Origin of the sequence: Enterobacter sp. TCD1-1 (assembly GCF_020567405.1) — a bacterium.
Lineage (GTDB): Bacteria > Pseudomonadota > Gammaproteobacteria > Enterobacterales > Enterobacteriaceae > Enterobacter > Enterobacter quasiroggenkampii.
The window spans coordinates 2,177,137-2,292,479 of the sequence record NZ_JAJCXF010000001.1 but is presented as its reverse complement, the minus strand read 5'-3'; the positions used below and the strand labels follow the sequence as shown (position 1 = coordinate 2,292,479).

At 55.5% G+C, this 115,343-nt stretch carries 99 protein-coding genes and 1 riboswitch (2 of these 100 only partly in view); of the genes, 63 read left to right on the top strand and 36 right to left on the bottom strand.

The genetic code is table 11. From position 1 onward, the window contains the following. Positions 1–811, top strand: partial view of a galactose/methyl galactoside ABC transporter permease MglC gene (mglC, locus tag LJA86_RS11020; protein ID WP_008500921.1) — the 3' portion only. 200 nt of this gene lie to the left of the window's left edge; 811 of the gene's 1,011 nt are visible here — the last part of the coding sequence; the start codon falls outside the window, past its left edge; it ends in the stop codon at positions 809–811. A 50-nt stretch (positions 812–861) separates the two neighbouring features. On the opposite strand, the gene LJA86_RS11015 is transcribed toward mglC, so the two are convergent. The 6 genes from LJA86_RS11015 to LJA86_RS10990 all read right to left on the bottom strand — a co-directional run bounded on the left by LJA86_RS11015 (position 862) and on the right by LJA86_RS10990 (position 6,215). Next, the gene (locus tag LJA86_RS11015; protein ID WP_229226265.1) at positions 862–2,250 is read right to left on the bottom strand and encodes a glutamine synthetase family protein; all 1,389 of its coding nucleotides are present in this window, start codon (positions 2,248–2,250) and stop codon (positions 862–864) included. Positions 2,251–2,374: 124 nt separating this feature from the next. Then, positions 2,375–3,091 carry an outer membrane permeability protein SanA gene (sanA, locus tag LJA86_RS11010; protein WP_008500918.1) on the bottom strand — a complete coding sequence of 239 codons (717 nt, stop codon included), beginning with the start codon at positions 3,089–3,091 and terminating at the stop codon, positions 2,375–2,377. Positions 3,092–3,218: 127 nt separating this feature from the next. Next, positions 3,219–4,103, bottom strand: coding sequence for a cytidine deaminase (cdd, locus tag LJA86_RS11005; protein WP_046091540.1), 885 nt, complete (start codon positions 4,101–4,103; stop codon positions 3,219–3,221). Positions 4,104–4,232: 129 nt separating this feature from the next. Continuing rightward, entirely contained in the window at positions 4,233–4,928 is a 696-nt protein-coding gene (locus LJA86_RS11000) for a CidB/LrgB family autolysis modulator (RefSeq protein WP_229226150.1), read from the bottom strand. Further along, positions 4,925–5,320 (bottom strand): CidA/LrgA family protein, encoded by a 396-nt coding sequence (locus tag LJA86_RS10995; protein ID WP_048224109.1) that lies wholly within the window; start codon positions 5,318–5,320, stop codon positions 4,925–4,927. Before LJA86_RS10995 ends, LJA86_RS11000 begins: the two co-directional genes overlap by 4 nt. 184 nt (positions 5,321–5,504) lie before the next feature. Further along, complete coding sequence (locus tag LJA86_RS10990; RefSeq protein WP_229226149.1) at positions 5,505–6,215, bottom strand: type 1 glutamine amidotransferase; 711 nt, start codon at positions 6,213–6,215, stop codon at positions 5,505–5,507. A 59-nt stretch (positions 6,216–6,274) separates the two neighbouring features. Here LJA86_RS10990 and LJA86_RS10985 point away from each other — a divergent pair, with 59 nt between their 5' ends. The 8 genes from LJA86_RS10985 to LJA86_RS10950 all read left to right on the top strand — a co-directional run bounded on the left by LJA86_RS10985 (position 6,275) and on the right by LJA86_RS10950 (position 16,528). Further along, entirely contained in the window at positions 6,275–7,072 is a 798-nt protein-coding gene (locus LJA86_RS10985; protein WP_229226148.1) for an AraC family transcriptional regulator, read from the top strand. 41 nt (positions 7,073–7,113) lie between these two features. Then, positions 7,114–8,046, top strand: coding sequence for a tRNA dihydrouridine(16) synthase DusC (dusC, locus tag LJA86_RS10980; protein ID WP_048028228.1), 933 nt, complete (start codon positions 7,114–7,116; stop codon positions 8,044–8,046). A 359-nt stretch (positions 8,047–8,405) separates the two neighbouring features. Then, positions 8,406–9,695, top strand: a complete 1,290-nt coding sequence (locus LJA86_RS10975; protein WP_229226264.1) for a carbohydrate porin — start codon at positions 8,406–8,408, stop codon at positions 9,693–9,695. 166 nt (positions 9,696–9,861) lie between these two features. Then, positions 9,862–10,695: a BglG family transcription antiterminator LicT gene (licT, locus tag LJA86_RS10970; RefSeq protein WP_023616723.1), complete on the top strand. Its 834-nt coding sequence runs from the start codon at positions 9,862–9,864 to the stop codon at positions 10,693–10,695. A 137-nt stretch (positions 10,696–10,832) separates the two neighbouring features. Further along, a complete protein-coding gene (bglF, locus tag LJA86_RS10965) occupies positions 10,833–12,686 on the top strand; it encodes a PTS beta-glucoside transporter subunit IIABC (protein WP_229226147.1) in 1,854 nt (617 codons plus the stop codon). Between the two features lie 12 nt (positions 12,687–12,698). Next, a complete protein-coding gene (locus LJA86_RS10960) occupies positions 12,699–14,093 on the top strand; it encodes a glycoside hydrolase family 1 protein (RefSeq protein ID WP_229226146.1) in 1,395 nt (464 codons plus the stop codon). 201 nt (positions 14,094–14,294) lie between these two features. After that, the gene (gene mdtQ, locus LJA86_RS10955; protein WP_229226145.1) at positions 14,295–15,713 is read left to right on the top strand and encodes a multidrug resistance outer membrane protein MdtQ; all 1,419 of its coding nucleotides are present in this window, start codon (positions 14,295–14,297) and stop codon (positions 15,711–15,713) included. A 50-nt stretch (positions 15,714–15,763) separates the two neighbouring features. After that, entirely contained in the window at positions 15,764–16,528 is a 765-nt protein-coding gene (locus LJA86_RS10950) for an SDR family oxidoreductase (protein ID WP_023615867.1), read from the top strand. Positions 16,529–16,957: 429 nt separating this feature from the next. Here LJA86_RS10950 and LJA86_RS10945 read toward each other — a convergent pair whose 3' ends face one another. Beyond that, entirely contained in the window at positions 16,958–17,530 is a 573-nt protein-coding gene (locus LJA86_RS10945; protein ID WP_229226144.1) for a DedA family protein, read from the bottom strand. 157 nt (positions 17,531–17,687) lie between these two features. On the opposite strand from LJA86_RS10945, the gene LJA86_RS10940 reads away from it, so the two are divergent. After that, positions 17,688–18,275 carry a Yip1 family protein gene (locus LJA86_RS10940; protein ID WP_023312454.1) on the top strand — a complete coding sequence of 196 codons (588 nt, stop codon included), beginning with the start codon at positions 17,688–17,690 and terminating at the stop codon, positions 18,273–18,275. A 167-nt stretch (positions 18,276–18,442) separates the two neighbouring features. Further along, positions 18,443–19,366, top strand: coding sequence for a D-alanyl-D-alanine endopeptidase (pbpG, locus tag LJA86_RS10935; protein WP_045908667.1), 924 nt, complete (start codon positions 18,443–18,445; stop codon positions 19,364–19,366). A gap of 96 nt (positions 19,367–19,462) precedes the next feature. Here pbpG and LJA86_RS10930 read toward each other — a convergent pair whose 3' ends face one another. Next, on the bottom strand, positions 19,463–20,017 hold the full coding sequence (locus LJA86_RS10930; protein WP_045908666.1) for a GNAT family N-acetyltransferase: 555 nt from the start codon (positions 20,015–20,017) through the stop codon (positions 19,463–19,465). A gap of 112 nt (positions 20,018–20,129) precedes the next feature. Continuing rightward, positions 20,130–21,878 carry a D-lactate dehydrogenase gene (gene dld, locus LJA86_RS10925; protein WP_048028241.1) on the bottom strand — a complete coding sequence of 583 codons (1,749 nt, stop codon included), beginning with the start codon at positions 21,876–21,878 and terminating at the stop codon, positions 20,130–20,132. A gap of 189 nt (positions 21,879–22,067) precedes the next feature. On the opposite strand from dld, the gene bglX reads away from it, so the two are divergent. From bglX to LJA86_RS10900, 5 genes are all read left to right on the top strand, one after another. After that, positions 22,068–24,365 carry a beta-glucosidase BglX gene (gene bglX / locus LJA86_RS10920; RefSeq protein WP_229226143.1) on the top strand — a complete coding sequence of 766 codons (2,298 nt, stop codon included), beginning with the start codon at positions 22,068–22,070 and terminating at the stop codon, positions 24,363–24,365. Between the two features lie 147 nt (positions 24,366–24,512). After that, entirely contained in the window at positions 24,513–25,430 is a 918-nt protein-coding gene (osmF, locus tag LJA86_RS10915) for an ABC transporter substrate-binding protein (RefSeq protein WP_196346829.1), read from the top strand. 12 nt (positions 25,431–25,442) lie between these two features. Then, complete coding sequence (locus LJA86_RS10910; RefSeq protein WP_229226142.1) at positions 25,443–26,600, top strand: ABC transporter permease; 1,158 nt, start codon at positions 25,443–25,445, stop codon at positions 26,598–26,600. Then, a complete protein-coding gene (locus LJA86_RS10905; RefSeq protein ID WP_063622087.1) occupies positions 26,593–27,543 on the top strand; it encodes an ABC transporter ATP-binding protein in 951 nt (316 codons plus the stop codon). The genes LJA86_RS10910 and LJA86_RS10905 overlap by 8 nt, the downstream gene beginning before the upstream one ends. After that, the gene (locus LJA86_RS10900; RefSeq protein WP_229226141.1) at positions 27,527–28,264 is read left to right on the top strand and encodes an ABC transporter permease; all 738 of its coding nucleotides are present in this window, start codon (positions 27,527–27,529) and stop codon (positions 28,262–28,264) included. Before LJA86_RS10905 ends, LJA86_RS10900 begins: the two co-directional genes overlap by 17 nt. Here the strand turns inward: LJA86_RS10900 and LJA86_RS10895 are convergent. Continuing rightward, positions 28,239–28,352 carry a protein YohO gene (locus LJA86_RS10895; protein WP_008500895.1) on the bottom strand — a complete coding sequence of 38 codons (114 nt, stop codon included), beginning with the start codon at positions 28,350–28,352 and terminating at the stop codon, positions 28,239–28,241. The two genes, LJA86_RS10900 and LJA86_RS10895, sit on opposite strands and share 26 nt — an antisense overlap. A gap of 69 nt (positions 28,353–28,421) precedes the next feature. Beyond that, positions 28,422–29,162, bottom strand: a complete 741-nt coding sequence (gene mlrA, locus LJA86_RS10890; RefSeq protein ID WP_048224086.1) for an HTH-type transcriptional regulator MlrA — start codon at positions 29,160–29,162, stop codon at positions 28,422–28,424. Between the two features lie 217 nt (positions 29,163–29,379). Here mlrA and LJA86_RS10885 point away from each other — a divergent pair, with 217 nt between their 5' ends. Genes LJA86_RS10885 through LJA86_RS10875 form a run of 3 tightly spaced genes read left to right on the top strand, consistent with a single transcriptional unit; the run spans position 29,380 to position 32,295 of the window. After that, positions 29,380–31,065 carry a sensor histidine kinase gene (locus tag LJA86_RS10885; RefSeq protein ID WP_024908145.1) on the top strand — a complete coding sequence of 562 codons (1,686 nt, stop codon included), beginning with the start codon at positions 29,380–29,382 and terminating at the stop codon, positions 31,063–31,065. Beyond that, entirely contained in the window at positions 31,059–31,778 is a 720-nt protein-coding gene (gene btsR / locus LJA86_RS10880) for a two-component system response regulator BtsR (protein WP_024908144.1), read from the top strand. The genes LJA86_RS10885 and btsR overlap by 7 nt, the downstream gene beginning before the upstream one ends. A gap of 46 nt (positions 31,779–31,824) precedes the next feature. Continuing rightward, positions 31,825–32,295 carry a DUF1456 family protein gene (locus LJA86_RS10875; protein ID WP_008500891.1) on the top strand — a complete coding sequence of 157 codons (471 nt, stop codon included), beginning with the start codon at positions 31,825–31,827 and terminating at the stop codon, positions 32,293–32,295. 110 nt (positions 32,296–32,405) lie between these two features. Here LJA86_RS10875 and metG read toward each other — a convergent pair whose 3' ends face one another. Next, entirely contained in the window at positions 32,406–34,439 is a 2,034-nt protein-coding gene (gene metG / locus LJA86_RS10870) for a methionine--tRNA ligase (protein WP_229226140.1), read from the bottom strand. A gap of 137 nt (positions 34,440–34,576) precedes the next feature. Between metG and apbC the strand changes: the two genes are divergently transcribed. Continuing rightward, the gene (apbC, locus tag LJA86_RS10865; RefSeq protein WP_045908656.1) at positions 34,577–35,686 is read left to right on the top strand and encodes an iron-sulfur cluster carrier protein ApbC; all 1,110 of its coding nucleotides are present in this window, start codon (positions 34,577–34,579) and stop codon (positions 35,684–35,686) included. Positions 35,687–35,781: 95 nt separating this feature from the next. Here the strand turns inward: apbC and LJA86_RS10860 are convergent, their stop codons facing one another. Both LJA86_RS10860 and LJA86_RS10855 read right to left on the bottom strand, forming a co-directional pair. After that, the gene (locus LJA86_RS10860) at positions 35,782–36,261 is read right to left on the bottom strand and encodes a GNAT family N-acetyltransferase (protein WP_045908655.1); all 480 of its coding nucleotides are present in this window, start codon (positions 36,259–36,261) and stop codon (positions 35,782–35,784) included. Beyond that, on the bottom strand, positions 36,212–36,544 hold the full coding sequence (locus LJA86_RS10855; RefSeq protein ID WP_008500887.1) for an RcnB family protein: 333 nt from the start codon (positions 36,542–36,544) through the stop codon (positions 36,212–36,214). Before LJA86_RS10855 ends, LJA86_RS10860 begins: the two co-directional genes overlap by 50 nt. A 487-nt stretch (positions 36,545–37,031) precedes the next feature. Here LJA86_RS10855 and LJA86_RS10850 point away from each other — a divergent pair, with 487 nt between their 5' ends. From LJA86_RS10850 to LJA86_RS10835, 4 genes are all read left to right on the top strand, one after another. Next, positions 37,032–38,171 (top strand): polysaccharide export protein, encoded by a 1,140-nt coding sequence (locus LJA86_RS10850; protein ID WP_126535028.1) that lies wholly within the window; start codon positions 37,032–37,034, stop codon positions 38,169–38,171. After that, on the top strand, positions 38,171–38,284 hold the full coding sequence (locus tag LJA86_RS22280) for a hypothetical protein (protein ID WP_205246186.1): 114 nt from the start codon (positions 38,171–38,173) through the stop codon (positions 38,282–38,284). The genes LJA86_RS10850 and LJA86_RS22280 overlap by 1 nt, the downstream gene beginning before the upstream one ends. Positions 38,285–38,306: 22 nt before the next feature. Further along, positions 38,307–40,487 carry a polysaccharide biosynthesis tyrosine autokinase gene (locus LJA86_RS10840; protein WP_229226139.1) on the top strand — a complete coding sequence of 727 codons (2,181 nt, stop codon included), beginning with the start codon at positions 38,307–38,309 and terminating at the stop codon, positions 40,485–40,487. A gap of 75 nt (positions 40,488–40,562) precedes the next feature. Then, positions 40,563–41,078: a protein disulfide oxidoreductase gene (locus LJA86_RS10835; protein ID WP_229226138.1), complete on the top strand. Its 516-nt coding sequence runs from the start codon at positions 40,563–40,565 to the stop codon at positions 41,076–41,078. Positions 41,079–41,114: 36 nt separating this feature from the next. On the opposite strand, the gene LJA86_RS10830 is transcribed toward LJA86_RS10835, so the two are convergent. The 3 genes from LJA86_RS10830 to LJA86_RS10820 all read right to left on the bottom strand — a co-directional run bounded on the left by LJA86_RS10830 (position 41,115) and on the right by LJA86_RS10820 (position 45,317). Further along, on the bottom strand, positions 41,115–42,581 hold the full coding sequence (locus tag LJA86_RS10830; protein ID WP_063622081.1) for a pyridoxal phosphate-dependent decarboxylase family protein: 1,467 nt from the start codon (positions 42,579–42,581) through the stop codon (positions 41,115–41,117). 18 nt (positions 42,582–42,599) lie between these two features. Further along, on the bottom strand, positions 42,600–43,976 hold the full coding sequence (locus LJA86_RS10825; protein ID WP_014884533.1) for a diaminobutyrate--2-oxoglutarate transaminase: 1,377 nt from the start codon (positions 43,974–43,976) through the stop codon (positions 42,600–42,602). Positions 43,977–44,309: 333 nt separating this feature from the next. After that, positions 44,310–45,317: a LacI family DNA-binding transcriptional regulator gene (locus LJA86_RS10820; RefSeq protein WP_063622080.1), complete on the bottom strand. Its 1,008-nt coding sequence runs from the start codon at positions 45,315–45,317 to the stop codon at positions 44,310–44,312. Between the two features lie 238 nt (positions 45,318–45,555). Between LJA86_RS10820 and LJA86_RS10815 the strand changes: the two genes are divergently transcribed. Both LJA86_RS10815 and LJA86_RS10810 read left to right on the top strand, forming a co-directional pair. Continuing rightward, positions 45,556–46,797, top strand: a complete 1,242-nt coding sequence (locus LJA86_RS10815; protein WP_229226137.1) for an MFS transporter — start codon at positions 45,556–45,558, stop codon at positions 46,795–46,797. Positions 46,798–46,812: 15 nt separating this feature from the next. Then, positions 46,813–48,246, top strand: coding sequence for a glycoside hydrolase family 32 protein (locus tag LJA86_RS10810; RefSeq protein ID WP_229226136.1), 1,434 nt, complete (start codon positions 46,813–46,815; stop codon positions 48,244–48,246). 84 nt (positions 48,247–48,330) lie between these two features. Here LJA86_RS10810 and LJA86_RS10805 read toward each other — a convergent pair whose 3' ends face one another. The 5 genes from LJA86_RS10805 to LJA86_RS10785 all read right to left on the bottom strand — a co-directional run bounded on the left by LJA86_RS10805 (position 48,331) and on the right by LJA86_RS10785 (position 51,875). Beyond that, a complete protein-coding gene (locus tag LJA86_RS10805) occupies positions 48,331–48,792 on the bottom strand; it encodes a hypothetical protein (RefSeq protein ID WP_229226135.1) in 462 nt (153 codons plus the stop codon). Positions 48,793–49,005: 213 nt separating this feature from the next. Beyond that, entirely contained in the window at positions 49,006–50,013 is a 1,008-nt protein-coding gene (locus LJA86_RS10800) for a YadA C-terminal domain-containing protein (protein WP_229226134.1), read from the bottom strand. A gap of 588 nt (positions 50,014–50,601) precedes the next feature. Continuing rightward, on the bottom strand, positions 50,602–51,087 hold the full coding sequence (locus LJA86_RS10795) for an Hcp family type VI secretion system effector (protein WP_045908646.1): 486 nt from the start codon (positions 51,085–51,087) through the stop codon (positions 50,602–50,604). 18 nt (positions 51,088–51,105) lie between these two features. Then, positions 51,106–51,432, bottom strand: coding sequence for a DUF1493 family protein (locus LJA86_RS10790; RefSeq protein WP_025913229.1), 327 nt, complete (start codon positions 51,430–51,432; stop codon positions 51,106–51,108). Continuing rightward, the gene (locus LJA86_RS10785) at positions 51,426–51,875 is read right to left on the bottom strand and encodes an STM2901 family protein (RefSeq protein WP_072061315.1); all 450 of its coding nucleotides are present in this window, start codon (positions 51,873–51,875) and stop codon (positions 51,426–51,428) included. The genes LJA86_RS10790 and LJA86_RS10785 overlap by 7 nt, the downstream gene beginning before the upstream one ends. A 344-nt stretch (positions 51,876–52,219) precedes the next feature. After that, a riboswitch (TPP riboswitch) is annotated at positions 52,220–52,316 on the top strand. A 35-nt stretch (positions 52,317–52,351) separates the two neighbouring features. Between LJA86_RS10785 and thiM the strand changes: the two genes are divergently transcribed. From thiM to LJA86_RS10770, 3 genes are read left to right on the top strand one after another with little or no spacing between them, the layout of a single operon-like run. Further along, the gene (thiM, locus tag LJA86_RS10780) at positions 52,352–53,122 is read left to right on the top strand and encodes a hydroxyethylthiazole kinase (protein ID WP_229226133.1); all 771 of its coding nucleotides are present in this window, start codon (positions 52,352–52,354) and stop codon (positions 53,120–53,122) included. Then, positions 53,119–53,919, top strand: a complete 801-nt coding sequence (thiD, locus tag LJA86_RS10775; protein ID WP_063622075.1) for a bifunctional hydroxymethylpyrimidine kinase/phosphomethylpyrimidine kinase — start codon at positions 53,119–53,121, stop codon at positions 53,917–53,919. The genes thiM and thiD overlap by 4 nt, the downstream gene beginning before the upstream one ends. Before the next feature lie 42 nt (positions 53,920–53,961). Next, positions 53,962–54,708: a GntR family transcriptional regulator gene (locus LJA86_RS10770; protein ID WP_045908643.1), complete on the top strand. Its 747-nt coding sequence runs from the start codon at positions 53,962–53,964 to the stop codon at positions 54,706–54,708. On the opposite strand, the gene LJA86_RS10765 is transcribed toward LJA86_RS10770, so the two are convergent. From LJA86_RS10765 to LJA86_RS10755, 3 genes are read right to left on the bottom strand one after another with little or no spacing between them, the layout of a single operon-like run. Continuing rightward, positions 54,682–55,635, bottom strand: coding sequence for a PfkB family carbohydrate kinase (locus LJA86_RS10765; RefSeq protein WP_229226132.1), 954 nt, complete (start codon positions 55,633–55,635; stop codon positions 54,682–54,684). The two genes, LJA86_RS10770 and LJA86_RS10765, sit on opposite strands and share 27 nt — an antisense overlap. Continuing rightward, positions 55,632–56,636: an ADP-ribosylglycohydrolase family protein gene (locus LJA86_RS10760; protein WP_111968079.1), complete on the bottom strand. Its 1,005-nt coding sequence runs from the start codon at positions 56,634–56,636 to the stop codon at positions 55,632–55,634. Before LJA86_RS10760 ends, LJA86_RS10765 begins: the two co-directional genes overlap by 4 nt. Next, positions 56,633–57,910, bottom strand: a complete 1,278-nt coding sequence (locus LJA86_RS10755) for a nucleoside permease (protein WP_045908640.1) — start codon at positions 57,908–57,910, stop codon at positions 56,633–56,635. Before LJA86_RS10755 ends, LJA86_RS10760 begins: the two co-directional genes overlap by 4 nt. Positions 57,911–58,160: 250 nt before the next feature. Between LJA86_RS10755 and fbaB the strand changes: the two genes are divergently transcribed. After that, positions 58,161–59,213: a class I fructose-bisphosphate aldolase gene (gene fbaB, locus LJA86_RS10750; protein ID WP_008500869.1), complete on the top strand. Its 1,053-nt coding sequence runs from the start codon at positions 58,161–58,163 to the stop codon at positions 59,211–59,213. Positions 59,214–59,266: 53 nt separating this feature from the next. Here fbaB and yegS read toward each other — a convergent pair whose 3' ends face one another. Next, positions 59,267–60,166 (bottom strand): lipid kinase YegS, encoded by a 900-nt coding sequence (yegS, locus tag LJA86_RS10745; protein WP_229226131.1) that lies wholly within the window; start codon positions 60,164–60,166, stop codon positions 59,267–59,269. A 141-nt stretch (positions 60,167–60,307) separates the two neighbouring features. On the opposite strand from yegS, the gene LJA86_RS10740 reads away from it, so the two are divergent. Further along, positions 60,308–60,808, top strand: coding sequence for a DUF523 domain-containing protein (locus LJA86_RS10740; protein WP_229226130.1), 501 nt, complete (start codon positions 60,308–60,310; stop codon positions 60,806–60,808). Positions 60,809–60,970: 162 nt separating this feature from the next. Here LJA86_RS10740 and yegQ read toward each other — a convergent pair whose 3' ends face one another. The 8 genes from yegQ to yegD form a co-directional block, all read right to left on the bottom strand. After that, positions 60,971–62,332 (bottom strand): tRNA 5-hydroxyuridine modification protein YegQ, encoded by a 1,362-nt coding sequence (gene yegQ, locus LJA86_RS10735; RefSeq protein WP_008500866.1) that lies wholly within the window; start codon positions 62,330–62,332, stop codon positions 60,971–60,973. Positions 62,333–62,500: 168 nt separating this feature from the next. Further along, positions 62,501–63,223, bottom strand: a complete 723-nt coding sequence (gene baeR, locus LJA86_RS10730) for a two-component system response regulator BaeR (RefSeq protein WP_024908120.1) — start codon at positions 63,221–63,223, stop codon at positions 62,501–62,503. Next, positions 63,220–64,623, bottom strand: coding sequence for a two-component system sensor histidine kinase BaeS (gene baeS, locus LJA86_RS10725; protein WP_047747590.1), 1,404 nt, complete (start codon positions 64,621–64,623; stop codon positions 63,220–63,222). Before baeS ends, baeR begins: the two co-directional genes overlap by 4 nt. Continuing rightward, positions 64,620–66,035 carry an MFS transporter gene (locus LJA86_RS10720; RefSeq protein WP_229226129.1) on the bottom strand — a complete coding sequence of 472 codons (1,416 nt, stop codon included), beginning with the start codon at positions 66,033–66,035 and terminating at the stop codon, positions 64,620–64,622. Before LJA86_RS10720 ends, baeS begins: the two co-directional genes overlap by 4 nt. Beyond that, positions 66,036–69,113, bottom strand: a complete 3,078-nt coding sequence (gene mdtC, locus LJA86_RS10715; protein WP_048224040.1) for a multidrug efflux RND transporter permease subunit MdtC — start codon at positions 69,111–69,113, stop codon at positions 66,036–66,038. Continuing rightward, the gene (locus tag LJA86_RS10710) at positions 69,114–72,236 is read right to left on the bottom strand and encodes an MdtB/MuxB family multidrug efflux RND transporter permease subunit (protein ID WP_229226128.1); all 3,123 of its coding nucleotides are present in this window, start codon (positions 72,234–72,236) and stop codon (positions 69,114–69,116) included. After that, positions 72,236–73,438, bottom strand: a complete 1,203-nt coding sequence (locus LJA86_RS10705) for an MdtA/MuxA family multidrug efflux RND transporter periplasmic adaptor subunit (protein WP_048028298.1) — start codon at positions 73,436–73,438, stop codon at positions 72,236–72,238. Before LJA86_RS10705 ends, LJA86_RS10710 begins: the two co-directional genes overlap by 1 nt. A 266-nt stretch (positions 73,439–73,704) precedes the next feature. After that, positions 73,705–75,057, bottom strand: coding sequence for a molecular chaperone (yegD, locus tag LJA86_RS10700; RefSeq protein ID WP_196365086.1), 1,353 nt, complete (start codon positions 75,055–75,057; stop codon positions 73,705–73,707). 130 nt (positions 75,058–75,187) lie between these two features. Here yegD and alkA point away from each other — a divergent pair, with 130 nt between their 5' ends. Further along, positions 75,188–76,066 (top strand): DNA-3-methyladenine glycosylase 2, encoded by an 879-nt coding sequence (gene alkA, locus LJA86_RS10695; protein WP_229226263.1) that lies wholly within the window; start codon positions 75,188–75,190, stop codon positions 76,064–76,066. Here the strand turns inward: alkA and LJA86_RS10690 are convergent. After that, positions 76,025–79,354, bottom strand: a complete 3,330-nt coding sequence (locus LJA86_RS10690) for a diguanylate cyclase (protein WP_229226127.1) — start codon at positions 79,352–79,354, stop codon at positions 76,025–76,027. The genes alkA and LJA86_RS10690 overlap by 42 nt on opposite strands. A 343-nt stretch (positions 79,355–79,697) precedes the next feature. Between LJA86_RS10690 and udk the strand changes: the two genes are divergently transcribed. From udk to asmA, 3 genes are all read left to right on the top strand, one after another. Then, positions 79,698–80,339, top strand: a complete 642-nt coding sequence (gene udk, locus LJA86_RS10685; protein WP_008500855.1) for a uridine kinase — start codon at positions 79,698–79,700, stop codon at positions 80,337–80,339. A 91-nt stretch (positions 80,340–80,430) separates the two neighbouring features. Next, complete coding sequence (dcd, locus tag LJA86_RS10680) at positions 80,431–81,012, top strand: dCTP deaminase (RefSeq protein WP_024908111.1); 582 nt, start codon at positions 80,431–80,433, stop codon at positions 81,010–81,012. Positions 81,013–81,034: 22 nt separating this feature from the next. After that, entirely contained in the window at positions 81,035–82,885 is a 1,851-nt protein-coding gene (gene asmA, locus LJA86_RS10675; RefSeq protein ID WP_229226126.1) for an outer membrane assembly protein AsmA, read from the top strand. 74 nt (positions 82,886–82,959) lie between these two features. Here asmA and LJA86_RS10670 read toward each other — a convergent pair whose 3' ends face one another. Next, the gene (locus tag LJA86_RS10670) at positions 82,960–84,543 is read right to left on the bottom strand and encodes a TerC family protein (protein WP_229226125.1); all 1,584 of its coding nucleotides are present in this window, start codon (positions 84,541–84,543) and stop codon (positions 82,960–82,962) included. 684 nt (positions 84,544–85,227) lie between these two features. Between LJA86_RS10670 and LJA86_RS10665 the strand changes: the two genes are divergently transcribed. The 28 genes from LJA86_RS10665 to LJA86_RS10530 form a co-directional block, all read left to right on the top strand. Continuing rightward, complete coding sequence (locus LJA86_RS10665; protein ID WP_008499413.1) at positions 85,228–86,367, top strand: polysaccharide export protein; 1,140 nt, start codon at positions 85,228–85,230, stop codon at positions 86,365–86,367. Between the two features lie 6 nt (positions 86,368–86,373). After that, on the top strand, positions 86,374–86,817 hold the full coding sequence (gene wzb / locus LJA86_RS10660) for a low molecular weight protein-tyrosine-phosphatase Wzb (protein ID WP_045908628.1): 444 nt from the start codon (positions 86,374–86,376) through the stop codon (positions 86,815–86,817). Between the two features lie 2 nt (positions 86,818–86,819). After that, entirely contained in the window at positions 86,820–88,982 is a 2,163-nt protein-coding gene (wzc, locus tag LJA86_RS10655) for a tyrosine-protein kinase Wzc (protein ID WP_048028312.1), read from the top strand. Positions 88,983–89,126: 144 nt separating this feature from the next. Next, positions 89,127–89,969: a colanic acid biosynthesis glycosyltransferase WcaA gene (gene wcaA / locus LJA86_RS10650; RefSeq protein ID WP_045908626.1), complete on the top strand. Its 843-nt coding sequence runs from the start codon at positions 89,127–89,129 to the stop codon at positions 89,967–89,969. Next, positions 89,969–90,460 carry a colanic acid biosynthesis acetyltransferase WcaB gene (gene wcaB / locus LJA86_RS10645; RefSeq protein ID WP_039025009.1) on the top strand — a complete coding sequence of 164 codons (492 nt, stop codon included), beginning with the start codon at positions 89,969–89,971 and terminating at the stop codon, positions 90,458–90,460. The genes wcaA and wcaB overlap by 1 nt, the downstream gene beginning before the upstream one ends. Further along, positions 90,457–91,674 (top strand): colanic acid biosynthesis glycosyltransferase WcaC, encoded by a 1,218-nt coding sequence (gene wcaC, locus LJA86_RS10640; protein WP_229226124.1) that lies wholly within the window; start codon positions 90,457–90,459, stop codon positions 91,672–91,674. The genes wcaB and wcaC overlap by 4 nt, the downstream gene beginning before the upstream one ends. Continuing rightward, complete coding sequence (gene wcaD / locus LJA86_RS10635) at positions 91,649–92,869, top strand: colanic acid polymerase WcaD (protein ID WP_045908624.1); 1,221 nt, start codon at positions 91,649–91,651, stop codon at positions 92,867–92,869. The genes wcaC and wcaD overlap by 26 nt, the downstream gene beginning before the upstream one ends. Before the next feature lie 16 nt (positions 92,870–92,885). Further along, on the top strand, positions 92,886–93,632 hold the full coding sequence (wcaE, locus tag LJA86_RS10630; protein WP_008499420.1) for a colanic acid biosynthesis glycosyltransferase WcaE: 747 nt from the start codon (positions 92,886–92,888) through the stop codon (positions 93,630–93,632). 15 nt (positions 93,633–93,647) lie between these two features. After that, on the top strand, positions 93,648–94,196 hold the full coding sequence (gene wcaF, locus LJA86_RS10625) for a colanic acid biosynthesis acetyltransferase WcaF (protein ID WP_045908623.1): 549 nt from the start codon (positions 93,648–93,650) through the stop codon (positions 94,194–94,196). Positions 94,197–94,220: 24 nt separating this feature from the next. Further along, positions 94,221–95,342, top strand: a complete 1,122-nt coding sequence (gene gmd / locus LJA86_RS10620; protein WP_003863514.1) for a GDP-mannose 4,6-dehydratase — start codon at positions 94,221–94,223, stop codon at positions 95,340–95,342. 2 nt (positions 95,343–95,344) lie between these two features. After that, positions 95,345–96,310 (top strand): GDP-L-fucose synthase, encoded by a 966-nt coding sequence (gene fcl, locus LJA86_RS10615; protein WP_013097874.1) that lies wholly within the window; start codon positions 95,345–95,347, stop codon positions 96,308–96,310. A gap of 2 nt (positions 96,311–96,312) precedes the next feature. Continuing rightward, positions 96,313–96,792 carry a GDP-mannose mannosyl hydrolase gene (locus LJA86_RS10610; protein WP_045418617.1) on the top strand — a complete coding sequence of 160 codons (480 nt, stop codon included), beginning with the start codon at positions 96,313–96,315 and terminating at the stop codon, positions 96,790–96,792. Next, a complete protein-coding gene (gene wcaI, locus LJA86_RS10605; protein WP_229226123.1) occupies positions 96,789–98,012 on the top strand; it encodes a colanic acid biosynthesis fucosyltransferase WcaI in 1,224 nt (407 codons plus the stop codon). The genes LJA86_RS10610 and wcaI overlap by 4 nt, the downstream gene beginning before the upstream one ends. Before the next feature lie 3 nt (positions 98,013–98,015). Continuing rightward, positions 98,016–99,452, top strand: coding sequence for a mannose-1-phosphate guanyltransferase (gene cpsB, locus LJA86_RS10600; RefSeq protein WP_229226122.1), 1,437 nt, complete (start codon positions 98,016–98,018; stop codon positions 99,450–99,452). 110 nt (positions 99,453–99,562) lie between these two features. Beyond that, entirely contained in the window at positions 99,563–100,933 is a 1,371-nt protein-coding gene (gene cpsG / locus LJA86_RS10595; protein ID WP_167211515.1) for a colanic acid biosynthesis phosphomannomutase CpsG, read from the top strand. A 46-nt stretch (positions 100,934–100,979) separates the two neighbouring features. After that, entirely contained in the window at positions 100,980–102,374 is a 1,395-nt protein-coding gene (wcaJ, locus tag LJA86_RS10590) for an undecaprenyl-phosphate glucose phosphotransferase (RefSeq protein WP_045908619.1), read from the top strand. Between the two features lies 1 nt (position 102,375). After that, the gene (gene wzxC, locus LJA86_RS10585; protein ID WP_048030842.1) at positions 102,376–103,854 is read left to right on the top strand and encodes a colanic acid undecaprenyl disphosphate flippase WzxC; all 1,479 of its coding nucleotides are present in this window, start codon (positions 102,376–102,378) and stop codon (positions 103,852–103,854) included. A gap of 17 nt (positions 103,855–103,871) precedes the next feature. Next, on the top strand, positions 103,872–105,152 hold the full coding sequence (wcaK, locus tag LJA86_RS10580) for a colanic acid biosynthesis pyruvyl transferase WcaK (protein ID WP_229226121.1): 1,281 nt from the start codon (positions 103,872–103,874) through the stop codon (positions 105,150–105,152). Then, a complete protein-coding gene (gene wcaL, locus LJA86_RS10575; protein WP_229226120.1) occupies positions 105,149–106,369 on the top strand; it encodes a colanic acid biosynthesis glycosyltransferase WcaL in 1,221 nt (406 codons plus the stop codon). The genes wcaK and wcaL overlap by 4 nt, the downstream gene beginning before the upstream one ends. A 12-nt stretch (positions 106,370–106,381) precedes the next feature. After that, on the top strand, positions 106,382–107,773 hold the full coding sequence (wcaM, locus tag LJA86_RS10570; RefSeq protein WP_048030840.1) for a colanic acid biosynthesis protein WcaM: 1,392 nt from the start codon (positions 106,382–106,384) through the stop codon (positions 107,771–107,773). Positions 107,774–107,949: 176 nt separating this feature from the next. Beyond that, on the top strand, positions 107,950–108,843 hold the full coding sequence (galF, locus tag LJA86_RS10565; protein WP_039266717.1) for a GalU regulator GalF: 894 nt from the start codon (positions 107,950–107,952) through the stop codon (positions 108,841–108,843). Between the two features lie 386 nt (positions 108,844–109,229). After that, positions 109,230–110,318 carry a dTDP-glucose 4,6-dehydratase gene (gene rfbB / locus LJA86_RS10560; protein WP_229226119.1) on the top strand — a complete coding sequence of 363 codons (1,089 nt, stop codon included), beginning with the start codon at positions 109,230–109,232 and terminating at the stop codon, positions 110,316–110,318. A gap of 14 nt (positions 110,319–110,332) precedes the next feature. Next, the gene (gene rfbA, locus LJA86_RS10555; RefSeq protein WP_039266715.1) at positions 110,333–111,199 is read left to right on the top strand and encodes a glucose-1-phosphate thymidylyltransferase RfbA; all 867 of its coding nucleotides are present in this window, start codon (positions 110,333–110,335) and stop codon (positions 111,197–111,199) included. Positions 111,200–111,429: 230 nt separating this feature from the next. Then, positions 111,430–111,966 (top strand): dTDP-4-dehydrorhamnose 3,5-epimerase, encoded by a 537-nt coding sequence (gene rfbC / locus LJA86_RS10550; protein ID WP_039266714.1) that lies wholly within the window; start codon positions 111,430–111,432, stop codon positions 111,964–111,966. Further along, on the top strand, positions 111,963–112,826 hold the full coding sequence (gene rfbD / locus LJA86_RS10545) for a dTDP-4-dehydrorhamnose reductase (protein ID WP_045908614.1): 864 nt from the start codon (positions 111,963–111,965) through the stop codon (positions 112,824–112,826). The genes rfbC and rfbD overlap by 4 nt, the downstream gene beginning before the upstream one ends. Then, the gene (locus tag LJA86_RS10540) at positions 112,823–113,599 is read left to right on the top strand and encodes an ABC transporter permease (RefSeq protein ID WP_045908613.1); all 777 of its coding nucleotides are present in this window, start codon (positions 112,823–112,825) and stop codon (positions 113,597–113,599) included. The genes rfbD and LJA86_RS10540 overlap by 4 nt, the downstream gene beginning before the upstream one ends. Before the next feature lie 2 nt (positions 113,600–113,601). Beyond that, positions 113,602–114,336, top strand: a complete 735-nt coding sequence (locus LJA86_RS10535) for an ABC transporter ATP-binding protein (RefSeq protein WP_045908612.1) — start codon at positions 113,602–113,604, stop codon at positions 114,334–114,336. A 13-nt stretch (positions 114,337–114,349) separates the two neighbouring features. Beyond that, positions 114,350–115,343, top strand: the 5' portion of a protein-coding gene (locus LJA86_RS10530; protein WP_047074845.1) for a rhamnan synthesis F family protein. Its footprint extends 923 nt past the window's final position; 994 of the gene's 1,917 nt are visible here — the first part of the coding sequence; its start codon is at positions 114,350–114,352; its stop codon lies off the right edge, out of view.

Sequence of the window (115,343 nt, the reverse complement as noted above, 5' to 3'; positions counted from 1 at the left end):
GACGGACCTCTCCGCGGGGCGTCAGGTAGGTCTGGCGGCGGTTATCGCGGCAACCCTGCTGCAGTCGATGGAAAACGCCAACAAGGTCTTCCCGGAAATGGCCACCATGCCGATTTTCGTGGTGATCCTGATTGTCTGCGCCATCGGTGCGGTGATTGGTCTGATCAACGGTATTATCATCGCCTACCTGAACGTGACGCCATTCATCACCACCCTGGGTACGATGATCATCGTTTACGGTATCAACTCCCTGTACTACGACTTCGTCGGTGCTTCGCCCATCTCGGGCTTTGACAGCGGCTTCTCGACCTTTACGCAAGGGTTTATCGCGCTGGGCAGCTTCCGCCTGTCGTATATCACCTTCTATGCGCTGATTGCGGTCGCCTTCGTATGGATCCTGTGGAACAAAACGCGCTTTGGCAAAAACATCTTCGCTATCGGCGGTAACCCGGAAGCGGCGAAAGTCTCCGGCGTAAACGTTGCCCTGAACCTGCTCATCATCTATGCCCTGTCCGGGGTGTTCTACGCCTTCGGCGGGATGCTGGAAGCGGGCCGTATCGGCTCTGCAACGAACAACCTTGGCTTCATGTACGAACTGGATGCGATTGCAGCCTGCGTGGTGGGCGGCGTCTCCTTCAGCGGCGGTGTGGGGACGGTGCTCGGCGTGGTGACCGGTGTGATCATCTTCACCGTCATCAACTACGGGTTGACCTACATCGGCGTGAACCCTTACTGGCAGTACATCATCAAGGGCGCCATCATTATCTTCGCGGTTGCGCTGGATTCACTGAAGTACGCCCGTAAGAAGTAATCGTTTCTCGCCATACCCGGCCCGCTCACCGAGCGGGCTTTTTTTATGCCCTATGCCAGATGGGACTCCTCCTGCGTCACAATGCGCTCAAACCAGTCGAGTTCAGAAAGCTTGCAGGTGACCCACTGTTCGGAAAAGGCGTCGCCCAGGCTGTCGGTGAGATACTCACAGCGGGCAAAGGCCTCAATCGCCTCCTGCTGGAACAGCGGCAGTTCGGGTTGGTCGTGCTGCGGCTCAGGGAGATCCCCCTCGTCGATATGTTCCAGCCCGTACAGCATGCCTGTCAGGATAGTGGCCGCCACCAGATACGGATTCGCATCGGCCCCGGCCAGCCGGTACTCAATGCGACGATTGCCGTCATCCGAGCAGGGAATACGCAAGGCGGCGGAGCGGGTGTTATAGCCCCAGGAGTTAAAGACGGGTTCCGTCAGGTTTTTACGCAGGCGACGAAACGCGTTGACCCCCGGCGCAAGAATGGCGACGGAGGCGGGCATTAGCGCCAGCTGGCCCGCGATGCACAAACGCATCATGCTGCTCAGCGCGTTCACCGGCGAGGCAAAAACATTTTCGCCACGGCTGTTGTTCAGGCTGAAATGGATGTGCAAACCGCTGCCGGACAGCTGGCTGAAAGGCTTAGCCATAAAGTTGGCCTGAAGACCGTGCTTTTCAGCGACATAGCGGGTCAGGCGACGCAGGGCCAGCACGTTATCACAGACCTCAACGACGCGCTGGCTGTGCTTCAGGTTTAATTCGTACTGTCCGGACTCGGCTTCCGCTACGACCCCTGACAGCGGGATGCGCTGCAGGTGCGCCAGCTGTTCCAGCTCGTCAAACAGCGCCGCATGCGCCGACGAGGTATCCATATGAAAACAGCCCTGATTTTGCGGATCGCGTTCGCCCTGTCCCGTCAGGTAAAACTCAATTTCAGGGGCAATGACCGGGAAAAGGCCGTGCTGGTGGAAGCGGGCCACGACGTTCTGCAGTATCGCGCGCGGCTCAAGCGGGCAAGGGTTACCGTCGCTGTCTTTCATCGTCAGCAGGATCTGCGCGGTGTGCTCTGGATCCTGCGGACAGGGGCGCAAAGAGCCGGCGACCGGGACGCACAGCCGATCGGGTTCATCATAAAGCGGGGCGGCGATGTTTCCCTTCTGATCCATTGAGTAGACGGAAAGCGGAAAATAACAGCCTTTTTCCAGACTCAGCATGCTCTCCACCGAGAGGCGCTTGCCGCGCATCGTGCCGTTGATATCGTTCAGGTAAACGTCAACATGTTTCGTTTGCGGGTAACGTTCCAGATAATCGGCCACTTCCATGGCAACGTTGTGCTGCAGGGCGTCAATTTTTTCATCCAGCCAGAGACCAGAATTAAGTGCGCCAGGGAGTGATAAGCCGGGAAAGTTAAAGTACGGGCGGAGACTTTTGAGGAAAAACGCATTCATTATCGAGTTCATAGTCATTCTTCAATGAAGCCGTAGCGGCAATGAACTCAGCTTAAAAGAGCCGACGTAAAGGGGAGATAAAAAGCGTCAGGCCCGGCGTAAAGAAAGTATAAAGGCGGTCCCGCTATTTCTCTTTTTTCTGCATATCGAGCAGTTGCTCAGGCGTGACGGCCGGGTAACCTTGCGCGTCTTCCGGCACTTCGTGCATCGCCGGAATCGGCACCAGCGGGCCTAAAAAGCGTGGTTCGCGCTTAAAGATATACAGATCGGCCAGGGCACCAAAGCGGGCGCCGAACTCGCGCACGCGCACGCTCAGCATATCTTTTGGCGACGGCACCGCATAGCACTGCGCCTGAATACCCATATGCAGGGCAATAAACAGCGCACGCTCGCAGTGGAAGCGCTGGGTGATGATGATGAAGTCGTTGGTGTCGAAGACCTTGCGCGTGCGCACGATGGAGTCCAGGGTGCGGAACCCGGCGTAGTCGAGCACGATATCGGCAGGATCCACGCCCGCGGCAATCAGGTCCTTCCGCATCGTCACCGGTTCATTGTAGCTTTGCAGCGCGTTATCCCCGCTCAGCAGCAGGTAGTTCACCTTGCCGCTGTTGTAGGCGTTCAGCGCGCCCTGGATGCGGTAACGGTAATACTGGTTGATGACGCCGGTGCGGTAATACTTGGCGGTGCCGAGCACCACGCCAACCTGACGATAGGGCAGGTCTTGCAGATCATCAAAGATGTAGGGGGCGGTTTTCCAGCTCATCCAGCGGTCGAGACCGAGCACGATCAACAGCAGTATGCCGACCAGGACAGACAGGCTGTAAAAAACGCGCTTTAACATGCAGATGGCTCGTACCGAAGGTGAAATTTAACTCAGGCTACTTTACCCGCCTGGTTAGCGCAAGAAACAGCGACTCAACTGAGGGGTTTTTCAGCAAACTGGCGGGCATTTCTGCCCGCCGGAAGGATTACGCCAGCAGTACGCGGTCAATCGTCGTACAGCCCAGCGCTTTAAGCGTTGCGGCAGTGGCATCCCACTGAATCAGCGGCGCATCGGCAATTTCAGCCAGAATCGCGCGCTGAATGTCAGGATAATCATAGCCGTTCAGGCTCAGCAGGTTGAGTGCGCCCTGCAGCGGCGGCAGCGTTGGGTTAAACGCGGCGTTTTCCGCATAGCTGCCAGTGAAGATTCGGCCATCGCGGCACTGCAGCGCCACGCCGCTTGGGGACTTGCTGTACGGCGTGTGGCTCTTGTTGGCGGCGGCAATCGCCGCCTGGCTCAGGTCATCGCCGGACAGGGCGAAACCGTGGTTCTGCTCGTCCATCAGCAGGGTTTTGATCTCCAGATCTTTCGGGCCAAACGCGTCAGGCAGGTAATCCGCCAGCGTGTGCGGCGCGCGGCCTGGCAGATTGATGCGCAGCTGCAGCCCGCTGTTCAGCTCGTTCATAAACTGACGGCAGTGGCCGCACGGAGTGTAATTAACGGTAATCGCGCTCAGCGCTTTTTCACCGCGCAGCCAGGCGTGACTGATGGCGCTCTGCTCGGCGTGCACGGTTTGCTGCATGGTTGCGCCCAGGAACTCCATGTTGCCGCCGAAGTACCAGGTGCCGCTGACGCCGCGCGCAATGGCCCCGACGTTGAAGTGGGAGAGATCGGCCCGCGCGCAGGCGGCAGCCAGAGGAAGCAGTGCGAAAGCCAGCGCGTCTTCGTCCAGTCCCGTTGCCTGTTTCAGCATCGTGACCTGCTCCGCGGTCAGCAGGGCGGGGAAGTGCGCATCTGCCAGAACGGGAGCAAGGGCTGACTGCAAATTCTCTGCAAGCTGGGCGAAAGCAGCTTGAAAACGTGGGTGCATGGCGTTTGCCTCATAAAGGTTAATGGATCGGTAGTTTACGGAGCCGTCAGGGCTTTATATGTGATCCACTTCTCATTATGTATGCAACTTATGAAATCAAAATGAAATTTGCGCGACGCATCGCAAATTTTAGCCCATCACCGCCAGAATCAGCGGGAAAATGAACGGGGCCAGCAGAGAGGTAATAATCCCGCAGATCACCAGCGCCAGGGAGCTAAATGCCCCTTCCTGATAATCCAGCTCCGCGCAGCGGGCCGTGCCCAGCGCGTGCGAGGCGGTGCCCATCGAGAGCCCCCGTGCCGCCTTAGTATGAATACGCATCGCGTTCAGCAGGGTGTGGCCAAACACCGCGCCGAGAATACCGACGAAAATGACGCACATCGCGCTGATGGCCGGAATACCGCCGAGGCTGCCCCCAACCGCCATCGCGATAGGCGTGGTCACCGATTTAGGCAGAATAGAGGCGGCAATTTGCGGCGAGGCTCCCATCAACAGCGCCACCGACGTACCGGTGATCATCGCCACCAGGCTACCCACAAAACAGATGGTAATGATGGATTTCCAACGGGCGCGGATCTGGTGCAACTGCTCGTATAAAGGAAAGGCGAGCGCCACGACGGCGGGTTGCAGCAGGTCGTTTAAGATTTTGCTGCCGGCAAAGTAGCGTTCGTAAGGAATGCCGGAGAGCAGCAGGAACGGAATAATCACCACCATCGCCACCAGCAGGGGATTCAGCAAGGGCATTTTGAAACGCGCGGCAAGCTTACGTGCGGCGAAGAACACTGCCAGGGTGAGCGGCAGAGACCACCAGATATTGTCCATCATTTTTTTGTTTTCTCCCCAATCACGTTACGTTCGCCATGCACCAGATGTGAACTCCAGCTCACCACCAGGAAAACCACCAGCGTACTGACCGCGCAGGAGACCACAATCGGGCCGAACTGGGCTTTGAGCAAATCAAAATACTGCATGACGCCCACGCCGATAGGCACGAAAAGCAGCGCCATATAGCGAATGAGGACGAAGCTGCCGGGGTTGACCCACTTTGCGGGCAGGATTTGCAGCGCCAGCAACACGAAGAGGATCAGCATGCCGATAATGCTGCCGGGGATGGTGATGGGCAGCAGCGACGCGATGAAAATCCCGGCATACAGGCAGGCGTAAATCAGGGCGAATGCGCGCAGATATTGCCAGATAATGTTCAATGATTTGCTCATGGTGATAGTCCTTGCTGAAACGCATTCATCATACAATTAAACCTAAAAATGTGCCATGGATCACATCATGAATTTTGAGCATACCAGACATTCCGGAATGGAACGTCCGGTATCACCTTAACGGTGCAGGCTACAGTTTAGAGGAAAGGGATTGCGCTGGCGAAACGGCGTGCCAGAGAAGGTATCAGCGACAGGCGGTCAGTTTATCGAGAAAAGAAAACAGCACCTGGTTCATTTCGCGATAATCATGCGAGCGGAGTTTTTCCGCCGTTTCGACAAAACGGAATTCACCCGCGCGGCGGAGGTCACTCTGCGAATGCTCAATCAGCAACTCTACCACCTCCGGCGTCAGCTCCATATGGCACTGGAAACCGTAAACCCGTTCGCTGTATTGCACGATCTGGCGGGGACAGCCCTCGCTGTAAGCCAGAACCTTAGCCTGCGGCGTCAACCCAGGCATGTCGTTATGCCAGTGACCGACGTTCAGCACGCTGCCAAAGTCCTCAAACAGCGGGTTCGCCTTGCCTTCATCTGTGAGCCTGACGGGAAATTTGCCGATCTCTTTTTCCGGGCTGTGGCAAAACGCTGCGCCCAGCGCTTCGCCGATAAGCTGCGAGCCCAGACAAACGCCTATCACCGTTTTACCTGCCTCTATCGCGCGGCTGATGAGTGCTTTTTCCGCCTGCGCATCAAACCAGGGGCATTCCTCACGCGTGGTGGCGGGGGACTGCGGGCCTCCCATGATGATAAGCAGGTCTGTGTGCCCCAGCGCCTCGGGTAATGGTTCGCCCTGATACACTCTGGTGTAGCTCAGACTGCAGCCGCGACTTTTCCCCCAGATTTCATAGGCGCCTGGTGCCTCGAAATGTTCATGAATAATAAAATGGATGTGCATTGCGTCTCTCTCTGGTTACGTGTACAAGCAGCATCATAAGAGGAAGGGGGAGATGTGAAATGCCAACCGTTATCGATAAAACGCCAATTCACGACGATGCTATCGGATGGTCAAGAGGGGCGATTCGCTATACGCGCGGCGAAGTCGATCCGCCTCACCAGCATTCGCAGGGACAACTTTTGTTTGCCATCAAAGGGGTCATGCTGGTCGAAACCGGCAGCAAACGCTGGGTCATACCGCCGCAGCGCGCGCTGTGGATCCCTCCCTTTCAGGAGCATACCTACAGCGTGTTATCCACAACGGAGCTGCGCGCGGTCTGGTTTAGCCCGGCGCTGATAGTGCAATGCGAGCCTTTTAAGCGGAAAGACGAGGTTCATGTGATTATGGCAACAGCGTTGTTCAAAGAGCTGATTGCCGGGCTGTTCAGCGCGGAATACCGGCCAGCCAGTCATCGCAGCATGGCCGTTTTGCTGCTCGATATCCTCAGTGAAGCTCAGCAAATCTCGGCCGAATTACCGATGCCCGTGGATGAGCGCTTACATCGCATTGCCTGTGACATCATTGCCAACAATCTCTGGGATCTTTCTCTGGAAAGGCTGGCGGAACGGGCCGCGATGTCTGAACGCACGTTTTCACGCGCGTTTATCAACGATACCGGCTTTAGCTTCCGGGCCTGGCGACAGCGTGCCAGGATTTGTGCCTCGCTGGACCTGCTCGCAAACGGATACCCGGTTAAGCAGGTGGCCTGGATGCTGGGGTTTTCCGGCCCGGCGGCATTTGCGGCGGCGTTTCGCGCCATTGTTGGGGCAACGCCGGGTGACTTTCTGCCTGAACAGAAGCGCTTCCCAGCGATATAGAGAGCGGCTACTATAGCGCGTCTTTTTTCACAGGTACTGCTATGCGTGTTTTACTGGCCCCAATGGAAGGCGTGCTCGACTCCCTCGTGCGCGAGCTTCTGACCGAGGTGAACGACTACGATCTCTGCGTGACGGAGTTCCTGCGCGTGGTCGATATGCTGTTGCCGGTAAAATCCTTCTTCCGGCTTTGCCCCGAGCTGCACAACCAGAGCCGGACCTCTTCCGGCACGCTGGTGCGTATTCAGCTCCTCGGCCAGTATCCGGAATGGCTGGCGGAAAACGCCGCCCGCGCGGTTGAACTGGGCTCTTACGGGGTAGATCTCAACTGCGGCTGTCCGTCTAAGCTGGTGAACGGCAGCGGCGGCGGAGCGACGTTGCTGAAAGATCCTGAACTGATTTACCGCGGCGCGAAAGCTATGCGCGAGGCGGTACCCGCGCATTTGCCGGTGACGGTTAAGGTTCGCCTGGGGTGGGACAGCGATGCGCGGCAGTTTGAAATCGCCGATGCGGTACAGCAGGCCGGCGCCACCGAGCTGGTGGTGCATGGCCGTACCAAAGAAGATGGCTACAAAGCCGATCGCATTAACTGGCAGGCGATCGGTGAGATCCGCAAACGCCTCACCATTCCGGTGATCGCCAACGGCGAAATCTGGGACTACGAGAGCGCGCAGGCCTGTCTGCAGGCCACCGGCTGCGATGCGGTAATGATCGGCCGCGGCGCGCTGAACGTGCCTAACCTCAGCCGGGTGGTGAAATATAACGAACCGCGGATGCCGTGGGCAGACGTCGTCACGCTGCTGCAAAAATACAGCCGTCTGGAAAAGCAGGGCGACACCGGTTTGTATCACGTCGCGCGAATTAAGCAGTGGCTGAGTTATTTACGCAAAGAATACGATGAAGCGCTGGGGTTATTTCAGGAGATTCGTACTTTACAGACGTCGGCTGATATTGCGCGGGTGATTCAGTCCAAATAATAAGCGTTAAATTGCTCACACTTTTTTAAAACAGAAAACAGTTCCGGTTTTCAACGTGGCGCGACGGTGTTAAGGTGCCACTGTTTTCAACGCAGGATTGTTACTGGTTAACAGGCAAAACCTAAGCGTTTCACAGCATTTTCGCTGTGGAGTGCTTAGGTTTTTTTTTGCCTGTCATTTACGCAGGAGAGACATTTGGCTTAGCGCTTTTTACTGATTTTTAAAAAAAGAAATATCGACAGGAAATAGAAAAATTTCCTGCGGCCGGTTACGCACTCAATATTCAATCACAGGTTGTTATTATGGCATATAAAAATAAACTCTATGCGCTCGCCTTATTGGCGATATCCCCGCTGTCGATGGCGCAAGACTGGAACGGAACGGTATTAGGGTTTGAAGCTCCGCCGGAGCCTGTGCTGGGCGAAATGCTCGGCATACGTAAAATCCTTAACGATAACGGTTTTACCTATAATCTCGGATATCTGAATGAAATTGGCTGGAACGGCGGCGGTGGATATAACCACGACTCCCACGTGGCCTATATTGACCAGTTCGCGCTGACCTTCAACCAGGATCTGGAGCGCTGGACCGGTATCCCGGACGCGCGTATTGAGGGGAACATCGTCAACCGCAACCACAATGACGATCTCACCACCAAACGCGTGCAGGACCCGCGCGTCAACTTCAACGATCTGACCCAGGAGAGCTGGGGCGGGCAGTCGATTACCCGTCTGGGCTGGCTGACCTTTGCCCGCAGCTTTGACGACCGGCGTCTGACCTGGCGCATCGGGATGATGAACAAGGTACAAACCTTCGATCAAATTATCCCCTGTGATTTCCAGCTGCTGTCCCAGTGCGGCGGTAAGTCAGCCAACTCGCTGACCTGGAACAACTGGAACGTGCACACCTGGGGCACCACGCTTGCGTATAAACTCACGCCGACGCTAACCCTGAAGGGCGGCGTGATGGAGCAGAATCCGCAGGCCGCCAGCCGCAGCCATGCCTGGAGTTGGTCGACGAAGGGCAGCAAAGGAATCTTACTGCCGGTTGAAATCGAAGCGCGTCCGCTGATTAACGGCCTGCCGGGCGCGTACAACCTGGGCGTGGTGTTTACCAACGCGCCGCAAACCGATCTCTATCGCGGCAAATCGGGTGGGGCGGGGGCGACGGACCCGGACGGATTCGATACGCACAGCCGGACCTGGTTTATGTACGCCGGACTGAACCAGCAGCTAACGCAGCATCAGGATGATCCGAATCGCGGGTTGAGTACCTCGTTCAGCATGAGCCTTGCGGATCAGAGCAGTAACTACATGCACCAGGTTTACGCCGCCTCGCTGCGCTACCGCGGGCTGTTTGATGCGCGACCGGAAGACTGGATTGGCTTTGGTTTAACCTGGATTGATATGAGCAGCCAGTACGCCCGCAACCAGCGTTACCTGAACAGCCTGAGCGGCGTAAGCGATTATGACAATCCGGCGTATCACCCGGTGCCGGGCCATTCCCTGAACGGCGAGTTTTACTACCGTTTTCGTCCGGTGTCATGGCTTGAACTGCAGCCGGGTATGCAGTACTGGCACCATCCCGGCGGGGTCAGTCGCACCCAGGATGCCTGGGTCACCGAGCTGAAAACGGTGGTGACCTTCTGATATCACCGTAGCAAGTTCGATCCGCGTCACGTTTCTGACGCGTGACGCATTGAGGCTACGAATGAAACTGATAGAGTGCCAGAACTGGATTGTTACTGCTTAGGCAGGCAAAACCTGATTTTCTGGCATCTGCCGGAGGTCAGGTTTTTTTGTTTCTGGGGTTCAGATGAAAATCGCCAAGATACTCAATAATAACGTGGTGGTTGTTCAGGATGAGCGCGGGCGCGAACAGGTGGTGATGGGCCGTGGGCTGGCCTTTCAGAAGCGCGTCGGTGAAGCGCTGGATACCGCGTTGGTTGAAAAGGTGTTTGCGTTACAAAGCGATGAACTGGTGCGTCGGCTCGGAGAGCTGCTGAGTCAAATTCCGCTGGAGGTGATGACCACCTGCGACCGCATCATCGGGCTGGCGGCGCAGCGGCTGGGCAAGCTGCAGGAGAGCTTGTATATCACTCTCACCGATCACTGCTACTTTGCGATTGAGCGGCAGAAGAACGGGTTAGCCATCAAAAACGTGCTGCTGTGGGATATTAAACGGCTGTATCCGAAGGAGTTTGAGTTAGGGCAGGAGGCGCGGGCCATTATCGCCAGACGCCTGAACGTCGAACTGGAGGAGGATGAGGCCGGTTTTATCGCCCTGCATCTGGTCACCGCGCAGCTGAACAGCGAAATGCCGGAGGTGATGCACGTGACGCGGGTGATGCAGGAGATCCTGCAGCTGGTGAAGTATCAGCTGCAGCTTGAATATGACGAAGAGTCGCTCAGCTATCAGCGTTTTGTCACCCACCTGAAGTTTTTTGCCCAGCGGATGCTCACCCGCACCGTGGTGGAAGATGACGATGTCTCGCTGCATACGGCAGTCAAAGACAACTACGCGAAGGCGTGGAAATGCGCCGAGAAAATCGCACAGCACCTGAACAAAAGCTATCAGCGTGAGCTGACAACCGAAGAAATTATGTTCCTCGCCATTCATATCGAGCGGGTGAGAAAAGAGGGGCGTTAAGCCTCAAACAGGATTGTTACTGCACTACGCAGGCAAAACCTGAGCGCGGCCTTCGTCAGAAGGCCGTTCTCGGGTTTTTTTATTTTTTGTACTCAGTCAACAGGTGCCTGCGGGCATCGGGATGTAAGGAAATCGAGATGGAATACCAGGCTTTAGCGAAGGATATTCTCGGCCACGTTGGCGGAAAAGAGAACATCGTCAGTCTTGTGCACTGTGCAACCCGGCTTCGCTTCAAACTGAAAGACAATCAACGGGCGGATGCGGAAGGGCTCAAGAAAAATCCGGGCGTGATCATGGTGGTCGAAAGCGGCGGCCAGTTTCAGGTGGTGATTGGCAACCACGTTCACGACGTCTGGCAGGCTGTCCGCAATGAAGCAGGCCTTACCGATGACGCCCCTGTCGTGGAAGAGAAGGGTGAAAAGGGTAACCTGCTGGGCCGTCTGATTGACATCGTCTCTGGGATCTTTACCCCGTTTATCGGCATTCTGGCCGCGTCCGGTATTCTGAAAGGGCTGCTGGCGCTGGCCGTGGTGTGCGGCTGGCTCACGACCGGGAGCGGCACGTATAAAATCTGGTTTGCTGCCAGCGACGCGCTGTTCTTCTTCTTCCCGCTGGTGCTGGGCTATACCGCCGGGAAAAAGTTCGGCGGAAACCCATTCATTACCATGGTGATCGGCGGGGCGCTCACCCATCCGGTGATGATTGCGGCGTTCAACGCCAGCCAGCAGCCGGGCGCGGTGTCGGAAGCCTTTTTGGGCATTCCCGTCACCTGGTTCAACTACAGCTCGTCGGTGATCCCGATTATTCTCGCCGCGTGGGTGAGCTGCTGGCTGGAAAAGCAGAGCACCAGGCTGCTGCCTTCCTCGATGAAAAACTTCTTCGCGCCGCTGATCTGTCTTGCCGTGACCGTGCCGCTGACTTTCCTCGTTATCGGGCCGCTGGCGACCTGGCTGAGCCAGATGCTGGCGAACGGCTATCAGAGTATTTACGTTCTGGCACCGTGGCTGGCGGGCGCGGCGATGGGCGCGCTGTGGCAGGTCTGCGTCATTTTTGGCCTGCACTGGGGACTGGTGCCGCTGATGATCAACAACCTGGCGGTGCTGGGGCATGACTCCATGCTGCCGATGCTCTTGCCTGCGGTGTTCGGCCAGGTGGGGGCGGCGCTGGGCATTTTCCTGCGTACCCGCGATGCGCGTCAGAAAATGCTGGCCGGTTCATCCGTGACGGCAGGGTTTTTCGGTATCACCGAACCCGCAGTGTATGGTGTAAACCTGCCGCTGCGTCGTCCGTTTATTTTTGGCTGCGTGGCAGGCGCTATCGGCGGAGCGATTGTCGGCTTTAGTGACACCCACGTTTACTCTTTCGGCTTCGCCAATATCTTTACTGTCGCCCAGATGATTCCGCCGGGCGGCGTGGACGCCACGCTGTGGGGCGGCATTATCGGTACGGTGGTGGCGCTGGTGCTGAGCTGCGGCCTGACGCTGGTCGCCGGTATGCCAGGAAACACCGCGCCAGAAGGGGTGGTCACCGCGGGCGAAAACGATGTGCTATCACCGATGACCGGTACCGTTCTTGCGCTCGACCAGGTGCCGGATACCACCTTTGCCAGCGGCCTGCTGGGCAGCGGCGCCGCGGTTATTCCCTCCGATAACAAAGTGGTTGCCCCGTTTGCTGGCGTGGTGGCCTCGCTGTTCCAGACCAAACACGCCATCGGCCTGCTCAGTAACAGCGGAATAGAAGTGTTGATCCATGTGGGTATCGACACCGTGAAGCTCGACGGCAAGCCGTTTACCGCCCATGTGAAGGTCGGTGACACGGTGCAACCCGGCGATCTGCTGCTGGAGTTTGACCGACAGGCGATTATCGATGCCGGATACGATCTGGCGACCCCGATTATTATCAGTAACAGCGATGAGTATCGCGACGTGGTGACCGTGGCGGCAACGTCCGTCAATGCCGGTGCGCCGTTACTCAGCGTAAGCCATCAATAACAGGAGAACGTGATGAAAACTTTCCCGGACGATTTTTTATGGGGCGGCGCGGTTGCCGCGAATCAGGTAGAGGGCGCGTATCTGGAGGAGGGGAAAGGGCTGTCCACCTCTGACGTTCAGCCGCAGGGAGTCTTCGGCCCGGTGGTTGAGCGCGTGGCAGGCGACAGCGGCATCAAGGATGTTGCCATCGACTTCTATCATCGCTATCCGGAAGACATCAAACTGTTCGCGGAGATGGGCTTTAGCTGCCTGCGCGTCTCCATTGCCTGGACCCGCATTTTTCCGAACGGCGACGAGGAGCAGCCGAACGAGGCGGGGCTGGCGTTTTACGACCGGCTGTTTGACGAGCTGGCCGTGCACAACATTACCCCGCTGGTGACGCTGTCGCATTACGAAATGCCGTGGGGGCTGGTGAAGCAGTACGGCGGATGGGGCAGCCGCCAGACTATTGAGTTCTTCGAGCGCTACGCCCGTACCGTGTTTGTGCGCTACAAAGAAAAGGTCAAGCTCTGGCTGACCTTCAACGAGATCAATATGTCTCTGCACGCGCCGATGACCGGCGTGGGCCTGCCGGAAACCAGCAGCAAAGGCGAAGTGTATCAGGCGATCCATCATCAGCTGGTGGCCAGCGCGCTGGCGGTGAAGGCCTGCCATGAGATCGTTCCTGATGGCAGAATTGGCAATATGCTGCTGGGCGGTCTGATGTATCCGCTGACCTGCAAGCCGGAAGATGTTCTGGAAACACTGCAGGAAAACCGCGCCTGGCAATTCTTTGGTGACGTACAGTGTCGCGGTGCCTACCCGGGGTATATGCAGCGCTTCTTCCGCGACAACGGTATTCAGCTTGAGGTCACGGATGCCGACCGCGAGGCGCTGAAATCGACCGTCGATTTTATCTCCTTCAGCTACTACATGACGGGCTGCGTCACCGCGGACGACGCCCTCAACCAGCAGGCGCGCGGCAACATCCTGAGCATGGTGCCAAACCCGCATCTGGCCAGTTCCGAATGGGGCTGGCAGATTGACCCCATCGGCCTGCGTACCCTGCTAAACGTGCTCTGGGATCGCTATCAGAAGCCGCTGTTTATCGTGGAAAATGGTCTGGGAGCAAAGGATAAACCGGACGCGGACGGCACGGTGCAGGATGACTACCGCATCAGCTACCTTAACGACCATCTGGTGCAGGTGCGTGAAGCGATCGAAGACGGCGTTGAGGTGATGGGCTATACCAGCTGGGGCCCAATCGACCTGGTGAGCGCATCAAAAGCTGAACTCTCTAAGCGCTACGGCTTTATTTACGTCGATCGCGATGACAGCGGAAAAGGTACGCTGGCGCGCAGCCGCAAGAAAAGCTTCTACTGGTATAAAGAGGTCATTGCGACGAAAGGCGCGTCGCTGAAAGTTTAATAACGCGATCAACCTGACAGGGGGCGTTCACGCTGTCGGGTTGATTATTTTTTATTTGCATAATTTAATTTAAATAATAATTTCGGTGAATACTTTTCCGTATATTTAAATCTATGACAATTTACGCTTTGCCACGCATTACTAAAAAAACAAACAGAATCAAGCGTAATTTGCGCCTTTATTTTTTGAGTATATGGCGTAATGAAACGTTCTTTTATTTTATCTCTGAGTGTTCCCTTTGCATTTATTCTGGCTGCCTGCGCGCCTGAACATGCCACGGTATCTCCCATTAAAACGCAAACCACGGCGGCGTCGGTAAAGACGGTTCTGGCTCATCAGGACTGGCCGAAAAATGAGTGGTGGAAAGCATATAACGATCCTGAACTTAATTCGCTGATCGCGAAAGCATTAAGCGATGCGCCGGATATGCAGATTGCCCGTCAGCGCATTACGCTCGCTGAAGCCCAGGCCAAAGCGGCTATGGCAGCCGACGGTCCGCAGATCGATTTTTCAGCGGATGCTGAACGCCAGAAAATGTCCGCCGAAGGGCTGATGGGACCCTTTGCCATTACCGACCCGGCGGCAGGGACAACCGGGCCGTGGTACACCAACGGCACCTTTGGCCTGACCGCTGGCTGGGATCTCGATCTCTGGGGAAAAAATCGCGCGCAGGTCGAAGCCCGGATAGGCAAAGTGAATGCGCAAAAAGCGGAGCTGGAGCAGACCCGTCAGCTGCTGGCCAGCAGCGTGGCGCGGCTTTACTGGGAATGGCAAACGCAGGCCGCCGTGGGGGAGGTCCTCGCGCAGATCAAACATGAGCAGGACAATATTATCGGCGCCGACCGCGAGCTGTATCAACACGGCATCACCTCCTCCGTGGAGGGCGTCGAAACGGACATCAACGCCAGCAAAACCGAAGAGCAGCTGGCCGGGGTCAACGGGAAGATGAAAGCCATAGAGGCGCGCCTGGTCGCGCTGACCAACGCCCGCTCCGTGAAGCTGACGCGGCACGCCCTGCCGACGGTGGAAGCCTCGTTACCGTCGACGCTCGGCTATGAACTGCTGGCACGCCGCCCGGATCTTCAGGAGGCGCACTGGTATATCGACGCCTCCATGAGCGAGGTGGAAGCCGCCAGAGCAGCGTTCTATCCTGACGTGAACCTGATGGCGTTCTTACAGCAGGATGCCCTCCACCTGAGCGATCTGTTCCGTTCATCCGCGCAGCAGATGGGCGTGACCGCCGGGTTGACGCTGCCAATTTTTGACAGCGGCAGGCTGAACGCCAGCCTGGATATCGCCCAGGCGCAGAACAATCTCTCGGTTGCCAACTACAACAAAGCGGTAGTGGAGGCCGTCAATCAGGTGGCACGCACGGCCAGCGAAGTCGAAACGCTAATGGCGAAGAACAGCCATCAGCAGCAGGTTGAAAAAGATGCGGCACGGGTCGTGGCGCTGGCTCAGGCGCGTTTCAGCGCGGGGATTATTGCGGGTTCCCGGGTCAGTGAAGCCAGAATACCGGCCCTCAAAGAGCACCTCGAAGGCGTGCTGCTGAAGGGGCAATATGTCGACGCTACCCTGCAGCTGACCTCGGCGCTGGGCGGCGGCTATCATCATGGCTAAAAAAGGCCATTATCTATACTTACCTCTTTGCAGTTTTTCAGGAGGTGAGTATGACCAGAGTAGCGATTGTGACCGCATCGGATTCCGGGATTGGGAAAACCACGGCCCTGATGCTGGCTGAGCGCGGGTTTGATATTGGCGTCACCTGGCACTCGGATGAGAAAGGGGCGCTGGAAACCTGCCGCGAAGTCGAAGCGCAGGGACAGCGTGCGGAGGCTATCCATCTTGATTTAAGCACGCTGCCGGAAGGTGCTGAGGCCATTGAAACGCTGATTGCGCGTTTTGGTCGGCTGGACGTGCTGGTCAATAATGCAGGGGCGATGACCAAAGCGCCGTTCCTCGAGATGCCGTTTGACGACTGGCGAAACATTTTCACCGTCGACGTGGACGGGGCGTTTCTCTGTTCACAGATAGCCGCAAGGCAGATGGTGAAGCAGGGGGAAGGGGGGCGGATTGTGAACATCACCTCGGTACATGAACACACGCCCCTGCCGGAGGCCAGCGCCTACACGGCGGCGAAACACGCGCTCGGCGGGTTAACCAAATCCATGGCGATGGAGTTGGTTAAGCACAACATTCTGGTGAACGCCGTCGCGCCGGGTGCCATTGCCACGCCAATGAATGACATGGACGACAGCGAAGTGAAGGAAGGCTCAATGCCGGAAATCCCGCTGGCAAGGCCGGGCCATACGAAAGAGATTGCCAGCCTGGTGGCGTGGCTGTGTGACAGCGACGCCAGCTATACAACAGGGCAATCGTTTATCGTCGACGGGGGCTTTATGCTGGCGAACCCGCAGTTTAAGCCGGAGGGGTAGTAACCTTTCTCCCTCTCCCTTGAGGGAGAGGGCTGGGGTGAGGGGGAACATACGACTGTAGTGGTCATTCCGTTCACTTCATGTTCTTTGCTACTCTGTAACGACATGGCCGGTGAACGTGCCAGGGTGGCTCAATCGCCACCACCCTGGCGACCCGGGCTCCCGGCGGTAAATCGCCGCTTCGCGGTACCCTCAGCTTATTCCTTCAGGCTATCGGGTCGGGCATGAGCCTGCATCCCTGCAGGCCACGCCCTCTCGGCGCATCCCTGCGCCTCGCCCCGGCCCTACGGAAACGCCTCGGCGATTTACAGCCGGACCAGGGCGTCGCTGTAAGTCATTAATTTACCTGAAGCAGTGTTCATCGCTTCAGGTAAAAAAATTACTGGGGAACCCTCAGCCCTGTGGGTGAGGGCATCAGGCTGAACCAGGCTACTCCTCATCCCGCGTCTTTTCCCGATGCTTCAGCCACAGTCGAACTGCAATCACCGCCACGACCACCAGAATCAACCACGCCCAGTGCTTCAGGTGCTGGTCGAGATTATGCAGCCAGGGCGCAATCACTTCGCCCCCTACATAACCGAGTGTCGTAAAGATCAGCGCCCAGGCAATCGCGCCCACCATATTGAGCGGCAGAAAAATTTTGGGCGGCAGATGGCTGGCGCCAATCAGTATCGGCCCGATAATGCGAAAGCCATACATAAAGCGGGTGCCAATGACGAACAGATAGGGATGACGTTGAATGAGCCGCTGAGCGCGGCGGATTTTCTTCTGATGCTTTGCGAAACGCTTTAGCAGCGTTGGTCCAAAGCGCAGCCCCAGAAAGTAGAGCAGCTGATCGCCTATCATCCCGCCCAGCGCGACCGCGGCGACGACCAGCGGGAATTTCAGTAACCCCTGATGCGCGGCGACGCCCCCTAACAGCGTGATGGTTTCACCTTCTGCCACGCTACCGATCACCAGCGCGGCATATCCATATTGCTCAATGAGTGCGTTAATATCCATTACGTAACTGTTATCTCCCTCTGCGTGCCTCGTTTAATCATATACCCCATGAATCAACAGCGGGGAAATCAACGGAAATTTCCCACTGTACATAAAATAATCTAAAGCCTGCATTATACTTAAGGTATCGCTGACGGGCCGACAACAAGGGGGCGCTATGAACCATGTCTGGGGACTTTTCTCCCATCCCGATCGTGAAATGCATGTCATTAAAAGTGAGAACGAAACGGTCTCGCATCATTACACGCACCACGTGCTGCTGATGGCTGCGGTGCCGGTAATATGCGCTTTTATCGGAACGACACAAATCGGCTGGAACTTCGGTGACGGCACCGTGGTTCAGCTTTCCTGGTTTACCGGACTCTATCTGGCCATCGTCTTTTATGGCCTGATGCTGGCGGGTGTGGCGGTCATGGGGCGGGTCATTCACTGGATGGCGCGTAACTATCCGCAACGTCCATCGCTGGCGCACTGTATGGTCTTTGCCGGGTATGTCGCAACCCCGCTGTTCTTAAGCGGTATTGTTGCGCTCTATCCACTGGTCTGGCTGTGCGCGCTGATCGGTACTATTGCCCTCTTTTACACCGGTTATCTGCTGTATCTGGGGGTTCCAACCTTCCTGAATATCAATAAAGAAGAGGGCCTGAGCTTCTCCAGTTCAACGCTTGCCATCGGGGTGCTGGTGCTGGAGGCGCTACTGGCGCTGACGGTGATTCTTTGGGGTTATGGATACCGTCTCTTCTAAACGCACTGCATTGCTGGCGTAAATGCCAGCAATGCAGCATCTGTTCACGATTATCCTCTGGCGACAACGCCCGCTGACGGCTATGATGCCGAAGCCAGCCTGAGTTTATCCGTCGACCCAGGCGGTGTACGTCATGACGTGCGTGAATAATTATCAGAAGTCTCACCATGCTGAAATTCCGAGTCTCTTTACTTAGCCTGGCGCTGTTGCTGGGTGCGTCCGCTGCCGTGCCGGCCGTCGCCAAAACGCCCGCGGTGACTGCTACCGCCGCTCAGCCGCAAATTGCTTCCGGCAGCGCGATGATTGTCGATCTCAACACCAATAAGGTGATTTACGCCAGCCATCCGGATCTGGTGCGACCGATCGCCTCAATTACCAAATTAATGACCGCGATGGTGGTGCTTGATGCCCATCTGCCGCTGGACGAAAAACTGAAGGTGGATATCAGCCACACGCCGGAGATGAAGGGGATCTACTCCCGCGTGCGCCTGAACAGTGAGATCAGCCGTAAGAATATGCTGCTGCTGGCGCTGATGTCGTCTGAAAACCGCGCGGCGGCGAGTCTGGCGCACCACTATCCTGGCGGCTACGACGCCTTTATCCGCGCGATGAACGCCAAAGCCAAAGCGCTGGGGATGAACAATACGCACTATGTGGAACCGACGGGTCTGTCGATCAACAACGTCTCCACGGCGCGTGATCTGACGAAACTGCTGATTGCCAGCAAACAGTACCCGCTGATTGGTCAGCTCAGTACCACCCGTGAAGAGATGGCGACCTTTGCGAACCCAGCCTATACGCTGCCGTTCCGCAATACTAACCATCTGGTTTACCGGGATAACTGGAATATTCAGCTAACCAAAACCGGCTTTACCAACGCGGCTGGACACTGTCTGGTGATGCGCACCGTGTTTAACGGTAAGCCGGTGGCGCTGGTGGTGATGGATGCCTTCGGCAAATACACGCACTTCGCGGATGCGAGCCGCCTGCGTACCTGGATTGAAACAGGAAAAGTGCAGCCTGTCCCGGCCGCGGCATTGACGTATAAAAAGCAGAAAGCCGAGCAGATGGCGACGGCGCAGAACGATTAGGTAAAAGCAAAACGGTAACGCATGTTACCGTTTTTTATGTTTTCTCCCTCTCCCTGCGGGAGAGGGCCGGGGTGAGGGCACCAGACCGCACTGCGTTTATTCCGGCAGCGTCCAGTCACCGTCGTTGAGCGGGCGCTGCATAATCACCGTATCCCGCCAGTCTCCTTTCTTATAGCCTACGCTGCGCAGCTGACCGACAATCACGAAACCATGTTTTTTATGCAGGCGTAACGAACCGGCGTTGTTATTGCCATCTCCCACTACGGCAATCATCTGCCGCCACGGCCCTTGCTCGCAGCGTTCAATCAGCGCATCCATCAGTGCAGTGCCAAAACCGCGCCCGGTGATGCTGGCATCCACGTAAATCGACTCTTCCAGGGTATAGCGGTAGGCGTGTCGCGGTCGGTAAGGGGTGGCATAGCAGTAGCCCACCACAATGCCGCGGTACAGCGCAATAAGCCACGGTAAACCGTTCTCAGTCACGCTTTTCATACGTTGGCGCATTTCGTCAATGGTTGGGGGGACTTCTTCAAATGACGCGCGCCCGTGAAGTACATGCCAGGCATAGATCGCGGCAATGGCATGCACATCATCGGGAAGGGCATCACGCACTTCCAGCTCGGTCTCGGATAAAACATCAATAGCCGACATGATGTGCCTGCTCCTTGTTATCGAATGCCGGAGAAACGTTTCTCCGGCGATGAGCAGTTACTCTATTACGATTAAGGAGCGCTTAACAATCTCTCAAATTTGGCTGTAGGAATTAATCAGACGCTTGCGTTATGTGCTGCTCCGCGTCTTCGCTCTCTTTCCAGTATTTCTTCCGCGTTGTTTTACCGATGCCGGGATTCATGCTGTTTGTAGGGTCATTCTCGCGATAAAACTGCTTAAGTGCGTCAGGGGCTTTATAAAGATGTCCGACGTTGTGTTCCGCAGGATATTGTGCGCCACGTTCACGCAAAAGGGCGAGCATCTGCTCCTTCAGTTCGTGTGCATCGACCCCTTTTTTGACGATGTAATCCTGATGGAAGACATAGCACATAAAGTGGCCGTAATAGAGCTTATGCACCAGCTTGCTGTCGATTTCCGGCGGCAGGTGCTCAAACCACTCGGTGTCGTTACGCCGCAGGGCGATATCCAGCGCCAGAATGTCTTCCACCTCTTCGGAATGCACCGCCTGATATCGGATGGCGGCACCAGCGGCGGCAAAGCGGTGCAGAAACGCTTTGCTGCCCTCTTCAGGCGTACAGGCAAAGAAATCCCCTTCGGCGGTTTTGAAGAACTCGGTCAGCCAGGCCTGCGCTTCGGCGATCCCGTCTCCGGCCATTTTCAGCAGCAGGTGATGTTCGTACTTGTCGCGCCAGGTTTTCATTCTCTCCGGTAAATGCGCCGGGAAAACGTTGCCCAGCTTCTGCATAAAGCGGTCGGTGAAGTGAGGTTTGAACAGCGACACTTTCTCCAGCATCGCGTCGGTACGGCCCTTCATGGTGAAGAAGAACGGCATTTTGTCGGTGCCGAGCTTGTCGATCATCAGGAACGTGTCTTTGCCGTAGCGCTCGGCGATGTCGTAAATGTCCCGGTGCATGTACTCGCCCGCCACCGGCAGATGAGTGAATTCGCCCAGAATATGACGGCGGATCTCCGTCAGAACCTCAGGCTGGTTGGTGCCGATGTAAAATACCTGCTGCTTTTTCTCTGCCGGGAACGTGTCGAGACGCACCGCAAAAACGGCCAGCTTGCCCGCGCAGCCGGAGGATTCAAACAGGCGATCCGGGTCGGCGTTATAGCGCGCCGGAGTGTCAGCGTTGATATCCCGCACGCGGGTCACGTAGTCATGGTCGTGTGCATGGCGACCGTCGTGCTGAACGTCTTCGTCCTTCACGCGATCGTCGTCGAGCTTGCTGAGGATCTGCTCCGGCGTCACGCCGAGATCGATTCCCAGATGGTTCACCAGCGTCAGCTTGCCGTTTTCGTCAATACGGGCAAACAGCGACATCTCGGTGTAGGCGGGGCCACGCTGTACCAGCGAGCCGCCGGAGTTATTGCAGATCCCGCCAACCACCGAGGCGCCAATGCAGGAGGAACCGATCACCGAGTGCGGTTCGCGGCCCAGCGGCTTAAGCGCTTTCTCGAGGGAGTAGAGCGTCGTGCCGGGGAACGCGAGCACCTGCTCGCCTTTATCCAGCAGGTGCAGCTTGTCGAGGCGCAGGGTACTGATAATCACGATGTCACGATCGTAATCATTGCCGTTGGGCGTGGAGCCTTCGGTCAGGCCGGTATTGGCCGCCTGCATTAAAATAATCTTGTCGGCGGCGACGCAGGCGCTCAGGACGCGCCACAGCTCCAGCAGCGTGCCGGGGAAAACCACCGCCAGCGCCTCGCCCTGACCGGAGCGGAAGCCCTTGCGGTAGCGGGCGGTTTTAGCCGGGTCGGTAAGCAGGTGAGAGGAGCCAACCAGGCGCGACAGTTCGTTAATAAATGTTTTGTTATCGTCAGTTCGAACAGAAGACATCTTCCACTCCTTGTGGTGGGGCAAATTTCTCGCTGTAAAGCATAGCGCGATTAACTGTTAAGCGGTCGAGTATTCACGAGAAAAATCAGAGAATAACCCTGCAACGATCGGAGGGTTTGTGGCACACTGCGCTTTTCGCACGGTATGGCCGAGATCGTCCGGCGGTTATTGATGAGAGAGTAAAACGACATGAAATGGCTATGTTCTGTAGGTGTCGCCGTCAGCCTGGCGCTGCAACCTGCGCTGGCAGAGGATTTGTTTGGCAATCACCCGCTCACGCCTGAAGCGCGGGATGCGTTTGTCACGGAATTGCTCAAGAAAATGACGGTCGATGAGAAAATCGGCCAGCTGCGTCTGATCAGCGTCGGCCCGGATAACCCGAAAGAGGCCATCCGCGAGATGATCAAAGACGGGCAGGTAGGGGCCATCTTTAATACCGTCACCCGCCAGGATATCCGCAAGATGCAGGACCAGGTGATGGATCTCAGCCGCCTGAAAATTCCGCTGTTCTTTGCCTATGACGTGGTGCACGGCCAGCGTACCGTCTTCCCCATCAGCCTCGGCTTAGCCTCCTCCTTTAACCTCGACGCGGTGAAAACCGTCGGGCGCGTGTCGGCTTATGAAGCGGCGGACGACGGCCTGAACATGACCTGGGCGCCTATGGTGGACGTCTCGCGCGATCCGCGCTGGGGCCGCGGCTCGGAAGGCTTTGGTGAAGATACGTATTTAACCTCCACGATGGGTAAAACCATGGTGGAAGCGATGCAGGGCAAAAGCCCGGCGGACCGCTACTCGGTGATGACCAGCGTCAAACACTTCGCGGCCTACGGCGCGGTGGAGGGCGGTAAAGAGTACAACACCGTCGACATGAGCCCGCAGCGCCTGTTCAACGACTACATGCCGCCGTACAAGGCCGGTCTGGATGCGGGCAGCGGCGCGGTGATGGTGGCGCTGAACTCGCTGAACGGCACGCCTGCGACCTCTGATTCCTGGCTACTGAAAGACGTGCTGCGCGACCAGTGGGGCTTTAAAGGCATCACCGTTTCCGACCACGGCGCGATTAAAGAGCTGATCAAACACGGTACCGCTTCCGACCCGGAAGACGCGGTGCGCGTCGCGCTCAAGTCGGGCATCAACATGAGCATGAGCGACGAGTATTACAGCAAATACCTGCCGGGGCTGGTGAAGAGCGGCAAGGTGACGATGGCGGAGCTGGACGATGCCACCCGTCACGTGCTGAACGTGAAATACGACATGGGGCTGTTTAACGATCCGTACAGCCACCTGGGTCCGAAAGATTCTGACCCGGCAGATACTAATGCTGAAAGCCGCCTGCACCGCAAAGAAGCGCGTGACGTGGCGCGCGAAAGCCTGGTGCTGCTGAAAAACCGCCTCGACACGCTGCCACTGAAAAAATCCGGCACCATTGCCGTGGTGGGGCCGCTGGCCGACAGCAAGCGCGACGTGATGGGCAGCTGGTCTGCCGCGGGCGTGGCTGACCAGTCCGTGACCGTGCTGACCGGTATCAAGAGTGCCGTCGGTGAAAACGCCAAAGTGGTTTACGCCAAAGGGGCAAACGTCACCAACGATAAAGACATCGTGACCTTCCTCAACCAGTATGAGGAAGCGGTGAAGGTCGATCCGCGCACGCCGAAGGAGATGATTGACGAGGCGGTGAACGCCGCGAAGCAGTCTGACGTCGTTGTCGCGGTCGTGGGGGAAGCGCAGGGTATGGCACACGAAGCCTCCAGCCGGACCGATATCACCATTCCACAGAGCCAGCGCGAGCTGATCGCCGCCCTGAAAGCCACCGGCAAGCCGCTGGTGCTGGTGCTGATGAACGGTCGTCCGCTGGCGCTGGTGAAAGAAGACCAGCAGGCTGACGCCATCCTGGAAACCTGGTTCGCCGGTACCGAAGGCGGTAACGCCATCGCCGACGTGCTGTTTGGCGATTACAACCCTTCGGGCAAGCTGCCGATGTCCTTCCCGCGCTCTGTCGGGCAGATCCCGGTCTACTACAGCCACCTGAATACCGGTCGCCCGTACAACGCCGACAAGCCGAACAAGTACACCTCTCGTTACTTCGACGAAGCTAACGGCCCGCTGTATCCGTTTGGTTACGGCCTGAGCTACACCACCTTCAAGGTTTCTGACGTCAAAATGTCGTCGCCGAGCCTGAAGCGTGACGGCAACGTCACCGCCAGCGTTGAGGTAACCAACACCGGCAAGCGCGAAGGGGCAACGGTGATTCAGATGTACGTTCAGGATGTCACCGCGTCGATGAGCCGTCCGGTGAAACAGCTGCGCGGTTTTGAGAAGGTCAACCTGAAGCCGGGGGAAACCAAAACCATCAGCTTCCCGATCGACGTGGATGCGCTGAAGTTCTGGAACCAGCAGATGAAATATGATGCGGAACCGGGCAAATTTAACGTCTTTATCGGCGTGGACTCCGCCCGCGTGAATAAAGGCGAGTTCGAGCTGCTGTAACCTTTCCCTCCTTTGCCTCCCCCGTCCTGCGGGGGGAGGCGTCTTACCTTATGCTAAAAAGGCATTTTGACGGTTAATTCCGCCGTTTTAAGCTACGCTTTTCTCTCAAGCCTCTGAAAAAGGCAGCAAAAAAATGAGGATAGCGGAATGACGATTGCAAAGGGGATGTGGGGATCTGCGGTGTTACTGGCGGCGCTGAGCCTGCCGTTACAGGCGGCGGAGCCGGTAAAGGTGGGCTCAAAGATCGATACCGAAGGCGCGCTGCTCGGCAATATTATTTTGCAGGTGCTGGAAAGTCACGGCGTGAAAACGGTCAATAAAGTCCAGCTCGGCACTACGCCTGTTGTGCGCGGCGCAATTACCTCCGGCGAGCTGGATATCTACCCGGAATACACCGGCAACGGCGCATTCTTCTTCAAAGATGAAAACGATCCGGCCTGGAAAAACGCCAAAGCCGGGTATGAGAAAGTCAAAAAACTCGACGCGGAACAGAACAAACTGGTCTGGCTGACCCCGGCGCCAGCCAACAATACCTGGACTATCGCCGTGCGCAAGGACGTGGCGGAGAAAGGGAAGCTGACCACCCTGGCGGATCTCAGCCGCTACCTGAAAGAGAAGGGCGACTTTAAGCTGGCGGCGTCCGCGGAGTTTATCGAGCGTCCTGATGCGCTCCCGGCGTTCGAAAAAGCCTACGACTTCAAGCTCGACCAGGCTCAGCTGCTCTCGCTGGCGGGCGGGGATACCGCGGTGACCATCAAAGCGGCGGCACAGCAAACCTCTGGTGTTAACGCGGCAATGGCCTACGGCACAGACGGCCCGGTGGCGGCGCTTGGCCTGCAAACCCTGACCGATCCAAAAGGCGTCCAGCCGATTTACGCGCCGACCCCGGTGGTGCGTGAGGCGGTGCTGAAAGCGTACCCGGACATTGCAGAATGGCTCAAACCGGTCTTCGAAAAGCTGGATGAAAAAACGCTGCAGCAGCTGAATGCCAGCATTGCCGTCGAGGGGCTGGATGCCAAAAAAGTGGCCGCCGACTTCCTGAAGCAACAAGGGCTTGTGAAGTAACGGGAAAAGGCTGTGCCAATAAAATGTCATAACCGCGTCCTGCTGCTGCTGGCCTGTGTGGCCATCGCAGCGGTCGCGTTACCGTTTGTCAACGTTGCCCCAAACCGCCTGATGTCGGGGGAGGGCAAAGCACTCTGGCAGGTCTGGTCGTTTACGCCGGGGTGGCTTGTGGCGTCGCTGGGCGCGTGGGTGATCCTGTCGCTCTGGCAGGGACGCCCGGCGCAGTGGCTGACGCTGTTCCTCTCTGAAGGGCTGTTTATCCTCCTGTTCTGGAGCGCCGGGCTGGCGGCGACGCATATGGCCTCGGCGGAAAGTCCGCTGGCGAGAACCACTATCGGCAGCGGCCTGTGGCTGTGGCTGGCACTCTGCCTGCTGGCCTGCAGCGATGCCATTCGTCGACTCATCGCCAGTGCCGTCTGGCGCTGGGTGCTCAATGCGCAGATATGGTGTATTCCTTTACTCCTGCTGTTCAGCGGGGAATTGAACAACCTCTCGCTGTTAAAAGAGTACGCCAACCGTCAGGAGGTGTTTGATGATGCCCTCGCGCAGCACCTGACGATCCTCTTCGGTACGCTCGTTCCGGCGCTGCTGGTTGGGATCCCCCTTGGCATGTGGTGCTATCGCCATCCTTCACGCCAGGGCGGGGTTTTTGCCGTGCTCAACGTGATCCAGACCATTCCTTCCGTTGCGCTGTTTGGCCTGCTGATTGCGCCGCTGGCCGGGCTGGTGAAGTCATTCCCGATGCTCGGAACGCTCGGTGTTGCCGGGACGGGGCTAACGCCCGCCCTTATCGCGCTGGTGCTGTATGCCCTGCTGCCGCTGGTGCGCGGCGTGGTCGCAGGTTTAGGCCAGGTCGCACCTGACGTGCTGGAAAGCGCCCATGCGATGGGAATGAGCGCGCGGCAGTGTTTCTGGAAAATTCAGCTCCCGCTGGCGCTGCCCCTGCTGCTGCGTAGCCTGCGGGTGGTGGCGGTCCAGACCGTTGGCATGGCGGTGATTGCGGCGCTGATTGGCGCGGGTGGCTTTGGCGCGCTGGTGTTCCAGGGGCTGTTGAGCAGTGCTCTGGATCTGGTGTTATTGGGCGTGGTGCCCACGATTGCGCTGGCGGTGGTCGTCGACGCACTGTTTGCCTTATGGCTCGCGCTGCTCGGGAGAAGAGCCAATGATTGAATTTCATGATGTCAGTAAAACCTTTGCCGGTCGCCCGGCGGCGAGCCACCTGAACCTGAACTTTGCCGAGGGAGCGTTTTCCGTGCTGATAGGCACCTCGGGGTCGGGCAAGTCCACCACGCTGAAGATGATCAACCGGCTGGTTGAGCATGACAGCGGGCTGATTCGCTTTGCCGGGGAAGAGATCCGCAGCCTGCCGGTGCTGGAGCTGCGCCGTCGGATGGGCTATGCCATTCAGTCTATCGGCCTGTTTCCGCACTGGACGGTGGCGCAGAACATCGCGACCGTGCTGCAGCTGGAAAAATGGTCGCGGGCGAAAATCGCCGATCGTGTTGATGAGCTGATGTCTCTGCTGGGGTTAGAGCCCGCGCTGCGCGATCGCTATCCGCACCAGCTTTCCGGCGGGCAGCAGCAGCGCGTGGGCGTGGCGCGCGCGCTGGCGGCCAACCCGCAGGTGTTGCTGATGGACGAACCCTTTGGCGCGCTGGATCCGGTTACGCGCGGGGCGCTGCAGGTGGAGATGACCCGCATTCACCGCATTCTCGGACGCACGATCGTACTCGTGACGCACGATATTGATGAAGCCCTGCGCCTGGCTGACCATCTGGTGCTGATGGATCATGGCGAAGTGGTGCAGCAGGGCTCGCCGCTTGAGCTATTAACCTGGCCGAAGAACGACTTTGTGCGCGAGTTTTTTGGCCGCAGCGAATTGGGCGTCAGGCTGCTCTCCCTGCGAACGGTCAGCGACTATATGCGCCGGGAGGCGGTGCCGGTGAGCGGCGAACCGCTGCAGGCGCAGATGAGCCTGCGGGATGCGCTCTCCGCGTTTGTCGCGCGCCAGTGCGAGGTATTGCCCGTTGCGGATGCCCGGGGCGCGCCGTGCGGAACCTTACATTTTCGCGATCTGCTGGCCGGGGAGGTGACGCGTGAAGGCACTGCGTGATCCGCTCCTCTGGCTGGTAGCGCTCTTTGTCGCTTTACTGTTTCTGATGCCCCACAGCGCGGCGCTGTTTAACAGCCTCTTTCCCGGACTGCCGCGGCCGGTGTATCAGCAGGAGAGCTTCATTAATCTCGCCCTGGCGCATCTCTGGCTGGTGGCGCTCTCAAGCGCCATCGCGGTTGTGCTGGGCGTGGGGGCGGGCATCGCGGTCACGCGGCCTGCGGGCCGGGAGTTTCGTCCGCTGGTGGAGACGATTGCGGCCATCGGACAGACGTTTCCGCCCGTGGCGGTGCTGGCGATAGCGGTTCCGGTGATGGGCTTTGGCCAACAGCCTGCGATCATTGCGCTGATATTATACGGCGTATTACCGGTTCTGCAGGGCACGCTGGCAGGCATCGCGGCGGTACCTGCGTCCGTGCTGAGCGTGGCGGAAGGGGTGGGGATGAGTCGCGGCCAGCGGCTGCGTAAGGTTGAACTGCCGCTTGCGGCACCGGTTATCATTGCCGGGATCCGCACGTCGGTCATCATTAACATCGGGACGGCGACCATTGCGTCGACGGTCGGTGCTAATACGCTGGGAACGCCGATCATTATCGGCTTAAGCGGGTTTAATACGGCTTATATTGTGCAGGGAGCGGTGCTGGTCGCGCTGGCGGCAATCGTCGTCGATCGCGCTTTTGACCGGCTGGCGCTGTACCTCAGCCGACACCGCCGCGAACAATAAACGAGTACCCTGCCAGCATTACGCCGCCGATGCCGCTTACGGCCATCAGGACAAAAAGGGTAATAATGGCCAGTTTGGTTGCCTTCATCATGTGCTCCTGTTGTTAACGGAACAATTATACGGTGAAGCGCAGCTGTTAATGAACCATTAAATGCCGTTATGGCTCATCCGGGCCAAGGGAATAAACCGGGTAACCATTCTCACGCCATTCCGTCAGCAGCTGTTGCTGCGTGGCGGACGGCACTTCGCCACACCAGACCAGCAGGGTCTGGCCGTCGAAAAACTCAGGTCTGAGCTGCGCCAGCGAGTGCGCCAGGACATCCACGCGCCAGCCCTTCTGGGTGGCAATCCACGCTTCCAGCCACAGGCGGGTGGTATCGTGCACGTTCCAGCCCACCACCAGCGCATCTTTGCCGGCTTTATTCTTCGCCGAGGCAAGGCAGACGGCAATGTAGTTGATCAGCACCCCGTCGAGCATGCTGAGCAGCGCCTGCAGGGTAGACTGTTGGCACTGCAGGCGTCGACGAAGCGGAATGAAAAGATGGGAGATCAGCGTCTGTGCCGGGTAATCGCGGCCCTGCTCTTTTATCCATGCGCGCAGGCGCTGCAGGTTGCCCGCCTGCAGGAGCCGCAGCAGGGTTTCCTGCTGTTCGCGCCAGAGATGCTGCGTATCCGGGTCGTCGTGGCTCAGAAGGGACTTCACTTTGCCGACCTGCACGCCGTTGTCGATCCAGCTCTTAATCTCGCGGATGCGGTCGATATCGGCCTCATTGAAAAGGCGATGACCACCGTCCGTTCTCTGCGGTTTGAGTAATCCATACCGTCGCTGCCACGCCCGTAGGGTAACGGGATTGATATCACAAAGGAGTGCCACTTCACCTATCGTGTAAAGCGCCATATTCGCCCCCTGGCTTACGCGTCCCCAGCTTAACTGTAGACCCACTTTTCCGAACCAGGAAGGATTGATTGATTTTTGAACAAACAATGCGAAGCATGCGCGATATTCAGAAAAAGGTGTGATAACGGACACGATTTTGCGCTTTTATGGGATGCTTCAAAGAAAGTTAAGCCGCATCCGTGTATGTTACGCGTTTTTAGCGTGTGCGGTTTTGAGTATGTACGAGTTTAATCTGGTGCTGCTGTTGCTTCAGCAGATGTGCGTGTTTCTGGTCATTGCCTGGCTGATGAGTAAAACGCGCCTGTTTATTCCGCTGATGCAGGTCACCGTACGTCTGCCGCATAAGCTGCTCTGCTACGTCACCTTCTCTATTTTCTGCATCATGGGGACTTATTTTGGTCTCCATATCGAAGACTCTATTGCCAACACGCGCGCGATTGGCGCGGTGATGGGCGGGCTACTGGGCGGTCCCGTCGTCGGTGGCCTTGTCGGTTTAACCGGGGGGCTGCATCGCTATTCCATGGGCGGGATGACGGCCCTGAGCTGTATGATCTCCACGATTGTGGAAGGTCTGCTTGGCGGCCTGGTTCACAGCTACATGATTAAACGCGGCCGCCCGGATAAAGTCTTCAGCCCGCTCACCGCCGGAGCCATCACCTTTGTGGCCGAAATGGCGCAGATGGCGATCATCCTGCTGATTGCCCGTCCGTTTGAGGATGCGCTGCACCTGGTCAGCAGCATTGCCGCTCCGATGATGGTGACCAACACCGTGGGCGCGGCGCTGTTTATGCGCATTCTGCTCGACAAGCGCGCCATGTTTGAGAAGTACACCTCGGCCTTTTCCGCCACGGCGCTGAAGGTCGCCGCCTCGACCGAAGGGATCCTGCGCCAGGGGTTTAACGAAGAGAACAGCATGAAAGTGGCGCAGGTGCTCTACAAGGAGCTGGATATCGGCGCGGTGGCCATCACCGACCGCGAGCGGCTGCTGGCCTTTACCGGCACCGGGGACGATCACCATCTGCCGGGTAAACCCATCTCCTCAGCCTATACGCTGCGCGCCATTGAAACCGGCGAGGTGGTGTATGCCGACGGAAACGAAGTGCCTTACCGCTGTTCGCTGCATCCGCAGTGCAAGCTGGGCTCCACGCTGGTGATTCCGCTGCGCGGCGAGAATCAGCGGGTGATGGGCACCATCAAGCTGTATGAGGCGAAAAACCGTCTGTTCAGCTCGATCAACCGCACGCTGGGGGAGGGGATCGCCCAGCTGCTGTCCGCGCAAATCCTCGCCGGACAGTATGAGCGGCAGAAAGCCCTGCTGACGCAGTCTGAGATCAAACTGCTGCATGCCCAGGTCAACCCGCATTTCCTGTTCAACGCTCTCAATACGCTTAAAGCGGTGATCCGCCGCGACAGCGATCAGGCTGCCCAACTGGTGCAGTTTCTGTCGACCTTTTTCCGCAAAAATCTGAAACGTCCGTCTGAGATCGTCACGCTCGCCGATGAGATTGAGCACGTGAATGCCTATCTGCAGATTGAACAGGCGCGTTTCCAGTCTCGTTTGCAGGTGTCGCTCTCCGTACCGGATGAGCTGGCGTATCAGCACCTTCCGGCCTTTACCCTGCAGCCGATTGTGGAAAACGCCATTAAGCACGGTACATCACAGCTGCTGGGAACGGGGGAGATAACCATTGCCGCCAGCCGTTTCAACCATCACCTGGTGCTGGATATTGAAGATAATGCCGGGCTTTATCAGCCTTCCGCCTCCGGCGGTTTAGGGATGAGCCTGGTGGATAAACGCCTGCGCGCCCATTTTGGCGATGACTGTGGCATTACCGTCGCCTGCGAGCCCGACCGATTTACCCGTATTACCGTACGACTGCCGCTGGAGGAAAACGCATGTTAAGAGTGCTGATTGTGGATGACGAGCCGCTGGCACGGGAAAACCTGCGCGTTCTGCTGCAGGAGCAGCCGGATATTGAGATTGTGGGGGAGTGCGCGAACGCCATTGAGGCCATCGGCGCGGTGCACAAACTGCGTCCGGACGTGCTGTTCCTCGATATTCAGATGCCCCGCATCAGCGGGCTGGAGATGGTCGGCATGCTCGATCCGGAACATCGTCCCTACATCGTGTTTCTGACGGCGTTTGATGAATATGCCGTTAAGGCTTTTGAGGAGCACGCGTTTGACTATCTGCTCAAGCCGATTGAAGAGAAGCGTCTTGAAAAAACGCTCACCCGTTTACGCCAGGAGCGCACGGTCCAGGACGTCACGCTGCTGCCGGAAAACCAGCAGCCGCTGAAGTTTATCCCCTGCACCGGGCACAGCCGGATTTATCTTCTGCAGATGGATGATGTGGCCTTTGTCAGCAGCCGTCTGAGCGGGGTGTTTGTCACCAGCGCGGAAGGGAACGAAGGGTTTACCGAGCTGACCCTGCGCACGCTGGAGAGCCGCACGCCGCTGATTCGCTGTCACCGTCAGTACCTGGTGAATATGGCGCATCTGAAGGAGATCCGCCTGGAAGATAACGGCCAGGCCGAGCTGGTGCTGCGTGCCGGACAAACGGTACCCGTCAGCCGTCGCTACCTGAAGAGTTTGAAAGAGGCGATTGGGCTGTAAAGCTGGTACACTGCGCGCCATTGCATCATCGACATTCGAAGGCTCTATGCTAAGTAACGATATTCTTCGTAGCCTGCGCTACACCCTGAAAGCGAACAATAACGACATGGTGCGCATTCTTGCGCTGTCCGATATGGAATCCACGTCTGCGAGTTTTGACACGTGGATGACCAAAGAAGACGAAGAGGGCTTTGTCCGCTGCCCTGACATCATTCTGTCGGGTTTCCTGAACGGCCTGATTTACGATAAGCGTGGCAAAGATCCGGCCGCACCAGAGCTGGCGCTGGAGCGTCGGGTGAACAACAACACGGTGCTGAAAAAGCTGCGTATCGCGTTTTCGCTGAAAACGGACGATATCGTGGCGATCATGACCGAGCAAAAATTCCGCGTATCCGTGCCGGAAGTGACCGCCATGATGCGCGCGCCGGATCATAAAAACTACCGCGAGTGCGGCGACCAGTTTCTGCGTAATTTCCTGCGCGGGCTGACCCACCGGGTGCATCACCCGAAGGCGTGATGTTTAGCCGGGTGGCGGCTTCGCCTTACCCGGCCTACAAAACCCGTAGGCCCGTGCAAGCGTAGCGCCGCCGGGCAAAAAAAAGCCGGAGATAATCTCCGGCTTTTTTGTTATTTCACCTGCTGACCCGGCTTCGCGCCTTCGTCAGGGCTTAACAGGAAGATATCTTTCCCGCCAGGGCCTGCAGCCATCACCATCCCCTCAGAGATGCCGAAGCGCATTTTACGCGGCGCCAGGTTGGCGACCATCACGGTCTGACGGCCGATCAGCACCTGCGGATCCGGGTAAGCAGAGCGGATCCCGGAGAAGACGTTGCGCTTCTCGCCGCCCAGATCCAGCGTCAGGCGCAGCAGCTTGTCAGAGCCTTCCACGAACTCCGCGTTTTCAATCAACGCCACGCGCAGGTCGACTTTGGCGAAATCATCGAAGGTAATGGTTTCCTGAATCGGGTCGTCTGCCAGCGGGCCGGTGACCGGTGCCGCTGCTGCCTTCACCTCTTCTTTAGAGGCTTCCACCAGGGCTTCAACCTGCTTCATCTCGATGCGGTTGTACAGCGCTTTGAAGGTGTTGACCTTGTGGCCGAGCAGCGGCTGCTGGATAGCATCCCAGGTCAGTTCCGTGTTCAGGAACGCTTCAGCACGGGCTGCCAGCTGTGGCAGAACCGGCTTCAGCCAGGTCATCAGCACGCGGAACATGTTCAGACCCATGGTGCAGATCGCCTGCAGGTCGGCGTCACGGCCTTCCTGTTTCGCGACCACCCACGGGGCCTGCTCGTCCACATAGCGGTTGGCAACATCGGCCAGCGCCATGATTTCGCGAATCGCTTTACCGAATTCACGGCTTTCCCAGGCTTCGCCAACCGCAGCGGCGGCATCGGTGAAGGTTTTATACAGCGCCGGATCGGCCAGTTCGGCAGAAAGCACGCCGTCAAAACGCTTGGCAATAAAGCCCGCGTTACGGGACGCCAGGTTCACCACCTTGTTGACGATGTCCGCATTCACGCGCTGCACGAAATCTTCCAGGTTCAGGTCGATATCGTCGATGCGGGAAGAGAGCTTCGCGGTGTAGTAGTAGCGCAGGCTGTCCGCGTCGAAGTGGTTCAGCCAGGTGCTGGCCTTGATGAACGTCCCGCGGGACTTGGACATCTTGGCGCCGTTCACCGTCACGTAGCCGTGAACAAACAGGTTGGTTGGCTTGCGGAAGTTGCTGCCTTCCAGCATGGCCGGCCAGAACAGGCTGTGGAAGTAAACGATGTCTTTACCGATGAAGTGGTACAGCTCGGCAGTGGAATCTTTCTTCCAGTAATCGTCGAAGCTTACGGTATCGCCACGCTTGTCGCACAGGTTCTTGAAGGAGCCCATGTAGCCAATTGGCGCGTCCAGCCAGACGTAGAAGTATTTACCCGGTGCGTTCGGGATTTCGAAGCCGAAATACGGCGCATCGCGGGAGATATCCCACTGTTGCAGGCCGGATTCGAACCACTCCTGCATCTTGTTCGCCACTTGCTCCTGCAGTGCGCCGCTGCGGGTCCACGCCTGCAGCATTTCGCTGAAGGACGGCAGGTCGAAGAAGAAGTGCTCGGAGTCACGCATCACAGGCGTGGCGCCGGAAACCACGGATTTCGGCTCGATAAGCTCGGTCGGGCTGTAGGTTGCGCCGCACACTTCGCAGTTATCGCCGTACTGATCCGGGGATTTACATTTCGGACAGGTGCCTTTGACGAAGCGGTCCGGCAGGAACATGCCTTTTTCCGGATCGTACAGCTGCGAGATGGTGCGGTTTTTAATAAAACCGTTCTCTTTCAGACGGGTGTAGATCAGCTCCGACAGCTCGCGGTTTTCGTCGCTGTGCGTGGAGTGATAGTTGTCATAGCTGATGTCAAAGCCAGCAAAATCGGTCTGATGCTCCTGACTCATTTCGGCAATCATCTGCTCCGGGGAGATCCCCAGCTGCTGCGCTTTCAGCATGATCGGCGTGCCGTGGGCATCGTCCGCACAGATGAAGTTAACCTCGTGGCCGCGCATTCGCTGGTAACGGACCCAGACATCAGCCTGGATATGCTCCAGCATGTGGCCGAGGTGGATTGAGCCGTTGGCGTACGGCAGTGCGCACGTTACCAGAATTTTCTTCGCGACTTGAGTCATAGTAGGCATTACTTCTTTTAACTGTGAAAAGGGTTTTTGATATTACCAAAAGGGGCATTATTAAGTAAGCACAAACCACGGCCTTTCAGGTAAACTTGTTCATCTAAGGTCTTATTCACAAGAACAAAGGAGTCGGGATGAGTTCTCAATCCCAGGCCAAATCACCGGAAGCCTTACGAGCAATGGTCGCCGGGACGCTGGCTAACTTTCAGCATCCAACCCTGAAGCATAATCTCACTACGCTGAAAGCGTTACACCACGTTGCCTGGCTGGATGATACGCTGCACATTGAGCTGCAGATGCCGTTCGTCTGGACCAGCGCCTTTGACGCGCTGAAAGAGCAGACCAGCTCTGAGCTGCTGCGCATGACCGGCGCGAAGGCGATCGACTGGAAGCTGAGCCACAGCATTGCCACGCTGAAACGCGTGAAAAACCAGCCTGGCGTGAACGGCGTGAAAAACATCATTGCCGTCAGCTCGGGCAAGGGCGGGGTGGGGAAATCCTCTACCGCCGTAAACCTGGCGCTGGCGCTGGCAGCGGAAGGGGCAAAGGTCGGTATTCTGGATGCCGACATCTACGGTCCGTCTATTCCAAATATGTTAGGTGCGGAAAACCAGCGTCCAACCTCACCGGACGGCACCCACATGGCGCCAATCATGGCGCACGGTCTGGCGACCAACTCTATCGGTTACCTGGTGACTGACGATAACGCCATGGTCTGGCGCGGCCCGATGGCCAGCAAAGCGCTGCTGCAGATGCTGCAGGAGACGATGTGGCCGGATCTGGATTATCTGGTTCTGGACATGCCGCCGGGCACCGGTGATATACAGCTCACGCTGGCGCAAAACATTCCGGTGACGGGAGCCGTTGTGGTGACCACGCCGCAGGATATCGCGCTGATCGACGCCAAAAAAGGCATCGTGATGTTCGAGAAGGTGGAAGTGCCGGTGCTCGGTATCGTGGAGAACATGAGCATGCACATCTGCAGTAACTGCGGTCACCACGAACCTATCTTCGGTACGGGTGGCGCAGAAAAACTGGCCGCGAAGTATCACACCCAACTCCTGGGACAGATGCCGCTGCACATTACCCTGCGCGAAGATCTGGATAGCGGCAAGCCGACGGTTGTCAGCCGTCCGGACAGCGAATTTGCAGAGATGTATCGTCAGCTGGCGGGTCGCGTTGCAGCGCAGCTTTACTGGCAGGGCGAAGTGATCCCGGGCGAAATCGCGTTCCGCGCGGTGTAACGCCTTCGCGTTGAATTGCCGGGTGGCGCTTCGCTTACCCGGCCTACAACTGGCACTATCACGTAGGTCGGGTAAGGCGAAGCCGCCACCCGACTTTAACCCAACCGATAGTGCATCAAATAATACTCTCCCTCCGGAGAATCCCCCGTCGCCTCAATGTGCCAGCCGTGCCGCTGGTAAAACGCGACAGCCCGCGCATTCTTCACCAGACACTTAAGCGAACCCGTACTGGTAAACGTCTTCTGCACCTGTTCCAGGAGCATTTTCCCGACGCCGTGGCTTTGATACTGCGGGTCAACAAAGAGGTTGTGCAGAAAATTATCGTTCGTCCAGACGGAAGCAAAACCCAGTCGATGGCCGTTCTGCGTGGCAACCCAAATCACTTCGTCACGGGTGGCCGCGTCAAAGTCTTCAAGCTGCCAGTCTGAACTGTCCAGCCATGGCCAGGCTTCACGCCGGGCGTGGAGGAAGAGCGTGCGCAGGAAAGGGCGATCGCTTTCCTGCCAGGGGCGGATCAGGATGGTATTAGCGGTGATAGAAAATATCTCCATTATAGGCTTTGTAGATTTTGCCATCCGCATCGCCAATCAGCACGTAATTCTCGCCCATGTAGGTCCAGTGGGTTCCGGCATCCGGCGCCGGCAGGTTACGCAACTGGTACTGTTTGATGGTGTACTCCGGCGTTTGATACTGCGCCGGCGCCGTGTCGCCAATCTTGAATTTCGTGAAGTCAGCGATGAACTCTTGTTCTTCATAGGCTTTGATGCCGGAGGGTGCAGCGGCCGTTTGCGGGGCAGAGAAGGCAGATCCCGCCAGAGACAGTAATACACCCAGAAGCAGCAGTTTACGCTTAGCCATTTTTTCTCCAGTGATATCGTTACAGATACTTTCGTCTGCGGGTCGTGCAAAGCGAAGCAGACAGTCCATTTTAAGTATCAACGCAGGGTATGTTTGAAAAAAAATGTAACAAAAGTGGACGGTTTTGTGTAGCCCAATTGCATGATGTTTATCAGTGTCGGGAATATTGCCAGCGTCTTATATTTTTAATATTTATCATTTCATTTATTAATTCTGAAAATAACTTTTCATATCAAAGTTAGAAAGCGATGCGAATGCTTTCCGCCTGAAGAGCATTTAATATCGCCTTCGAGTGCAGCGTGCTTACCTCCATTTTTTTAACAAGACCAGGTAAAGGCTCTGCTTTTTAGGAAGCGGGTGAAGTGCGTTTTATAATGCCAGTAATTTCACTCCGGGAAAGAGTAATCAATTAAATTTCATGATGTTAGCTTAAGTCTTTTTACAGGCTTGACGATAAACGCAACGTTGAAAAGAAATATTTATATTAATGAAAAGTACAACTGCATTTTCGCTCTTATTTCTGAGTATGAGTCAGTTAACGGGGTGTATGTTTTCACCAGGCCTGGACTTAACTGTGTCCGGGAAGAACGTTATTTCGCCGGAAGAGGCAAATTATCAGCTCGAAAAGCGCGTGGAAATATTTCCCCTGACGCCGGAACTGATTGAAAAACTGCGTCCGCCCGTGTCGAAATCTCAGGCAAATCCTAATCTGGATGAGCAGATCAAACGCTGGGAATACCGTATTGGTACGGGTGACATCCTGACGGTCACCGTCTGGGATCACCCTGAATTAACGACGCCGGCAGGACAATATCGTAGCGCGAGCGATGCCGGCAACTGGGTTAACGCCGACGGCACGCTCTTTTATCCCTATGTCGGTAAACTGCGGGTAGCAGGAAAAACGGTTTCACAGGTACGCGACGAGATTACGGCTCGACTGGATAACGTCATTGAGAGCCCGCAGGTGGACGTCAGCGTTGCCGCCTTCCGTTCACAAAAAGCCTACGTCACCGGTGAGGTGGAAAAATCAGGGCAACAACCGATAACCAATATTCCGTTGACGGTGATGGACGCGGTTAACGCTGCGGGTGGACTCTCGGCGGATGCCGACTGGCGGAACGTCGTGCTCACACATAATGGACAGGACGCGCACCTTTCCCTCTATGCCCTGATGCAGCATGGCGATTTGACCCAAAATAAGCTGCTTTATCCTGGCGATATCCTGTTTGTCCCCCGGAACGACGCGCTGAAGGTGTTCGTGATGGGGGAAGTGATTAAACAGAGCACGCTTAAGATGGATCGTAGCGGCATGACGCTGGCCGAGGCCCTGGGGAATGCCGGGGGGCTTAACCAAAATATGGCCGATGCAACCGGCATTTTTGTTATTCGGCAGGTATCGAAAAAAGGCGACACCAACAAAATCGCCAATATCTATCAGTTGAATGCGGAAGATGCGTCAGCCATGGTGCTGGGCACGGAATTTCAGCTTGAGCCGTATGACATTGTCTACGTCACCACGGCACCGCTATCACGCTGGAATCGCGTGATCTCCCAGCTGGTACCCACCATCAGTGGCGTACATGACCTGACCGAAACCGTTCGTAACATCAGAGCGTGGCCGCAGTAATGTTCCCTTCAATCTTAGTGGTCTGCACCGGCAATATGTGCCGCTCACCGATTGGTGAGCGGCCATTTTCGGGCAATCAGGAAAAGCCCGTCAGGAATGGGCCTGCCGTTTAAGTTAACAAGGAATGAAGCCGTAATGTCGTCTTCTCAATCAGACAAATATCGTGCTGCGACGCCGCAGAATAACGAAATGGATCTTATTCAGCTGCTTGCTGAGATGTTCGATCACCGGGTAACGATCGCGTGTGTGACACTTCTGTTTACGGTGTGTGCGGGGATCTACGCATTCAGCGCCACGCCAGTTTATCAGGCTGATGCCTTGGTGCAGGTCGAAGCGAAGCAGGGCAACGCGCTGCTCAAGAACCTGACGTCGTTCAGGCCCGATCTTTCACCCGATGTCGCCCCAGAACTTTTACTCCTCAAGTCACGGATGGTCCTCGGCGAGACCGTTGATCAATTAGGGCTGACCTACGAGGTTAGCCAGCGCATGTTCCCCGTTATCGGGGCGCTTTGGCAGCACGTGCAGGGCCGCAAACCGGCGGAAATAACGATTGGCTCGCTGAATATTCCCCTTGTGGAAGGTGAGCCACAAACGCTTTTACTCACCGTTCAGGAGCAGGGGCGATATCATCTTGCGGGGAAAACGCTTGAGGCAGAGGGCGTTGTCGGAAAAGCGCTGGTTAAAGAGGGCGTATCGCTTCTTGTGACATCCCTCAGTGCGGTACCGGGAACGCAATTTACCCTCAACACCGTGACCAGGCTTGACGCGATCAACGCCCTTCAGAGCAGACTTACGATTGCCGAGTCGGCGAAACAGAGCGGTATGATCGCCTTAACGCTAACGGGCGACGATCCCGACAAGACCGCCACGATACTTAATTCGATTGCTGAACATTTTCTCAGCCAGAACATTGCGCGCCAGGAGGCTAAAGATTCCCGCAGCCTCGCGTTCTTACAGGATCAGTTACCTAAAATCAGTCTCGAACTGAATGAAGCCGAGGCACGACTGAATGCTTACCGAGAGCAGCGCGATTCGGTCGATTTATCTCTTGAGGCAAAGTCGGTGCTTGATCAGGTGGTTAACGTGGAAAATCAGCTTAACGAGCTTATATTTCGCGAAGCAGAAGTCTCTCAGCTGTTCAAAAAGGATCATCCGACCTACCGTGCTTTACGGGAGAAGAAACAAACCCTTGAACGGGAGCGCGCACGCCTGAATAGCCGCGTGTCATCCATGCCTTCCACGCAGCAGGAAATATTACGTCTGAGTCGTGACGTTGAATCCGGGCGTACCGTATACATGCAGTTGCTGACGCGTCAGCAAGAGCTGAGCATCTCGCGCTCCAGCGCGATCGGGAACGTGCGGATCATTGACCCGGCCATGACGCAGCCTGCTCCGGTTGAACCGCGCAAAGCACTCATTATCGTGTTTGGTATGCTGATGGGGTTGATACTTTCTGCCGGAACGGTTTTAGTGCGTTCAGCCTTTAAGCGGGGCATTACGTCGTCAGAACAACTGGATGAGCTCGGAATGCCGCTGCTGGTGACGCTTCCGCGCTCGGCATGGTTATGGAAAAAAACGCACCTGCGCAGGAGAAACCTGTTTACTTCCCACTGGAAGCACAAGATAGCCAACGTGCCTTTTCTGCCCATCGATCGTCCGGCTGATTCGTTTGTCGAGGCGATACGCGGGCTGCGCACCAGTTTGCACTTTACCATGATGGATGCCACAAACCGGATTGTCGTGGTGTCTGGCCCCACGCAGGACTGTGGAAAGACGCTGGTCAGTTCTTCGCTGGCGTCGATTCTGGCGCAGGCCGGACAGCGGGTGCTGTTTATTGATGCGGATATGCGCAAGGGCTATGTCCACAACGTGTTCAGGCTGGATAATCAGCGGGGGTTGTCCAGCGTGCTCGACGGAACGGTCGAGTGGCAGGAGGCGGTTCAACGCTTCGAAAAAGGCGGTTTTGATGTACTGACCTGCGGACCTCAACCTGCCCATCCCGTCGATCTGCTCATGAGTGAATGCCTTCAGGGGATAATGTCGCAGATTGAAAAGCGATATGACATGGTGATTATCGACACTCCGCCTGTGCTTGTCGTCACGGATGCTTTGCTGATAGCCAGAGCCGCCGCCACCACGCTGCTGGTCGCCCGCTTTGGTAAAACCAGCGTTAAAGAGATCGAGACCAGCCTTAAGCGTATGGAACGGATGGGCGTGCAGGTGAGTGGCACGATCCTCAATGACATAGTGAAATCTGCCGCGCTCTATTACAACTCGGGGTACAGCTATTACGATTACGGCTATAGCCCGGAGTAACCCTGACGCGACACTTCTTTACAGCATGATGGCGTATTGCCCGTTAAGATGACCTCCATTAAACATGAGGTCACAATGGATAACCGCACAATCAATCGACTGCGCCGCTGGGCGCGGGAAGGGATAATACTCGTTCTGCTGACGCTGGCCGTGGTGTGGGGTGTGGATCAATACCGAAAACCGACACTCCCCGCCAGTTTTAGTGCCACGCCGATGACGAGTATCGACGGCAACGTTCACGATATTGCGGCGCTCAGCCAGGATCGTCCGCTGCTGATCTACGTCTGGGCGACCTGGTGCAGCATTTGCCGCTACACGACGCCTGCGGTTAATCAACTGGCAGAAGAGGGCGGGAACGTGGTGAGTATCGCCATGCGTTCCGGTGACAACGCAAAGCTTGAGCGCTGGGTTGATAAGAAACAGCTGAAAATGCCGGTCATTAACGATGCAAACGGTGCTTTGTCGCAGCAGTGGCAGGTGAGCGTCACGCCAACGCTGGTGGTTGTGTCGAAGGGAAACGTGGTCAGTACCACAACGGGCTGGACGAGCTACTGGGGATTAAAATTAAGGATGTGGTGGGCAGGCGTATAAAAATAACCCCTCTCCCGGCGGAAGAGGGGTTTTGTATTACTTGGCCAGAACTTCCTGCGCGGTACGCTCAACCAGAGACAGCAGGATTTTAATATCTTCCAGCGTTACGGTTGGGTTCAGCAGCGTCAGCTTCAGGCAGGTCACGCCGTTATGCTCGGTCACACCGACGTTTGCACGGCCGGATTCCAGCAGTGCGTCACCAATTTTCTGGTTCAGCAGGGCGATGCCCGCGTCATCCGTCTGCACCTGTCCGCGGAAGCGGAACAGCACGCTTGCCAGCTGCGGCTGCATAACCAGTTCCAGCGCAGGCTGCGATTTCACGTAGGCCGCAACCTGCTGTGCCAGGGTCACGCCGTGATCGATGATCGCCGCGTATTGCTCCTGACCCAGCGCTTCCAGGCTCATCCACAGCTTCAGTGCGTCGAAACGACGGGTGGTCTGCAGAGATTTGGAGACCAGGTTAGGCACGCCTGCTTCTTCGTCGAACTCAGAGTTCAGGTAAGCCGCCTGATAGCGCATCAGCTCATAGTGGCGCGCTTCTTTCAGCAGGAACGCGCCGCAGCTGATGGTCTGGAAGAACTGCTTGTGGAAGTCCAGGGTCACGGAATCCACCAGCTCAATGCCGTCCAGGTAGTGACGATACTGCTCAGACATCAGCAGCGCGCCGCCCCAGGCTGCATCAACGTGTACCCAGATGTTCTGCTTCGCCGCCAGCTCTGCAATCGCACGCAGCGGGTCGATAGCACCGGCATCGGTGGTACCTGCCGTCGCGACGATTGCCAGAATCTGCTCGCCGTTCGCATTGCACTGCTCAATTTTCGCTGCCAGATCGGTCAGATCCATGCGGGAGAATTCGTCCGTTTTCACCTGCACCACGGACTGGTAGCCCAGGCCCATCAGCGCCATGTTTTTCTGCACGGAGAAGTGCGCGTTTTCGGAGCACAGTACGCGGATCTTACGCAGATCGCCCACCAGGCCGTCCTGCTGAACGGAGTGACCCTGACGCGCAAAGAACGCATCGCGCGCCAGCATCAGGCCCATCAGGTTGCTCTGGGTTCCGCCGCTGGTGAAGACACCGGCGTCGCCAGCCTGATAACCCACGCGGGTACGCAGCCACTCGATCAGTTTGATCTCAATGATGGTTGCGGACGGGCTTTGATCCCAGGAGTCCATACTCTGGTTAGTGGCGTTGATCAGCACTTCCGCCGCCTGGCTTACGACCAGGCTTGGGCAGTGCAGGTGCGCCACACACTGCGGGTGATGAACGGACAGGCTGTCTTTCAGGAAGAACTCGACGGCGCGTTCAATCGCCGCTTCGTTGCCCAGCCCTTTCGGGTTGAAATCCAGCTTAATACGGTCGCGCAGTTCCGCGACCGTTTTGCCCTGGTACATCTCAGGCTGTTTCAGCCACTGCATCACAGCCTGAGTGCTTTGTTCAATCGCCTGCTGGTAAGCTTCAATGCTCTGCGCAGAGGAGAACAAAATTGGGTTTGAATCAGACATCGTAATCAACAACTCCGGTTACGCCGGGCGAACGCCCGCAGCAAGCAGTGCCTGCTCGAATTTATCCAGGAAGATCTTCAGCTCTTCATCGCTGATCAGCAGTGAAGGCAGCAGACGCAGAACGATACCGTTACGACCACCGCGCTCCAGAATCAGACCGGCTTCGAAGCACTTCTTCTGAATCAGTGCAGACAGCTCGCCGTCGCCCGGGAAGCAGCCCATGTGGTCAGCGGCTTCGTGTGGCTTAACGATCTCAATACCGATCATCATGCCCAGACCGCGCACGTGGCCGATGACCGGATAACGTTTCGCCATCTCTTTCAGCTGGCCTTTAAGCCATTCGCCCTGTGCAGCCACTTTGCCTGCGATGTTCTGATCTTTCAGGATTTTCAGCGTCGTCAGACCGGTGGCCATCGCCAGCTGGTTGCCGCGGAAGGTACCGGTATGGTGGCCTGGCGCCCACGCATCGAACTGTTTTTTGATACCGAGCACGGCCAGCGGCAGACCGCCACCCACTGCTTTAGACATCACGATGATGTCTGGCTCAATGCCAGCGTGTTCGAAGGCGAAGAATTTACCGGTACGGGCAAAGCCAGCCTGAACTTCGTCGAGGATCAGCAGAATGCCGTGTTCCTGAGTGACTTTACGGATGCGCTGCAGCCACTCAGCCGGAGCCGGGTTCACGCCGCCTTCGCCCTGAACCGCTTCCAGGATCACCGCAGCAGGCTTACGCACGCCGCTTTCAACGTCGTTGATCAGGTTATCGAAGTAGTAAGTCAGCGCTTTCACGCCCGCTTCACCACCGATACCCAGCGGGCAGCGGTATTCGTGCGGGTAAGGCATGAACTGGACTTCTGGCATCATACCGTCAACCGCTTCTTTCGGAGACAGGTTGCCGGTCACGGACAGTGCGCCGTGGGTCATGCCGTGGTAACCACCAGAGAAGCTGATGATACCGCTACGGCCGGTCACTTTTTTCGCCAGCTTCAGCGCCGCTTCAACGGCGTCAGCACCGGATGGACCGGTGAACTGCAGGCAGTACTCTTTGCCCTGACCAGGCAGCAGAGAGAGCAGGTATTCGGAAAACGCGTCTTTCAGAGGCGTCGTCAGATCCAGAGTATGTAACGGCAAGCCGCTGGTAATGACATTTTGGATGCTTTTCAGCACATCAGGATGGTTATGGCCAAGCGCAAGGGTCCCTGCGCCTGCTAAACAGTCAAGGTATTCTTTATTATCTGCATCGGTGATCCACACGCCTTCTGCTTTAGTGATGGCTAAAGGCAGTTTACGCGGATAACTCCTGACGTTAGATTCAAACTCGGCCTGACGGGCCAGATAGGTTTCGTTGCTTTTGTGGGCATCTACGGTGTCAATACGGACTTTATCCGTCATCATATCACTCCTACAACCGCCGCTTCGTTATGAGCCACGATTGAATAAAAAGTTAAAAAACAGATGGGGGCCTGAAAAAAACGCCGCCAATATAGAGCCTTTTGCCACGGGGCTCAATGGTTAATTTGTTTACTGTTTTGTGACACGGGGCTGTAACGAGGAAATATCCCCATTTTTAAAATGAAAATTGCATTTTATGCCAAATAAAAACAGCGCGTTACAGACCGTTTACCCGGTGTGTAAAGTCACAGAAAAGAGTGTGACAAATCGTGCCATCGAACGGCATAAAAGGAGGGTGACGCTTCCTGTTTCTGCGTCCTGGGCAAAAAACGGCGGTTACGTTGCATGCGCAACGGAATCACGCGGTAAAAAAGGACTTTCTACGTGCGTGGTTTCCTGATGTTCTTCACCGTTAATAATATGCAGGGCGCTCAGGCGACCAATTTCATAGTGCGGCAGTTGAACCGTCGAGAGAGGCGGCAGGAACAACTCCCCAATCCCCACCATATTGTCATAGCCGATAACGGCGACATCTTCCGGTATGCGAAGTCCTTGTGCCAGTAGCGTCTGATAGACCATAAACGCGATACGATCGTTGCCGCAGATAACCGCGTCGAACCGGGGAATGCCATTCTGCATGTGCGCCAGCAATACTGACGGAATGTCACGATAGTGCTCATCGCCGAGTGCCATATAGCTGTGCGCCAGGCCGTCCGGATCGAGCCCCGCTTCACGGCATGCACGTTCCAGCCCCTGACGACGTCGGGTTGTGGCCAGATGCCCCTCAGGCAAATGCAGGCAGAGAGGGCGTCGATAACCCTCCGCGAGTAACGCCCGCACGGCGGTATATTGCCCCTGTTCATCATCGGGAATATAGCTGGCGACCTTTTCGCCATCACTTTCGCAGTTGGCCAGCACGCAGGGAAGAGTGAGTAATTTGGCCGGGAGAGGAACCTGACGTAACCCCATGGTGGTGTAGATAATTCCGTCAGGCCGATGAGAAAGGAGAAGGTCGACAATGGCGTCCGGGTTGTCATCGGTAAACATATTCATCACGAAGCTGTTCCAGCCGTGCATTCTGGCCGTCTCTTCAATCGACAGCGTGATCTCCACCGAGAAAGGCGTCGTCACCGTATCGAGCGCCAGTACGCCTATTGTTTTAGGCGAGGCATGCGCGCCGCGAATTTTCTTGGCGGACAGATCGGGCACGTAGCTGGTTTGCTCGATAGCCCGCTGAACGCGCGCCAGCGTTTCCGGCTTAAGGCGCTCCGGGCTGTTCAGCGCACGGGAGACCGTCATCAGCGATACGTTAGCCAGCTTTGCGACGTCCTTCAGGGAAGCCATTTTCTTACTCCGTTAATGCTCTGTGTGAAAGGGTATACAACTAAGTCGCTGATGTAAAAGGAAGGCTGATGCACAGGCCAGGTCAGGCTTACCTCAGTGATGAATATTTGATCGCGATCTCACTCTCTTAATGTTAACGTTAACTTTCGTGATTAACATCTTAAATTTTTACCAAACAGCATGAGAAAGGATAAATGTTAACGTTACCATTGCGTCATTACTCCAACATGAGAATGTCATGATGAAAACGCATCACTCTCACAGCTACCCTTTATTAAGCGCACTACTCTTTTTCTTTTTTGTCACATGGTCATCTTCCGGCTCGTTGCTCTCTATCTGGCTCCATCAGGAGGTGGGGTTAAAGGCAGGGGATAGGGGAGTCATCTATGCCGTGCTGTCCGTCTCCGCGCTGTGCGCGCAAATCTGCTACGGCTTCATTCAGGACAAGCTCGGCCTGCGAAAAAACCTGCTCTGGTTTCTGACCTGTCTGCTCATTCTTTCCGGTCCGGCCTTCCTGCTGTTTGGTTATCTGCTGCAAATTAACGTGTTACTCGGCAGTATTTTCGGCGGGGTTTATATCGGGCTGACGTTTAACGGCGGAATAGGGGTCCTGGAGTCCTATACCGAGCGCGTGGCTCGCCAGAGCCAGTTTGAATTTGGCAGGGCGAGAATGTGGGGATCGCTGGGCTGGGCAGTGGCAACCTTTTTTGCAGGACTCCTGTTCAACATTAATCCGAAGCTGAACTTCGCGGTGGCGAGCTGCGCCGGGCTGGTGTTTTTTGTGTTGCTGGCGCGTCTCAGGGTCTCTTCCGCCCCGCATGCCATGCAGGAGGCGGTATCCGGCGGTAAGGTCACGCTGGAGGATGCATTGCGCCTGCTGACGCTGCCGCGCTTCTGGGCGCTGGTATTTTTTGTTATCGGCACCTGTATTTATGGCGTCTACGACCAGCAGTTCCCGGTCTATTTCTCCTCACAGTTCCCGACGCTGCAGGAAGGAAACGCCATGTATGGCTATCTCAACTCCTTCCAGGTTTTCCTGGAGGCGGCGGGCATGTTTTGCGCCCCGTGGCTGGTGAATCGCCTCGGTGCGAAAAACGGCCTGATTTTCGCCGGAATGGTGATGGCGATGCGTATGGTGGCATCGGGTCTGGTTGAGGGTCCGGTATTGATCTCCATTACCAAGCTATTGCACGCGGTTGAACTGCCCGTTTTGCTGGTCTCTATCTTCAAATACAACAGCCTGCATTTTGATAAGCGACTCTCTTCCACCCTCTATCTGGTGGGCTTTGCCTGTACAAGCTCGGTGATTGCCTCGGTGCTGTCGCCGCTGGCAGGTTACAGCTATGAGAAATACGGCTTTGCCCAGTCCTATCTCATCATGGGGCTACTGGTCTTCAGCACCACGTTTATCTCCATCTTCCTGTTGCGCTCGGGTAAGTCCTCTTCTGACCCACTCATGCCGCAACCTTCCACCATCTGATCAAAGAGTAGAGAAATGACGTATTCCATTACGAAAGCAGAACAGGAAATTCAGTCCAGACGCGAAGGGCTCAACCTGCGCTGGTATCCCCGTTACCACCTCGCTGCGCGTGCTGGCTGGATGAACGACCCGAATGGCCTGGTCTGGTTTGACGGCTGGTATCACGCCTTTTATCAGCATCATCCTTATTCGACCCAGTGGGGTCCGATGCACTGGGGCCATGCGCGCAGCAAAGATTTAGTTCACTGGGAGCACCTCCCGGTTGCGCTGGCACCGGAAGGACCAGACGACAAGGACGGCTGTTTTTCTGGCTCAGCCGTGGTGGATGGCGACACGCTGGCGCTGATCTACACCGGCCACAAATTCCACGGCGATCCCGGCGATGAGGCTAATCTCTACCAGGTTCAGTGCCTGGCAACCAGCCGTGACGGCATCCACTTTGTGCGGCACGGGACCGTCATTGACACACCACCTGGACTGCACCACTTCCGCGATCCGAAAGTATGGCGTGAAGGGGAGTGGTGGTACATGGTCGTTGGCGCGCGAGAGGGTAATACGGGCCAGGTGCGTGCGTACCGGTCTGCCGATCTGCGCGAATGGCAGGACAGGGGCGTGCTCGCGGTGGCGGAAAAAGAGATGGGTTATATGTGGGAATGCCCGGACTTCTTCACTCTCGGTGGGAAACGCGTGCTGATGTTTTCGCCTCAGGGACTCACCGCAGACGGGTTTAAACATCGCAATCTTTTCCAGAGCGGCTATCTGGTAGGTGAATGGCAGCCCGGTCAGCCCTTTGTGCGTGAAGGTGAATTTGTGGAGATGGATTACGGGCATGATTTCTATGCGCCGCAAAGTTTCCTGACGCCGGATGGCCGACGCATCGTCATCGGCTGGCTGGACATGTGGGAATCCCCGCTGCCGGAACAGGAGGATGGCTGGGCGGGTATGCTTTCTTTACCGCGCGAGCTGACGCTGAGTGCGGATAACCATCTGCAAATGCGGCCGGCCAGAGAAGTTGAAACCCTGCGCGGGACGTGGTTCTCCTGGCCGATAAGTACGCTTAATAACCAGCAGATGACGCTGGTGGAACACTGCGATGCGATGGAGGTCATTCTGCAATGGGATTGCACGAACAGCAGCGCGGAGCAATACGGCATTCGTCTCGGCGACGGACTGCGCCTCTATGTTGATGCCCAGATGCAGCGCCTGGTGCTGGAGCGACACTATCCACAGTATGGCCTGTGCGGTACCCGAAGCATCGCGCTTAACCTGAACGACGCGCTCAGCCTGCGCCTGTTCTTTGATAGCTCGTCTGTGGAAGTGTTTGTTAACGACGGTGAGGCGTGCCTCAGCAGCCGTATCTATCCTGATGCAGGCTGCCGCGAGCTGGCGTTATTTGCCTGGACGGGAGGAGCGTCGCTTATTCATGGCGGGGCGTGGCAGTTAGAGTAAATGTCTATTTAGTCACGAGCTAAAATAAAGCCCCATACAAATGGGGCTATGTAAATCTTATGAGGTGGGAGCGGAATGCTAAGATCATATTTTTGATAATTGTGCGTTTACAACTCTCTCTTTTTCGACAACCAGCTGCATAATATAGCCACCCTTGTGCCATGAACCCTTATTTGGCTTCCAGCCTTTCGAAAGCAGATATTCAGCAGCTTCAGAGATTGGCTTATTCATAACGTGATCCGCTTCACCTGAGAACTTTTTTAAATCACCGCTTACTTTGGCCGGCTTGCTATCACAACGACCCGCAGCATCCATTACCTGAGTGCAGCCTTCAGGAAGGTGCCTGTGCGCTGACTGTGCAAGTTGAGCAGCATTCTCTAAAGCCTGTTTTTCAGCAGCAGCGTTAATGGCTGTAGTGCGGTTTTGCTCTGCAATATAACAAGCATCTTTACTTACTCCTTTGCTTTGACAATCAGCCATCCGTTGAGCGGGTGAGGAACACGCAGCAAGAGATAATATAGCCGCTACCATCATTAACTTTTTCATTATTGCCTCAGTAATTACAATTATAAATATACGTGCCTAACATCAAGCCGATCCATATCCCTAATAAAATAAAAGTGAGATACAAAACAGCGGAGATAAAAATGTACTTTGTCATTTTCTTTGCGAGCAGCAATGTATTGAGTTATAGCCAGCTGATTAAAACGCATGGGCGAGTTTTTTAGCTTACTGGCATTTTATTTTAATACTCTAGCATCACCATCCGTAAGATGCGGACGCCGCAACAATTTCATCACCGTTGGATGTACCTGATGTAGAGAGGGTAGCGGCTACATTCTCAGCGAACTTATGACGGTAGCCGATCGCATAACCTTGCGCATCTTTGAAGTTGGCAGCTCCGACAGCAACCGCGTTATCTGTATCAACGTAATGCAAACCAGCAAGAGAAGCAGCGCCAGCGATACCAGCACGATATTCCTTGCGATCCTCATTCTGCTGATTCTCCAGAGAAGAGAACTTAGCGTTATTTTGACTTTCTAACGCAGTAATACGTGATTCATGATTCGCTAATTGTGCGCTGTGATTCTGAATCGTCGCTTCCTGCGTTTGCTGGCGTGACTGAACGTTAGCAACAGCAGCTTTATTCGCTGCGGCTACCGTTTGTGCATCTACAGCTAAAGATTGCGCATAAGCGCCCGTATTAAATGCCTGAGTCGCTTTGTCATAGGCATCCTGAAGTGCATGATCTTGTCTATCCTGATCGGCGTTGAAAATGCTTTTATCTACCTTACTTGCAAGCGCTTGTGTATTAGCATCTGCTTTGTTGTTCGCATTAATGGCGGTGATTTCGGCATGATCAGCAGCGGCTTTAGCGCCAGTAGCATCAGTAAGCGCTGTATCAGCTTTTGCACCAGCAATCACAGCATCAGATTCAGCTTTATCTACTCTCGTGTTTGTATCAATGATTGCTTGTCCGTTAGTCATAACGCCTTGTAAAGCTGCGTCAACTTTATCAGTTGCGCTTTTAATTGCATCATCACGCAATAAATTTTCATCTCGCATGTTGATAATATCAGTGCGATTTGTACCAATATCAACACGATTTGCCTCTTCACGATCTGCATTTTGTTGATTGATTTGGGTTTGAGTCCAGCCCAAAGAATCTACAACATCATCAGTGCTGATCGTTGCCGCGAATGTTGCACCAGAAAACACAATACCAAATACAAAAACAGCGGTAGCTGATGTATTTAAACATTTCATATTAAAGCTCTCATCATCAATACAAGAAAAAATTAGGGCGCTATCCTGGCGGGAAGATACAACGTCTTGTTATATCTGTATTAATTCACGATTAACGTTGAAAATTTAAGTTTGATAACTTATTTCGTAACGTGCAGCAACTATCTATGAATGTGTAATTATGGTTATTGATCTAAATCATAAATCGCATTAATAGCTAATTTAGTTCGTTGTAATAGAAAAGATATTACCTGTTAAATATCAATGATATAAGTTTTTAGTTGGTTTGATTTTATGATGTGTATGAAATAAAAACTCATTAATATTTTTTAAGTTTCTTGGCGAGGAAAGATGAAAAATAGGCGGAATAGTTAATGTCAGTTAATGGATCTCTCTCTCTGTTTTATTATTGAATCCTTCTTATGTTTTGAATGAAAGCAATGCTGAGCCTAACAGTAATCCTGCAGTTTTTTGCTAAAAATATTGTGGTTGAAAACTCAAGCGAAATGTATCTGGATATAAATTTATATGACTTAGTAACAGAATTGTTATACAAAATGGAGAGTCTGAAGGAGGGGCAGGGTAGCCCCATGTTTAAAGCTTTTTTTGCTATGCTTGTTTCTTTTCGTTCCACGCATCGGAGTGCAAGATATTGCCATCTTTATAAAGGTGAGTGATTTTCTCGTAGGCTAAAGAAATATCTTCCATATGGCCTGTACCCGTAGCCGTTCGGGTATCGTGCATCACAGGGCTAAAGCTAACTACTTTCACACGTTCTAATGTAATGGTGTAGTAAATTTCCTCTTGCCCGCTGTAGTTGATACGATAGAAATTAAACTCAGCGCTTTTAAGAGTCTGCCCCGTTGCAACAGCTTTAAACAGATAGGGTGATGAACTGTCAATCTCTTTAGTGAAGTTGAATGAGCAATGTTGTCGGCTTCCTGTCACTTTACCTGTTAAATTGTCTGTAGGAATGATCACGCTATGCTGTAAGCTACGTAGTTCTATGCTTCCATCACGCCCATGAACGTCACAAGATCCCATGATCTGAGATCCACCATCATCTTTTAAAATCAAATGTACTGGTACAGCCATTTTTAACGCTCCTTGCTGTTAGTCGTATAACCATCTTCCTGCTTTAGCCGATTCTGCAAACATCCTTACAGTAAGAGGTTTTGAGATTTGCTTTACTGGTTTATCAGTAAACCATCTTCTAAAGAACCACGTTCTAAACCACGGATAATATTTCTGATAATTCATTGCTGACATGTCAATATTAAAAAAACTGTCGTATTTATTAATGCAATAAATTAAATCATCATCGTCTGCATAATCTTGAAGAATATCATCAAGCTCTAACGGTATCAGCTTTCCTGTGAATGTACCTGACACAGGTAACTCTTTACGGAATAGCTCTAAAACTTCCTGATCTGTTACCATATGCGATCTTTCTCGTGTGCGATGGTGTTGTAGTCACGAACGGTTTTATAAACGATTTGACTAATATCGCTCGCTACTATAGCCCAACCAACAACAGGTAATCCACGCCCCACAAAAGCGCCCAGGTTAGTAACATATTTAGGCTTAAGTGTTGTTATGCTCGCTTCTGTAAGAGTTGGAAGTCTTACAGGTAATTCAGTGTTAAGAAGTTGGCGAAGGTATTTTGATGCTATTGACGTACCCGCTGTGGTTCCGTAAGGTTTACCTCTTGTTTTTAATAATGGCAGACCCAGAATAATACAGCTCATTGAAATAACATCTTTAATTCCGCCAAATTGATCATTAACTCTATCCAGTAAAATCCAAAAAAATAACTCTCCTGCAGTGATATTGCATACGCCACGATAGAAATATGTTCCATTTAATTCTTCTACTGTATCCATCAGTAACCCTTTAGTTTCAGGCAACATGTTTATTAATCGTACTGCGTGCAAGTACAAAGGGGAAGCTGTTTTTATGAAAAAGCACTTAAAATCAAAGTGCTGTTGGCTAAATAATTCATTAGCTACTGCTCAATACCATCTCTTACAATGTTAATTATTTTCTTTTCTGGGAAGGACCTTTTAGTTGTTTAACTAAAAAGACAGTGTGTAATAGAATGTCGTTGTTCTTTTTGAGCACTCGAAGTCTTTCGCTCCTGCCTTGAGTGAAGAATCATTATCCGAAAGAGTGGGCTTGCTTGAGCCAGCAACTTCCCCTAATCTGGCAAAAAGTAAGCTAATGCTTACCAAATGACTCGGGGTGCCCTTCTTTGTGAAGGCTGAGAAATACCCGTATTACCTGATCTGGATAATGCCAGCGTAGGGAAGTCAGATGCCTTCCCGGTCATCGCTTCTTCACGCAAGGCAGGAGCGAACCCATGCAGCCTGACCTGCTCGATTTACACGTTTTACATCACTTCCGCACCCGTTCTCCACTGACCCATTGTATGACTAACGATGTCGTACAGACCTTTACGGCCAACGTTTTGCTGGCGCTTGGCGCATCCCCGGCGATGGTGATCGAGGCCGAAGAGGCCGAGCAGTTTGCCGCGATAGCCGATGCGCTGCTGGTTAACGTTGGCACGCTGACCGCGCCGCGCGCCCAGTCGATGCGTCGGGCAATTGAAAGCGCGATGGCGGCAGGCAAGCCCTGGACGCTGGACCCGGTTGCGGTGGGCGCCCTGGCGTTCCGCACTCGTTTTTGCCATCAAATTCTTGCCCTGAAACCGGCGGCCATTCGCGGCAATGCCTCTGAAATCCTTGCTCTTGCCGGGATGAGCGCCGGCGGGCGCGGCGTCGATACGACCGATACCGCCGCCAGCGCGGTGCCTGCAGCCCAGGCGCTGGCCCGGCAGATCAATACGATTGTGGTCGTCACCGGCGAGGTGGACTACATCACGGACGGGCAACGTACCCGAACGGTTACCGGCGGTGACCCGCTGATGACGCGCGTGGTGGGCACCGGATGCGCGCTTTCTGCCGTTGTGGCGGCGAGCTGCTCGCTGCCGGGTGACCGGCTGGATAACATCGCTGCCGCCTGCGGATGGATGAAACGAGCCGGAACGGTCGCGGTTGCGCAGTCGCGTGGCCCAGGGAGTTTTGCCAGCGCGTTCCTGGATGCGCTCTACACGCTGGAGGAGCAGGCATGAAGCGGATTAACGCCCTGACCATTGCCGGCACCGATCCCAGCGGCGGCGCGGGTATCCAGGCAGACCTGAAAACCTTCTCGGCCCTTGGCGCGTACGGCTGCTCGGTCATTACCGCGCTGGTGGCGCAAAACACGCGCGGCGTACAGTCAGTCTACCGGATTGAGCCGGATTTTGTTGCCGCGCAGCTGGATTCAGTGTTCAGCGACGTGCGCATCGATACCACCAAAATCGGCATGCTGGCCGAAACGGATATCGTTGAAGCGGTGGCCGAGCGGCTTAAACGCTATCAGGTGCAAAACGTGGTGCTGGATACGGTGATGCTGGCGAAAAGCGGCGATCCGCTGCTCTCCGCCTCTGCCGTGGAAACGCTGCGCAAAAAGCTGCTGCCACAGGTGGCGCTCATCACGCCCAATCTGCCGGAAGCCGCCGCGCTGTTGGGCACATCGCACGCGCAAACGGAACGCGAGATGAAAGCGCAGGGGAACGCGCTGCTGGCGATGGGCTGCGGGGCGGTGCTGATGAAGGGCGGGCATCTGGATGACGCGGAAAGCCCGGACTGGCTCTTCACCCGCGACGGCGAAGTGCGCTTTACCGCGCCGCGCGTGCAGACCAAAAATACCCACGGCACGGGCTGTACGCTCTCGGCCGCGCTGGCGGCGCTGCGTCCCCGGCATGAAGGCTGGGCCGATACGGTGCGCGAAGCGAAAGCCTGGCTCTCAGCGGCGCTGGCAAAAGCCGATACTCTGGAAGTCGGTCACGGTATTGGGCCGGTTCATCATTTTCATGCATGGTGGTAAGCCAGTATACTGGCAGGAAACACCACGCCTGAGAAAACAGAGATGGAACAAGCGCATACCCGGTTAATCGCTCAACTGAATGAACGGATCGCCGCGCCCGATAACACGCCGCTGTACCTGAAGTTTGCCGAAACGGTAAAAAATGCGGTACGCAGCGGGGTGCTGGAGCACGGGAATATTTTGCCCGGCGAGCGCGATCTGAGCCAGTTGACCGGGGTGTCGCGCATTACCGTGCGTAAAGCGATGCAGGCGCTGGAGGAAGAGGGTGTGGTGACGCGCGCTCGTGGCTACGGGACGCAAATCAACAATATCTTCGAATATTCGCTGAAAGAGGCGCGCGGCTTCTCACAGCAGGTAGTGCTGCGCGGCCAAACGCCAAATACGCTCTGGGTTAACAAGCGGGTGGTGAAATGCCCGGAAGAGGTAGCGAACCACCTGTCGATCTCCCCGGACAGCGAGGTCTTTTTGCTCAAGCGCATTCGCTATGTGGATGACGATGCGGTGTCGATTGAAGAGTCCTGGGTCCCGGTCGGGTTAATTCCCGACCCGGATGCGATTGGCATTTCGCTCTACGACTACTTCCGCAGCCAGAATATCTTCCCGCAGCGCACCCGCTCAAGGGTGAGCGCCCGCATGCCGGACAGCGAGTTTCAGGCGCACATTAAGATGGATGAAAAAATACCGGTGCTGGTGATCAAGCAGGTCGCGCTTGACCAGCAGCACCGGCCGATTGAGTACAGCATCAGCTACTGTCGCAGCGACCTATACGTCTTTGTGTGCGAGGAGTAATTCCTCGCGAGTTGGTGCGCAATCGCCGCCGCGTTGGCTGACCACCCGGGACGCCACGGCATTACCTAGCAGAACCGCGTCCGCCAGCGACCATCCTCCCGCCAGTCCGGCAAGCGTGCCGCCCGCGTGGCTGTCGCCTGCGCCAATGGTGTCCACGACCGTCGCCGGGAACGCCGGAACAACGCCCGAGCTCCCGGCGTCATACCAGGCCGCACCGTCTTTATCGTGGCGCACAATCAGTGCGGCCCGGAAACGCTGCTGCCACTCTGCACCCAGGTTTTCAGTCACGACACCCAGCCGCCCGGCTGCGATCTCCGCTTCCTGACGATTAAGGGACACGATTGGCCTGCAGGCCATAATTCGCGCCATCAGCGCGTCGGGGATATCCGCAATACGGGGGCCGAAATCGATGAAGGCCGTCACCTCCTGTAACCCCTCCAGCCAGCGTGTCAGCAGTTCACCGCACGGTGAGGCCAACTGATAGCCGGACAAATACACCAGGCTGTTTTGCGGGACGTGAAGCGCATCCAGCCAGCGCTGTTGCCACTGGTTCTCCACGCCGCTAAAGGACATAAAGGTGCGTTCGCCGTCAGGCTCAACCAGCGCCAGGCACCAGCCGTTATCGCCCGTCTCGGCCTCCACAGCGCTGTGCAGATCCTGCTTCGCCATGGCGTTGCGGATAATATCTGCCCACACGCCGTGACCGACGGGCAGAGCGTTTTGCGCCGTAATGCCGAGCCGCTTCAGGGCAATGGCGATATTCAGCGCGCAGCCGCCAATATTCACGCCCTGCTGCTTAAGTTCGATATCGCACCCGCGCCAGGGCAGGGCGTAGGCGTCGGCGATGACGTCAATCACCGCTGCGCCCAGCACCGTCACCGGGCGCGTGGCGTGCAGATTTTCGAGACGTTGGGCAAATGCATTCATACGCCCTCCCTTTGCTCCCTGAAGTGCAGCAGTTTCTCGCAATAATGGCCGAAGTTGAGCTGGTTGACGGCATCGAGTTCGGCTTTGAGCGCCGGGTCAATCGCCTGCACACCGTGGAGCGCACCGCAGATGGCCGTCGCCATGGCGCCAATGGTGTCCGTATCACCGCCCAGATTGGCGCATAAAATGGCGCAGCGGTTCGGGTCGGTTCCCGCCAGTTCCACCATCGCAATGGCCGCCGGAACGGACTCGATGGTACTGGTTCCCGCGCCAATCAGCTGATAAACCTGCTCGCTGGCGGAGTCAATACCGTTGGCTTCCCGCACGGTCTTAAGTGCCAGCTCAATACGCGCCGCCAGCGACGCGCTGAAGGTGGTGGTTTTCATCTCCTGCGCATAGCGGGCGATCCCCGGCAGGGCATCAACGATGTTCTGCCAGCTTTCGCCGTCGATGGCGCGGGAAACCGCCCAGGCAATCACCACCGCGCCGGCAATGGCGAGATCCGATTTATGGGTCGGGCTGGAGGCCAGCGCCACCTGTTCGACAAAGTGTTCCAGCCGCGTCGCCGGGAGCAGGCAGCCCAGCGGGGAGGCGCGCATCGCCGCCCCGTTCGTCACACCGTTGTTTTCCAGTTCGCTCACCGGCTTCCCGTCACGAATCGCATTAAGCGCGATTTTTGAGGTCGGGCCGAGCACATTCTTGTTGAACGCGTCGAAATCCAGCGCCCAGTTCAGGATATGCTTGCCGATAACGTCTGCGTTAATCTCCCCGTCGCACTCAATGATCGCATCGGCGAGGCACAGCGCCATTGAGGTATCGTCGGTGAACTCTGCCTGCCCGAAATAGCAGGCCGCGTTATTTTCTGCCGGGCCGGGTAAAAAGCGGTCGATCCAGCCGAAGTGCGCTTTGACGCGCTTTCTCGGCCACAGCTCCGACGGCATGCCCATCGCATCCCCTAACGCCTGCCCGTAAAGGGCACCGAGAACACGTTCTTGTTTCATTTAACTTCCCCTTGTGTCAGCGCGGTATCGCCATCAACCACCTCAATAGCAGTGATCTCTTTGTCCGATTCGCGGAAAAACAGCATAAACAGCACGGCAATCACGGCAATCATGATTGCGCCAAATGCCCACATTCCGGCCCAGTTGAAGGTCAGCCCATTCACCGGCTCTTTATATGCGAACATTTTTTCCATCATCACGCCGCCCAGGCGGTAACCCAGCAGGCTACCAAAGCCCTGGCAGCACAGCGTAATCAGGCCTTGCGCGGCGGTACGCATGTGCACCGGCGCTTTTTTATCCACGTAGATGTACGCGGTGACGTAGTAGAAGTCGTAGCTCACGCCGTGCAGCAGAATGCCGAGGAACAGCAGGGCGTAGGTGAAGTACTGTTCCGCACCGCCGTAAACAAAGAACCCGTAGCGGATGGCGGCCGTGATCAGACCCAGCAGTAAGACCTTCTTAATACCAAAGCGTTTGGTAAAGAACGGCAGCGCCAGCATAAAGAAGATTTCAGAGAACTGACCGAGCGTCATCCAGCCGGTGGCGTTTTTCATTCCCACTTCGGTGAGATAGCCGTTGGCGAAGATGTAATAGAAGGCCAGTGGCATGGCGAACAGAAACGAGCAGAAGAAGAACACGAGGAAGTTTTTGTCGCGCAGCAGGATCAGCGCGTCCAGCCCCAGCATCACTTTGAAGTCCAGCTTGCCGGTACTTTTCGGCGGTGTGTTCGGCAGGAAGAGGGCAAACACGCCGAGCAGGGCGGAGCTGGCTGCCGTCATCAGCAGGGGAATATTGGTATCGGAAATATCGCTATAGCCCAGCATCTGCGGCAGGAAGCCGCACGCCAGCCCGGAGGCGATCCAGCCGATAGTGCCCATCACGCGGATACGCGGGAAATCGGCCTCGACGTCATCCACGTTCGCGAAGGCAATACTGTTGGTCAGCGCGATGGTGGGCATATAGGTCAGGGAGTAAACCAGCAGCAGCGGGAAGAAGGTGCTGAACTGGGTTTGCTGTGCGGCGAAGTACATCAGAATCGCGCCGGCAAACATCAGCACCGCCAGTACTTTCTGCGCGGCGAAGAAGCGGTCCGTCAGCGATCCGACCAGAATTGGGGAGAGGATAGCGGCAATGGCGGTACAGGCATAAGACCAGCCGATTTCCCCGGCGGTAAAACCGCTTTTGCTCAGCCACAGCCACAGCGGCACAAACCACGCGCCCCAGATAAACCATTCAACAAACATCATGAATGACAGTTGGACTTTCGTTTTCATTTTTTAATCCTGCATGTCAGAGAGGGTACGCCTTTAACATACCATTCTATAATACCTTTTAAATACCTTTATGGCGATTGTTTGATCAATGTAACAGTTTTGTTGTACACGAATCGAGCCAGCAGATTGTGCTGAAAAAAAATGCAAAAGGTGGAAAATCTGTTAAGTCGGTACCAGGCTTAGTCTGCCCATAAATAATGGGACTGGATAAACACACACCGACACGACGTCGGACTTACGGGAGTATCACATGACTGATATTGCGCAGTTGCTTGGCAAAGACGCCGACAGCCTTTTACAGCATCGTTGTATGACCATTCCAGCCGACCAGCTCTATCTGCCGGGTCATGACTACGTCGACCGCGTGATGGTCGATAACAACCGTCCGCCTGCGGTTCTGCGAAACATGCAGACGCTCTACAACACCGGGCGGCTCGGTGGCACCGGATATCTCTCCATTCTGCCGGTAGACCAGGGCGTTGAGCACTCGGCGGGCGCCTCCTTCGCGGCGAATCCGCTCTATTTCGATCCGAAGAACATTGTTGAGCTGGCGATTGAAGCGGGCTGTAACTGCGTGGCCTCCACCTACGGCGTGCTGGCCTCCGTCTCGCGTCGCTATGCCCACCGCATTCCGTTCCTCGTGAAGCTGAATCACAATGAAACCCTGAGCTACCCCACCGAATATGACCAGACGCTCTACGCCAGCGTCGAGCAGGCGTTCAATATGGGGGCGGTTGCCGTTGGGGCGACGATTTACTTTGGCTCTGAACAGTCCCGTCGTCAGATTGAAGAGATCTCTGCGGCGTTTGAGCGCGCGCACGAGCTGGGTATGGTGACCGTGCTGTGGGCGTACCTACGTAACTCGGCGTTCAAAAAAGACGGCGTGGATTACCACGTGTCGGCCGATCTTACCGGCCAGGCGAACCATCTGGCGGCGACCATTGGCGCAGACATCGTGAAGCAGAAAATGGCCGAGAATAACGGCGGCTATAAAGCGGTGAACTTTGGTTACACCGATGACCGCGTTTACAGCAAGCTGACCAGCGATAACCCGATCGATCTGGTGCGCTACCAGCTGGCGAACTGCTATATGGGACGTGCTGGGCTGATTAACTCCGGCGGCGCGGCGGGCGGCGATACTGACCTGTCAGACGCGGTGCGTACGGCGGTTATTAACAAACGCGCGGGCGGCATGGGGCTGATCCTGGGTCGTAAGGCGTTTAAGAAATCGATGGCCGACGGCGTGAAGCTGATCAATGCGGTGCAGGACGTCTATCTGGACAGCAAAGTCACGATTGCCTGACCTGAGGGCGAAGTGTAGGCCGGGTAAGGCGTAGCCGCCACCCGGCAATACCATCAGCGCAAAAGCACACAGTCCGGCGGCAACCGACACTGCAGCGCGCCGGGCAACACCTCAATGCGGAACTGTGTTCCGCTTAGCGGCTCTCCGTCGAGGTTAAACGTCATCCCGTGCGGGGCATTGACCTCAAACCATGCGGATTTCCCGTCAATGATATTCGGACTCTCTTCCGGATGCGTCAGCGTGGTAAACAGCGCGGGCAGAAGGCCGTCGCCCGTGAAAATCCGCAGCTGTAGCTGACCGTCATTGATCAGCGCCTCCGGGCACAGCTGCTGACCGCCGCCTGCCTGTCGACCATTGCCAATCCCAATGACCAGCGCGTCACCCTGCCACTGAAAATCCTCGCCGCGAATTTCGCAGCGGTCAGGCTTGAGGGTATCCATGCGCATCAGACCGTGGATCAGATACGACACGCCGCCCAGCGCCGCCTTCAGTTTTTCCGGCGTTTCGCTGGTGATGCGCGTGCCGAACCCGCCGGTGGCCATATTGATAAAGCAGGTTTTGTCATTCACCTGCGCAATATCTACCGCGGTGGCTTTACCGAGGATCGCCAACTGGAGCGCTTTTTCTAACGCCTCCGGGATCCCTGCGCTGGTGGCAAAGTCATTGGCGGTGCCGAGCGGTAAAATACCCATCACTGGGCGGTTTGCCGGGGGCAGGTCGATCAGCGCTGACGCGATTTCATTGATGGTGCCATCGCCGCCGCCGGAAATGATGGTGTTGACGCCAAGCCCGAGGGCTTCATTGATATAGCGTGCCGCGTCGCCTTTTTCCCAGGTTACCCTGACGTGGATCCGCGCGCCGTCGTCACGCAAATCCTGAATTGCCTGACGCAGGAGATCGTTGCCCGCACTTTTGCCATTGAGAATCAATAAACTGTCTGGATAGGTTGCCATCCGCGCTGCTCCCTTTTTTAGCGTTAGTAAGAGTGTATAGCAGAGAGAAAAAAAGCGGGTAAGAACAGGATGAAAGGAACAAAATAAGCCCGAAAGCGCGTTACACTCCAGCGATGATATGAATGTAATCACAGGAAAGTGATGATGAATAAAATTTTGGTAAGCGCGTGCCTGATGGGCTTCAGGGTTCGTTATAACGGAAGTGAAAAAGCGAGAATGAACGCGCAACTCGCTCTCTGGCAACAGGAACAACGTCTGGTTATCCACTGCCCTGAACTGGCTGCCGGGCTGCCTGTACCGCGTCCTCCGGCAGAGATTATGTCCGCTGATGGCAAAGACGTAATGCTCGGGCAAGCCAGAATTGTTGAAAATACCGGGCAGGACGTGACCGCACATTATCAGCTTGCAGCCTGGCTTGCGCTACGCGCTGCTCAGGAGTCGGGGTGTAGCGCTGCATTGTTAACCGATGGCAGCCCAACGTGCGGCAGTGAGTTTATTTATGACGGATCGTTTCGCGGAATACATAAAGCGGGGAAGGGGGTTGCGGCATCGTTGCTCGCAGAGCATGGGATTGCCGTGTTCTCAGAGAAGCAAATCGACGAACTCATTGCCTGGATTGAGGAGAGAGAAGGCAAAAAATAAGCCCGCGTAAGGGAGATTACGCAGGCTAAGGAGGTGGTTCCTGGTACAGCTAGCATTTATGGGTTATGTTTTTCAGCGGGGGGGATAATACCCGTATTGAACGAAGCGGTATGTGATCCGATTCTAAGAATTATCCCAGCGCGAAAAAATTTCCCTGATTGACTATTTGCCGTGTGGGTTACGGGTGCTTTCACCGTTGAAGTTACGCATCAGCAGCGCGAACTTCAGCTCCACCTCTTCCGGAACCGGCAGCCAGACGGTATGCCCGTCACCCGGCGCCACCTCAATCGCTTCGCCTTTGCCGTTTTCCAGATGCTCCAGCGTAAAGTTCATGTTGCCCTGCGGGGTCATCAGCTCCAGGCTGTCGCCTTTGGTGAACTTGTTTTTCACCGCGACGGCCGCCAGCGCGCCTTTGCGCTCGCCGGTGAAGTCACCGACAAACTGCTGGCGCTCGGATACGGAGTAGCCGTGCTCGTAGTTCTGGTAGTCGTCGTGGGTATGACGGCGCAGGAAGCCTTCGGTATAGCCGCGATGCGCCAGGCCTTCCAGAGTTTCCAGCAGGCTGGTATCGAACGGTTTACCGGCGGCCGCATCGTCGATGGCTTTGCGGTACACCTGCGCGGTACGCGCGCAGTAGTAATAGGATTTGGTGCGGCCTTCAATCTTCAGGGAGTGCACGCCCATCTGGGTCAGGCGCTCGACGTGGGCGATGGCACGCAGATCTTTCGAGTTCATGATGTAGGTGCCGTGCTCGTCTTCAAAGGCGGTCATGTACTCGCCCGGACGTTTGGCTTCTTCAATCATAAACACGCTGTCGGTTGGCGCGCCGATGCCCAGCGTTGGCTCAACGTTGGTCACCGGGATCGGCTCATGCTTGTGGACGATGTTGCCGATGTCATCCTCTTTGCCTTCCTGAACGTTATATTCCCAGCGGCAGGCGTTGGTGCAGGTGCCCTGGTTCGGGTCGCGTTTGTTGATGTAGCCAGAAAGCAGGCAGCGGCCGGAATAGGCCATGCACAGCGCGCCGTGAACGAAGATTTCGATTTCCATATCCGGCACCTGGGTGCGGATCTCTTCGATCTCTTCCAGCGAAAGCTCGCGAGACAGGATGACGCGGGTCAGCCCCATCTGCTTCCAGAACTTCACCGTTGCCCAGTTGACGGCGTTAGCCTGTACGGAGAGGTGGATATCCATCTCCGGGAAGTTCTCCCGAACCAGCATGATTAAACCCGGGTCCGACATGATCAGCGCGTCCGGCCCCATATCCACCACCGGCTTCAGGTCACGGATGAACGTTTTCAGCTTGGCGTTGTGCGGCGCGATGTTGACCACCACGTAGAATTTTTTACCCAGAGCGTGCGCCTCGTTGATGCCGAGCTGCAGGTTCTCGTGGTTGAATTCGTTATTACGTACGCGCAGCGAGTAGCGCGGCTGGCCCGCATACACGGCGTCGGCGCCATAGGCGAAAGCGTAACGCATATTTTGCAGCGTTCCCGCCGGGGAAAGGAGTTCCGGTTTAAACATGTTTGTTCTCGTTCTGATGACAGGTCAGATCCGCGTGCACCAGGTGCAGCGGTAAGGGGAGATCCCCCACTTTAAGGGCGGGCATTGTAGCGCTGCGGGGCAGGGAGGTAAAGTTATTGTGCCGGGCGGCGGCTTCGCCTTACCCGGCCTGGATTGACCCTCTGCTGGCTAGGCTATCCTGCACGCATCCGCTTCCCAGCGATACCCCACACCATACACCGCGCGAATAAACGACTGCTCGGCATCCAGCGCCTCCAGTTTGCGGCGCAGGTTTTTAATGTGGCTGTCGATGGTGCGGTCGGTCACCACGCGGTAATCGTCGTACAGGTGGTTCAGCAGCTGTTCGCGGGAGAAGACTTTTCCCGGCTCGTGGGAGAGGGTTTTCAGCAGGCGGAACTCCGCAGGGGTCAGGTCCAGCAGCTTGCTGCGCCAACTTGCCTGGAAGCGGCTTTCGTCGACAATCAGCGGGCTTTCGGCGTCCAGCACCTGAAGCTCGCGCTGCGGCCTGCAGCGGCGCAGAATGGTTTTCACGCGGGCGACTACCTCGCGCGGACTGTAGGGCTTGCAGATGTAGTCGTCCGCGCCGATTTCGAGCCCCAGCAGGCGGTCAATCTCTTCAATTTTGGCGGTGACCATGACGATCGGGACGTCGGAGAAGCGGCGAATTTCCCGGCACAGGGTCAGGCCATCGGTCCCGGGAAGCATCAGATCCAGCAGGATCAGGTCCGGCGGGGTCTGGCGCACGTAAGGCAGCACCTGGTCGCCGTGGCTGATCAGTGACGGGGCATAGCTGGCCGCGCGTAAATAGTCGATCAGCAGTTGTCCCAGCTTGGGTTCGTCTTCGACGATCAAAATGCGCGGCGTGTTTTCGTCAATCGGTAACTCGGTCATACTTCTCTCGATAAATCCCGTTCCAGAGGTAACTCTACTGTAATGCTTACCCCGCCAAAAGGCGAATGGGCGGCGCGGATCGTGCCATTATGCGCCTCGACGATGTTAACGCAAATCGCCAGCCCCAGACCGGATCCGCCGCTGGCGCGGTTGCGGGAACCTTCGGTACGGTAAAAACGTTCAAACAGTTTTTCCAGCTGCGTGTCCTGCACGCCGGGGGCGGAATCCGCGAAGGTAAGGGCAAAGCGCCCGTTTTCCTGTCTGCCGGAAATCAGAAGCCCGCCGCCGCTGTCGGTGTAGCGCAGGCTGTTTTCCAGCAGGTTGTTGAACAGCTGCATCAGCCGATCTTTGTCGCCAAACACCACCGCGCTGTCCGGCAGGGAGAGGTCGATTTTCAGGTTGCGACTGGCAAAGCGTTCGCGGAAGGCGCCGCTCGCTACTTCCAGCACGTTAATGACGTCTACGGGCGCCTTCTGGTAGGCCAGCGCGCCTTCGTCGGACATGGAGAGCTGGTGGAGATCGTCCACCAGCTTGGTGAGCGTGCCCACCTCCGCCTGCAGGGAAGCCACCGATTCGGGCGTAAACTGGCGCACGCCGTCCTGAATGGCCTCGAGCTCGCCGCGCAGCACCGCCAGCGGCGTACGCAGCTCGTGTGAAATATCGGCCATAAAGTCGCGGCGCATCTGCTGGTTTTTCTCAAGCGTGCTGGCGAGCTGGTTAAAGTCCTGCGCCAGCTTGCCCAGTTCGTCCTGGCTGCGGGTATCGACGCGGGTGGTGAAATCCCCGGCGGCGAGCTTGTGCGTGCCTTCCACCAGGCGTTTCACCGGGGCGAGCAGACCGCGCGCCAGCGGGAAGGTGGCGAGCGCGGCGAGCAGCGTGGAGAGCGCGACAATCAGCCAGCTTGTGCGACGCTGCTGGCGGTCAAAGTTGATGTCGGTGTTGCGCGTCAGGCGCTCCACCGGAGAGGCGATCACCCAGCCAACGGTGGCGTTATTGACTTTAATCGCCCGCCGGGTGCCGTCCGGCGGTATCGGCGCGCGCGGGCCAACCAGGGGGCGCATATCCTGGTCGATTACCCAGAACTGGGTGCGCCAGCCGTGCGGCGGCATGCCCGGGCCCGGACGATCGTCGCCGGTATCGTGCTCCAGCGAGCGCAGGATCTGGAAAATAAAGCGATCATTGTTGCGCAGAAAACGCCAGTTGCCGTGCTGGGCGTACTGTTCACTCAGCGCATCGCTCAGTCCCTGCAAACGCTGCTCATTGCCATGCTTGATGTAATCAATAAAGCCTCGCTCGAAGCTGACCCGCACCGCCCAGTGCATGGTGATCAGCAGGACGATACAGGTGGCGAAGATCGCTACAAAGAGCTTGCCGGTAATACCCGGACGCCAGAATTTCATGAGCCACTCCTTTTGCCGCGCCTAATCACGACGTTCTTGCTGGTGTCATCCGGCACCCGGGCGAAGATGAAAGCGGGCAGGGCGATAATGATCGCCATGCTGAGGTAGGTATACATAAAGACCTGATGCGCCACCGGCGTGTCGACGCTGAGGTGGTGCTGACCGTACATGCCGAGCAGTAACCCCGCAATAGTCACGCCCACGCTCATGGAGAGCTGCATCACCATCGACAGCAGGCTGTTGCCGCTGCTCGCCAAATCGTCCGGCAGGTCTTTTAGCGTGAGGGTATTCATCGACGAGAAGCGCATGGAGTTGATGATCCCCTGGCAGAACAGCACCAGCGGCAGGACGTAGTACCAGCCCATCAGCGCCACGGCCATAAACAGCAGGCTGACCAGCGCCAGCCCCAGCGTGGCGGCCACCAGCACGTGTCGATAGCCAAAGCGGTTCACCACCTGCACCACAATGCGCTTCATTCCCATGCTGCCGAGCACCATCGGGATCATCATCAGGCCCGCGTGGAATGGCGAAAAACCCATGCCAATTTGCAGAAAAACGGGCGTCATAAACGGCAGCATCCCGCTGCCGATGCGTCCGGCGAAGCTGCCAGACAGGCCCAGACGGTAAGTGGGGTTTTTAAACAACGCCAGGCTGAACAGCGCCTTGTCGTTTCCTCTGGCGTGCCACAGATACCAGAGTATGGCGGTAACACCGAGCGCGATCAGGAGCCCGAGCGTCAGGGGCGAAATCCCCAGTCCTTTTTGCCCGTCGAGCGCCAGGGTGAGCGTTGCCATACCGGCGGCCAACAGGATAAAACCGAAGAAATCAAAGCGCCGGGTCTGCATTTTGTAGTTCGGCATCAGCGCCAGGGTGGCCATCGCGCCGATGATGCCTACCGGGAGGTTGATTAAGAAGATCCAGTGCCAGGAGGCGTACTCCACCAGCATGCCGCCCAGCGCCGGGCCCAGCAACGGCCCCACCTGACCGGGCAGGGTGACAAAGGTCATCGCCGCCATGTACTGCTCGCGCGGCACAATCTTCATCACCGTTAACCGCCCGACGGGCACCATCATCGCCCCGCCGATGCCCTGCAGCACGCGCGCCATCACCAACTGGTCGAGGGTATTGGCCTGCGCGCAAAACAGCGAGCCGGTGGTAAACAGCACGATGGCGGTAAAGAAGATATTCCGCACGCCGACCTTATCGGCCAGCCAGCCGCTGGCGGGCAGCATCACGGCAACCGTCAGCACGTAGGAGACAATCACCATGTGCATATGCAGCGGGCTCTCCCCCAGGCTTTTCGCCATGGAGGGGAGGGCGGTGTTGACGATGGTCGTATCCAGCGACTGCATAAAGAAGCCGAAGGCGACTATCCATAATTGCCAGCGAACGTTAGCGGGGAGATCTGTCATCTACTCAGTCACCGTGGTTCTGTTTTTACGCGAAAAGCGCAGCCGCAGGCGGTCGAAGAACAGATAGACCACCGGTGTGGTGTACAGCGTCAGCAGCTGGCTCATCACCAGGCCGCCGACAATGGTGATCCCCAGCGGCTGGCGCAGCTCTGAGCCGTCGCCGCCCGAGATCACCAGCGGCAGCGCGCCAAACAGCGCCGCCAGGGTGGTCATCATGATCGGACGGAAGCGCAGCAGGCAGGCCTGGAAGATGGCCTCTTCCGGCGAGAGGTTGCCGTTGCGCTGGGCGTCCAGCGCGAAGTCCACCATCATGATGGCGTTTTTCTTCACGATGCCGATCAGCAGCATGATCCCGATAAGCGCGATAAGGCTGAACGGCGCGCCGAACAGCTCCAGCGCCAGCAGTGCCCCCACGCCCGCCGACGGCAGCGTCGAGAGGATGGTCAGCGGGTGCACGTAGCTCTCATACAGCACGCCCAGCACAATATAGACCGTGGCGATGGCGGCCAGAATCAAAATCACCTGCGAGTTCATCGTCTCCTGGAATACCTGCGCGGTCCCGGCAAAGCTGCCGCGCACGGTGGACGGCACACCAAGCTGGGTCATCGCGCGGTTGATTGCATCGCTGGCCTCAGACAGTGACGAACCGGCGGGCAGGTTAAAGGAGATGGTCGACGCCGCCGACAGCCCCTGATGGTTCACCGACAGCGGCGCGTTGGCAGGCTGCCAGCTGGCGAAGTACGAGAGCGGAATCGCCTTGCCGTCGTTGTTAATCACAAACATTTTATCCAGGGCGCTGATGTCCTGGGTGTAGCGCGGGTCAACTTCCATCACCACCTTATACTGGTTCATCGGCTGGTAGATGGTGGAGATCTCGCGCTGGCCGAAGGCGTTGTTTAGCAGGCTATTGGCGGCTTCAACGTTGATGCCCAGCCGCGACATGGTTTCACGGTCGTAGGTCAGGGCCATCTCGGCGCCGTTGTCCTGCTGATCGGAGTTTACGTCCGCCAGTTGGGGAAGGGCGGCCAGCGCCTTGCGGATCTTCGGCTCCCACTCGCGCAGGGCGGCCAAATCGTCCGAGAGCAACGTGTACTGATAGCTGGCGTTCGCTTGTCGCCCGCCGACGCGGATATCCTGAACGGCCATCAAAAACAGGTTTGCCCCCGGCTCTTTGGCGAGCTTCACCCGCAGGCGGTCAATCACCTGCTGGGCGGTTTCGTTGCGCTCGCCGCGCGGTTTCAGGGTAATAAACATCATCCCGCTGTTGACGCGCGACCCGCCGGTAAAGCCGGTCACGTTATCCACGGCTTTGTCTTCACGAATGATCTTCATAAAGTCCTGCAGCTTGCCGCGCATGGCCTGGAACGAAATGCTCTGGTCCGCCTGAATGCCGCCCATCAGCACGCCGGTGTCCTGCTCCGGGAAGAAAGTTTTCGGGATGGTGATATACATCCACACGTTGAGCACGATGGTGCCTATTAGCACCAGGCCGACCAGACGCGTATGGTTCAGCACCCACTTCAGCGATTTACCGTAGCCTTCCTGCATTGCCATCAGGAAACGGCCAAAGCCTTTGCGGCGCGGCTGCGAGTGCGGTTTGCTGCGCTTGAGCATCCAGCCGCACATCATTGGCGTCAGCGTTAGGGAGATCGCCAGCGAAATGCCGATCGCGACGGAGAGGGTGACGGCAAACTCGCGCAGCAACCGGCCCGGCAGCCCGCCCATCAGCAGCAGCGGCAGGAACACCGCCACCAGCGACAGGCTCATGGAGAGCACCGTAAACCCCACCTCGCGCGTGCCCTGCAACGCAGCCTGCAGCGGCTTCACGCCCGCTTCCAGATGGCGGGAAATGTTCTCCAGCACCACGATGGCGTCATCCACCACGAAGCCCGTCGCAATCGTCAGGGCCATCAGCGACAGGTTGTTGAGGCTAAACCCGCACAGATACATGGCGGCAAAGGTACCGATCAGCGATACCGGCACGGCCACCGCCGGGATCAGCGTCGCGCGGCCAGAGCGCAGGAACAGGAAGACCACCAGGATCACCAGCGCGACGGAGATCACCAGCGTTTGCTCGACTTCTTCCAGCGAGGCGCGAATGGTCGGGGAGCGATCCTGGGCAATTTGCAGATCGATTGCTGCCGGGATGGTCTCCTGCAGGTCCGGAAGACGGGCGCGAATGCTGTTCACCGTCTCAATAATGTTGGCCTCCGGCAGCTTGCGGATCATCAGCAAAATCGCCGGTTTGGCGTTGGTCATCCCGGCGTTGCGCACGTCCTGCACCGAGTCGGTGACGCTGGCCACGTCGCTTAATCGCACCGCCGCGCCGTTGTTATAGTGGATGATGAGCGGTTGATATTCCGCCGCGGTTTTCAGCTCGTCGTTGGTGTGGATCTGCCAGCGGTGGCTGTTATCCTCAATCGCCCCCTGCGGTTTACGCACGTTGGCGTTGCTAATTGCGGAGCGCACGTCATCCAGCGACACGCCCTGGTTAAACAGCGCCTGCGGGTTTAACCCCACGCGCACGGCGGGCAGGGAACTCCCACCGACGCTCACGTCACCGACGCCGTTAATTTGTGAGATTGTCTGCGCCAGTTGGGTAGACGCAAAGTCGTACAGTTGCCCCTGCGAGTACGTATCCGAGGTCAGCGTCAGGATCATGATCGGCGCGTCGGACGGGTTGGCCTTGCGGTAGGTCGGACGGCTCGGCATCCCGCTCGGCAGCAGGCTCTGTGCGGCGTTAATGGCCGCCTGCACGTCGCGCGCCGCGCCGTTGATATCTCGGTCGAAGCTGAACTCCAGAATGATGCGCGTGCTGCCCAGCGAGCTGCTGGAGGTCATCTCGTTGACCCCCGCAATCCGCCCAAGCGAACGCTCCAGCGGCGTGGCAACGGACGAGGCCATGGTTTCCGGCGAGGCGCCCGGCAGCGAGGCGCTGACCATGATCACCGGGAAATCTACCTGCGGCAGGGGCGCCACCGGCAGCAGCCGGAAGCCCAGCACGCCGCAGAGGGTAATGGCGAGCGAGATTAATATCGTCGCCACCGGGCGATAAATGAAGAGGGCGAAAAACTTCACTTATGCCTCCTCTTCACGTTTCGGGAAGCGGCTTTTGGTCCACAGCGCCAGGCGGTCAAACAGCAGGTAGATCACCGGTGTGGTGAACAGCGTCAGCACCTGGCTCACCAGCAGACCGCCGACCATGCCGATACCCAGCGGACGGCGCAGCTCCGCGCCGACGCCGGTGCTCAGCATCAGCGGCAGCGCGCCCAGCAGGGCGGCCAGCGTGGTCATCAGGATGGGACGAAAACGCAGCAGGCAGGCCTGGAAAATCGCATCGCGCGGCGACATGCCCTGCTCGCGCTCGGCGGCCAGGGCAAAGTCGATCATCATGATGGCGTTTTTCTTCACGATCCCGATAAGCAGGATGATGCCGATGATGGCAATCACGTCCAGCTCGCTGCCCGCCAGCATTAATGCCAGCAGTGCCCCCACGCCCGCCGTCGGCAGGGTAGAGAGGATGGTGATCGGGTGGATAAAGCTTTCGTACAGCACGCCGAGCACGATGTACATCGCCACGACCGCCGCGACGATCAGCCAGATGGTGTTACCCAGCGCGGCCTGAAACGCCAGGGTGCTGCCCTGGAACTGGGTCTGAATGTCGGACGGGAAGCTGAGATCTTTCTCAGCCGCCTGAATGGCCTCCACGGCTTCGCCGAGTGAATAATTGTCCGGCACGTTAAAGGAGATGGTGGTGGACGGGAACTGATCCAGATGGTTAATCGACAGCGGGGTATAGCGTTCTTCCACCGTGGCGATAGCGTTCAGCGGCACAATGCCGCCGTCTTTGCTGGTCAGGCGCACCGAGTCCAGCCCCGCCAGGCCGGGCGTATTTTCGGTGTTGTGCTCCAGCACCACGCGGTACTGGTTCGCCTGGGTGTAGATGGTGGAGATCAGGCGCTGACCGAAGGCGTTGTACAGGGCGTTATCCACGTCCGCCATGGTAATACCCAGACGGCTGGCGGCGTCGCGGTTGACGTTCACATACGCCGCCAGCCCTTTGTCCTGCCAGTCGCTGCTGACGTCCGAGAGCTGCGGCAGGGTTTTGAGTTTATCCACCAACTGCGGCACCCAGGTGCTGAGCGCGTCCAGCGAGGTGGCCTGCAGCGTGAACTGGTACTGCGTGCGGCTGACCTGGGTATCGATGGTCAAATCCTGAATCGGCTGCAGGTAAAGCTCAACGCCCGGCACGCGGGCCACGGCGTTTTGCAGCCGCTCAATGACGGCGTTGACGCGATCGTCGCGCTCATCCAGCGGCTTAAGGTTGATCTGCAGACGCGCGCTGTTGAGCGACGGGTTGGTGCCGTCGACGCCCACGTAGGAGGTCAGGCTCTCGACCGCCGGATCTTTCATAACAATCTCAGACACCTGCTGCTGGCGCTGCGCCATATTGGCGAAGGAGACCGACTGCGGGGCCTGAAGCGTGCCCTGAATAATGCCGTTGTCCTGGATGGGGAAGAAGCCTTTCGGGATGAAAATCCACAGCATCACGCTGAGCGCCAGCGTGCCGAGCGCCACGCCCAGCGTCGCCCACGGGTGGTTGAGGACTTTCGCCAGCACGCGACCGTAGGCTGCAATAATCCGCTCGAACATGCGCTCGGAGGCGCGCGAGAAGCGGTTTTGTTTGCGCAGGGACTCGTGGCTTAGCATGCGGGCGCACATCATCGGCGTCAGGGTCAGCGACACCACCGCGGAGATCAGAATGGCAACCGCCAGCGTCACGGCAAATTCGCGGAACAGCCGCCCGACAATATCGCCCATAAACAGCAGCGGGATCAGCACCGCAATCAATGAGAAGGTCAGCGAGATAATGGTAAAGCCGATTTCCCCTGCGCCTTTCAGCGCGGCGGCCAGCGGCTTTTCGCCTTTCTCGATATAGCGCGAGATGTTCTCGATGACGACGATAGCGTCATCCACCACGAACCCGGTGGCGATGGTGAGCGCCATCAGCGTCAAGTTGTTAATCGAAAAATCGAGGAACACCATCACCGCAAAGGTGCCGACCAGCGAGAGCGGTACGGCGACGGCGGGAATAATGGTCGCCGGAACGTTGCGCAGGAACAGATAAATGATCATCACCACCAGCGCAATCGCCAGCATCAGCTCGAACTGGGTGTCGGTGACCGACGCGCGAATGTTGGTGGTACGGTCGGAAAGCACCTTCACGCTGACCGATTTCGGCAGGCTTTCGATCAGCTGCGGCAGCATGGTGCGGATGCTGTCGGCGGTTTCGATGATGTTTGCGCCCGGCTGGCGCTGCACGTTCATCACGATCGCCTGCTGCTTGTTGGCCCATGCCCCCAGCCAGCTGTTCTCCGCGCCTTGTTCTACGGTCGCCACGTCGCCCAGACGCACTGGCGCGCCGTTCTGGTAGGCGATAATTAGCTGACGATATTCGTCGGCGGACTGCATCTGGTCGTTGGCGGAGAGCGTCACGGCGCGGGTTGGACCGTCCAGCGAGCCCTTCGCCGAGTTGACGTTCGCGTTGCTGATGGCGCTGCGGATGGTTTCGCTGGTGAGCCCCAGCGCGGCGATGGCCTGCGCGTTCAGCTTGACGCGCACCGCCGGGCGCTGGCCGCCCGCGAGGGTGACGAGGCCAACGCCGGACACCTGAGAAATTTTCTGCGCCACGCGCGTTTCGACCATGTCTTCGACCTGGGTCATCGGCATCGCGGAGGAGGTGACGGCAAGCGTCATGATCGGCGGATCCGCCGGGTTCACCTTGCTGTAGACCGGTGGGTTAGGCAGGTCTGACGGCAGCAGGTTGGTAGCGGCGTTGATGGCAGCCTGCACCTCCTGCTCGGCGACGTCCAGTGACAGAGTCAGCTGGAACTGCAGCGTCACGACGGATGCCCCGCCAGAACTCTGGGAGGACATCTGTTTTAGCCCCGACATCTGGCCGAACTGACGCTCCAGCGGGGCGGTAATGGCGGACGTCACCACGTCCGGGCTGGCCCCGGGATAGAGGGTGACAACCTGAATCGTTGGGTAATCCACCTCCGGCAGCGCCGAGACGGGCAGGAAGCGATAGCCGATAATCCCGGCGAGCAGGATCGCCACCATCAGCAACGTGGTGGCGACAGGACGGAGGATAAACAGGCGTGAAGGCCCACCTGTAGAGCCCGGCGGCAGCACCTGCATCAGGAGGTCGCTCCCTGTTTCGCCGGTTCAACCACTTCCACTTTGGCCCCTTCGGTCAGACGGTCAATGCCGTCGGTGACCACGCGGTCGCCTGCGGAAAGCCCGGCGCTGATGACCACCGTCTGGCTGTCCTGAATTCCGGTTTTTACGAGATGCTTGCTGACTTTATTGTCGCTGTTAAGCACCCAGACAAAGTTACCTTCATTACCCATCTGCAGTGCAGCGGTGGGGATCACCACCGCGTTCTCTTCGGTCGCGACCAGCATGCGCGCATTGACGAACTGGTTCGGGAAGAGGGCATCATCCTGGTTATTAAAGCGCGCCTTCAGCTTGATGGTGCCGGTGGTGGTGTCGATCTGGTTATCCAGACTGAGTAGGGACCCTTCACTCAGTTTCTGCTTGTTGGTGCGGTCCCAGGCTTCCACCACCAGGCCTTTACCGGCTTTTTGCGCCTGCATGACGGTCGCGATATCGCTTTCCGGCAGGGTAAAGACTAAATCAATCGGGTGGGTCTGGGTGATCACCACGATGCCCGTGGTGTCGCCGCTGGAGATCTGGTTGCCAATATCAACCTGCTTCAGGCCAACGCGGCCGTCAATCGGCGCGGTGATGCGGCTCCAGTCCAGCTGCAGCTGGGCGCTGGCCACGGCGGCTTCGTCCGCTTTGATAGTGCCCTGCGTTTCACTGACCAGCGACTGCTGGGTATCCAGCTCCTGACGGGACACCAGATTCGTTTTCACCAGTTGCTGGTAGCGGGCTAAATCGCGCCGGGCATTGGCGAGGGTCGCATTGTCTTTCGCGAGCTGTCCCTGCGCCTGGGCGAGGGCGACCTTAAACTGGCTCGGGTCGATTTCCGCCAGCAGGTCACCGGCCTTAACCTGCTGACCTTCCTGGAAGTGGATCGCAATGAGCTGGCCGTCGACGCGGCTGCGCACCGTGGCGGTGTTGGCGGCGGTAATGGTCCCGAGACCTGTGAGATAGCGAGGAACGGCTTTATTCACCGCCGTCGCCGCCTGAACCGGCGCCAGGGCGCCGCCGCGCATTCCATGACGCCCTCCGCCCGTAGGGCGCTGAGCCTGGCTGGTGGCACCGGCAGGTGCGGCGGAGTTCGCGGATTGGCTGTGCCAGTACCAGGCGGCGGCAAGGGCCACCACAATGATGCCAGCGGCGATTGCCCAGCGGGATTTGTTACTGCCTTTCATCGTTATACGTTCTCATCCTGAATACTTCGGGGAATGATACTAGTTTAGTCAGGCAACACAGCGGAAAAATGGAGGAAATATGGAAGACTGTCGGGAATTGTCTGAGTGTTGCCGGGTGACGCTTCGCTTACCCGGCCTACAAGGTAAATGCGAACGGCAACGGAAGTTGCCGTTTTTGGTGTTTTGTGGGAGAGGACCAGACCGCACCACAACAACACACGTTTTGTAGGCCGGGTAAGGCGAAGCCGTCACCCGGCACAACTGCACTAGCTAAACATCACCTGCGCCCAGCGTGCCAGACCAGCGGTAACGGAACCAAAGTCATCGCCACCTGCAATCGGAATACCCGGCAGCTGTTCGGCCAGCGCTTTCTTGATCAGCGGTGAACGGGCACTTCCCCCGGTCAGGTAAATCACGTCCGGCTTCTCTTTGCCGTTCTCCAGCGCGAGCTGCACCTGTTCCAGAATGCGCTGTAGCGGCTGGGCAAGCGCCGTCTCCAGCCCGTCCTGCGAAATGGCGGTGGCCAGTTCGTCACTGATAAACGGCAGGGAGACCGCATGTTCAGCGCGGTCGGACAGGGCGATTTTGCTCTCTTCCGCGGTACGCACCACGCGGTAGCTCAGACGCTGGCGCCACACTTTATAGAGCAGGGCGACTTTTTCACCATCCTGGGCATCACGCACCAGATCGTTAAGGAAGCGGCCGTTGGCGGTGCTGTAAAAATCACTCTGTGCCGGCACGTCGTTGATGGCAATCGCGTTCCACCATGGCAGGATCGGCAACGCGATGCCCTTCTCCGTTTGCCCGCCCATGCCGAGCAGCGGCATCAGGCTCTTGAATGCCAGGGCGATGTCAAGATCGTTCCCGCCTACGCGGCAGCCGCTGTGCCCCAGCAGGCTGTTTTCGCGGTCGCGCCGGTTATGCCACTGCGGCCCCATCAGCAGCAGCGAGCAGTCGGTGGTGCCCCCGCCGATGTCCACGACCAATACGCGCTTCTCTTCCGTCAGCGTGGCTTCGAAGTCCAGCCCTGCGGCAACGGGTTCATACTGGAATACCACGTCGCGGAAGCCTGCGCGGTGCGCCGCGCGTTCCAGGATCCCCTGCGCCTGCTGGTTGGCCTCGTCGCCGCCCAGCCCCTGGAAGTTAATTGGTCGGCCAATCACCGCCTGGGTAATCGCGTCGGAGACCTGCGTCTGTGCCTGGTTGCGGATGTGCAGCATCATCGCACACACCAGGTCTTCGAACAGCGCGACCTGCTGCGGCTTCAGGCCGCTGGCGCCGAGGAAGGATTTTGGCGACTTAACGAAGTAGACCTCTTCGGGGTCTTCAATGTAGTGTCCGAGCGAGGAGAGGCCGAACTGCACGCTGGACGGCGTAACGTCGATATCTTCCTCGCGGTTGAAGCTGACGGCACGGCGTAACAGTGCCTGGGTTTCCGCCGCCGAAGCCGGAACCTGATGGTGGCGGAACAGCCATTCGCTCACCGCTTCACGCGTCGGTGCGCAGAGCATTGACGGCAGTAGCGTGCTCTCTTTTTCCATTTTCAGGAGCCGTGGCTGCCCGTTTTGCATAATCGCAACCGAGCAGTTTGCCGTTCCGTAGTCAAATCCAATAAACACGATGAATCCCCATGCCGGTGAGAAGGGGCGAGACTTTAACGAAATGTCCGCATGGCGACAACAGGAATATGAAAGCAAGGCGAAACAGGACCTTTCCGTTTATGCTGTGAAGAACCCAAAAGGAGAGATGATGTACACCCTGAACTGGCTTCCCCCTTACGACTGGCAGTGGATGTTTGGCTTTCTTGGCGCGCGTGCGGTGACGGGCATTGAAACCGTCACGCACGACTACTACGAGCGCAGTTTTGCCTGCGAGGGACATCAGGGGATCTTCCGCGTGACGCCGGATATCGCAACACATACGCTGACCGTAACCCTCAGCCCGGGGTTAATTCCGGTTGCTCAGCCGTGCCTTGAGCGCATCGAACGCCTGTTCGATCTTGCCTGCAATCCGCAGCACATCGCAGAGACGCTGGGCGATCTCGGTGCTGCAAGGCCGGGCTTACGTTTGCCGGGAGCGATGGATGCGTATGAGCAGGGCGTCCGGGCGATTCTCGGACAGCTGGTGAGCGTGGCGATGGCGGCGAAGCTGGCGTCACGCGTGGTGGCGTTATGCGGTGAACCCGTGGCGGATTGTCCGGGCTATCTCTGCTTCCCCACGCCGCAGGCGCTGGCGGCAGCGGACCCGCTGGCGCTGAAAGCGTTGGGCATGCCGGTAAAGCGCGCGGAGTCGCTGATTCATCTGGCGCAGTCGGTTATCGACGGAACATTTCCGCTTTTCCCGCCCGCGAATATAGAAGAGGGGATGAAGGCGCTACAGCAGCGGCCGGGAATAGGGCGCTGGACGGCAAATTATCTGGCCCTGCGCGGCTGGCAGGCGAAAGATGTGTTTCTGCCGGATGATTACCTGATTAAACAACGCTTCGCCGGAATGACGCCCGCGCAAATTCGTCGCTATGCCGAACGCTGGAAGCCGTGGCGCTCCTACGCGCTGTTGCATATCTGGTATACCGACGGCTGGACACCGTCAGTTGATCGCGAAATAACTGGTGTTGAGCAGAAGATCTAATGGCTGCGGCTCGGCGATGGTGTCACCAAAGATAAAATCGATGCCGATACCGGAGAGCGTATCCATCATTATGGGCTGGTTACAGGGGCCTGCGATGGTTTTCATTCCCAGACGCTGGGCGTGCCCCTGAACAATGGTCACCATCATCTCATCCATCAGATTGCCGTACACGTTGGTTACCACCTCCGCATCCAGCATCAGATAGTCGGCCATGTTCGCGGTCAGGTGGGTAAAGACGTTCATATCGCGTCCCACCTGGCTGAAGATCACGCGGCAGCCCGCCTGACGGAGCTTTTGCAGACCCCGATGCAGGTTCTTATCCGGATTGCACACCACATCGGCAGAGATAACCAGATGCAGCAGACGGCCCGGCATCGGGCTTTTATCCAGCAGGTCGAGCAGTTCATCCACCAGCGTCACGCTGGCTAAACCGGCCTCCGAGAGCGGCAGCGCCACACCCATGCCTTTACTGGCGATCTGGGCGGCTGAGGTGCGGAAAAACTCGCTAAAGATTCGCCTGTCGAGGGCGTGCAGAAGCTCTGGCTCCGCCAGGCCCGAGCGGAAGGCATGCTCTTCCTGAACTTCGCCCTGGCTGGTCCACAGGCGTAACGACAGCAGCCAGAAATTACTGCTCTCAGGGATGCGCGGTGAGGCGACGCTGCGGGCAATCATCATCAGATGATTGTCTTTAATCATGTGCCACTGTTCATCAAGCGACATCATGCTGCGCGTGTGGTGATCCCGCTCCTGCTGGGGTTCATACACTGTCACCATGCCACGTCCGCTGTTTTTTGAGGCGTAACAGGCAATGTCCGCCTGTGACATGATCTCCGACGCCTGATGATTATTTTCATCAATCAGCGTGATGCCGGCGCTGGCGCCGATCCGGTGCAGGCGGCCTTCCCACATAAAGTGATAGTCGTTGATGGCATGAATCAGACGACCGGCGATATAGCGCGCGCTTTCCAGGTTGCAGTCCGGTAACAGTAACCCGAACTCGTCCCCGCCCAGACGCGCCAGCACGTCGCTGGAGCGGAGCATGGTTAACATCAGGGAAGCCAGTTCCCGCAGCAGGGCATCGCCCGCTGCGTGGCCAGCCGTGTCATTGACGGCTTTGAAGCGATCGAGGTCGATAAACACCAGGGCATGACGCTGACGCGTTTCGCGAACGGTCTGCAGGAGCCGTTTGAGATGGTTTTCGAAGCTGACCCGATTTGCAAGATGGGTCAGGGCATCGTGGGAAGCGCTGTAGCTCAGCTGGCGCAGCATTTTGCGCGACTCGGTCACGTCCTGAATCACGATCACCGAGCCGATATTCTGTCCATCCAGCGTGCTGAGCGGCGTAATGCTGTAGTGGATATCAAAATTACCGCCGGTACGGCAGTTCAACACCACGTCCTGATCGATATCGGAACGGGACATATCGCCGCTGTGAATATTCTCCATCAGCGGCCCTTTTTCACCAAAGGTGATGTGTAACACCTTCAGGATCGGCTGACCAATAGCTTCGGTCTGCAGCCAGCCGCTCATTTTCTCGGCGACCGGGTTCATAAAGGTGACGTTCATGTTGATATCGGTGCACAGCACTGCTTCACCGATGGAGTCGAGGGTAATGTGCAGACGCTCTTTTTCCTGGAAAAGCGCCTCGTTAAGCTGCTTAACCTCGGTCATGTCCATGTTGATACCGAGCAACCGTTCGACTTCCCCCTGCTTATTGAGCACCCGGTTCGCCAGGGAGCGAATATGACGCACGCCTTCCTTCACGCGAATGCGGAATTCCAGCTTAAACGGCAGACGGGAAATCAGAGAGTCCCGCAGCACCTTCTCTGCGTGGGCGCGATCTTCCGGCAGCATCGTGTCGTGCCAGAGCTGCCAGGTGGGCTTGATGTGCGGCGGAATTTCATACAACTCAAACATCCGCTTATCCCAGCTGATAATGTCGGGTTCCAGATCCCACTCCCAGATGCCGATGCCCCCTGCTTCGTTTGCCAGGGTGATGCGCTCCATCAGGCGTTTATTGACCCACTCGGTCTGCTTCAGGTCGTTAATGTCTTCAATCTGGGCGATAAAATAGAGCGGCGAGCCGTCGGCATGGCGCACCACGGAGACGGCAAGAAGCGCCCAGACCACTTCCCCGTCGCGCGTGTAATAGCGCTTTTCGAGGGTATAGGTATTGATGTCGCCGTTAATGAGCTGTTCGAGCTGCTCCAGGTCGGTATTCAGATCTTCTGGCCAGGTAAGCTGCTGGAAGGTCAGCGACTGGAGCTCCGTCTGGCTGTAGCCGAGGAAATTGCACAGTGCCTTGTTCGCCTGAAGCCATTTTCCTTCGATGCTGACCAGCGCCATACCGATGGCAGAATATTCCATTGCGTTACGAAAACGCTCTTCGCTTTCGGTGATGTGTTTGCGCTCGGCGCGGAAGGCGTACATCACCATGGTCATGACGTTAGCGGGCAGGAGCAGCATCAGGAACGGCAGCCAGGGGGCGTTCAGCATCGGCCCGGCGTGCTGGGTGGTCAGCGCCAGAGGGTTGCGGGCAATCATCAGCGACACCACCATCACGGTGACCAGAAACACCATGAACGCTTCCATCCGCGGCAGGCGCACGGCGCTCCACATCAGCAGAACGATCACGCAGGTGAAGGGCCACGGCAGCCAGGTGATGGCTGCCCAACTGAGGGCTAATGTCACGGCCAGCGTGGTCAGCGTTTCCAGCAGCAACCGCGGATCGCGGTGGCGCAGCAGATAATGGGGTTTAAACAGCAGGCCCAGCGGCACCAGCGCCAGCGCGCCAATCGCTTCTGACAATACCCAGACGAAGAAATTACGCAGTGGCTCTGGGCCGGGGGCCAGCAGGGTCACCAGAATACCGCCCACCAGCGGCGGCACCAGCGCGCTGCCGATGGCCACGCGGATCCAGTCGTTCAGATTCTGCAGCGGGTTGTACCATGGGAGCCATTTGCGCAGAAACAGCGCACCAATAGCGGCCTCAATGACGTTGATCGAAGGATAGATGAGGCTGACCGATCCCCAGGAGAACAGCATCCACGAGGCCAGAACATTGCCGAACGAGCAGGCCAGGGCAATGCCCGGCCACATTTTTCCGGCATGGCGGTAAAACGCCACCATCATAATGGCGGTGGGGAACCAGAGCGGAGCCAGCAGGGTGCCGAAACGGGTGAGTTCCAGCGAAAATAAGGTAAAGATAAAGGTGACCAGGCCCAGACAGACAAGTCGTGTTAAAGGATGTGGGGTAGTCACCAAAACCCGCTGGTATTGTTTATTCATTACCGCTTTATCCAGAGACGCCATGCCGTCAGGGAAGATGTCCGAACGCGTGAATTTGATAATTTGGTTTATGCTAGTACAAACAATTTACAATTCATATGGTGACCGCTCAGAATTTGACACCACAGACTTATTAAATACTTACTCCGTTAAAAAAAACGGTGAAACGGTGAAAAAATGGTCATTTAAATTTCATTCAGGGAATAAGTTGTCACTTTTCGGCCAGTCTCGCAGAACCTGTGCATTCGACTGGTATCACGCCCGCGAAATCCCTATAATTGCCGCGTTTGACGCTCCGGCGTCGTCCTTCCTTAACATCCAGGTTAATCAGGTCGCTAAATTTATGACTGATAAGTCTCATCAGTGCGTCATTATAGGCATCGCCGGCGCATCGGCTTCAGGTAAAAGTCTAATTGCCAGTACGCTTTATCGCGAACTGCGTGAACAAGTAGGTGATGAGCATATCGGCGTCATTCCCGAAGACAGCTATTACAAAGATCAATCCCATCTGTCGATGGAAGAGCGCGTTAAAACGAACTATGACCACCCCAATGCAATGGATCACAGCCTGCTGTTCCAGCATTTAGAAGCGCTTAAGAGCGGCCAGGCGATTGAGCTGCCCGTTTACAGTTATGTCGAACATACCCGCACCCAGGAAACGATCCGCATCGAGCCGAAAAAGGTCATTATCCTTGAAGGCATTCTGCTGCTGACCGATGCCCGCCTGCGTGAATCCATGAACTTCTCGATTTTCGTCGATACCCCGCTGGATATCTGCCTGATGCGCCGCATCAAGCGTGACGTTAATGAACGCGGCCGTTCAATGGACTCCGTGATGGCGCAATACCAGAAAACGGTCCGCCCAATGTTCCTGCAGTTTATTGAACCCTCCAAACAATACGCCGATATTATCGTGCCGCGCGGGGGTAAAAACCGCATTGCGATTGATATCTTAAAAGCGAAAATCAGCCAGTTTTTTGAATAAGCCGCGTGAATTGTGTACCGTTCAGAGATAACCTGGTTTTACCCTGAGCGCTTACCGATTCAGGGTACGTTGCATGAAAGGAGAAAGAGGCGTGCGTCTTTGTGATCGCGATATAGAAGCCTGGCTGGATGAAGGCCGTTTGTCTATTACCCCGCGTCCACCTGTTGAGCGTATCAATGGGGTGACCGTTGATGTCCGGTTGGGGAATAAATTCCGCACCTTTAGCGGCCATACCGCACCGTTCATCGACCTCAGCGGTCCGAAGGACGAAGTCAGCGCCGCGCTCGATCGCGTGATGAGTGATGAAATCGTTATCGACGACGGCGAAGCCTTTTATCTGCATCCGGGTGAACTGGCGCTGGCGGTCACATTTGAATCCGTCACCCTGCCTGCGGACCTCGTCGGCTGGCTTGATGGCCGCTCTTCGCTGGCGCGACTGGGGCTGATGGTACACGTGACCGCGCACCGTATCGATCCAGGCTGGTCAGGACGTATCGTGCTGGAATTCTTCAATGCCGGTAAATTGCCGCTGGCGCTTCGTCCGGGCATGATGATCGGCGCGTTGAGTTTTGAACCGCTGTCAGGCCCGGCAGACAGGCCGTATAACCGCCGCCAGGACGCAAAATATCGCGACCAGCAGGGTGCGGTTGCCAGCCGTATTGATAAAGACTGATCGTTAGTCCATTGAGGATGCCATGAGAAGAGTTCTGACAACGCTGATGATTTTGCTGGTGGTGCTGGTGGCTGGCCTTTCGGCGTTGGTTCTGCTGGTTAACCCCAACGACTTCCGCGCTTACATGGTGCGGCAGGTCGAGGCACGCAGTGGTTATCAACTGAAGCTTGATGGGCCGCTGCGCTGGCACGTCTGGCCGCAGCTCAGTATTCTCTCTGGCCGCATGTCGCTCACGGCGCCGGGGGCATCCCAGCCGCTGGTTTCCGCAGACAACATGCGCCTTGATGTGGCGCTGATCCCGCTCATTTCCCATCAGTTGCAGGTGAATCAGGTGATGCTGAAAGGCGCGGTGATTCAGCTCACCCCGCAAACCGAGGCCGTGCGTGATGCTAACGCACCGGTGGCACCGCGCGAAAATACCCTGCCTGATGAGCCGTCTGATACAGGCTGGTCCTTTGATATTGGCAAACTGAAAGTGGCCGATAGCGTACTGGTTTTCCAGCATGAGCACGAAGAGCAGGTCACCGTTCGCAACATTAACCTGCAGATGGAACAGGATGCACACCATATTGCGTCGGTGGAATTCAGCGGGCGCGTGAACCGCGATCAGCGCGATCTGACCCTGTCGCTGAATGCCAGCGTTAACGCGTCAGACTATCCGCACCAGCTCACCGCCGACATTCAGCAGCTGGACTGGCAACTGACGGGGGCCGATCTTCCCACCCAGGGGATCGCCGGGCAGGGGACGCTGCAGGCCGTGTGGCGCGAGGAACAAAAACAGCTGGAGCTGGATAACCTCAACCTGCAGGCAAATGACAGTAGCCTGAAAGGGCAGGCCAGCGTCACGCTCGAAGAAAAGCCGAAGTGGGTGCTGAATCTGCAGTTTGACAAGCTCAACCTGGAAAATCTGTTGCCGCCACTGCAAGCCAGCGCCACGGACAGCAATGCGGCGCAGACGGGGCAAAGCCAGTCAGCGGTATCACGCCCGGTTATTTCGTCGAATCTCGATCAGCCTGACTATAACGCCCTGCGCGGATTCACGGCGGATATTCTGCTGAAAGCCAATAGCCTGCGCTGGCGCGGCATGGACTTTACCGACGTGAGCAGCCAGATGTTTAACCATAACGGTTTGCTGGTGATCTCCGAACTGAGTGGCAAGATGGGCGCAGGGCACCTCTCGCTGCCCGGCACGCTGGATGTCCGTAAAGACGTTGCCAGCGCCGAATTCCAGCCGCGTCTCGATAACGTTGAGATAGGGACCATCCTGAACGCGTTTAACTACCCGATATCCCTGACGGGGCACTTGACGCTGGCGGGGGACTTCTCCGGCACGAAAATTGATGCCGAGGCTTTCCGTCGCGAGTGGCAGGGACAGGCGCATCTTGATCTGAAAAACTCCCGTATGGAAGGGCTCAACTTCCAGCAGCTGGTGCAGCAGGCGGTAGAGCGCAGCAGCGATGTGAAAGCCCAGGAGAACTACGACAGCGCTACGCGACTCGACAGCTTCACCACGGACCTGACGCTGGACAACGGACAACTCTCTCTCGACGGAATGCAGGGTACCTCTTCATTCTTATCATTGACGGGCGAAGGTAAGCTGGATCTGGTCAAAGAGACGGCGGACACGCGCTTTAACGTGCGGGTACTTTCCGGCTGGCAGGGAGAAAGTAAGCTCATCGACTTCCTGAAAGAGACGCCGGTCCCATTGAGCGTATACGGCAAATGGCAGGCTCTGAATTATAGCCTCCAGGTGGATCAGATCCTGCGTAAGCATCTGCAGGATGAAGCGAAACGTCGACTGAGCGGCTGGGCGGATCGTAATAAAGATTCGCAGGACGGCAAGGATGTGAAGAAGTTGCTGGATAAGCTGTGATGCCTGTTGCGCCGGGTGGCGGCTTCGCCTTACCCGGCCTACAAAGCCTGACGCCGTTGCGCCACCCGGCTTTTTTACACCTCAAAATCCAGCTCTTCCTCATCCCGCAGCGGTATCAGCTGAACTTTCTGCACGCGATGGTTTTCAATTTGTAGCGTTTTAAGCAGATAGTCACCTACCTGAACCTCTTCCCCCTGCTGCGGGATACGCTGCAGATACTCCATCAGCAGACCGGCAATGGTGTGATATTCCCGCTTTTCATCCAGCGGCAGCGGGACATATTGCACCAGATCTTCCAGCGGCATATGGCCGTTTGCCGTCCACGAGCCGTCGGCATTTTTCTGAATGTCGTGGCGGGCATCAATCTCATCCACCTCGTTTGGCAAATTACCGGCAATGGTTTCCATCACGTCGCTGAGCGTGACCAGTCCTTCCACCGAACCAAACTCATCCACCACAAAGGCAAAGTGGGTCCGCGCGTTACGGAACTGCTCAAGGGCGGAAAGCAACGGCAGCCCCTCCGGGAAGACCAGCGGCTGGCGAACCAGGACGCGGAGATTGAGCGGCTCGCCGTGAAGCTGCTGCTGGAGCAGATCAATAACGTGCACTACGCCCAGCAGCTCTTCTTCCGCTTCCCCGCCGGTCACCACCACGCGTGTGTGCTGGTTTTTATCCAGCAGGGCGCGAATGTGCGCTTCCGGGGCCGTCAGGTCAATATGCTCTATATCATGCCGCGACGTCATAATGCTGCTGACCGTACGCTGGTTAAGATTGAGCACCCGCTCAATCATCCGTCGTTCCTGCGGGTCAAAGATCTGCCCGTCACTGTGGTCGGCCAGCATGGCGGAGGATTCGGCGTCCAGCTCCGCGTCCTCTTTCTTACCGCTTAACAGGCGCATGACCGTGTCGGCCGTACGCTGACGCAGAGTCTGATTGGCGGAAAGGAAGCGGCGGCGGTTGAATATCGCAAGCTGGTTAAGCGCTTCAATCATGACGGAGAACCCGATGGCGGCATACAGGTAGCCTTTCGGAATATGGAAGCCAAAACCGTCGGCTACCAGGCTAAAGCCAATCATCAGCAGGAAGCTCAGACAGAGGATCACGATGGTGGGATGACTGTTCACAAAACGGGTCAGTGCCTTGCTGGCCATGACCATCAGCGTGATGGCAATAATGACCGCGGCCATCATCACCGCAAGATGGTCCACCATCCCGACGGCGGTGATCACCGAGTCCAGGGAGAAGACCGCATCCAGCACCACGATTTGCGCGACTACCGGCCAGAATTTTGCTCCGCGGCGCTGGGTCGGGTTCTCGCTGTCTTTGCCTTCCAGCCGCTCGTTGAGCTCCACGGTAGCTTTGAACAGCAGGAACAGGCCGCCGAAAAGCATGATCAGATCGCGGGCGCTAAAGCTCAGACCGTGGATGGAGAACAGAGGCTGAGTGAGCGTGACCAGCCAGGAAATAGAGGCCAGCAGCAGTAGCCGCATGACCATCGCCAGCAGCAGCCCCGTTACGCGCGCGCGATCGCGCTGGGAAGGGGGCAGTTTTTCAGCGAGGATGGCGATAAAAACCAGATTATCAATCCCGAGCACCAGCTCGATGACGACCAGCGTAACCAGCCCGGCCCAGATTGAGGGATCGGCAATCCATTCCATAGTAGTAGCAATACCTTCTGTAACATGACGAATGACACAATTCGATCATGGATAAAGCTGGGGGAAATTGCAATGTCAGTATGAGATTTCTCTCAATAATCATTAAATTAATAATACCGGGAATAATAAGTCTAATTCATCAAGAAAGTCTGTATTTATCTGAAATAACAAAATTAAGAAATATCGCATTAAAAGATGTTCAATGATAACGCTGTCAATATAAAGAAATTCTTAAAAATAAACTGCTTTTCTAAACAAATTCTTAAAATTTGGTGTTCGGAACCCGTTTTCTTGCCTGTTTTGGGATTAGCTGTTACAAGATTAATAGCCTGAAAAAGGATATCTTCTGTTACTGGTTGTTGTTTTTTTTTGAGCGACTAACGAAATAGTGCCTGCGTATTATGAATGCTCCATTTATTTCAAATGCAAAAAATCTGGCGATTTTTTGCCTGCAATTCATCGTGTTATAGCGTATTGGTAGCTGGAAGCCAAGGGCGGTAGCGTGCCTGGATGTGTGTGGATGAGCCATGATTCCGTTGTCAACAGTGACTGGCCAAATAACGTTTTTTTTAGGAATGATGCTAGTTATATTTTTATTTAATTAGCTACATTCTTAATGCATTTTAGATTCACACGTATTTAAATTGCACAGGATAATTACTCTGCCAAAGTGATAAATAATCAATGATGAACTCCAAAATGAAATTGATGCCATTATTGGTGTCTGTGACCTTGATGAGCGGTTGCACTGTCTTTCCCGGCAGCAATATGTCAACAATGGGCAAGGATGTGATCAAGCAACAGGATGCCGATTTTGATCTCGACAAAATGGTGAATGTTTATCCACTTACGCCTCGTCTGGTCGAACAATTACGCCCACGTCCAAACGTTGCCCAGCCGAATATGTCACTGGACCAGGAAATCGCGTCCTACCAGTATCGCGTAGGGCCAGGAGACGTCATTAACGTGACCGTCTGGGACCACCCCGAACTGACCACGCCAGCGGGCCAGTACCGTAGCTCAAGCGACACCGGTAACTGGGTGCAGTCAGATGGCACCATGTTCTATCCCTACATTGGTAAAGTCCATGTGGCAGGGAAAACGCTTGCCGAGATCCGTAGTGATATTACCGGCCGCTTAGCGCAGTACATCGCCGACCCGCAGGTGGACGTTAATATCGCCGCATTCCGCTCGCAAAAAGCCTACATCTCCGGCCAGGTGAACAAATCCGGTCAGCAGGCTATCACCAACGTTCCTCTGACCGTGCTGGATGCCATTAACGCCGCGGGCGGGTTAACCGACGGCGCCGACTGGCGCAACGTGGTACTGACCCACAACGGGAAGGAGCAGCGCATTTCGCTTCAGGCGCTGATGCAAAACGGCGATCTGACCCAGAACCGCCTGCTTTACCCGGGCGACATCCTCTATGTACCACGCAATGACGATCTCAAAGTCTTCGTGATGGGTGAAGTGAAGAAACAAAGCACCCTCAAGATGGACTTCAGCGGTATGACGCTGACCGAAGCGCTGGGCAATGCTGAGGGTATCGATCTGACGACCTCTAACGCGACCGGCATCTTCGTGATCCGTCCGCTGAAAGGTGAGGGCAGCGCGAAAGGCAAGATTGCCAACATCTACCAGCTGGATATGTCCGATGCGACCTCTCTGGTGATGGCGACGGAGTTCCGTCTCCAGCCATACGATGTGGTGTATGTCACTACCGCACCGGTTGCCCGCTGGAACCGTCTGATCAACCAGTTGCTGCCAACCATCAGTGGCGTTCGCTACATGACGGATACGGCGCGCGACATTCATACCTGGTAATCCGCGATGTTTAACAAAATTCTGGTGGTATGCGTGGGGAACATTTGCCGTTCCCCTACGGCTGAACGGTTGTTGAAACACTACCAGCCCGAACTGACCGTTGATTCGGCAGGGCTGGGTGCATTGGTCGGTAAAGGTGCCGATGAGCGCGCAACGATCGTGGCGCGGGATCATCACCTCTCTCTCGACGGGCATGTTGCCCGCCAGGTCACTGGCCGCATGTGCCGCGAGTATGACCTGATTCTGGCGATGGAAAAACGCCATATTCATGCGCTGTGCGATATCGCTCCGGAGATGCGCGGTAAGGTGATGCTGTTTGGACACTGGGACAATGAACGTGAAATCCCCGATCCCTACCGCAAAAGCCATGAGGCCTTTGAGGCGGTTTACACCTTACTTGACCAGTCTGCCCAACAGTGGGCGCAGGCACTGAAAGCTCAGCAGGGATAACAATGACCGAAAAAACAAGACCTTCTGCCGCCCCGACTTCGGGCAGTGATGAAATTGATATTGGACGCCTGGTCGGCACTGTTGTAGAGGCAAAGTGGTGGGTGCTGGGCATTACCGCCGTGTTTGCCGCTGCGGCCGTCGTCTACACGCTGTTTGCCACCCCTATCTACAGCGCCGATGCGCTGGTGCAGATCGAACAGAATACCGGCAACTCGCTGGTGCAGGACATTGGCTCTGCGCTGGCGAACAAGCCGCCGGCCTCCGATGCTGAAATTCAGCTCATCCAGTCACGTCTGGTGCTGGGTAAAACGGTCCACGACCTTGGGCTTGATATCTCCGTCACCAAAAATACCTTCCCGATCTTTGGTGCGGGCTGGGATCGGTTGATGGGCAGAAACAACGACACGGTCAAGGTCACTGACTTTGTGCTGCCAAAAGGGGCCGCCGATCAGACCTTTACCCTGACGGTGCTTGGCCCGAAACAGTACCAGCTGACCAGCGACGCGGGCTTTAGCGCGCGCGGTGAAGTGGGGCAGATGCTCACCAAAGATGGCGTCAGCATGATGGTCAGCGCGATCAATGCCCAGGAGGGCGGTGAATTCACCGTCACGAAATTCTCCACGCTGGGGATGATCAACAATCTGCAGAACAACCTGACCGTCACCGAAAACGGTAAGGATACCGGCGTGCTGAGCATGACCTTTACCGGTGAAGATAAGGATCAGATCCGCGACATCCTGAACAGCATTACCCGCAACTATCTTGAGCAGAACGTCGAGCGTAAGTCGGCTGAAGCGGCGAAAAGCCTGGCCTTCCTCGCGAAACAGCTCCCGGAAGTACGCGGCCGTCTGGATGATGCTGAGAACAAGCTGAACGCCTACCGTCAGGATAAAGACTCCGTTGACCTGCCGCTGGAGGCAAAATCGGTCCTCGATTCGATGGTCAATATTGATGCGCAGCTTAACGAGCTGACCTTCAAAGAGGCGGAGATTTCCAAGCTTTACACCAAACGCCACCCGGCCTACCGCACCCTGCTGGAAAAACGCCGCACGCTGGAAGAGGAGAAGGCGAAGCTCAATGATCGCGTGACCGCGATGCCGAAAACTCAGCAAGAGATCGTGCGTCTGACCCGCGACGTGGAGTCCGGACAGCAGGTTTATATGCAGCTGCTGAACAAGCAGCAGGAGCTGAAAATCACCGAGGCAAGCACCGTGGGTGACGTGCGCATCGTCGACCCGGCCATTACCCAGCCTGGCGTGCTGAAGCCGAAGAAAGCGCTGATCATTCTCGGCAGCATTATTCTCGGCCTGATGCTCTCCATCGTTGGCGTGCTGCTGCGTTCGCTGTTCAACCGCGGTATCGAAAGCCCGCAGGTGCTGGAAGAAAACGGTATCAACGTCTATGCCAGCATTCCGCTGTCTGAGTGGCAAAAATCTCGTGACAGCGTCAAAACCATCAAAGGCGTTAAGCGTTACAAACAGAGCCAGCTGCTGGCGGTGGGTAACCCAACCGACCTCGCTATCGAAGCGATCCGCAGCCTGCGCACCAGTCTGCACTTCGCCATGATGCAGGCCAAAAATAACGTCCTGATGTTAACCGGCGTCAGCCCGTCAATCGGTAAAACCTTTGTCTGCGCCAACCTGGCGGCGGTGGTCAGCCAGACCAACAAGCGTGTGCTGCTTATCGACTGCGATATGCGTAAGGGCTACACCCACGAACTGCTGGGTACCAACAACGTTAACGGTCTGTCGGAAATCCTGCTTGGCAAAGGTGATATCAGCCAGAGCGCGAAGCCCACTACGGTGCCGAAATTTGACCTGATCCCTCGTGGGCAGGTGCCGCCTAACCCGTCCGAGCTGCTGATGAGCGAGCGCTTTAGCGAACTGGTGGAGTGGGCGAGCAAAAACTACGACCTGGTGCTGATCGATACGCCGCCGATTCTGGCCGTGACCGACGCGGCCGTTGTTGGCCGCCATGCGGGTACCACGTTGATGGTGGCGCGTTACGCGGTGAACACCCTGAAAGAGGTGGAAACCAGCCTGAGCCGCTTCGAGCAGAACGGGATTGAGGTAAAAGGGGTGATCCTGAACTCCATCTTCCGTCGCGCGACCGGCTATCAGGATTATGGCTATTACGAGTACGAATATAAGTCTGACAGTAAATAACAAAACACCCCCCACACCCTAACCCTCTCCCCAAAGGGGAGAGGGGACTGTTCGGTGCTGGATTTGGGGGACGAACGTAATGATAACCACTGGCTGCCTTTCACCCTCTCCCCTTTGGGGAGAGGGCCGGGGTGAGGGGAAAAAATGACCACACAACGCCCTTTAATTTCTATCTATATGCCGACATGGAATCGTCAGCAGCTGGCGATCCGCGCAATCAAGTCGGTGTTACGTCAGGATTACGATAACTGGGAGCTGATCATCGTGGATGACTGCTCTTCCTCGTATGAACAGCTGCAAAAATTTGTGACTGACCTCAACGACCCGCGGGTGGTTTATACACATAACGCCATTAACTCCGGCGCCTGTGCTGTGCGTAACCAGGCGATTATGCAGGCCAAAGGGCAGTATCTGACCGGCATCGACGACGACGACGAATGGACGCCGAACCGCCTGTCTGTCTTCCTGTCGCATAAAGAGCAGCTGGTCACGCACGCGTTCCTGTATGCCAACGACTATGTCTGTCAGGGCGAGGTGTACTCGCAGCCTGCCAGCCTGCCGCTCTATCCGAAATCACCGTACTCTCGCCGCCTGTTCTACAAGCGCAACATCATTGGTAACCAGGTCTTTACCTGGGCGTGGCGCTTCAAAGAGTGCCTGTTCGATACCGAACTGAAGGCTGCGCAGGATTACGATATCTTTCTGCGCATGGTGGTGGAATACGGCGAACCGTGGAAGGTCGAAGAGGCCACGCAGATCCTGCACATCAATCACGGGGAGATGCAGATTACCTCCTCGCCGAAAAAATTCTCGGGCTACTTCCATTTTTACCGCAAGCACAAGGACAAGTTTGACCGTGCCAGCCGTAAATATCAGCTCTTTACCCTCTATCAGATCCGCAATAAGCGCATGAACTGGCGCACGCTGCTGACGCTGTTGTCCGTTCGTAACGGCAAGCGCCTGGCTGATGGACTTCGGGGGAAATAATGTTTCTGGAAGATTGCCGCGCTAACAGCTGGAGCCTGCGTCCGTGCTGCATGGTTCTGGCGTACCGCATCGCGCATTTTTGCTCGGTGTGGCGTAAGAAAAATGTCCTGAACAACATCTGGGCGGCACCCGTGCTGGTGCTGTACCGCATCATCACCGAATGCTTTTTTGGCTATGAAATTCAGGCCGCGGCCACTATTGGCCGCCGCTTTACCATCCATCACGGCTATGCGGTGGTGATCAACAAGTTCGTGGTCGCCGGGGATGATTTCACCATCCGCCATGGGGTGACCATTGGCAACCGTGGGCCAGACAGCCTGGCCTGCCCGGTCATTGGCAATAACGTCGAGCTGGGCGCAAACGTGGTGATCATTGGTGACATTACAATTGGTAACAACGTCACAATTGGTGCGGGCAGCGTGGTGCTGGACACCATTCCGGATAACGCGCTGGTGGTGGGAGAAAAAGCCCGCGTGAAGGTGATTAAATGAATATTTTGCAATTTAACGTACGCCTCGCAGAAGGCGGAGCGGCAGGGGTGGCGCTGGATCTGCACCAGCGCGCGCTGCAAAAAGGACTTCAGTCTCGTTTTATTTATGGGTATGGCAAGGGCGGCAAGAAAAGCGTCAGTCACGATAACTTCCCGCAGGTGCACAAGCACACGCCGCGCCTGACCTCGATTGCCAATATCGCGTTGTTCCGTCTGTTTAACCGCGATCTGTTTGGCAACCTGAATACACTTTATCGCACGGTGACCCGCGCTACCGGCCCGGTTGTGCTGCATTTTCACGTGTTGCACAGCTACTGGCTAAATCTGGAAGAGGTGGTGGCGTTCTGTCAGAAGGTGCAGGCCCACAAGCCCGGCACCCGCTTCGTCTGGACGCTGCACGATCACTGGAGCGTAACCGGCCGTTGCGCGTTTACCGACGGCTGCGAAGGCTGGAAAAACAACTGCCAGAAATGCCCGACGCTGAGCAACTATCCGCCGGTGAAGGTGGATCGCGCGCACTCTCTGGTGGCCGGCAAGCGCCAGCTTTTCCGCGACATGCTCTCGCTCGGCTGCACGTTTATCTCCCCGAGCCAGCACGTGGCCGATGCCTTCAACAGCCTGTACGGGGCAGGGCGCTGCCAGATTATTAACAACGGCATCGACGTGGCGACGGAAGCCATTCTCGCCGAACTGACGCCGGTGGCAGAAACCGCGGGCAAACCGAAGATCGCTATCGTTGCGCATGACCTGCGTTACGACGGGAAAACCAACCAGCAGCTGGTGCGCGACATGATGGCGCTGGGTGACATAATTGAGCTCCATACCTTCGGCAAATTTTCACCGTTCGAAGGGGCTAACGTAGTGAACCACGGGTTTGAAACCGATAAGCGCAAGCTGATGAGCGCGCTGAATGAAATGGATGCGCTGGTATTCAGCTCCCGCGTGGATAACTACCCGCTGATCCTCTGTGAAGCGCTCTCCATCGGCGTGCCGGTGATTGCCACCCACAGCGATGCGGCACGCGAAGTGCTGGAAAAATCCGGTGGGAAAACTTTTGCCGAGCAGGAGGTCTTGCCGCTGGTGCAACTGCCGAAGGCGCAGATCGCTCAGGCTGTTTTTGGCACTGACCTGGAATCGTTCCGCAACCGCAGCCGCAAGGCCTACAGTGGACAACAGATGCTGGAGGAGTATGTCTCGTTCTATCAGAATCTGTAGTTATCTGCTGCTGCCGCTGATCTATCTGCTGGTCAACGTCAAAATTGCCCAGCTCGGCGAAAGCTTTCCGATAACCATCGTCACCTTCTTGCCCGTTCTGCTTCTGCTGTATGTCGATAAAATCAACCTGAAGAAGCTGATGATTGCCTTAGGGTTGGGTACGGGCCTGACGCTGTTTAACTACATCTTTGGCCAGTCGCTGGATGCCAGTAAATACGTCACCTCGACCATGCTGTTTGTTTATATCGTTATTATTATCGGAATGGTCTGGAGTATTCGCTTCAAAACGATTTCTCCGCACAATTATCGGAAAATCCTCAGGTTCTTTTATATTGCCGTTGCGTTAATTGTTATGCTTGCTGCCATGGAGATGGCGCAAATTATTCTTACCGGCGGCAGTAGTCTGATGGAGATAATTTCGAAATATCTCATTTACAGCAACAGCTATGTTTTGAACTTCATCAAGTTCGGCGGGAAGCGTACCACGGCCCTCTATTTTGAACCGGCGTTTTTCGCTTTGGCGTTAATCTCAATTTGGCTCAGCATCAAACAGTTTGGTATCAAAACGCCTAAGACCGATGCTATGATTCTTGCAGGAATCGTTCTGTCTGGATCGTTCTCCGGGGTAATGACATTTATCCTGTTTTACCTGCTGGAATGGGCGTTTCAGTACCTGAACAAAGATGCGATTAAGAAAAAACTGCCGCTGGCGATTATCTCCCTGACGGTATTTATGGTGGGCGTGATATTTGCCTTCCCATACATCTCAGAACGACTGGGTGATTTGGGAACGGAAGGCTCATCGTCCTATTATCGCATCATTGGACCGCTGGTGATGGTGGGTTATTCCTTAACCCATATAGATGGTGTAGTAAGATTCGGCTCACTTTACGAATATGTTGCATCATTCGGAATCTTTAACGGTGCGGATGTCGGTAAAACCATAGACAATGGTCTGTATCTGTTAATTATTTATTTTTCGTGGTTCGCCGTACTGTTGACGCTGTGGTATCTGTTTAAAGTTTTCAAAATGATGATTAACGCGTTCGGGGATAACCAGAACTTTCGCGTGCAGCTTTATCTTTTTACGCCGGTGTCGCTGTTTTTTACCGGGTCAATATTTAGTCCGGAATATGCTTTCTTGATTGTCTGTCCGTTTATTCTGCGCAAAGCGCTTAATATTACGAACGTATGACGAAATGAGGTGATTTATGTTTCTTAGCGTCATTACTGTCGCTTTTCGTAATTACGAAGGGGTGGTAAAAACCTGGCGCTCGCTGCGCAACCTGGCGCGCGATCCAAGCCTCACCTTTGAGTGGATTGTGGTCGACGGCGGCTCGAACGATGGCACGGCGGAGTTTCTGGAAAAACTCAACGGTGAGTTCAACTTACGTTACATCAGCGAGAAAGATAAAGGCATCTACGATGCGATGAACAAAGGCATCAATATGGCGCAGGGCCGTTATGCCATCTTTCTGAATTCGGGTGATATTTTCCATGATGACGTGGCGCTGTTTGCCCGTCAACTGGCGCGCCAGAAAGAGGACGCCATGTATATTGGCGATGCGCTGCTCGATTTTGGCGACGGACATAAAGTGTGCCGCAGCGCGAAGCCGGGCTGGTATATCTATCACAGTTTACCCGCCAGCCATCAGGCCATTTTCTTTCCGGTGAAAGGTCTGAAAAAACAGCCTTACGATTTGCAGTATAAAGTGTCTTCCGATTATGCGTTGGCCGCCAGTCTCTATAAGTCAGGTTACCCGTTCCGCCGAATTAAAGGGCTGGTATCTGAATTTTCAATGGGTGGCGTGTCAACCTCGAATAATCTGGAACTGTGCCAGGATGCCAAAAACGTGCAGCGTAAAATATTACGCGTGCCGGGGTTCTGGGCGGAATTGTCTTATTTTTTACGCGTGCGCACCACGAGTAAAACGAAAGCCTTATATAACAAAGCCTGAATATAAGGAAACGTAATGCAGGATCTGAACGGTTTCTCCGTACCGAAAGGTTTTCGGGGGGCGGGCGGTATTAAAGTGCAGCTATGGTGGGCCGTTCAGGCCACCTTATTTGCCTGGTCACCACAAATACTGTACCGCTGGCGAGCATTTTTATTGCGTCTGTTTGGCGCAAAAATAGGAAAAAACGTAGTCATTCGGCCCTCGGTGAAAATTACCTACCCCTGGAAATTAACGCTTGGGGATTACGCCTGGGTAGGGGATGACGCGGTGTTATATACCTTGGGCGAGATTACGATTGGCGCAAATTCGGTGGTTTCACAGAAATGTTATTTGTGCACCGGCAGTCATGACTTTATGAGTCAGCATTTTGATATTACCGCTTCGCCTATTGTGATTGGCGAAAAATGCTGGCTGGCAACGGATGTTTTTGTTGCACCGGGTGTTTCTGTTGGCGATGGCACGGTCGTTGGTGCCCGCAGCAGCGTTTTTAAATCGCTACCGGCAAATAAAGTTTGCCGTGGCAACCCCGCAGTGGTGATACGCGAACGCGTTGAAACTGATTAAATTCATAAGTAGAGGAATATAAACATGTCTAAAGTCGCTCTCATCACCGGCGTTACCGGGCAGGATGGTTCTTACCTGGCAGAGTTACTGCTGGAAAAAGGTTATGAAGTACACGGTATTAAACGTCGTGCGTCTTCTTTCAACACCGAACGTGTCGATCATATTTATCAGGATCCTCACGCGGCGAACCCGAAATTCCACCTGCACTACGGCGACCTGACCGATACCTCCAACCTGACCCGTATCCTGCAGGAAGTGCAGCCGGATGAAGTCTACAACCTGGGCGCGATGAGCCACGTTGCGGTCTCCTTCGAGTCTCCGGAATACACCGCTGACGTGGATGCCATGGGTACGCTGCGTCTGCTGGAAGCGATTCGCTTCCTCGGCCTTGAGAAGAAAACCCGTTTCTACCAGGCATCCACCTCTGAGCTGTACGGTCTGGTGCAGGAAATTCCACAGAAAGAGACCACTCCATTCTATCCGCGCTCTCCGTACGCGGTAGCGAAACTGTACGCTTACTGGATCACCGTGAACTACCGTGAATCCTACGGCATGTACGCTTGTAACGGCATTCTGTTCAACCACGAATCTCCACGTCGCGGCGAAACCTTCGTGACCCGCAAAATCACCCGCGCTATCGCCAACATCGCGCAGGGTCTGGAATCGTGCCTGCACCTCGGCAACATGGACTCCCTGCGTGACTGGGGCCATGCCAAAGACTACGTGAAAATGCAGTGGATGATGCTGCAGCAGGAACAGCCAGAAGACTTCGTGATCGCCACCGGCGTGCAGTACTCCGTTCGTCAGTTCGTTGAAATGGCTGCCGCGCAGCTGGGCATCAAGCTGCGCTTCGAAGGCACCGGCGTGGAAGAGAAGGGCATCGTGGTTTCCGTGACCGGCCATGACGCACCGGGCGTGAAGCCAGGCGACGTGATTGTGCAGGTTGACCCGCGCTACTTCCGTCCTGCTGAAGTGGAAACCCTGCTGGGCGACCCAACCAAAGCACACGAGAAGCTGGGCTGGAAACCAGAAACCACTCTGCAGGAGATGGTTTCCGAGATGGTAGCCAAAGATCTTGAAGCAGCGAAAAAACACTCCCTGCTCAAATCTCATGGCTACGAGGTTGCCATCGCGCTGGAGTCCTGAGAATGACAAAACAACGTATTTTTGTCGCCGGTCATCGCGGAATGGTGGGTTCCGCGATTGTGCGCCAGCTCGAGCAGCGCGGTGACGTCGAAGTGGTTGTCCGCACGCGCGACGAGCTTAACCTGCTCGACAGCCGTGCGGTACAGGACTTCTTTGCTAACGAACGCATTGACCAGGTGTATCTGGCGGCGGCGAAGGTGGGCGGCATTGTTGCCAACAACACCTACCCGGCGGATTTCATCTACGAAAACATGATGATTGAGAGCAACATCATTCACGCGGCGCATCTGCACAACGTGAACAAGCTGCTGTTCCTCGGCTCATCCTGTATTTACCCGAAAATGGCGAAACAGCCGATCGCCGAAAGCGAGCTGCTGCAGGGCACACTGGAAGCGACCAACGAGCCGTACGCCATTGCCAAGATTGCCGGGATTAAGCTGTGCGAGTCCTACAACCGTCAGTACAACCGCGACTATCGCTCGGTGATGCCGACCAACCTGTACGGACCGCACGACAACTTCCACCCGAGCAATTCGCACGTGATCCCGGCGCTGCTGCGCCGCTTCCACGAGGCGACCGCCGAGAACGCGCCGGATGTGGTGGTGTGGGGCAGCGGTACGCCGATGCGCGAATTCCTGCACGTGGACGACATGGCTGCGGCCAGCATTCACGTGATGGAGCTGGATCGCGAAGTGTGGCAGGAGAACACCGAGCCGATGCTGTCGCACATCAACGTGGGCACCGGCGTGGACTGCACCATTCGCGAGCTGGCGCAGACCATCGCGCAGGTGGTGGGCTACAAAGGCCGCGTGGTGTTTGATGCCACGAAACCGGACGGCACGCCGCGCAAACTGCTGGACGTGACCCGTCTGCATCAGCTGGGTTGGTATCACGAGGTGTCACTGGAGCAGGGGCTGGCAAGCACCTATCAGTGGTTCCTGGAAAACCAGCACCGCTTCCGGGGGTAATGATGTTTTTAAGTCAGGAAGATTTTGCCACGGTAGTGCGTTCCACTCCGCTCATCTCGATTGATTTGATCGTGGAGAACGAACGCGGCGAGTTCTTGCTGGGGAAACGAACCAACCGTCCTGCGCAGGGCTTCTGGTTCGTGCCCGGCGGGCGCGTGCAAAAGGATGAGACGCTTACCGATGCGTTTGAGCGTCTCACTCTGGCGGAACTGGGTCTGCAGCTGCCGATGGCAGCGGGCCAGTTTTACGGGGTCTGGCAGCACTTCTATGACGATAACTTTTCAGGCACCGGGTTCACCACGCACTACATCGTGCTGGGGTTCCGCCTGAAGGTGAGTGAGGCAGACCTGCGTCTGCCTGATTCTCAGCACGACGACTACCGCTGGCAGACGCCAGAGGCGCTGCTGGCGAGCGACAATGTGCATGACAACAGTCGCGCATATTTCCTCGCTGAACGTCAGTCCGGGGTGCCGGGCTTATGAAGATCCTCGTATACGGAATCAACTACTCGCCGGAGCTAACCGGTATCGGGAAATACACCGGCGAGATGGTCGAGTGGATGGCGAGCCAGGGACATGACGTGCGGGTCATTACCGCGCCGCCGTACTACCCGGAATGGAAAGTGGGGGAGCGCTACTCAAGCTGGCGCTACCGTCGCGAAGAGGGTGCAGCGACCGTCTGGCGCTGCCCACTGTATGTGCCTAAGCAGCCCTCAACGCTTAAACGGTTGATTCATCTCGGCAGCTTTGCTCTGAGTAGTTTCTTCCCGCTGATGGCGCAGCGTCGCTGGAAGCCGGATCGCATCATCGGCGTGGTGCCGACGCTGTTTTGCACGCCGGGCATGCGTCTGCTGGGCAAACTCTCCGGCGCGCGCACCCTGCTGCACATTCAGGATTATGAAGTTGACGCCATGCTGGGCCTGGGGATGGCAGGCAAAAGCAAAGGCGGCAAGGTGGCGAAGCTCGCCAGCGCGTTTGAGCGCAGTGGCTTACACAACGTGGATTACGTCTCAACGATCTCGCGCTCGATGATGAACAAGGCGCAAGAGAAAGGCGTCCCGGCGGAGAAGGTGATCTTCTTCCCGAACTGGTCCGAAGTGGCGCGTTTTCGCGACGTGACTGAGCAAGATGCTCAGGCGCTGCGCGCGCAGCTCGGTTTGCCTGAAGATCAAAAAATCATTCTTTACTCAGGCAACATCGGCGAAAAGCAGGGGCTGGAGAGCGTGATCGAGGCGGCTCAACTGCTGAACGAACATCCATGGATGTTTGTGATTGTCGGACAGGGTGGTGGAAAAGCGCGGCTGGAAAAAATGGTCAGCGAACGCGGCCTGTCCAACGTGAAGTTCTTCCCGCTTCAGTCTTACGAGGCATTGCCTGCGCTGCTGAAGATGGGCGACTGCCATCTGGTCGTGCAAAAACGCGGCGCGGCGGATGCGGTGCTGCCGTCCAAGCTGACCAACATTCTGGCAGTGGGCGGTAACGCGGTGATTACGGCCGAAGCCGAAACTGAATTAGGCCAGCTGTGTGACAGCTATCCGGGGATTGCCGTGTGCGTAGAGCCGGAATCGGTCCCGGCGCTGGTCACCGGCATTGAACAGGCACTTGCCATGCCAAAAATGAACACGGTGGCACGTGAATATGCCGAACGCACGCTCGAGAAAGAGAACGTGCTGAGCCAATTTATTGCAGATATACGGGGATAAATCATGAGTCAAACCACTTTGTATCCGGTTGTGATGGCTGGTGGCTCTGGTAGCCGGTTGTGGCCGCTGTCCCGCGTGCTCTATCCAAAACAGTTCCTCTGCCTGAAAGGGGATCTCACCATGCTGCAGACGACGGTAAACCGTCTCCAAGGCGTGGATTGTGAAAGCCCGGTGGTGATCTGTAACGAACAGCACCGCTTTATCGTTGCCGAGCAGCTGCGCCAGCTGAACAAACTCACAGAAAATATCATCCTGGAGCCTGCCGGACGCAATACCGCACCGGCTATCGCCCTGGCGGCGCTGGCGGCAAAACGCAGCAGCCCTGACTGTGACCCGCTGATGCTGGTGCTGGCGGCAGACCACGTGATCCAGCAGGAAGAGGCCTTCCGTGACGCAGTGCGTGCGGCCATTCCTTACGCTGAGAGCGGCAAGCTGGTGACCTTCGGTATCGTGCCGGATCTGCCGGAAACCGGCTATGGCTACATCCGTCGCGGCAACGTGACGCCGGGTGAAGGCGACAGCGTGGCGTTTGACGTGGCGCAGTTCGTTGAAAAACCAAATCTGGAAACCGCGCAGGCTTATGTCGCCAGCGGGGAATATTACTGGAACAGTGGGATGTTCCTGTTCCGCGCCGGACGCTATCTGGAAGAGCTGAGCAAATATCGTCCGGATATTCTGCAAGCCTGCGAGAAAGCGATGGCGGTAGTGGACCCGGATCTCGACTTTATCCGCGTGGATGAAGAGGCCTTCCTCGCCTGTCCGGAAGAGTCCATTGACTATGCGGTGATGGAACGCACGGCAGATGCCGTTGTGGTGCCGATGGATGCGGGCTGGAGCGATGTCGGCTCCTGGTCCTCCCTGTGGGAGATCAGCGCCCATACCCCGGAGGGTAACGTCCATCACGGCGATGTCATTAGCCACAAAACGGAAAACAGCTACGTCTACGCCGAGTCTGGCCTGGTCACCACGGTCGGGGTGAAAGATCTGGTGGTGGTCCAGACCAAAGACGCCGTGCTGATTGCCGACCGTAACGCCGTGCAGGACGTTAAAAAAGTGGTGGAGAAGATCAAGGCGGATGGCCGTCACGAGCACCACATTCATCGCGAAGTCTACCGTCCGTGGGGGAAATATGACTCCATTGACGCAGGCGACCGTTATCAGGTGAAACGCATCACCGTGAAGCCGGGCGAGGGGCTGTCGGTGCAGATGCACCATCACCGCGCCGAGCATTGGGTGGTGGTCGCGGGTACCGCTAAAGTCACGATCGACGGTGAAGTCAAACTGCTGGGTGAAAACGAGTCCATTTATATTCCGCTGGGGGCGACGCACTGTCTGGAGAACCCGGGGAAAATTCCTCTCGACTTAATTGAGGTGCGCTCCGGCTCGTATCTGGAAGAGGACGATATCGTGCGCTTCCAGGACCGCTACGGACGGGTGTAGCCCTCAGCATCATGCCCGGTGGCGCTGCGCTTACCGGGCCTACGAATGACAAAAAATCAATTTGGCCATTAAGTGGTCAGGACCGACTGTTGCCTGAAAAAGGGGTCATCATGGAAAAATTAACCTGTTTTAAAGCCTACGATATTCGCGGCAAGCTGGGCGAAGAGCTGAATGAAGACATTGCGTGGCGCATTGGTCGTGCGTACGGCGAATACTTAAAACCGCAGACCATCGTGCTGGGCGGCGACGTGCGTCTGACCAGCGAATCCCTGAAGCTGGCTCTGGCGAAAGGGCTGCAGGATGCGGGCGTGGACGTGCTGGACATCGGTCTTGCCGGAACCGAAGAGATTTACTTTGCCACCTTCCACCTGGGGGTGGACGGCGGTATTGAAGTGACGGCCAGCCACAACCCGATGGACTACAACGGCATGAAGCTGGTGCGCAAGGGCGCCCGCCCGATCAGCGGCGACACCGGCCTGCGCGACGTGCAGCGCCTGGCGGAAGCCAACGATTTCCCGCCGGTGAACGAGGCGAAGCGCGGCAGCTACAAAAAAATCAACCTGCAGAAAGAGTACATCGACCACCTGCTGGGCTACATCAACGTGGCGAACCTGAAGCCGCTGAAGCTGGTGATTAACTCCGGTAACGGCGCGGCCGGCCCGGTTGTCGATGCCCTTGAAGCGCGCTTTAAGGCACTGAACGTGCCGGTGACCTTCGTGAAAGTGCATAACACCCCAGACGGCAACTTCCCGAACGGTATTCCTAACCCGCTGTTGCCGGAGTGCCGCGACGACACGCGTAACGCGGTGATTGAGCACGGCGCGGACATGGGCATCGCCTTTGACGGTGATTTCGACCGCTGCTTCCTGTTCGACGAGAAAGGGCAGTTCATCGAGGGCTACTACATTGTCGGCCTGCTGGCGGAAGCGTTCCTTGAGAAAAACCCGGGCGCGAAAATCATTCATGACCCGCGTCTGTCCTGGAACACCGTCGACGTGGTGTCTGCCGCAGGCGGCACGCCGGTGATGTCCAAAACCGGCCACGCCTTCATCAAGGAGCGCATGCGCGAAGAAGACGCCATCTACGGCGGCGAGATGAGCGCCCACCACTACTTCCGGGACTTTGCCTACTGCGACAGCGGAATGATCCCGTGGCTGCTGGTCACCGAGCTGCTGTGCCTGAAGGGGCAGACCCTGGGAGAGTTGGTGCGCGACCGTATGGCGGCGTTCCCGGCGAGCGGGGAGATCAACAGCAAGCTGGCGCAGCCGGCCGAGGCGATTGCCCGCGTGGAGCAGCACTTTGCCATTCACGCGCTGGAAATTGACCGTACCGACGGCATCAGCATGGCGTTCCCGCAGTGGCGCTTTAACCTGCGCTCGTCCAACACCGAGCCGGTGGTGCGCCTGAACGTGGAGTCCCGTGCGGACACCGCGCTGATGGAAGCCCGAACGAAGGACATTCTGGCGCTGTTGAATCAGTAATAACTGCCCCTCCCGGTGGGAGGGGGAACCGAATACAGGAACAACGATGACGAATCTAAAAAAACGCGAACGAGCGAGAACGAATGCATCGTTAATCTCTATGGTGCAGCGTTTTTCTGATATCACCATCATGGTCGGTGGATTGTGGGCGGTGTGTCGGATCAGCGGGCTGCCGTTCTTATATATGCATCTTCTGATGGCCCTGATTGCGCTGGTCGTGTTTCAGATGATCGGCGGAATGACCGATTTCTACCGCTCGTGGCGCGGCGTCAAAATGACCACCGAACTGATGCTGTTGCTGCAGAACTGGACCCTGAGCCTGATCTTCAGCGCAGGCCTGGTGGCGTTCAGCCATGATTTTGATAATCGCCTCGTGACCTATCTCTGCTGGTATCTGTTGAGCAGCGTCGGCATGGTAGTGTGCCGCTCCCTGATCCGCTTTGGCGCGGGCTGGCTGCGCAACCGTGGCTATAATCGTCGCTTTGTGGCGGTAGCAGGCGATCTGCCCGTCGGCAGGGTGCTGCTCGACAGCTTCCGCAAAGAGCCGTGGTTAGGCTTTGAAGTGGTCGGGATTTATCACGACGCGAAGCCGGGCGGCGTGCCTGCCGACTGGGCGGGCAACTACGACCAACTGATTGACGATGCCAAGGCCGGCAAAATTCACAACGTCTACATCGCCATGCAGATGAAAGACGACTCCCGCATTAAGCAGCTGATGCGCGAGCTGGCGGATACGACCTGTTCAGTGCTCCTGATCCCGGACGTGTTTACCTTCAACATCCTTCATTCGCGTATTGAAGAGGTGAACGGCGTGCCGGTCGTACCGCTGTATGACACGCCGCTGTCCGGTATTAACCGCGTGCTGAAGCGTCTGGAAGATATCGTGCTCTCTTCGCTGATTCTTCTGCTCATCTCTCCGGTGCTGTGCTGCATTGCCCTCGCGGTGAAGCTGAGCTCACCAGGACCGGTTATCTTCCGTCAGACCCGCTACGGCATGGACGGTAAGCCGATTATGGTGTGGAAATTCCGCTCCATGAAGGTGATGGAGAACGACAAGGTCGTGACCCAGGCCACGCAGAACGATCCGCGCGTCACCCGCGTCGGGAACTTCCTGCGCCGCACCTCGCTGGATGAACTGCCTCAGTTTATCAACGTCTTTACCGGCGGGATGTCGATTGTTGGCCCGCGTCCGCACGCGGTGGCGCATAACGAGCAGTACCGCTCGCTGATTGAAGGCTACATGTTGCGCCATAAGGTGAAGCCGGGCATCACCGGCTGGGCGCAAATTAACGGCTGGCGCGGCGAAACCGACACGCTGGAAAAAATGGAAAAACGCATCGAGTTCGATCTGGAGTACATCCGCGAGTGGAGCCTCTGGTTCGATATCAAGATTGTTTTTCTGACTATCTTCAAAGGTTTCGTGAACAAAGCGGCGTACTAAGATGAGCTTACGTGAAAAAACCATCAGCGGCGCCAAGTGGTCAGCGATGGCGACCATCGTCATCATTGGCCTCGGCCTGGTGCAGATGACGGTGCTGGCGCGCATTATCGATAATCACCAGTTCGGTCTGCTGACCGTCTCGCTGGTGATCATCGCGCTGGCCGATACGCTGTCTGACTTTGGTATCGCCAACTCGATTATCCAGCGCAAAGAGATCAGCCATCTTGAGCTGACCACGCTCTACTGGCTGAACGTGGGGCTGGGGATTTTCGTGTTTGTGCTGGTGTTCCTGCTGAGCGACACCATCGCCAGCGTGCTGCACAACCCGGATCTCGCCCCGCTGATGCGCACGCTGTCGTTTGCGTTCGTGGTGATCCCCCACGGGCAGCAGTTCCGCGCGCTGATGCAGAAAGAGCTGGAGTTCAATAAGATCGGCATGATCGAGACCAGCGCCGTGCTGGCGGGCTTTACCTTTACCGTCGTGAGCGCCCATTTTTGGCCGCTGGCGATGACCGCCATCCTCGGTTACCTGGTGAACTCTGCCGTGCGTACGCTGCTGTTCGGCTACTTTGGGCGTAAAATTTACCGTCCGGGACTGCATTTCTCTCTTGCGTCCGTCTCGTCCAACTTGCGCTTTGGCGCGTGGCTGACGGCGGACAGCATTATCAACTACGTGAACACCAACCTCTCGACGCTGGTGCTGGCACGTATTCTCGGCGCCAGCGTGGCGGGGGGCTACAACCTGGCCTACAACGTCGCGGTGGTGCCGCCGATGAAGCTGAATCCGATTATCACCCGCGTGCTGTTCCCGGCGTTTGCCAAGATTCAGGACGACACCGAAAAGCTGCGCGTTAATTTCTACAAGCTGCTCTCGGTGGTGGGGATTATCAACTTCCCGGTGCTGCTGGGGCTGATGGTGGTGTCCAGCAACTTCGTGCCGCTGGTGTTTGGCGAGAAGTGGAACGATATTATCCCGATCCTTCAGCTGCTGTGCGTGGTAGGGCTGCTGCGTTCCGTGGGGAACCCGATTGGGTCCCTGTTGATGGCTAAAGCGCGCGTGGACATCAGCTTTAAGTTCAATGTGTTCAAAACCTTCCTGTTTATTCCGGCAATTATCGTCGGCGGACACATGGCGGGCGCCATTGGCGTGACGCTGGGCTTCCTGCTGGTGCAGATCGTCAATACCGTTCTGAGCTACTTCATCATGATTAAACCGGTGCTGGGCTCCAGCTACCGTCAGTACATCCTGAGCCTGTGGCTGCCGTTCTATCTCTCATTGCCGACCCTGGCGGTGAGCTACGGTCTGGGCGCGATCCTCAGCGGCCATCTGCCGCTGGCCGCGCTGCTGGCGGTGCAGGTTGCCGCGGGGGCGCTGGCCTTCGTCGTGATGATCGTACTTTCTCGCAATGCGCTGGTCGTTGAGATGAAGCGCCAGTTTTGCCGTAACGAAAAAATGAAAACGCTGCTTCGCGCAGGCTAGTTCTTTAAGAGGCCATTATGAAATTATTAATTCTTGGCAACCATACCTGCGGCAACCGTGGCGACAGCGCCATCCTGCGCGGTTTACTGGATGCGATTAACACCCTTAAGCCTGAGACCGAAGTGGACGTGATGAGCCGTTATCCGGTCAGCTCATCCTGGTTACTGAACCGCCCGGTGATGGGCGACCCGCTTTACAGCCAGATGAAACAGCACAACAACGCCGCGGGCGTGATGGGCCGCGTGAAAAAAGTGCTGCGTCGTCGCTACCAGCATCAGGTGCTGCTTTCCCGGGTGACCGATACCGGCAAGCTGCGCAACATCGCCATCGCGCAGGGCTTCACTGACTTTGTTCGTCTGCTGTCCGGCTATGACGCCATTATCCAGGTCGGCGGTTCATTCTTCGTCGATCTCTACGGCGTGCCGCAGTTTGAGCATGCGCTCTGCACGTTCATGGCGAAAAAACCGCTATTTATGATTGGCCACAGCGTGGGGCCTTTCCAGGATCCGCAGTTTAACCAGCTCGCAATCTATGTCTTCGGCCACTGCGACGCGCTGATCCTGCGCGAGTCGGTCAGCCTTGAGATGATGAAGCGCAGCGAGATTGATACGTCAAAAGTTGAGCACGGCGTGGATACCGCCTGGCTGGTGGATCACCAGGACGACAGCTTCCAGCCGAGCTACGCGGTGCAGCACTGGCTCGACGTGGCGGCGAAACAGAAAACCGTCGCCATTACCCTGCGCGAGCTGGCGCCCTTCGATAAACGTTTAGGCACGACGCAGGCGGCGTATGAGCAAGCGTTCGCCGACGTGGTGAACCGCGTGCTGGACAGCGGGTACCAGGTGCTGGCGCTGTCCACCTGTACCGGCATCGACAGCTACAACAAAGATGACCGCATGGTGGCGCTGAACCTGCGCAACCTGGTCAATGACCCGTCACGTTATCACGTGGTGATGGATGAACTGAACGACCTGGAGATGGGCAAGCTGCTCTCCGCCTGCGACCTGACGGTGGGCACCCGTCTGCACTCGGCCATTATCTCCATGAACTTTGGCACGCCGGCCATTGCCATTAACTATGAGCACAAGTCCGCCGGGATTATGCAGCAGCTCGGTATGCCGGAAATGGCGGTGGATATTCGTCACCTGCTGGACGGATCGCTCGGCGCCATGGTGGGGGACACGCTTGGCCAACTGCCTGCTATCAATGAACGTCTGGCGGTGGCGGTGAAAGCCGAGCGCGAAAAGGGCATTGGAATGGTGAAATCGGTACTCGATCGCGTACGGGAGGGGAAATGAAGGTTGGTTTCTTCTTACTGAAATTTCCACTGTCGTCCGAAACGTTTGTTCTGAACCAAATCACCGCGTTTATCGATATGGGATATGACGTGGAGATTATCGCCCTGCAAAAGGGCGATACCCGAAATACCCATGCGGCGTATACCCAGTATGGGCTGGAGGCAAAAACCCGCTGGCTGCAGGATGAGCCGTCCGGGAAGCTGAGTAAGTTGCGCCACCGCGCCAGTCAGACCTTACGTGGGATCCATCGCGCGTCGACGTGGCGGGCGCTGAATGTCTCCCGCTATGGATCAGAATCACGCAATCTGATCCTGTCGGCCATCTGCGGGCAAACGGCGCAGCCGTATCGTGCCGACGTGTTTATCGCCCACTTTGGCCCGGCAGGCGTCACCGCCGCGAAGCTGCGCGAACTGGGCGTAATTGACGGTAAAATTGCGACCATTTTCCACGGTATCGACATCTCCAGCCGCGAAGTGCTGAACCACTACACGCCGGAATACCAGCAGCTTTTCCGGCGTGGCGACATGATGCTGCCGATCAGCGAACTGTGGGCCGGACGCCTGAAAAACATGGGCTGCCCGGGAGAGAAAATTGCCGTTTCGCGCATGGGCGTGGATTTAACGCGCTTTACCCGCCGTCCGGTGAAAGTGCCGGGTAAACCACTGCAGATCATCTCCGTCGCGCGCCTTACCGAGAAGAAAGGGCTGCATGTGGCGATTGAAGCCTGCCGCCAGCTGAAAGCGCGTGGGGTGGATTTCCACTACCGCATTCTCGGGATTGGGCCGTGGGAGCGTCGTCTGCGCACGCTTATCGAACAGTATCAGCTGGAAGATGTCGTAGAGATGCCGGGCTTCAAGCCGAGCCACGAGGTCAAGGCCATGCTTGATGAGGCAGATGTGTTCTTGTTGCCTTCCGTAACGGGGGCCGATGGCGATATGGAAGGCATTCCGGTGGCGCTGATGGAGGCAATGGCCGTGGGTATACCGGTGGTCTCGACCCTGCATAGCGGGATCCCGGAGCTGATTAAGTCTGACTATTCCGGCTGGCTGGTGCCCGAGAATAACGCCATGGCGCTCGCCGATCGGTTAGCTGCTTTCAGCGACATCGACCAGCAGGCGCTGGAGCCCGTGCTGCACAATGCCCGACAAAAAGTTGAAGCCGATTTTAACCAGCAGGTGATTAACCGTCAGTTAGCCAGCCTGCTGCAAACGTTGTAACGCCGAGGATGTATGCTGAAAAAGATTACCCGACGCACCTTTGTCTCGTCTCTGTCCGTTCTGGCGGCCACGCCGCTGCTGTCGTCCCGCATTGCGCAGGCGGCGAGTGGAAGAACGGTCTCTGTTAAACAGTACAATAACAACGACTGGATCGCGGCCTTTAAGCAGGCGTTTAATGACGGGGACACGGTCGTTGTCCCTGCCGGGCTGACCTGTGAAAACATCAACACGGGTATTTTCATTCCCGACGGTAAAACGCTGCTGATCCGCGGGGCGTTAACCGGCAATGGCCGCGGCCGCTTTGTTCTGCAGGAAGGCAGCAAAGTGATAGGGGAAGGCGAGGGACGGACAGAGAATATCACTCTCGATGTACGTGGCTCCGACTGCGTAATTAAAGGGCTGGCCATGAGCGGTTTTGGCCCTGTAACGCAGATCTACATCGGCGGTAAGAAACCCAGCGTGATGCGCAATTTGCTAATTGATAACATCAGCGTGAGTCAGGCCAACTACGCTATCCTGCGCCAGGGTTTCCACAACCAGGTGGACGGCGCTCGCATCACCAACAGCAAATTTAGCCATCTGCAGGGCGATGCGATCGAATGGAACGTCGCTATCAACGATCGCAATATCCTGATTTCCGACCATGTCATCGATAACATCAACTGCACCAACGGCAAGATCAACTGGGGCATCGGCATTGGCCTCGCCGGCAGCACCTACGACAACGACTACCCGGAAAAGCAAACCGTTAAGAACTTCGTGGTGGCCAACATCACCGGCAGCAACTGTCGCCAGCTGGTGCACGTGGAAAACGGGAAACACTTTGTTATCCGCAATATTAAGGCCAAAAATATCACCCCTGACTTCAGTAAAAAGGCAGGAATAGACAACGCCACGGTGGCCATTTATGGCTGTGATAATTTCATTATTGATAATGTCGATATGGTCAACAGTGCGGGAATGTTAATCGGCTATGGGGTCATAAAAGGCGATTATTTGTCCATCCCGCAGAACTTTAAGCTCAATAATATTCACCTCGATAACCGCCAGCTTGCGTATAAATTGCGCGGAATACAGATTTCATCCGGTAATGCGACCTCGTTTGTGGCGATTACCAACGTGGAAATGCAGCGTGCTACGCTGGAACTGCACAACAAGCCGCAGCATCTTTTTTTACGCAACATCAATGTGATGCAGGAAGCTGCCGTGGGGCCCGCCCTGAAGATTAACTTCGACCTGCGCAAGGATGTGCGAGGAAAATTCATGGCGAAAGACGAGACGCTGCTGTCGCTGGCGAACATAAAAGCCGTTAATGAGAAGGGGCAAAGCTCGGTGGATATTGACCGGGTCGACCAGCAGGTGGTGAATGTGGAAAGGCTGAACTTTGCGCTTCCGCACAGATAATCGACAATAATCTGTTTTGAGACTATTCCTGGCATAAAAGCGCGATCGAATCAGATTACAACTACAGAAATATGTGATGCTAAGGCGTAACATTGCTTAAGGGTTACGGCAAATCATGCTGGCGAAAACAGGTTTAAGAGCTATAATTCGTCAACCATTTTAAGGTGGAAGAAATAATGATTAATTTGAAAGCAGTCATTCCGGTAGCAGGCCTGGGCATGCATATGCTGCCAGCCACAAAAGCCATTCCTAAAGAGATGCTGCCGATCGTCGATAAGCCAATGATTCAGTACATTGTCGACGAAATTGTTGCTGCAGGGATCAAAGAAATCGTCCTGGTTACGCACTCGTCCAAGAATGCGGTAGAAAACCACTTCGACACCTCTTACGAACTCGAAGCGTTGCTTGAGCAGCGCGTTAAGCGTCAGCTGCTGGCGGAAGTGCAGTCTATTTGTCCGCCGGGCGTGACCATCATGAACGTGCGTCAGGCGCAGCCGCTGGGTCTGGGACACTCTATTCTTTGTGCCCGTCCGGTTGTGGGTGACAACCCCTTCATCGTTGTGCTGCCGGATATCATTATTGATAACGCGTCTGCCGATCCGCTGCGCTATAACCTGGCGGCAATGGTGGCACGTTTCAACGAAACGGGCCGTAGCCAGGTGCTGGCGAAGCGCATGAAAGGTGATCTCTCCGAGTACTCCGTAATTCAGACCAAAGAAGCGCTGGAGACGGAAGGGCAGGTTAGCCGCATCGTTGAGTTCATCGAAAAACCGGATCAGCCGCAGACGCTGGATTCTGACCTGATGGCGGTGGGCCGTTATGTTCTGAACGCGGATATCTGGGCCGAGCTGGAAAAAACTGAGCCAGGCGCCTGGGACCGTATTCAGCTCACCGACGCGATTGCTGAGCTGGCGAAGAAGCAGTCTGTCGATGCGATGCTGATGACCGGCGAGAGCTATGACTGCGGTAAGAAGATGGGCTATATGCAGGCGTTCGTGAACTATGGACTGCGTAACCTGAAGGAAGGGGCGAAGTTCCGCAAGAGAATTGAGAAACTTCTGGAACAGTAAGTCAAATCCTTAACAAATGAATCGGGTAGCAACGAGTACGAGGAGGCTGTTCCAGCTTCTGTAATTACTCTTGCTACCTTTTTTATTGTAATAGAATCAATGTCTAAGGCACTTTTTGCTGAGTGTTGACATGATGGTTTAGTCTGAGATTTTCCCTTGTCTTCAAACCTATTTAAGTGGAGAATATCAGATTAGCATTCTGTGCCTATTTGATAACAACAGGCACTGGTTCTCATTGCATAGTAGCTAACATTTTTATTGTTTTCAGTGCACTGGTAGCTGGAGAGCCAGGGGCGGTAGCGTGTTTAAAATTTGGCGCGTTGCAAGGTAACCACTCAAAAATAATGTTCGCGATTTAACATGGCGATGCAATACGGAATAGTCTCGTGAAAATACTTGTTACTGGTGGTGCAGGTTTTATTGGATCTGCAGTAGTTCGTCATATTATTAATAACACTCAGGATTCTGTCGTTAACGTAGATAAATTAACCTACGCGGGGAACCTGGAATCTCTGTCAGAAATCGAAAATGATCCCCGTTATGCCTTTGAGCGGGCTGACATCTGTGACGGCAGTGCTATGTCGCGCATTTTCGCTGAGCATCAGCCTGATGTTGTAATGCATCTTGCCGCCGAGAGCCATGTAGACCGTTCAATCACAGGCCCTGCAGCCTTTATCGAAACCAACATTATCGGTACCTATGTATTGCTGGAGGCTTCGCGTCAGTATTGGTCTCAACTGGACGACGGCCGCAAATCGGCGTTTCGTTTCCATCACATCTCCACCGATGAAGTGTATGGCGACTTGCCGCATCCTGATGAAGTACCTGCCGGTAGCGATCTTCCGCTGTTCACCGAGACCACGCCATATTCGCCAAGTAGTCCTTACTCCTCTTCTAAAGCATCCAGCGATCATTTAGTGCGCGCGTGGCGTCGTACCTACGGTCTTCCGACGCTGGTGACGAACTGTTCGAATAACTACGGTCCATACCACTTCCCGGAAAAACTGATTCCGCTTATTATCCTGAACGCTCTGGCAGGTAAACCGCTTCCTGTGTACGGCAACGGTGAGCAGATTCGCGACTGGCTGTTTGTCGAAGATCATGCACGCGCGTTATACAAAGTGGTAACTGAAGGTACTGTGGGCGAAACCTACAATATCGGTGGTCACAATGAGCGTAAAAATATTGAAGTCGTGAAGACAATTTGCACCATTCTGGATGAAATTATTGCCGATAAGCCTGCAGGCATTACTCACTTCGCCGATCTTATTACCTATGTAACCGACCGTCCGGGACACGACCTGCGCTACGCCATTGATGCCAGCAAAATTAAAAACGATCTGGGATGGGTGCCTCAGGAAACCTTCGAGTCAGGTATCCGTAAAACGGTTGAGTGGTATTTGAGCAACGAAAGCTGGTGGAAGCGGGTAATGGATGGCTCCTATGCGGGCGAACGTCTGGGACTGGCGGAATAATAAAGGAAAATATGATGAAAGGTATTGTACTTGCTGGTGGTTCCGGAACCCGTCTCTATCCGATTACGCAAGGTGTATCTAAACAGTTGCTTCCTGTTTATGATAAGCCAATGATTTTCTACCCAATTTCTGTACTGATGCTGGCAGGTATCCGTGAGATTTTGGTCATTACTACCCCGGAAGATATGCCTTCGTTCAAACGCCTGTTAGGCGATGGCTCGCAATTTGGGATTAGCTTATCTTACGCGGTTCAGCCATCCCCGGATGGCCTGGCGCAGGCATTTATTATTGGTGAAGAGTTTATCAATAATGAACCTTGTGCTCTGGTGCTGGGTGATAATATTTACTTTGGTCAGAGCTTTGGTAAAAAACTGGAAGCGGCTTCACAAATGACCAGCGGAGCAATGGTCTTTGGTTATCAGGTGCAGGATCCTGAGCGGTTTGGCGTGGTTGAATTCGATGAGAACTACAAAGCGCTGTCCATCGAAGAGAAACCGTTAAAACCAAAATCAAACTGGGCGGTGACCGGTCTCTATTTCTACGATAAGCATGTAGTCGAAATGGCCAAACAGGTTAAACCTTCCGCCCGTGGTGAACTTGAAATTACGACCCTTAACCAGATGTATCTCGAGCAGGGGAAATTGCAGGTTGAATTGCTGGGGCGTGGTTTTGCATGGCTGGATACGGGTACTCACGACAGCCTGGTCGAGGCTTCCCAATTTATTCATACCATTGAAAAACGTCAGGGGATGAAAGTGGCTTGCCTTGAGGAAATTTCATATCGTAATGGATGGATGAGCAAGGACCAGGTTGAGGAACAAGCTAAAAAGCTTGCTAAAACTGAATATGGCCGTTATCTCAAAGTATTAATTAGCGAATAAATAATATTTGCCTCCCTGCTGTTAAAGTTATCGTTTAATTTACACAGGGAGATATATTGTTTGGCATTTTCAATATGTTTTATCAATATATATATTGATATTAGAATTGAAAGAAATACATATGAAACCTGCCAAAATTGAATTCACTAAGGAAAGAAAACATCTGCAGGGATTGTGTATAAACGCAACAATCAAGTGTTATAAATAATTTCTTATGAAGGGGCAGTTTCGTGAAAGTCATTGATACAATTATACACGACGTGAAAATTATTGAGCCAAGAGTTTTTGGGGATGAACGTGGTTTTTTCCTGGAAACCTTTGAGAAGAAGCGTTATCAAGAAATGCTCAATATAGATCTCGACTTCGTGCAGGATAACCATTCGCGTTCAACTAAAGATGTCCTTCGTGGTCTACATTTTCAAAAAAATAATCCACAGGGTAAATTAGTTCGTGTTGTAAGTGGTGCAGTATTTGATGTTGCTGTTGATATTCGCCCGGATTCAAAAACTTATGGCCGATGGGTTGGTGTTGAGCTCTCAGCCGAGAATAAAAATCAACTTTGGATCCCACCTGGACTCGCGCATGGTTTTTGCGTTCTCACGGATACCGCCGACTTTGAATATAAGTGTACTGATTATTATTATCCGGAACATGAAGGATGCTTGCTTTGGAATGATGAAGAGGTCGGTATTGAATGGCCCGTGACCAATCCAAAACTTTCTGAAAAGGATAAAAAAGGTCTTACTTTGGCGAATCTTTATAAATGAGAGTACTGCTAACCGGAGCTCAAGGTCAGTTAGGACAAAGTCTTAGCAGACGTATCCCGCAAGACTGGATTTTACTAGCGGCAGATAAAATATTCCTCGATATTGCTAACGAACGCAATGTTTATGATGTCATTTCTGATTTTAAGCCTGATGTCGTAATAAATACTGCTGCTTTCACTTCCGTTGATGATGCTGAAACTAATGTTGATTTTTCTGAAAACGTGAATAATTTAGGCGCTAAATATGTCGCTCAGGCATCATCAAAATATGGTGCTAAACTTATCCATGTTTCCACAGATTATGTTTTCGATGGTAACAGCAGTGAACCGTATACCGAGAAAGACACCGTAAAATCACTTAACGTATACGGCAGTACAAAACACAAGGGGGAACTGGAGGTTCTTAAAAATCATGCTGGTGCTATTATAATAAGAACATCTTGGGTATATAGTGAATATGGAAAGAATTTTTTAAAAACCATATTTAATTTGGTTGAGAAAAATAAAGATATTAAAGTTGTATACGATCAGGTTGGCGCGCCTACATATGCGCCGGATATTGCAAATTTGATTATTGATATAATCAAAGAAGGAACACTCCAACCTGGTCTCTATCATTACAGCGGTGATACTGTAATGAGCTGGTATGATTTTGCCAATAAAATCGCTGCAGCTATAACATTTTCACAATCTAAAGTTGAACCAATTAGTACTGCAGAATATAAAGCCATCGCCAGGAGACCCAAATATAGTGTTTTAAATTGCGATAAAATAGAAAAGTTTGGTTACAAACGTTCCTGTTTTTCACAAGGCTTTGAACAAAGTGTTCGTGCTCTAATTGATGAAAGTAAAAAATTATGAATTCGTTTATTAATGAGATAGTTGAGTATCGACAAGTTTTAAGACAACTAATTCATCAACAGATTACTATGAGGTACAGAAGGACTTTCTTTGGTTTTCTCTGGACCTTACTGAATCCATTACTAAATATGGCGATTATCGCAGTGGTATTTTCGCTGGTAATGAAGTTTCAGGTTAATGAATACGCTATATTTTTATTTGCCGCGATGATACCCTGGTCAGTTTTTTCTAACTCTCTTAACCAGGGGGGGGGAGCATTACTGGCGAATGAATCTTTGTTTAAAAAAATATATCTACCAAAACAATTGTTTGTAATATCCGTAGTTATCTCAACATTGGTGGATTCACTGCTTAGCACTGCTTGCTTGTTTATTATAGCTTTGATACTGGGTGCTAAAATATCGTCTGCTCTATTTTTCCTGCCCGTTGCATTTCTGCTTTTGGTCATGTTTTCCCTTGGTGTCACGTTTATACTTTCAATTGTGACTGTTTATTATAGGGACGTACAATATCTTATTGGGGTTGTATTACAAGCATTATATTTTGCCACACCAATCATTTATCCGATAACTGCTATACCAGAAAAGTTCCATGTGATATTTACATGGAATCCACTCGTATATTATATTGACCTCTTCCGTTCGCCAATTTATTCAGGAACCTTACCTGAAACTCAATCGCTAATAATATGCTCTGTTTGTTCGTTGCTGAGTATTATCTTCGGTATCATCTATTTTAGACGCAATGACGCAAAAGTTATATTTAGGTTGTAAATATGAATTCTGAAATAGTTCTTAAAAATGTTGGATTGCAGTTTGCACTGCATCACAATAAAAATTCAAGTTTAAAAGAGTTGTTCGCTGATTTATTCTCCAGAACTCATCAGAAAAAAAATGATACCTTTTTAGCTCTAAATAATATTAATTTGGAAATTAACCACGGTGATAGGTTAGGCATTATTGGACACAATGGAGCAGGTAAGAGCTCTTTATTGAAAATTTTGTGCAAAATTTATACGCCAACGAGTGGTACGATTGATATAAAAGGTAAAGTAGCACCACTACTTGAGATAGGTGCAGGTTTTAATCCGGAGTTGAGTGGTAGAGAAAATATTTACCTCAATGGAACGATTCTTGGTTATAATTTAAAAAGATTGAAAGAAATTGAGCCAGACATCATTAATTTCTCTGAGCTTGAACAATTTATTGACACGCCGGTAAAATATTATTCGACTGGTATGTATATGAAGCTGGCGTTCTCAATCGCTACCGCTACTCAGCCTGATATTCTAATTCTTGATGAACTTTTCGCTGGCGGTGATGCCGATTTTATCAAAAAAGCACAGGCAAGAATGAAAGCGATGATAGAAGATTCCAATATTATGGTGTTTGTTTCTCACCAAATGGATCTTTTGCTTGAACTTTGCAATCGAGTTATTTGGGTTGACCATGGCAATATCATTGCTGATGGCAAACCTGATGAAATTATTAATCAATATTTGAAAAAATGAGTGGTAATGTTTAATGCGCAGGATTGCCTTTTATCTTTTTTATGACGAATTTGGTGAAGTTGATGATTATATCCCAACCAAGCTGACTGCATTAAAGGAATTTGTCGAAGATATTGTTGTTGTTTCTAATTCGAAAATGACCGTCGCAGGAAGGGCAAAGCTTGAAAAGATTGGGGCTACTGTTTTCTGCCGAGAAAATGTGGGCTTCGATGTTTGGGGTTATAAAGAAGGAATGGAAACTATTGGCTATGATGAATTAGCCAGTAAATACGATGAGGTTATTTTACTCAATTACACCTTCTTTGCCCCGATTTTCCCTTTTTCCGAACTTTTCAATGAAATGGATAGCAGGGCGTGTGATTTCTGGGGGATTAGCGAACATAACGAAATGGTTCCAAATCCGTTTACAGGAACTGGAGTCTTGCCTCGTCATATACAATCTCATTTCATTGCAATTCGCAAGAAAATGTTAAACTCCATTGAGTTTAAAAAATATTGGCAAGATATGCCAATGATTAATAGTTATACTGATTCTGTTTTAAGTCATGAATCACGCTTTACGTCTCATTTCCAGGCAATGGGCTTCACATCATCTGTTTATATAAGCAATGATAACTACCCATCAGATTACCCAACATTCATTGACGTTAAGCGAACTATTGAAAATAGATGTCCAATTCTTAAACGTCGTTTATTTTTCCATGATCCAATGTGGCTTGACATTAACTGTGTAGATCTACGCGGAGCTGTGGAGACCATCGAGAAGACAAGTGATTACGATATTGGTCTTATCAATCAAAATATTAATCGCACAGTAAAACCACGCATTCTTTACACAAATCTGGAACAGTTAAGGATCTTGCCTGATAATTATCCTTCTCCAGAGTATAACAACGTAGAGAATCCGGAACCAAAAATTGCTGTTCTTGCTCATGTATTTTATTCAGATATGTGGGAAGAAATTTATTCTTATATAAAAAATATTCCTTATAAATATGATTTGTATA

Bases quoted from the DNA above. Each gene is read 5' to 3' on its own strand.
- LJA86_RS11015 (WP_229226265.1), bottom strand. From the start codon at position 2,250: ATGAATGCGTTTTTCCTCAAAAGTCTCCGCCCGTACTTTAACTTTCCC.
- sanA (WP_008500918.1), bottom strand. From the start codon at position 3,091: ATGTTAAAGCGCGTTTTTTACAGCCTGTCTGTCCTGGTCGGCATACTG.
- cdd (WP_046091540.1), bottom strand. From the start codon at position 4,103: ATGCACCCACGTTTTCAAGCTGCTTTCGCCCAGCTTGCAGAGAATTTG.
- LJA86_RS11000 (WP_229226150.1), bottom strand. From the start codon at position 4,928: ATGATGGACAATATCTGGTGGTCTCTGCCGCTCACCCTGGCAGTGTTC.
- LJA86_RS10995 (WP_048224109.1), bottom strand. From the start codon at position 5,320: ATGAGCAAATCATTGAACATTATCTGGCAATATCTGCGCGCATTCGCC.
- LJA86_RS10990 (WP_229226149.1), bottom strand. From the start codon at position 6,215: ATGCACATCCATTTTATTATTCATGAACATTTCGAGGCACCAGGCGCC.
- LJA86_RS10985 (WP_229226148.1), top strand. From the start codon at position 6,275: ATGCCAACCGTTATCGATAAAACGCCAATTCACGACGATGCTATCGGA.
- dusC (WP_048028228.1), top strand. From the start codon at position 7,114: ATGCGTGTTTTACTGGCCCCAATGGAAGGCGTGCTCGACTCCCTCGTG.
- LJA86_RS10975 (WP_229226264.1), top strand. From the start codon at position 8,406: ATGGCGCAAGACTGGAACGGAACGGTATTAGGGTTTGAAGCTCCGCCG.
- licT (WP_023616723.1), top strand. From the start codon at position 9,862: ATGAAAATCGCCAAGATACTCAATAATAACGTGGTGGTTGTTCAGGAT.
- bglF (WP_229226147.1), top strand. From the start codon at position 10,833: ATGGAATACCAGGCTTTAGCGAAGGATATTCTCGGCCACGTTGGCGGA.
- LJA86_RS10960 (WP_229226146.1), top strand. From the start codon at position 12,699: ATGAAAACTTTCCCGGACGATTTTTTATGGGGCGGCGCGGTTGCCGCG.
- mdtQ (WP_229226145.1), top strand. From the start codon at position 14,295: ATGAAACGTTCTTTTATTTTATCTCTGAGTGTTCCCTTTGCATTTATT.
- LJA86_RS10950 (WP_023615867.1), top strand. From the start codon at position 15,764: ATGACCAGAGTAGCGATTGTGACCGCATCGGATTCCGGGATTGGGAAA.
- LJA86_RS10945 (WP_229226144.1), bottom strand. From the start codon at position 17,530: ATGGATATTAACGCACTCATTGAGCAATATGGATATGCCGCGCTGGTG.
- LJA86_RS10940 (WP_023312454.1), top strand. From the start codon at position 17,688: ATGAACCATGTCTGGGGACTTTTCTCCCATCCCGATCGTGAAATGCAT.
- pbpG (WP_045908667.1), top strand. From the start codon at position 18,443: ATGCTGAAATTCCGAGTCTCTTTACTTAGCCTGGCGCTGTTGCTGGGT.
- LJA86_RS10930 (WP_045908666.1), bottom strand. From the start codon at position 20,017: ATGTCGGCTATTGATGTTTTATCCGAGACCGAGCTGGAAGTGCGTGAT.
- dld (WP_048028241.1), bottom strand. From the start codon at position 21,878: ATGTCTTCTGTTCGAACTGACGATAACAAAACATTTATTAACGAACTG.
- bglX (WP_229226143.1), top strand. From the start codon at position 22,068: ATGAAATGGCTATGTTCTGTAGGTGTCGCCGTCAGCCTGGCGCTGCAA.
- osmF (WP_196346829.1), top strand. From the start codon at position 24,513: ATGACGATTGCAAAGGGGATGTGGGGATCTGCGGTGTTACTGGCGGCG.
- LJA86_RS10905 (WP_063622087.1), top strand. From the start codon at position 26,593: ATGATTGAATTTCATGATGTCAGTAAAACCTTTGCCGGTCGCCCGGCG.
- LJA86_RS10895 (WP_008500895.1), bottom strand. From the start codon at position 28,352: ATGAAGGCAACCAAACTGGCCATTATTACCCTTTTTGTCCTGATGGCC.
- mlrA (WP_048224086.1), bottom strand. From the start codon at position 29,162: ATGGCGCTTTACACGATAGGTGAAGTGGCACTCCTTTGTGATATCAAT.
- LJA86_RS10885 (WP_024908145.1), top strand. From the start codon at position 29,380: ATGTACGAGTTTAATCTGGTGCTGCTGTTGCTTCAGCAGATGTGCGTG.
- btsR (WP_024908144.1), top strand. From the start codon at position 31,059: ATGTTAAGAGTGCTGATTGTGGATGACGAGCCGCTGGCACGGGAAAAC.
- LJA86_RS10875 (WP_008500891.1), top strand. From the start codon at position 31,825: ATGCTAAGTAACGATATTCTTCGTAGCCTGCGCTACACCCTGAAAGCG.
- metG (WP_229226140.1), bottom strand. From the start codon at position 34,439: ATGACTCAAGTCGCGAAGAAAATTCTGGTAACGTGCGCACTGCCGTAC.
- apbC (WP_045908656.1), top strand. From the start codon at position 34,577: ATGAGTTCTCAATCCCAGGCCAAATCACCGGAAGCCTTACGAGCAATG.
- LJA86_RS10860 (WP_045908655.1), bottom strand. From the start codon at position 36,261: ATGGCAAAATCTACAAAGCCTATAATGGAGATATTTTCTATCACCGCT.
- LJA86_RS10855 (WP_008500887.1), bottom strand. From the start codon at position 36,544: ATGGCTAAGCGTAAACTGCTGCTTCTGGGTGTATTACTGTCTCTGGCG.
- LJA86_RS10850 (WP_126535028.1), top strand. From the start codon at position 37,032: ATGAAAAGTACAACTGCATTTTCGCTCTTATTTCTGAGTATGAGTCAG.
- LJA86_RS22280 (WP_205246186.1), top strand. From the start codon at position 38,171: ATGTTCCCTTCAATCTTAGTGGTCTGCACCGGCAATATGTGCCGCTCA.
- LJA86_RS10840 (WP_229226139.1), top strand. From the start codon at position 38,307: ATGTCGTCTTCTCAATCAGACAAATATCGTGCTGCGACGCCGCAGAAT.
- LJA86_RS10835 (WP_229226138.1), top strand. From the start codon at position 40,563: ATGGATAACCGCACAATCAATCGACTGCGCCGCTGGGCGCGGGAAGGG.
- LJA86_RS10830 (WP_063622081.1), bottom strand. From the start codon at position 42,581: ATGTCTGATTCAAACCCAATTTTGTTCTCCTCTGCGCAGAGCATTGAA.
- LJA86_RS10825 (WP_014884533.1), bottom strand. From the start codon at position 43,976: ATGATGACGGATAAAGTCCGTATTGACACCGTAGATGCCCACAAAAGC.
- LJA86_RS10820 (WP_063622080.1), bottom strand. From the start codon at position 45,317: ATGGCTTCCCTGAAGGACGTCGCAAAGCTGGCTAACGTATCGCTGATG.
- LJA86_RS10815 (WP_229226137.1), top strand. From the start codon at position 45,556: ATGATGAAAACGCATCACTCTCACAGCTACCCTTTATTAAGCGCACTA.
- LJA86_RS10810 (WP_229226136.1), top strand. From the start codon at position 46,813: ATGACGTATTCCATTACGAAAGCAGAACAGGAAATTCAGTCCAGACGC.
- LJA86_RS10805 (WP_229226135.1), bottom strand. From the start codon at position 48,792: ATGAAAAAGTTAATGATGGTAGCGGCTATATTATCTCTTGCTGCGTGT.
- LJA86_RS10800 (WP_229226134.1), bottom strand. From the start codon at position 50,013: ATGAAATGTTTAAATACATCAGCTACCGCTGTTTTTGTATTTGGTATT.
- LJA86_RS10795 (WP_045908646.1), bottom strand. From the start codon at position 51,087: ATGGCTGTACCAGTACATTTGATTTTAAAAGATGATGGTGGATCTCAG.
- LJA86_RS10790 (WP_025913229.1), bottom strand. From the start codon at position 51,432: ATGGTAACAGATCAGGAAGTTTTAGAGCTATTCCGTAAAGAGTTACCT.
- LJA86_RS10785 (WP_072061315.1), bottom strand. From the start codon at position 51,875: ATGGATACAGTAGAAGAATTAAATGGAACATATTTCTATCGTGGCGTA.
- thiM (WP_229226133.1), top strand. From the start codon at position 52,352: ATGCAGCCTGACCTGCTCGATTTACACGTTTTACATCACTTCCGCACC.
- thiD (WP_063622075.1), top strand. From the start codon at position 53,119: ATGAAGCGGATTAACGCCCTGACCATTGCCGGCACCGATCCCAGCGGC.
- LJA86_RS10770 (WP_045908643.1), top strand. From the start codon at position 53,962: ATGGAACAAGCGCATACCCGGTTAATCGCTCAACTGAATGAACGGATC.
- LJA86_RS10765 (WP_229226132.1), bottom strand. From the start codon at position 55,635: ATGAATGCATTTGCCCAACGTCTCGAAAATCTGCACGCCACGCGCCCG.
- LJA86_RS10760 (WP_111968079.1), bottom strand. From the start codon at position 56,636: ATGAAACAAGAACGTGTTCTCGGTGCCCTTTACGGGCAGGCGTTAGGG.
- LJA86_RS10755 (WP_045908640.1), bottom strand. From the start codon at position 57,910: ATGAAAACGAAAGTCCAACTGTCATTCATGATGTTTGTTGAATGGTTT.
- fbaB (WP_008500869.1), top strand. From the start codon at position 58,161: ATGACTGATATTGCGCAGTTGCTTGGCAAAGACGCCGACAGCCTTTTA.
- yegS (WP_229226131.1), bottom strand. From the start codon at position 60,166: ATGGCAACCTATCCAGACAGTTTATTGATTCTCAATGGCAAAAGTGCG.
- LJA86_RS10740 (WP_229226130.1), top strand. From the start codon at position 60,308: ATGATGAATAAAATTTTGGTAAGCGCGTGCCTGATGGGCTTCAGGGTT.
- yegQ (WP_008500866.1), bottom strand. From the start codon at position 62,332: ATGTTTAAACCGGAACTCCTTTCCCCGGCGGGAACGCTGCAAAATATG.
- baeR (WP_024908120.1), bottom strand. From the start codon at position 63,223: ATGACCGAGTTACCGATTGACGAAAACACGCCGCGCATTTTGATCGTC.
- baeS (WP_047747590.1), bottom strand. From the start codon at position 64,623: ATGAAATTCTGGCGTCCGGGTATTACCGGCAAGCTCTTTGTAGCGATC.
- LJA86_RS10720 (WP_229226129.1), bottom strand. From the start codon at position 66,035: ATGACAGATCTCCCCGCTAACGTTCGCTGGCAATTATGGATAGTCGCC.
- LJA86_RS10710 (WP_229226128.1), bottom strand. From the start codon at position 72,236: ATGCAGGTGCTGCCGCCGGGCTCTACAGGTGGGCCTTCACGCCTGTTT.
- LJA86_RS10705 (WP_048028298.1), bottom strand. From the start codon at position 73,438: ATGAAAGGCAGTAACAAATCCCGCTGGGCAATCGCCGCTGGCATCATT.
- alkA (WP_229226263.1), top strand. From the start codon at position 75,188: ATGTACACCCTGAACTGGCTTCCCCCTTACGACTGGCAGTGGATGTTT.
- LJA86_RS10690 (WP_229226127.1), bottom strand. From the start codon at position 79,354: ATGAATAAACAATACCAGCGGGTTTTGGTGACTACCCCACATCCTTTA.
- udk (WP_008500855.1), top strand. From the start codon at position 79,698: ATGACTGATAAGTCTCATCAGTGCGTCATTATAGGCATCGCCGGCGCA.
- asmA (WP_229226126.1), top strand. From the start codon at position 81,035: ATGAGAAGAGTTCTGACAACGCTGATGATTTTGCTGGTGGTGCTGGTG.
- LJA86_RS10670 (WP_229226125.1), bottom strand. From the start codon at position 84,543: ATGGAATGGATTGCCGATCCCTCAATCTGGGCCGGGCTGGTTACGCTG.
- LJA86_RS10665 (WP_008499413.1), top strand. From the start codon at position 85,228: ATGATGAACTCCAAAATGAAATTGATGCCATTATTGGTGTCTGTGACC.
- wzb (WP_045908628.1), top strand. From the start codon at position 86,374: ATGTTTAACAAAATTCTGGTGGTATGCGTGGGGAACATTTGCCGTTCC.
- wzc (WP_048028312.1), top strand. From the start codon at position 86,820: ATGACCGAAAAAACAAGACCTTCTGCCGCCCCGACTTCGGGCAGTGAT.
- wcaA (WP_045908626.1), top strand. From the start codon at position 89,127: ATGACCACACAACGCCCTTTAATTTCTATCTATATGCCGACATGGAAT.
- wcaB (WP_039025009.1), top strand. From the start codon at position 89,969: ATGTTTCTGGAAGATTGCCGCGCTAACAGCTGGAGCCTGCGTCCGTGC.
- wcaC (WP_229226124.1), top strand. From the start codon at position 90,457: ATGAATATTTTGCAATTTAACGTACGCCTCGCAGAAGGCGGAGCGGCA.
- wcaD (WP_045908624.1), top strand. From the start codon at position 91,649: ATGTCTCGTTCTATCAGAATCTGTAGTTATCTGCTGCTGCCGCTGATC.
- wcaE (WP_008499420.1), top strand. From the start codon at position 92,886: ATGTTTCTTAGCGTCATTACTGTCGCTTTTCGTAATTACGAAGGGGTG.
- wcaF (WP_045908623.1), top strand. From the start codon at position 93,648: ATGCAGGATCTGAACGGTTTCTCCGTACCGAAAGGTTTTCGGGGGGCG.
- gmd (WP_003863514.1), top strand. From the start codon at position 94,221: ATGTCTAAAGTCGCTCTCATCACCGGCGTTACCGGGCAGGATGGTTCT.
- fcl (WP_013097874.1), top strand. From the start codon at position 95,345: ATGACAAAACAACGTATTTTTGTCGCCGGTCATCGCGGAATGGTGGGT.
- LJA86_RS10610 (WP_045418617.1), top strand. From the start codon at position 96,313: ATGTTTTTAAGTCAGGAAGATTTTGCCACGGTAGTGCGTTCCACTCCG.
- wcaI (WP_229226123.1), top strand. From the start codon at position 96,789: ATGAAGATCCTCGTATACGGAATCAACTACTCGCCGGAGCTAACCGGT.
- cpsB (WP_229226122.1), top strand. From the start codon at position 98,016: ATGAGTCAAACCACTTTGTATCCGGTTGTGATGGCTGGTGGCTCTGGT.
- cpsG (WP_167211515.1), top strand. From the start codon at position 99,563: ATGGAAAAATTAACCTGTTTTAAAGCCTACGATATTCGCGGCAAGCTG.
- wcaJ (WP_045908619.1), top strand. From the start codon at position 100,980: ATGACGAATCTAAAAAAACGCGAACGAGCGAGAACGAATGCATCGTTA.
- wzxC (WP_048030842.1), top strand. From the start codon at position 102,376: ATGAGCTTACGTGAAAAAACCATCAGCGGCGCCAAGTGGTCAGCGATG.
- wcaK (WP_229226121.1), top strand. From the start codon at position 103,872: ATGAAATTATTAATTCTTGGCAACCATACCTGCGGCAACCGTGGCGAC.
- wcaL (WP_229226120.1), top strand. From the start codon at position 105,149: ATGAAGGTTGGTTTCTTCTTACTGAAATTTCCACTGTCGTCCGAAACG.
- wcaM (WP_048030840.1), top strand. From the start codon at position 106,382: ATGCTGAAAAAGATTACCCGACGCACCTTTGTCTCGTCTCTGTCCGTT.
- galF (WP_039266717.1), top strand. From the start codon at position 107,950: ATGATTAATTTGAAAGCAGTCATTCCGGTAGCAGGCCTGGGCATGCAT.
- rfbA (WP_039266715.1), top strand. From the start codon at position 110,333: ATGAAAGGTATTGTACTTGCTGGTGGTTCCGGAACCCGTCTCTATCCG.
- rfbD (WP_045908614.1), top strand. From the start codon at position 111,963: ATGAGAGTACTGCTAACCGGAGCTCAAGGTCAGTTAGGACAAAGTCTT.
- LJA86_RS10540 (WP_045908613.1), top strand. From the start codon at position 112,823: ATGAATTCGTTTATTAATGAGATAGTTGAGTATCGACAAGTTTTAAGA.
- LJA86_RS10535 (WP_045908612.1), top strand. From the start codon at position 113,602: ATGAATTCTGAAATAGTTCTTAAAAATGTTGGATTGCAGTTTGCACTG.